Origin of the sequence: Haloferax sulfurifontis (assembly GCF_014635105.1) — an archaeon.
GTDB classification, from domain to species: domain Archaea; phylum Halobacteriota; class Halobacteria; order Halobacteriales; family Haloferacaceae; genus Haloferax; species Haloferax denitrificans.
Genome location: NZ_BMCI01000004.1, coordinates 275710 through 384269, shown reverse-complemented (window position 1 = coordinate 384269; position 108560 = coordinate 275710). Strand labels below are relative to the sequence as shown.

The 108560-nt window shown below is 69.3% G+C and carries 119 protein-coding genes and 1 tRNA gene (2 of these 120 only partly in view); 64 read left to right on the top strand and 56 right to left on the bottom strand.

Translation table 11 applies throughout. From position 1 onward, the window contains the following. The 3 genes in view from smc to IEV64_RS13510 are tightly spaced (at most 32 nt apart) and all read left to right on the top strand, a layout consistent with a single transcriptional unit that may run on beyond the window. Positions 1-918: the end of a chromosome segregation protein SMC gene (smc, locus tag IEV64_RS13520; RefSeq protein WP_188424089.1), read on the top strand. 2769 nt of this gene lie to the left of the window's left edge; 918 of the gene's 3687 nt are visible here — the last part of the coding sequence; the start codon falls outside the window, past its left edge; it ends in the stop codon at positions 916-918. Next, entirely contained in the window at positions 911-2047 is a 1137-nt protein-coding gene (locus IEV64_RS13515; RefSeq protein ID WP_007275713.1) for a segregation and condensation protein A, read from the top strand. Before smc ends, IEV64_RS13515 begins: the two co-directional genes overlap by 8 nt. Before the next feature lie 32 nt (positions 2048-2079). Further along, on the top strand, positions 2080-2556 hold the full coding sequence (locus tag IEV64_RS13510; RefSeq protein WP_188424088.1) for a DUF8108 domain-containing protein: 477 nt from the start codon (positions 2080-2082) through the stop codon (positions 2554-2556). A gap of 9 nt (positions 2557-2565) precedes the next feature. On the opposite strand, the gene mtnP is transcribed toward IEV64_RS13510, so the two are convergent. Further along, positions 2566-3426, bottom strand: a complete 861-nt coding sequence (gene mtnP, locus IEV64_RS13505) for an S-methyl-5'-thioadenosine phosphorylase (protein WP_188424087.1) — start codon at positions 3424-3426, stop codon at positions 2566-2568. A gap of 45 nt (positions 3427-3471) precedes the next feature. Then, positions 3472-4446, bottom strand: a complete 975-nt coding sequence (locus IEV64_RS13500; RefSeq protein WP_049920618.1) for an AEC family transporter — start codon at positions 4444-4446, stop codon at positions 3472-3474. Between the two features lie 358 nt (positions 4447-4804). On the opposite strand from IEV64_RS13500, the gene IEV64_RS13495 reads away from it, so the two are divergent. Beyond that, a complete protein-coding gene (locus tag IEV64_RS13495) occupies positions 4805-5245 on the top strand; it encodes a YybH family protein (RefSeq protein ID WP_226908732.1) in 441 nt (146 codons plus the stop codon). A gap of 210 nt (positions 5246-5455) precedes the next feature. Here IEV64_RS13495 and IEV64_RS13490 read toward each other — a convergent pair whose 3' ends face one another. Next, positions 5456-6169 carry a phosphoribosyltransferase gene (locus IEV64_RS13490; RefSeq protein ID WP_004970128.1) on the bottom strand — a complete coding sequence of 238 codons (714 nt, stop codon included), beginning with the start codon at positions 6167-6169 and terminating at the stop codon, positions 5456-5458. Positions 6170-6380: 211 nt separating this feature from the next. Between IEV64_RS13490 and IEV64_RS13485 the strand changes: the two genes are divergently transcribed. Then, positions 6381-6551, top strand: a complete 171-nt coding sequence (locus IEV64_RS13485; protein WP_004970126.1) for a DUF7563 family protein — start codon at positions 6381-6383, stop codon at positions 6549-6551. Positions 6552-6672: 121 nt separating this feature from the next. Beyond that, positions 6673-7572, top strand: a complete 900-nt coding sequence (locus IEV64_RS13480; RefSeq protein ID WP_188424086.1) for a PhzF family phenazine biosynthesis protein — start codon at positions 6673-6675, stop codon at positions 7570-7572. A gap of 99 nt (positions 7573-7671) precedes the next feature. Here IEV64_RS13480 and IEV64_RS13475 read toward each other — a convergent pair whose 3' ends face one another. From IEV64_RS13475 to IEV64_RS13455, 5 genes are read right to left on the bottom strand one after another with little or no spacing between them, the layout of a single operon-like run. Further along, entirely contained in the window at positions 7672-8439 is a 768-nt protein-coding gene (locus tag IEV64_RS13475; protein WP_188424085.1) for a proteasome assembly chaperone family protein, read from the bottom strand. 51 nt (positions 8440-8490) lie between these two features. Then, entirely contained in the window at positions 8491-8682 is a 192-nt protein-coding gene (locus IEV64_RS13470) for an RNA-protein complex protein Nop10 (protein ID WP_007275707.1), read from the bottom strand. 4 nt (positions 8683-8686) lie between these two features. Continuing rightward, positions 8687-9487, bottom strand: coding sequence for a translation initiation factor IF-2 subunit alpha (locus tag IEV64_RS13465; protein ID WP_004970118.1), 801 nt, complete (start codon positions 9485-9487; stop codon positions 8687-8689). Between the two features lie 18 nt (positions 9488-9505). Continuing rightward, positions 9506-9700: a 30S ribosomal protein S27e gene (locus IEV64_RS13460; protein WP_004044235.1), complete on the bottom strand. Its 195-nt coding sequence runs from the start codon at positions 9698-9700 to the stop codon at positions 9506-9508. Positions 9701-9703: 3 nt separating this feature from the next. Further along, positions 9704-9985 carry a 50S ribosomal protein L44e gene (locus IEV64_RS13455; protein WP_004044234.1) on the bottom strand — a complete coding sequence of 94 codons (282 nt, stop codon included), beginning with the start codon at positions 9983-9985 and terminating at the stop codon, positions 9704-9706. A gap of 200 nt (positions 9986-10185) precedes the next feature. Between IEV64_RS13455 and IEV64_RS13450 the strand changes: the two genes are divergently transcribed. Next, a complete protein-coding gene (locus IEV64_RS13450) occupies positions 10186-10446 on the top strand; it encodes an HAH_0734 family protein (RefSeq protein ID WP_004970114.1) in 261 nt (86 codons plus the stop codon). Here IEV64_RS13450 and IEV64_RS13445 read toward each other — a convergent pair. Then, positions 10443-12806 carry a DUF2298 domain-containing protein gene (locus IEV64_RS13445; RefSeq protein WP_188424084.1) on the bottom strand — a complete coding sequence of 788 codons (2364 nt, stop codon included), beginning with the start codon at positions 12804-12806 and terminating at the stop codon, positions 10443-10445. The genes IEV64_RS13450 and IEV64_RS13445 overlap by 4 nt on opposite strands. Before the next feature lie 96 nt (positions 12807-12902). On the opposite strand from IEV64_RS13445, the gene IEV64_RS13440 reads away from it, so the two are divergent. The 5 genes from IEV64_RS13440 to IEV64_RS13420 all read left to right on the top strand — a co-directional run bounded on the left by IEV64_RS13440 (position 12903) and on the right by IEV64_RS13420 (position 15481). Beyond that, complete coding sequence (locus tag IEV64_RS13440) at positions 12903-13688, top strand: glycosyltransferase (protein ID WP_188424083.1); 786 nt, start codon at positions 12903-12905, stop codon at positions 13686-13688. Then, positions 13681-14148, top strand: a complete 468-nt coding sequence (locus tag IEV64_RS13435; protein ID WP_007275702.1) for a GtrA family protein — start codon at positions 13681-13683, stop codon at positions 14146-14148. The genes IEV64_RS13440 and IEV64_RS13435 overlap by 8 nt, the downstream gene beginning before the upstream one ends. Positions 14149-14208: 60 nt before the next feature. Next, a tRNA-Met gene (locus IEV64_RS13430) sits at positions 14209-14283 on the top strand. A 487-nt stretch (positions 14284-14770) separates the two neighbouring features. Continuing rightward, the gene (locus IEV64_RS13425; RefSeq protein ID WP_007275701.1) at positions 14771-14980 is read left to right on the top strand and encodes a hypothetical protein; all 210 of its coding nucleotides are present in this window, start codon (positions 14771-14773) and stop codon (positions 14978-14980) included. Between the two features lie 75 nt (positions 14981-15055). Further along, on the top strand, positions 15056-15481 hold the full coding sequence (locus IEV64_RS13420) for a Rieske (2Fe-2S) protein (protein WP_188424082.1): 426 nt from the start codon (positions 15056-15058) through the stop codon (positions 15479-15481). Between the two features lie 21 nt (positions 15482-15502). On the opposite strand, the gene IEV64_RS13415 is transcribed toward IEV64_RS13420, so the two are convergent. From IEV64_RS13415 to IEV64_RS13395, 5 genes are all read right to left on the bottom strand, one after another. Then, complete coding sequence (locus IEV64_RS13415) at positions 15503-16450, bottom strand: aminotransferase class IV (RefSeq protein WP_188424081.1); 948 nt, start codon at positions 16448-16450, stop codon at positions 15503-15505. Further along, positions 16447-17163, bottom strand: coding sequence for an anthranilate synthase component II (locus tag IEV64_RS13410; RefSeq protein ID WP_188424080.1), 717 nt, complete (start codon positions 17161-17163; stop codon positions 16447-16449). Before IEV64_RS13410 ends, IEV64_RS13415 begins: the two co-directional genes overlap by 4 nt. Continuing rightward, positions 17160-18674, bottom strand: a complete 1515-nt coding sequence (gene pabB / locus IEV64_RS13405; protein ID WP_188424079.1) for an aminodeoxychorismate synthase, component I — start codon at positions 18672-18674, stop codon at positions 17160-17162. Before pabB ends, IEV64_RS13410 begins: the two co-directional genes overlap by 4 nt. A 113-nt stretch (positions 18675-18787) precedes the next feature. Continuing rightward, entirely contained in the window at positions 18788-19507 is a 720-nt protein-coding gene (locus IEV64_RS13400) for a helix-hairpin-helix domain-containing protein (RefSeq protein ID WP_007274369.1), read from the bottom strand. Between the two features lie 44 nt (positions 19508-19551). Then, on the bottom strand, positions 19552-20361 hold the full coding sequence (locus IEV64_RS13395; RefSeq protein ID WP_188424078.1) for a shikimate dehydrogenase: 810 nt from the start codon (positions 20359-20361) through the stop codon (positions 19552-19554). Positions 20362-20533: 172 nt separating this feature from the next. Here IEV64_RS13395 and IEV64_RS13390 point away from each other — a divergent pair, with 172 nt between their 5' ends. The 6 genes from IEV64_RS13390 to IEV64_RS13365 all read left to right on the top strand — a co-directional run bounded on the left by IEV64_RS13390 (position 20534) and on the right by IEV64_RS13365 (position 26458). Continuing rightward, a complete protein-coding gene (locus IEV64_RS13390) occupies positions 20534-21505 on the top strand; it encodes a calcium/sodium antiporter (protein WP_188424077.1) in 972 nt (323 codons plus the stop codon). A gap of 126 nt (positions 21506-21631) precedes the next feature. Continuing rightward, positions 21632-22948, top strand: coding sequence for a sodium:calcium antiporter (locus IEV64_RS13385; protein ID WP_188424115.1), 1317 nt, complete (start codon positions 21632-21634; stop codon positions 22946-22948). Positions 22949-23005: 57 nt separating this feature from the next. Beyond that, positions 23006-24325 (top strand): D-aminoacyl-tRNA deacylase, encoded by a 1320-nt coding sequence (locus IEV64_RS13380; protein WP_007274365.1) that lies wholly within the window; start codon positions 23006-23008, stop codon positions 24323-24325. Positions 24326-24483: 158 nt separating this feature from the next. Beyond that, positions 24484-25623 (top strand): cell division protein FtsZ, encoded by a 1140-nt coding sequence (ftsZ, locus tag IEV64_RS13375; RefSeq protein WP_188424076.1) that lies wholly within the window; start codon positions 24484-24486, stop codon positions 25621-25623. A 207-nt stretch (positions 25624-25830) separates the two neighbouring features. Beyond that, positions 25831-26004, top strand: a complete 174-nt coding sequence (locus IEV64_RS13370; protein ID WP_004044219.1) for a protein translocase SEC61 complex subunit gamma — start codon at positions 25831-25833, stop codon at positions 26002-26004. A 1-nt stretch (position 26005) separates the two neighbouring features. Then, positions 26006-26458 (top strand): transcription elongation factor Spt5, encoded by a 453-nt coding sequence (locus tag IEV64_RS13365; RefSeq protein ID WP_004970097.1) that lies wholly within the window; start codon positions 26006-26008, stop codon positions 26456-26458. Between the two features lie 167 nt (positions 26459-26625). Here the strand turns inward: IEV64_RS13365 and IEV64_RS13360 are convergent, their stop codons facing one another. Continuing rightward, the gene (locus IEV64_RS13360) at positions 26626-26928 is read right to left on the bottom strand and encodes a DUF7565 family protein (protein ID WP_007274363.1); all 303 of its coding nucleotides are present in this window, start codon (positions 26926-26928) and stop codon (positions 26626-26628) included. Positions 26929-27026: 98 nt separating this feature from the next. Between IEV64_RS13360 and IEV64_RS13355 the strand changes: the two genes are divergently transcribed. Further along, complete coding sequence (locus IEV64_RS13355) at positions 27027-27791, top strand: PHP-associated domain-containing protein (RefSeq protein ID WP_188424075.1); 765 nt, start codon at positions 27027-27029, stop codon at positions 27789-27791. 58 nt (positions 27792-27849) lie between these two features. On the opposite strand, the gene IEV64_RS13350 is transcribed toward IEV64_RS13355, so the two are convergent. Together IEV64_RS13350 and IEV64_RS13345 are read right to left on the bottom strand one after the other, a co-directional pair. After that, on the bottom strand, positions 27850-28374 hold the full coding sequence (locus tag IEV64_RS13350; RefSeq protein WP_007274361.1) for a metal-dependent hydrolase: 525 nt from the start codon (positions 28372-28374) through the stop codon (positions 27850-27852). A gap of 70 nt (positions 28375-28444) precedes the next feature. Next, positions 28445-28969, bottom strand: coding sequence for a CinA family protein (locus IEV64_RS13345; protein WP_007274360.1), 525 nt, complete (start codon positions 28967-28969; stop codon positions 28445-28447). 162 nt (positions 28970-29131) lie between these two features. Between IEV64_RS13345 and IEV64_RS13340 the strand changes: the two genes are divergently transcribed. After that, positions 29132-30352 carry an ArsA family ATPase gene (locus tag IEV64_RS13340; protein WP_188424074.1) on the top strand — a complete coding sequence of 407 codons (1221 nt, stop codon included), beginning with the start codon at positions 29132-29134 and terminating at the stop codon, positions 30350-30352. A 37-nt stretch (positions 30353-30389) separates the two neighbouring features. Here the strand turns inward: IEV64_RS13340 and IEV64_RS13335 are convergent, their stop codons facing one another. From IEV64_RS13335 to IEV64_RS13320, 4 genes are all read right to left on the bottom strand, one after another. Further along, complete coding sequence (locus IEV64_RS13335) at positions 30390-31235, bottom strand: SDR family oxidoreductase (RefSeq protein ID WP_007274358.1); 846 nt, start codon at positions 31233-31235, stop codon at positions 30390-30392. Between the two features lie 59 nt (positions 31236-31294). Then, positions 31295-32119 carry an endonuclease V gene (locus tag IEV64_RS13330; RefSeq protein ID WP_188424073.1) on the bottom strand — a complete coding sequence of 275 codons (825 nt, stop codon included), beginning with the start codon at positions 32117-32119 and terminating at the stop codon, positions 31295-31297. A gap of 1 nt (position 32120) precedes the next feature. Then, entirely contained in the window at positions 32121-33020 is a 900-nt protein-coding gene (locus IEV64_RS13325) for a rhomboid family intramembrane serine protease (protein WP_007274357.1), read from the bottom strand. Positions 33021-33531: 511 nt separating this feature from the next. Continuing rightward, entirely contained in the window at positions 33532-34065 is a 534-nt protein-coding gene (locus tag IEV64_RS13320) for an inorganic diphosphatase (protein WP_004970087.1), read from the bottom strand. 335 nt (positions 34066-34400) lie between these two features. Here IEV64_RS13320 and IEV64_RS13315 point away from each other — a divergent pair, with 335 nt between their 5' ends. Further along, complete coding sequence (locus tag IEV64_RS13315; RefSeq protein WP_004970086.1) at positions 34401-34760, top strand: PadR family transcriptional regulator; 360 nt, start codon at positions 34401-34403, stop codon at positions 34758-34760. Positions 34761-34795: 35 nt separating this feature from the next. Here IEV64_RS13315 and IEV64_RS13310 read toward each other — a convergent pair whose 3' ends face one another. Together IEV64_RS13310 and rnhA are read right to left on the bottom strand one after the other, a co-directional pair. Beyond that, the gene (locus IEV64_RS13310; protein WP_188424072.1) at positions 34796-35356 is read right to left on the bottom strand and encodes a DUF7108 family protein; all 561 of its coding nucleotides are present in this window, start codon (positions 35354-35356) and stop codon (positions 34796-34798) included. Next, a complete protein-coding gene (gene rnhA / locus IEV64_RS13305) occupies positions 35349-35942 on the bottom strand; it encodes a ribonuclease HI (RefSeq protein ID WP_007274354.1) in 594 nt (197 codons plus the stop codon). Before rnhA ends, IEV64_RS13310 begins: the two co-directional genes overlap by 8 nt. Positions 35943-36060: 118 nt before the next feature. Here rnhA and IEV64_RS13300 point away from each other — a divergent pair, with 118 nt between their 5' ends. The 3 genes from IEV64_RS13300 to IEV64_RS13290 all read left to right on the top strand — a co-directional run bounded on the left by IEV64_RS13300 (position 36061) and on the right by IEV64_RS13290 (position 38596). Then, positions 36061-37041, top strand: coding sequence for a transcription initiation factor IIB (locus tag IEV64_RS13300; protein ID WP_042663705.1), 981 nt, complete (start codon positions 36061-36063; stop codon positions 37039-37041). A gap of 83 nt (positions 37042-37124) precedes the next feature. Beyond that, positions 37125-38387, top strand: a complete 1263-nt coding sequence (gene nreA / locus IEV64_RS13295; RefSeq protein WP_007274353.1) for a DNA repair protein NreA — start codon at positions 37125-37127, stop codon at positions 38385-38387. Between the two features lie 35 nt (positions 38388-38422). Beyond that, complete coding sequence (locus IEV64_RS13290) at positions 38423-38596, top strand: hypothetical protein (protein WP_004970081.1); 174 nt, start codon at positions 38423-38425, stop codon at positions 38594-38596. Positions 38597-38630: 34 nt separating this feature from the next. Here the strand turns inward: IEV64_RS13290 and IEV64_RS13285 are convergent, their stop codons facing one another. The 4 genes from IEV64_RS13285 to IEV64_RS13270 are packed head-to-tail and all read right to left on the bottom strand — an operon-like array spanning position 38631 to position 40700. Beyond that, a complete protein-coding gene (locus IEV64_RS13285) occupies positions 38631-39086 on the bottom strand; it encodes a DUF302 domain-containing protein (protein ID WP_007274352.1) in 456 nt (151 codons plus the stop codon). A gap of 50 nt (positions 39087-39136) precedes the next feature. Beyond that, positions 39137-39748 carry a GrpB family protein gene (locus tag IEV64_RS13280; protein ID WP_007274351.1) on the bottom strand — a complete coding sequence of 204 codons (612 nt, stop codon included), beginning with the start codon at positions 39746-39748 and terminating at the stop codon, positions 39137-39139. Continuing rightward, a complete protein-coding gene (locus tag IEV64_RS13275) occupies positions 39745-40416 on the bottom strand; it encodes a CPBP family glutamic-type intramembrane protease (protein ID WP_188424071.1) in 672 nt (223 codons plus the stop codon). Before IEV64_RS13275 ends, IEV64_RS13280 begins: the two co-directional genes overlap by 4 nt. 2 nt (positions 40417-40418) lie before the next feature. Beyond that, positions 40419-40700: a DUF5789 family protein gene (locus IEV64_RS13270; RefSeq protein ID WP_007274349.1), complete on the bottom strand. Its 282-nt coding sequence runs from the start codon at positions 40698-40700 to the stop codon at positions 40419-40421. A gap of 171 nt (positions 40701-40871) precedes the next feature. Here IEV64_RS13270 and IEV64_RS13265 point away from each other — a divergent pair, with 171 nt between their 5' ends. Next, a complete protein-coding gene (locus IEV64_RS13265; protein WP_188424070.1) occupies positions 40872-41861 on the top strand; it encodes a cell division protein CdpA domain-containing protein in 990 nt (329 codons plus the stop codon). 15 nt (positions 41862-41876) lie between these two features. On the opposite strand, the gene IEV64_RS13260 is transcribed toward IEV64_RS13265, so the two are convergent. From IEV64_RS13260 to IEV64_RS13250, 3 genes are read right to left on the bottom strand one after another with little or no spacing between them, the layout of a single operon-like run. After that, entirely contained in the window at positions 41877-42440 is a 564-nt protein-coding gene (locus IEV64_RS13260) for a Mut7-C RNAse domain-containing protein (protein ID WP_188424069.1), read from the bottom strand. Further along, positions 42437-44185, bottom strand: a complete 1749-nt coding sequence (gene polX, locus IEV64_RS13255; protein WP_188424068.1) for a DNA polymerase/3'-5' exonuclease PolX — start codon at positions 44183-44185, stop codon at positions 42437-42439. The genes IEV64_RS13260 and polX overlap by 4 nt, the downstream gene beginning before the upstream one ends. Beyond that, positions 44182-44622 carry a DUF5788 family protein gene (locus IEV64_RS13250; RefSeq protein ID WP_004970073.1) on the bottom strand — a complete coding sequence of 147 codons (441 nt, stop codon included), beginning with the start codon at positions 44620-44622 and terminating at the stop codon, positions 44182-44184. The genes polX and IEV64_RS13250 overlap by 4 nt, the downstream gene beginning before the upstream one ends. Positions 44623-44766: 144 nt before the next feature. On the opposite strand from IEV64_RS13250, the gene IEV64_RS13245 reads away from it, so the two are divergent. Beyond that, entirely contained in the window at positions 44767-45618 is an 852-nt protein-coding gene (locus IEV64_RS13245) for a hypothetical protein (RefSeq protein WP_188424067.1), read from the top strand. Between the two features lie 191 nt (positions 45619-45809). Beyond that, complete coding sequence (locus tag IEV64_RS13240; protein WP_007274344.1) at positions 45810-47159, top strand: alkaline phosphatase family protein; 1350 nt, start codon at positions 45810-45812, stop codon at positions 47157-47159. Between the two features lie 20 nt (positions 47160-47179). On the opposite strand, the gene IEV64_RS13235 is transcribed toward IEV64_RS13240, so the two are convergent. Continuing rightward, positions 47180-48283 (bottom strand): glutamate-cysteine ligase family protein, encoded by a 1104-nt coding sequence (locus tag IEV64_RS13235; RefSeq protein ID WP_188424066.1) that lies wholly within the window; start codon positions 48281-48283, stop codon positions 47180-47182. 205 nt (positions 48284-48488) lie between these two features. Next, a complete protein-coding gene (gene cetZ2, locus IEV64_RS13230; protein ID WP_188424065.1) occupies positions 48489-49571 on the bottom strand; it encodes a tubulin-like protein CetZ2 in 1083 nt (360 codons plus the stop codon). Between the two features lie 121 nt (positions 49572-49692). Here cetZ2 and IEV64_RS13225 point away from each other — a divergent pair, with 121 nt between their 5' ends. From IEV64_RS13225 to IEV64_RS13170, 12 genes are all read left to right on the top strand, one after another. After that, positions 49693-50325 carry a DUF7310 family coiled-coil domain-containing protein gene (locus tag IEV64_RS13225; protein ID WP_188424064.1) on the top strand — a complete coding sequence of 211 codons (633 nt, stop codon included), beginning with the start codon at positions 49693-49695 and terminating at the stop codon, positions 50323-50325. Continuing rightward, positions 50322-50783, top strand: coding sequence for a DUF7311 family protein (locus tag IEV64_RS13220; protein ID WP_007274340.1), 462 nt, complete (start codon positions 50322-50324; stop codon positions 50781-50783). Before IEV64_RS13225 ends, IEV64_RS13220 begins: the two co-directional genes overlap by 4 nt. Before the next feature lie 32 nt (positions 50784-50815). Continuing rightward, complete coding sequence (locus tag IEV64_RS13215; RefSeq protein ID WP_188424063.1) at positions 50816-52783, top strand: type II/IV secretion system ATPase subunit; 1968 nt, start codon at positions 50816-50818, stop codon at positions 52781-52783. Further along, positions 52777-54546, top strand: a complete 1770-nt coding sequence (locus IEV64_RS13210; protein WP_188424062.1) for a pilus assembly protein — start codon at positions 52777-52779, stop codon at positions 54544-54546. The genes IEV64_RS13215 and IEV64_RS13210 overlap by 7 nt, the downstream gene beginning before the upstream one ends. Positions 54547-54600: 54 nt before the next feature. Next, on the top strand, positions 54601-55071 hold the full coding sequence (locus tag IEV64_RS13205) for a DUF7283 family protein (protein WP_188424061.1): 471 nt from the start codon (positions 54601-54603) through the stop codon (positions 55069-55071). After that, on the top strand, positions 55049-55441 hold the full coding sequence (locus IEV64_RS13200) for a DUF7285 family protein (protein ID WP_049920478.1): 393 nt from the start codon (positions 55049-55051) through the stop codon (positions 55439-55441). The genes IEV64_RS13205 and IEV64_RS13200 overlap by 23 nt, the downstream gene beginning before the upstream one ends. Beyond that, complete coding sequence (locus tag IEV64_RS13195) at positions 55438-56322, top strand: DUF7284 family protein (RefSeq protein WP_188424060.1); 885 nt, start codon at positions 55438-55440, stop codon at positions 56320-56322. Before IEV64_RS13200 ends, IEV64_RS13195 begins: the two co-directional genes overlap by 4 nt. Then, a complete protein-coding gene (locus tag IEV64_RS13190) occupies positions 56310-59375 on the top strand; it encodes a DUF7286 family protein (RefSeq protein WP_188424059.1) in 3066 nt (1021 codons plus the stop codon). Before IEV64_RS13195 ends, IEV64_RS13190 begins: the two co-directional genes overlap by 13 nt. A gap of 58 nt (positions 59376-59433) precedes the next feature. Further along, complete coding sequence (locus IEV64_RS13185) at positions 59434-59853, top strand: DUF5791 family protein (RefSeq protein ID WP_004971272.1); 420 nt, start codon at positions 59434-59436, stop codon at positions 59851-59853. Continuing rightward, positions 59850-60746 carry an SDR family oxidoreductase gene (locus IEV64_RS13180; RefSeq protein WP_007275165.1) on the top strand — a complete coding sequence of 299 codons (897 nt, stop codon included), beginning with the start codon at positions 59850-59852 and terminating at the stop codon, positions 60744-60746. Before IEV64_RS13185 ends, IEV64_RS13180 begins: the two co-directional genes overlap by 4 nt. A gap of 101 nt (positions 60747-60847) precedes the next feature. Beyond that, a complete protein-coding gene (locus IEV64_RS13175) occupies positions 60848-62032 on the top strand; it encodes a DHH family phosphoesterase (RefSeq protein ID WP_049920549.1) in 1185 nt (394 codons plus the stop codon). A 71-nt stretch (positions 62033-62103) separates the two neighbouring features. Then, positions 62104-63195 (top strand): aldo/keto reductase, encoded by a 1092-nt coding sequence (locus tag IEV64_RS13170; protein ID WP_188424058.1) that lies wholly within the window; start codon positions 62104-62106, stop codon positions 63193-63195. Positions 63196-63240: 45 nt separating this feature from the next. Here IEV64_RS13170 and IEV64_RS13165 read toward each other — a convergent pair whose 3' ends face one another. After that, positions 63241-63411, bottom strand: a complete 171-nt coding sequence (locus IEV64_RS13165; RefSeq protein WP_004971268.1) for an HVO_0758 family zinc finger protein — start codon at positions 63409-63411, stop codon at positions 63241-63243. A 156-nt stretch (positions 63412-63567) separates the two neighbouring features. Here IEV64_RS13165 and IEV64_RS13160 point away from each other — a divergent pair, with 156 nt between their 5' ends. The 4 genes from IEV64_RS13160 to IEV64_RS13145 all read left to right on the top strand — a co-directional run bounded on the left by IEV64_RS13160 (position 63568) and on the right by IEV64_RS13145 (position 67029). Beyond that, entirely contained in the window at positions 63568-64728 is a 1161-nt protein-coding gene (locus tag IEV64_RS13160; RefSeq protein WP_188424114.1) for an MFS transporter, read from the top strand. An 83-nt stretch (positions 64729-64811) separates the two neighbouring features. Continuing rightward, the gene (locus IEV64_RS13155) at positions 64812-65918 is read left to right on the top strand and encodes a glycosyltransferase family protein (RefSeq protein ID WP_007275161.1); all 1107 of its coding nucleotides are present in this window, start codon (positions 64812-64814) and stop codon (positions 65916-65918) included. Continuing rightward, positions 65915-66403, top strand: coding sequence for a DUF7109 family protein (locus IEV64_RS13150; RefSeq protein WP_007275160.1), 489 nt, complete (start codon positions 65915-65917; stop codon positions 66401-66403). Before IEV64_RS13155 ends, IEV64_RS13150 begins: the two co-directional genes overlap by 4 nt. Before the next feature lie 29 nt (positions 66404-66432). Next, positions 66433-67029, top strand: coding sequence for an NUDIX hydrolase (locus tag IEV64_RS13145; RefSeq protein WP_004971264.1), 597 nt, complete (start codon positions 66433-66435; stop codon positions 67027-67029). Between the two features lie 131 nt (positions 67030-67160). Here IEV64_RS13145 and IEV64_RS13140 read toward each other — a convergent pair whose 3' ends face one another. Continuing rightward, positions 67161-67649: a DoxX family protein gene (locus tag IEV64_RS13140; protein WP_188424113.1), complete on the bottom strand. Its 489-nt coding sequence runs from the start codon at positions 67647-67649 to the stop codon at positions 67161-67163. A gap of 430 nt (positions 67650-68079) precedes the next feature. Here IEV64_RS13140 and IEV64_RS13135 point away from each other — a divergent pair, with 430 nt between their 5' ends. Together IEV64_RS13135 and IEV64_RS13130 are read left to right on the top strand one after the other, a co-directional pair. Further along, complete coding sequence (locus tag IEV64_RS13135) at positions 68080-68862, top strand: DUF7388 family protein (RefSeq protein WP_188424057.1); 783 nt, start codon at positions 68080-68082, stop codon at positions 68860-68862. 299 nt (positions 68863-69161) lie between these two features. Then, positions 69162-70328, top strand: a complete 1167-nt coding sequence (locus tag IEV64_RS13130) for an NAD(P)/FAD-dependent oxidoreductase (protein ID WP_188424056.1) — start codon at positions 69162-69164, stop codon at positions 70326-70328. Between the two features lie 45 nt (positions 70329-70373). On the opposite strand, the gene IEV64_RS13125 is transcribed toward IEV64_RS13130, so the two are convergent. Both IEV64_RS13125 and IEV64_RS13120 read right to left on the bottom strand, forming a co-directional pair. Then, positions 70374-70874 (bottom strand): Hsp20/alpha crystallin family protein, encoded by a 501-nt coding sequence (locus IEV64_RS13125; protein WP_188424055.1) that lies wholly within the window; start codon positions 70872-70874, stop codon positions 70374-70376. Continuing rightward, positions 70871-71029 (bottom strand): DUF7559 family protein, encoded by a 159-nt coding sequence (locus IEV64_RS13120; protein WP_004971259.1) that lies wholly within the window; start codon positions 71027-71029, stop codon positions 70871-70873. Before IEV64_RS13120 ends, IEV64_RS13125 begins: the two co-directional genes overlap by 4 nt. 121 nt (positions 71030-71150) lie before the next feature. On the opposite strand from IEV64_RS13120, the gene IEV64_RS13115 reads away from it, so the two are divergent. Continuing rightward, positions 71151-72848, top strand: coding sequence for a radical SAM protein (locus IEV64_RS13115; protein ID WP_007275155.1), 1698 nt, complete (start codon positions 71151-71153; stop codon positions 72846-72848). Between the two features lie 174 nt (positions 72849-73022). On the opposite strand, the gene IEV64_RS13110 is transcribed toward IEV64_RS13115, so the two are convergent. From IEV64_RS13110 to IEV64_RS13090, 5 genes are all read right to left on the bottom strand, one after another. Beyond that, a complete protein-coding gene (locus IEV64_RS13110; protein ID WP_004971256.1) occupies positions 73023-73427 on the bottom strand; it encodes a TRAM domain-containing protein in 405 nt (134 codons plus the stop codon). A gap of 64 nt (positions 73428-73491) precedes the next feature. Next, positions 73492-74163, bottom strand: a complete 672-nt coding sequence (locus IEV64_RS13105) for a YkgJ family cysteine cluster protein (RefSeq protein ID WP_188424054.1) — start codon at positions 74161-74163, stop codon at positions 73492-73494. A 74-nt stretch (positions 74164-74237) separates the two neighbouring features. Continuing rightward, complete coding sequence (locus tag IEV64_RS13100; protein ID WP_188424053.1) at positions 74238-75020, bottom strand: MBL fold metallo-hydrolase; 783 nt, start codon at positions 75018-75020, stop codon at positions 74238-74240. Positions 75021-75133: 113 nt separating this feature from the next. Next, on the bottom strand, positions 75134-75406 hold the full coding sequence (locus IEV64_RS13095; protein WP_004971253.1) for a winged helix-turn-helix domain-containing protein: 273 nt from the start codon (positions 75404-75406) through the stop codon (positions 75134-75136). Positions 75407-75527: 121 nt separating this feature from the next. Then, entirely contained in the window at positions 75528-75689 is a 162-nt protein-coding gene (locus IEV64_RS13090) for a hypothetical protein (protein ID WP_007275152.1), read from the bottom strand. A 114-nt stretch (positions 75690-75803) separates the two neighbouring features. On the opposite strand from IEV64_RS13090, the gene IEV64_RS13085 reads away from it, so the two are divergent. Continuing rightward, positions 75804-76559 carry a class I SAM-dependent methyltransferase gene (locus IEV64_RS13085; RefSeq protein WP_004971251.1) on the top strand — a complete coding sequence of 252 codons (756 nt, stop codon included), beginning with the start codon at positions 75804-75806 and terminating at the stop codon, positions 76557-76559. A 70-nt stretch (positions 76560-76629) separates the two neighbouring features. Next, entirely contained in the window at positions 76630-77532 is a 903-nt protein-coding gene (locus IEV64_RS13080; protein ID WP_007275151.1) for a glycosyltransferase family 2 protein, read from the top strand. A 10-nt stretch (positions 77533-77542) separates the two neighbouring features. Here the strand turns inward: IEV64_RS13080 and IEV64_RS13075 are convergent, their stop codons facing one another. After that, the gene (locus tag IEV64_RS13075) at positions 77543-78367 is read right to left on the bottom strand and encodes an amidohydrolase family protein (RefSeq protein WP_188424052.1); all 825 of its coding nucleotides are present in this window, start codon (positions 78365-78367) and stop codon (positions 77543-77545) included. Between the two features lie 173 nt (positions 78368-78540). Here IEV64_RS13075 and IEV64_RS13070 point away from each other — a divergent pair, with 173 nt between their 5' ends. The 4 genes from IEV64_RS13070 (at position 78541) to IEV64_RS13055 (ending at position 82785) form a co-directional block, all read left to right on the top strand. After that, the gene (locus tag IEV64_RS13070) at positions 78541-79191 is read left to right on the top strand and encodes a helix-turn-helix domain-containing protein (protein WP_188424051.1); all 651 of its coding nucleotides are present in this window, start codon (positions 78541-78543) and stop codon (positions 79189-79191) included. A gap of 54 nt (positions 79192-79245) precedes the next feature. Then, positions 79246-79527, top strand: a complete 282-nt coding sequence (locus tag IEV64_RS13065; protein WP_007275148.1) for a HalOD1 output domain-containing protein — start codon at positions 79246-79248, stop codon at positions 79525-79527. A 175-nt stretch (positions 79528-79702) separates the two neighbouring features. Continuing rightward, a complete protein-coding gene (gene thsA / locus IEV64_RS13060) occupies positions 79703-81265 on the top strand; it encodes a thermosome subunit alpha (RefSeq protein ID WP_188424050.1) in 1563 nt (520 codons plus the stop codon). A 200-nt stretch (positions 81266-81465) separates the two neighbouring features. Then, positions 81466-82785 (top strand): APC family permease, encoded by a 1320-nt coding sequence (locus IEV64_RS13055; protein ID WP_188424049.1) that lies wholly within the window; start codon positions 81466-81468, stop codon positions 82783-82785. Positions 82786-82819: 34 nt separating this feature from the next. Here the strand turns inward: IEV64_RS13055 and IEV64_RS13050 are convergent, their stop codons facing one another. From IEV64_RS13050 to IEV64_RS13040, 3 genes are read right to left on the bottom strand one after another with little or no spacing between them, the layout of a single operon-like run. Continuing rightward, entirely contained in the window at positions 82820-83518 is a 699-nt protein-coding gene (locus IEV64_RS13050) for a trimeric intracellular cation channel family protein (protein WP_425433189.1), read from the bottom strand. Next, positions 83518-84306 carry an SAM hydrolase/SAM-dependent halogenase family protein gene (locus IEV64_RS13045; protein WP_188424048.1) on the bottom strand — a complete coding sequence of 263 codons (789 nt, stop codon included), beginning with the start codon at positions 84304-84306 and terminating at the stop codon, positions 83518-83520. Before IEV64_RS13045 ends, IEV64_RS13050 begins: the two co-directional genes overlap by 1 nt. Before the next feature lies 1 nt (position 84307). Beyond that, the gene (locus IEV64_RS13040; RefSeq protein WP_004971238.1) at positions 84308-84853 is read right to left on the bottom strand and encodes a nicotinamide-nucleotide adenylyltransferase; all 546 of its coding nucleotides are present in this window, start codon (positions 84851-84853) and stop codon (positions 84308-84310) included. Positions 84854-85023: 170 nt separating this feature from the next. Between IEV64_RS13040 and lonB the strand changes: the two genes are divergently transcribed. From lonB to IEV64_RS13025, 3 genes are all read left to right on the top strand, one after another. Further along, positions 85024-87108 carry an ATP-dependent protease LonB gene (gene lonB, locus IEV64_RS13035; protein WP_004971237.1) on the top strand — a complete coding sequence of 695 codons (2085 nt, stop codon included), beginning with the start codon at positions 85024-85026 and terminating at the stop codon, positions 87106-87108. Positions 87109-87114: 6 nt separating this feature from the next. Then, positions 87115-88128, top strand: a complete 1014-nt coding sequence (locus IEV64_RS13030; protein WP_188424047.1) for a CPBP family glutamic-type intramembrane protease — start codon at positions 87115-87117, stop codon at positions 88126-88128. Between the two features lie 102 nt (positions 88129-88230). Next, complete coding sequence (locus tag IEV64_RS13025; protein WP_188424046.1) at positions 88231-88569, top strand: hypothetical protein; 339 nt, start codon at positions 88231-88233, stop codon at positions 88567-88569. A 24-nt stretch (positions 88570-88593) separates the two neighbouring features. Here the strand turns inward: IEV64_RS13025 and IEV64_RS13020 are convergent, their stop codons facing one another. Next, entirely contained in the window at positions 88594-89049 is a 456-nt protein-coding gene (locus IEV64_RS13020; protein WP_007275140.1) for an MGMT family protein, read from the bottom strand. Between the two features lie 179 nt (positions 89050-89228). On the opposite strand from IEV64_RS13020, the gene trpC reads away from it, so the two are divergent. The 6 genes from trpC to IEV64_RS12990 all read left to right on the top strand — a co-directional run bounded on the left by trpC (position 89229) and on the right by IEV64_RS12990 (position 95336). Next, on the top strand, positions 89229-89984 hold the full coding sequence (gene trpC, locus IEV64_RS13015) for an indole-3-glycerol phosphate synthase (RefSeq protein ID WP_229722619.1): 756 nt from the start codon (positions 89229-89231) through the stop codon (positions 89982-89984). After that, positions 89981-91249 (top strand): tryptophan synthase subunit beta, encoded by a 1269-nt coding sequence (trpB, locus tag IEV64_RS13010; RefSeq protein WP_007275138.1) that lies wholly within the window; start codon positions 89981-89983, stop codon positions 91247-91249. Before trpC ends, trpB begins: the two co-directional genes overlap by 4 nt. Continuing rightward, on the top strand, positions 91249-92082 hold the full coding sequence (gene trpA / locus IEV64_RS13005) for a tryptophan synthase subunit alpha (protein WP_007275137.1): 834 nt from the start codon (positions 91249-91251) through the stop codon (positions 92080-92082). The genes trpB and trpA overlap by 1 nt, the downstream gene beginning before the upstream one ends. 24 nt (positions 92083-92106) lie before the next feature. Then, positions 92107-92907 (top strand): 2-amino-3,7-dideoxy-D-threo-hept-6-ulosonate synthase, encoded by an 801-nt coding sequence (locus IEV64_RS13000; protein ID WP_007275136.1) that lies wholly within the window; start codon positions 92107-92109, stop codon positions 92905-92907. A gap of 96 nt (positions 92908-93003) precedes the next feature. Beyond that, entirely contained in the window at positions 93004-93414 is a 411-nt protein-coding gene (locus IEV64_RS12995) for a methylated-DNA--[protein]-cysteine S-methyltransferase (RefSeq protein WP_007275135.1), read from the top strand. 743 nt (positions 93415-94157) lie between these two features. Continuing rightward, positions 94158-95336 (top strand): 3-dehydroquinate synthase II, encoded by a 1179-nt coding sequence (locus IEV64_RS12990; RefSeq protein ID WP_007275134.1) that lies wholly within the window; start codon positions 94158-94160, stop codon positions 95334-95336. A 66-nt stretch (positions 95337-95402) separates the two neighbouring features. Here the strand turns inward: IEV64_RS12990 and IEV64_RS12985 are convergent, their stop codons facing one another. The 3 genes from IEV64_RS12985 to IEV64_RS12975 all read right to left on the bottom strand — a co-directional run bounded on the left by IEV64_RS12985 (position 95403) and on the right by IEV64_RS12975 (position 98212). Next, a complete protein-coding gene (locus tag IEV64_RS12985) occupies positions 95403-95798 on the bottom strand; it encodes a DUF7575 domain-containing protein (RefSeq protein WP_007275133.1) in 396 nt (131 codons plus the stop codon). A gap of 115 nt (positions 95799-95913) precedes the next feature. Then, a complete protein-coding gene (locus IEV64_RS12980; protein ID WP_188424045.1) occupies positions 95914-97008 on the bottom strand; it encodes a DNA-methyltransferase in 1095 nt (364 codons plus the stop codon). A 196-nt stretch (positions 97009-97204) separates the two neighbouring features. Further along, positions 97205-98212, bottom strand: coding sequence for a transcription initiation factor IIB (locus tag IEV64_RS12975; RefSeq protein ID WP_188424044.1), 1008 nt, complete (start codon positions 98210-98212; stop codon positions 97205-97207). Positions 98213-98475: 263 nt separating this feature from the next. Here IEV64_RS12975 and IEV64_RS12970 point away from each other — a divergent pair, with 263 nt between their 5' ends. Beyond that, positions 98476-99282: a helical backbone metal receptor gene (locus IEV64_RS12970; RefSeq protein ID WP_188424043.1), complete on the top strand. Its 807-nt coding sequence runs from the start codon at positions 98476-98478 to the stop codon at positions 99280-99282. Between the two features lie 20 nt (positions 99283-99302). Beyond that, positions 99303-99824 carry an inosine/xanthosine triphosphatase gene (gene yjjX, locus IEV64_RS12965; RefSeq protein WP_007275129.1) on the top strand — a complete coding sequence of 174 codons (522 nt, stop codon included), beginning with the start codon at positions 99303-99305 and terminating at the stop codon, positions 99822-99824. Positions 99825-99830: 6 nt separating this feature from the next. Here yjjX and aglD read toward each other — a convergent pair whose 3' ends face one another. Beyond that, a complete protein-coding gene (gene aglD / locus IEV64_RS12960) occupies positions 99831-101705 on the bottom strand; it encodes a flippase domain-containing glycosyltransferase AglD (protein ID WP_007275128.1) in 1875 nt (624 codons plus the stop codon). A gap of 282 nt (positions 101706-101987) precedes the next feature. On the opposite strand from aglD, the gene IEV64_RS12955 reads away from it, so the two are divergent. Further along, on the top strand, positions 101988-102257 hold the full coding sequence (locus IEV64_RS12955; RefSeq protein ID WP_004971216.1) for a DUF7123 family protein: 270 nt from the start codon (positions 101988-101990) through the stop codon (positions 102255-102257). A 222-nt stretch (positions 102258-102479) separates the two neighbouring features. On the opposite strand, the gene IEV64_RS12950 is transcribed toward IEV64_RS12955, so the two are convergent. The 6 genes from IEV64_RS12950 to pyk all read right to left on the bottom strand — a co-directional run. After that, positions 102480-103103, bottom strand: coding sequence for a winged helix-turn-helix transcriptional regulator (locus IEV64_RS12950; protein ID WP_004971215.1), 624 nt, complete (start codon positions 103101-103103; stop codon positions 102480-102482). Positions 103104-103185: 82 nt separating this feature from the next. After that, a complete protein-coding gene (locus IEV64_RS12945) occupies positions 103186-104466 on the bottom strand; it encodes an SPFH domain-containing protein (protein WP_188424042.1) in 1281 nt (426 codons plus the stop codon). A 138-nt stretch (positions 104467-104604) separates the two neighbouring features. Then, the gene (locus tag IEV64_RS12940; protein ID WP_188424041.1) at positions 104605-105207 is read right to left on the bottom strand and encodes an NfeD family protein; all 603 of its coding nucleotides are present in this window, start codon (positions 105205-105207) and stop codon (positions 104605-104607) included. Between the two features lie 79 nt (positions 105208-105286). Further along, positions 105287-106498 carry a restriction endonuclease gene (locus IEV64_RS12935; RefSeq protein WP_188424040.1) on the bottom strand — a complete coding sequence of 404 codons (1212 nt, stop codon included), beginning with the start codon at positions 106496-106498 and terminating at the stop codon, positions 105287-105289. A gap of 401 nt (positions 106499-106899) precedes the next feature. Further along, positions 106900-107136 (bottom strand): DUF7312 domain-containing protein, encoded by a 237-nt coding sequence (locus tag IEV64_RS12930; RefSeq protein ID WP_188424039.1) that lies wholly within the window; start codon positions 107134-107136, stop codon positions 106900-106902. 44 nt (positions 107137-107180) lie between these two features. Beyond that, positions 107181-108560: the 3' portion of a pyruvate kinase gene (pyk, locus tag IEV64_RS12925; RefSeq protein WP_188424038.1), read on the bottom strand. The gene runs 378 nt beyond the window's last position; 1380 of the gene's 1758 nt are visible here — the last part of the coding sequence; its start codon lies beyond the right edge, outside the window; the stop codon is at positions 107181-107183.

The window sequence follows — 108560 nt, the reverse complement described above, 5'->3', positions numbered from 1 at the left end:
AGCGCCCGCGACGAGAAGAAAGACCGGGTGAACGCGGTCGAATCGAAGCTCGAAAGCATGCGCTCGGCCGCCGAGCGCCTCGAATGGGAAATCGACGAGCTCGAATCGCAGGTCGGCGACTACGACCCCGACGAGATTCCCGACCACGACACCGTCGAGTCGGAAATCGAGCGCCTCACCGAGGAGATGGAGGAGCTCGAACCGGTCAACATGCTCGCCATCGACGAGTACGACGACGTGAAAGCCGACCTCGAAGACCTCCGGGAGCGCCGCGACGTGCTGGTCGAAGAGCGCGACGCCATCGCCGACCGCATCGACCAGTACGAGTCCCAGAAGAAGGCGACGTTCATGGAGTCGTTCGACGCCATCGCGGAGAACTTCACCGATATCTTCGAGCGCCTGTCGAACGGGACGGGCCGCCTTCAGTTGGAGAACCCCGAAGACCCCTTCGAGGAGGGCCTGACGATGAAGGCCCAGCCGGGCGACAAGCCGATTCAGCGCCTCGACGCCATGTCCGGCGGCGAGAAGTCGCTGACGGCGCTCGCCTTCATTTTCGCCATCCAGCGGCACAACCCCGCGCCGTTCTACGCGCTCGACGAGGTGGACGCCTTCCTCGACGCCGCGAACGCCGAGCGCGTCGGCCAGATGGTCGACGACCTCGCGGGCGACGCGCAGTTCGTCGTCGTCTCGCACCGCTCCGCGCTCCTCGAACGCGCCGAGCGCGCCATCGGCGTGACGATGCAGGGCGACAACGTCAGCGCCGTCACGGGTATCCAGTTCGGCGGCGACGAGGCCGGAAGCGACGGAAGCGACGCGGACGGGTCGGGCGGCGGCGACGACTCCGAGGACGGCGCGGACGGTAGTGACGGCGGCGAGGCCGACGCGGACGTGGAAGCGGAGGTTCCGGCGGATGACTGACGACATCCCCGAGCTGAACCTCTCTCGCGGGCGCGGCAAGCGCGACGCGGGCGACGGCGGTGACGACGCGGTCTTCTCGTTCGCCGGCGACGACGCCGCGTCCGATTCCGAGGCGGACGCCGCCCCCGCCGAACCCGACGCGATGGACGAGGTGCTTCCCGAGGACGTCTCGGAGACCGACGACGACGAGGTGGAACCGGTCGAACTCCTCGTCCAACTCGCCAAGGAGGGGACTATCGACCCGTGGGACATCGACATCGTGGAGGTCACGGACGCCTTCCTGAATCGCCTCGACGCGATGGACCTCCGAACGACCGGCCGGGCGCTGTTCTACGCGAGCGTCCTCCTTCGGATGAAGTCCGACGAACTCCTCGCGCCGGACGAACCCGACGAGGAGGAACTCGAACCGTGGGAACTCGCCCTGCAGGGCGGCGACGAGGGCCACCCCGGCGACCCCGGCGACGGCGGCGGCGGCCCGCCCGGCTTCGACCCTATCGACGCGCTGGAAGACGAGATGGACCGGCGGCTCGAACGCAAGCAGGCCCGCGGGTCGCCGGAGACGCTGGACGAACTCGTCCGCGAACTCCGGGAGGTCGAACGCGGGTCGTGGTGGAAGCGCCGCCGCGAGTACGACACCTCCGAGTCGCCGCGCGGCTTCTCCCGCGGGACGCAGACGCTCGACTACCACACGCCCGGCGAGATGCGCGGCGCGGGCGAACCCACCGAAGACGACGTGACGGGGACCGCCCACAACGAGGACATCGAGGCGGTCGTCGAAGCCGTCGGCGACGTGCTCGCCGACCACTACGAGAAGGGCCGCGACGAGGTGCTGTTCGCGGAGATACGCGACGTGGCTGACACCGTGATGACGACCTACCTCGCGCTCCTGTTTCTGTCCCACCGGGGCACGGTCTATCTCAAGCAGGACGACCTGTTCGGCGACCTCTGGATTCGGAACCCCGAGGTGTTCGACGCCGACCCCGGCGCGGGGTCGGAAGTCGATTCGGACGCGGCAGACGCCGACAGAGCGGACCCGGAGGCGGTCGACCGCGGTTCCGACGCCGCCGCCGGCGACGGTGACGACGCCGACGACCCCGAACTCGAAGCCGAGGCCATCGCGGACGACTAGCTATTTTATCCGACCCGCCGTCAGTCTCGGTCGTGCCCCACCCGACCCTGCTCTCCAGCACGCTCCGACGGCTGACGGTCGCGGTCTCGGTCGTCACGTCGACGCTGTTCGCGGCGCTCGCGGCGGCTATCCTGTTCCCCCAGTCGGCCATCTGGACGTGGGCGCTCCTGTTTTTCTTTCCCATCTTCTGGTTGCACTACTACTTGCCCGGCTACGTCTCGTACAGTCCGACCTCGTTCGGTCGCGTCCGCGAGGTGGTCACGTCGCCGGGGGCGGTCCGCGAGTGCGTCGTCTGCGGCGAGGCCGACGACCGGGGCGTCGTCCGGGAGTTCAGCACGCAGTTCGTCGCCGCGGGCGTCCCGCTCGCGACGACTGACCGCGGGGAAAACGAGTACTGTACGCGCTGTCACGCGGTCGAGTTCTCGCCGACCGACGAGGCGGCGCGCGGCGAACGCGAGGTTTCGGAGCCGGAGAGTGATTCGGCAGAATCCGCGGAACTGAACGACTGAATCCCCGGCTCAGTCGACGTACTGGTCGATGAGCGGCGCGAGCGTTGCTTTCGTCTCGGCGGGGATGGCGTCGTCGGGCGTGTTGATGGTGCCTTCGAGCGCGGAGTGGCTGTCGGTCTCGTGGCCGTCGGGAATCTTGCGAATGGCGGCCTCGACGGTCTCCTTGATGGCCTCCTCGTTGGCGGCGGCGTTCTTCAGCACCTCGTCGAGCGTGACTTCGCTGTCTTCCTTCCAGACGTCGTAGTCGGTGACGCCGGTGATGGTCGCGTAGGCCATCTCGGCCTCGCGGGCGAGTTTGGCTTCGGGGATGGTCGTCATGCCGATGACGTCCCAGCCCTGCGCGCGGTAGTGCTCGCTTTCGGCCTTCGTGGAGTACGACGGCCCCTCGATGCAGACGTAGGTGCCGCCTTCTTGGACCTGTGCGTCGGTCGCCTCTTCGGCGGCCTCGGCGAGGATGGAGACGAGTTCCTCGTCGTACGGCATCGCGAAGGGCTGGTGGACGACGATGCCCTCGTCGAAGAACGTAAGCGGGCGGTGTTTCGTGCGGTCGTAAATCTGGTCGGGGACGACGAGCGTCTGGGGCGGCAGGTCCTCTTTGAGGCTCCCGACGGCGTTGCTGGCGAGGACGTGGGTGACGCCGAGTTTCTTGAGCGCGAAGATGTTCGCGCGGTAGGGAAGCGTCGTCGGCGAGTGCTGGTGGTCCGGGCCGTGTCGCGGGAGGAAGACGACCTCGCGGCCGGTGTCGCCGAACTCGCCGACGACGGGCGTCGTCGAGGGCTCGCCGAACGGCGTCTCGACGGGTTCCTCGCGGGTGTTCTCCAGCGGGAGCGCCTCGTAGATACCACTGCCACCGATGAATCCGATTTTCATACTCGAAGGTCGGGCAGAGCGCACAAAATCGTGGCGAATCCGGGGCTACACCACGACGCCGTGGTTCAACAGGTAGATGAGCACCGACAGCGCGGGCACGCTGAGAAGCGTCGTCGCGAAGACGGCCGCGGAGACGAACTCCGCGAGCGAGGTGGCCGAGCCGGTCCCCGAGGCGTCGCCGAACTCCGCGACGAGGATGAGCGGCGTGACCGCGGCGGGCATCGCGGATTCGAGGACGAACGTCCGCGCGACCGTCGGGTCGCCGAAGCCGGCGACGAGCGCGATACCGACCGCGACGGCGGGCGCGACGACTATCTTGAGCGCGGCGACGACGCCGACCTCCGAGAGCGTCGAGCCGAGGTCGGCCCCCGCGAGCTGGATGCCGAGGATGAGGAGCATCATCGGAATCGACGAGTCGCCGACGAGCCTGAGCGTCTCCATCGCGGGGACGCCCGTCGGCGGGACGACGCCGAGCCAGCGAGCCGCGAGGGCGGCGACGACCGCGTAGACGAGGGGAATGCGGGCGATGCGTTCGAGGCCGACGCGCCACCCCGGCGCGCCGCCGTCGCGGTCGGCCCCTCGCCCGGCGATGTACACGCCTAACGTGTAGATGAGGACGCTCTGGACGGCGAGGTAGACGACGGCCGTCGAGCGGCCGGTGTCGCCGAAGGCAAAGGAACTGACGGGGATGCCGTAGTTCCCCGAGTTCGGAAAGGCGGCGACGAGAACGAGCGCGCCGAGGAGGGGCTCGGAGACGCCCGCGAGCCGGGCGACGCCGCCCGCGACGAGGAGCATGGCGACGTGGTAGGCGACGACGCCGGCGGTGATGGTCGCCAGCGTCTCGCCGGCGAGTTCGGTCGTCGCGAGGCTGTAGAACACGAGCACCGGCGCGAGGACGTACACCGTCACCGTGTTGAGCGGTTCTGGGTCCACGTCGCGGACGCGCCCGAGGAGAAAGCCGACCGCGCCGATGGCGAGAATCGGCAAGAGCGCACTGACGAAGATAGAAAACAGCGACATGCGCGTGCCGACGAGCGGCACCCAAAGGAACGTTTCGCTTCGGGCGAGACCGGGCGGTGGGCGACTGTGAGAGGTCGGAGGGACGTCGAAGCAGACGGTCGAAGCGGTCGGATACGTGGCCCCGTTGGTATTCTCGTCTGGTGATAGTTTGTCGAGACTGTGCTGAATCCCCGGTGTGAGTCTTGTGTCCAGTGTCCGTGCGAACAGTCTGTTACCGGCGTGTACTGTCTCTCCGTCTTACTCTGGCCGAAACGAGTCGTCGGGGTCGAACCGGCTAAACGTCCGAGATAGCTGACCGTACGAAATCTCATCTATTTAGTATATATGCTCAGGAGTCGTCGTTACGGTGAGGTTTGTAATGTCTACAAAACGCGTAGCAGCCGAAGACGACGTCCGAGCCGCATCCGACCAGTTCTACGGGGCACTAGAAGCGATGGCGAACGGGAACGCCGACTCCATGGCGGACAGCTGGTCACACGAGGACGACGTGACGACCATGCATCCAATCGGTGGGCGGGAAACGGGATGGGAGGCCGTCTCCGGGTCCTTCGCCGGCGTCGCATCGGCGAGTTCGGATGGCACGGTCACCCGGTCGGACCAGGCCATCCGCGTCATCGGCGACGCCGCGTACGAACTCTGTACTGAGTCGGTGTCGTGGACGTTTGCGGGTGAACCGATGTCCCTGGAGGGTCGGACGACCAACGTCTACCGGAAGGAGAAAGGCGAGTGGAAGGTCGTCCATCACCACGCCGACCTCCACGCCGAGTTCGCCGAGAAAGTGGCGAACATGGGTGCCTGAGCGACCGACCGCCGGACGTCCGTACGATTCGACGGCCGCTTCGCCCGACATCCGGTCCTGTTTTCGCCCGTGAGCCGCGACGGCGTCTCTACGGGCGGTCGCAACCGCGCTGACTACATCCGCCGTCTGGGTCACACTCGCCCTGTCGACCTCAAGAGAATTCAACAGCGCCGAAGCAGTCGAACGAGGCCGGAGCGAGCGACCCCGCGTTCAGGCTCCGACGCCGTCGTTTTCGAGGAGTCGCCACGCGCCGTCGCCGGTGGACTCGACGTAGCCGCGGCGCTCCATCTCGGACATGACTTCCGGCATCCGGTCGGGTTGGGCGATTTCCATCTCGATGCGGTCCACGTCGTGGAACTCCGCGAGGTAGTGGCGGACGTCTTCGAGTTCGAACGTGTCGTCGTCGGCCTTCGCCATGACGCCCGAGGTGAGGTCTATCATGTCCTCGATGAAGTTCCACGGGTAGACGACCCACGCCCACGCTTCGAGGCGCTCGCCGACGTAGTCGGGTTCGAACTCGCTGGTCTGGAGGAGTTGGAGCGTCGCGGTCCGGACCTCGCCCGCGTTGCGCTCGTTGACGTACTCGTGTGCGCGCTTGATGGAGCCGCCGGTGTCGGCGATGTCGTCGATGATGAGCACGTCCTTGCCCTCGACGCTTCCTTCCGGCATCGGGTAGCGGACCTCCGGCTCGTTCGACTTCTGGGCCGTCCCGACGTAGTGTTCCATCTTCAGGCTCGTCAGGTCGTCCAGCCCGAGGAAGTCACAGATACACCGGCCCGCGAACCAGCCGCCGCGGGCCAACGCGACGATGACGTCGGGTTCGAACTCGGATGTCTTGACCTCGTCAGAGACGTCGCGGCAGAGGCCGTAGATGTACTCCCAGTTCGTGATAGTACAGTTAAACTCGTCGGGGAGGTCGCCCATATCTTCCGTTCACCGTGCGTACTGCCGCGCCTGACGCCCTTTAATCTGTACGACTCGCCCCGCCCGTGTGTCGGCGTGCCAAAACCGCTCGAACCGGCGTTATTCAACAACTAACCGGGAAATCCGTCGTTCAGGCGGACACTAACGTATGTTAACAAGGAGCATAGTTATATCGAGCGCAGGAGTATGCGGATTTGTAGGTGAAACAGGAATGCACACGTGTGGTAACTGTGGTGAGTTCGTCTCCCGCGACTTCGTCCGCGTCTTCGGCAACGACATGGACGAGGTCGTCGGGTGTCCCGGCTGTATGAACATGCGCGAAGTGATGCAGGGCGACGGCGCGGCTCAAACGAGCGGCCGCGTCCGGTGGACCCGCGCGTGAATCGGTCGCGGTCGACCAACTCGCGCCCGAACCGCGCCCGCTCGTATCGCCCTCCTCCCTTCTCACACGACCCGACCGCCGACCCGCTGGTTTGATACATCGCCGTGCAGTGCGCCTTTCCATGGATAGCCGACGCGCCCTCCTCGTCGACGCTTTCACGACCGAACCGCTGTCCGGCAACGCGGCCGGGGTCGTCCCCGACGCCGACGGCCTCGACGCGGAACAGATGCGCGCCGTCGCCGCCGAACTCGGCGCGAGCGAGACGGCGTTCGTCTGCTCGTCGGCCGCCGCCGACCGCCGCATCCGCTATTTCACGCCGCAACAGGAAGTCGACCTCTGCGGCCACGCGACTATCGCGGCTCACGCCCACCTCGCGGCCGAGCGCGAACTCGAACCGGGCACGCACACGCTGGAGACGAACGTCGGCACCCTCGACATCGAACTCGGCGACCTCGGCGAGGTGTGGATGACGCAGGACGCGCCGACGGTCCGGCCCTTGGAGGTCGACTACGACCGCCTCGCGGCGGCGCTCGGCGTCGACGACGCCGCCCTCCGCGACGTTGGCGCGGACCTCCCGGTCGCGGTCGCCTCCACCGGGCTTCCCTTCCTCGTCGTCCCGGTCAACTTCCTCGAACACCTCTCGGGTGCGGACCCGGACGACGCCGCCATCGCCGACCTCGCCGCCGAACACGACGCGGCGGGCGTCTACGCCTACACCTTCGACGCCATCGACGGCGACTCGACGCTCCACGCGCGGTGTTTCGCGCCCGGCATCGGCATCTCCGAGGACCCCGCGACCGGCACCGCCGCCGGCGCCTGCGGCGCGTACCTCCGGCAGGTCGGCGCGTTCGACTCCATGCCCGACGAACTCCGCATCGAACAGGGCCACTTCGTGGACCGCCCGGGAACCGTCCGCGTGCGGGTCGGCGCGGAGATTCGCGTCGGCGGCCGGGCGGTGCAGTCGCTCGACGGCGAAATCGTCGTTCCGGAGTTCGCAGACGACGACATCATCGAAGCCTGAGACCGCAGTTCGAAAACGAGACGAGACGCGAAGAGACGCGAAGGGAAGAGAGGCGTCGAGACGAGACGAGAGACGACGGCCCGCGACGCCGGAGCGGCCTCAGCCGATGTACCGGAGGTCGTCGTCGCTGGCGATGGTTCCCTGCTGTTGCTGTTGCATCTCCTGGATCTTCGCGGCGACCTCCTTCATCTCCTCCGCGCGCTCTTCGAGCGACTCGAAGTCGACGCTGAAGTCGAGGAGGTCCTGCAGGACTTCGATGACGACCTGCGCGCTCTGGGGGTCGACGAGGTAGCCGCTCGTCTCGCCCATCAGGCAGGTCGCGTCGAGCCCGCGGCGACCGCCGAGGCCGAGAAGCAACCCGGAGACGCCGACGACGCCGCCGGCGGGTTCGTCCTCGCGGAACTCGACGCCCGCGTCTTCGAGTTCGCCGAGGCGGGACTCGTCGGCGACGGCCCCGAGGACCGACGGCTCGTCGACGAGTTCGCCGGTCGGGACGCCGCCCAGCGCGAACAGGCGCTCGACGCCGAACTCCTCGGCGATGTCGAGGAAGGCGTCGGTGAGGTGGTAGTGTCCCTCGTTCGACTGGGCCTGGTGGTCGCCGGTGAGAAGGAGGAGGTCCGGCCCCTCGCCGGGCGTCTCGACGGCGTGAATCGCGACGTGAGTCAGCTCGGCGACGCCCTCGTCGATGGTCACCTGCGGCGGGAACACGTCGGCGTAGACGCGGCGGACCAGCGTGGCCTCCTCGAACTCCTCCAGCAGGTGCTCGACGGCGAGTTTGCCGACGTTCCCGACGCCCGGTAGCCCCTCGATGAGCACGGGGTCGGTGAGGTCGACCTCCTCGACAGCCTCGATTTCGATGTCGTCCATGCACGTAGTGGCGGACGCGCCGGTTAAGAGAGCGTCGGTAGCCGAAGCCGGCTACTCCGACTCCTCGGCGAGACGGCGCTTCCGCGCGCGGCGATACTCGCCGTAGGGGTCTTCGGGGTTGTACGGGGCGGGCGCGCTGTTCTCCGTGGGTGCGCCGCACTCCGGACAGGTCTCAGAAAGCGAGTACACCGGGCGGGCGTGGCGGTCGCGCCACGCGCTACACACCCGGATGTCCGATTTCATGCGATTACTCTTCGTCGCCGCTACGTTCGCGGTGGTACTCCGCGGTGCCGCCCGCGGCCTCGATGACCTCGCGGGCGCGAGCGACGCTCGATTCGAGCTCCGTCTCGGCGGTCTTGTAGTCGGGCGCTTTGACCTTGACGCGGTACTCGGGCGCGCCGACGTACGTGACAGACAGCTCGATTTCGTCGCCGATTTCGCCGTCGCCCTCGGCGGCCTTCAGGGCCTCTTTCACGTCGTCGACGCCGTCGCCCGCGGGCGAGCGCAGGTCGACGTAGCCAGTGACGTTGACGTAGGGCACCGACACGTTCTGACGCGCGGTGTCGACGATGGCTTCGAGTTCGTCGTCGTCGAGTTCGACGCCTTCGAGCGCCTCGATACCGTGAATCGCGGCCTGCTCGAAGCCGTCGTAGAGCGACTCGAACTCGGCGAGCAGGGCGTCGGCGATGGACTGGTAGCGGTCGTCGGCGATGTCCTCGCCGAACGCCAGCGCCATCCACTTGTCGGCCTTCTGCTCGTTTTTCCACTCCTGAATCTTCTCTTTGCGCTGGTGCTCGTTGACGTCCTTGATCGAGAGGTCTATCTGCTGGGAACTCTCGTTGACTTCAAGCACTTTAGCGACGACTGTCTGTCCCTCGCGGACGTGGTCGCGAACGTTCTTGATCCATCCGCTGGCGACCTCGCTGATGTGGCAGAGGCCGCGTTTGTCTTCGTACTCTTCGAGGTCGACGAAGACGCCGAAGTCCGCGATATCGTCTACCTTTCCGACGACGAGTTCGCCGGGGTCAGGCCATCCGCTGTACTTCATACGAGGTCCTCCGGGGAGTTACGCCTCAAGTTCGTCGCTGTCGCGACGCTCGACCGTCTCGACGACCTCGCCGTGGAACTCGGCGTTGCCGCCGGTCGGCGTGGCGAGGGTCGTCCCGCAGACGGCGCAGTTGACGACCGAGGAGGCCTTTCCGAAGACGACCTGTTCGTTCTCGCAGTCGCTACACGCGACCTTGTAGAAGTTTCCTGCCATGATTTACTCCTGGAACTCCAGGCGACCGGCGCGCCAGCCCTCGCGCATGTGGGCCTTGCCGCAGTCGGAGCAGATGTACTTCAGGTGGGTCTTCTTCGTCGGCTTGTCGCCACCGGGGACCTTGGAGAACTTACCGGCGTTACCGATAGTGGCCTTGCCGCGTCGCGTCTGACGGGCGTTCCACTTCATCCCGGTCGGGCGTCCCGTCCGGACTTTCTCCACTTCGTGTTCGTGGTGTCCCTTGCAGTTCGGGCAGTACGTGTTGAAACGGCGTGGCATCTGCATAGATATCGACCTTGTGGTGGGTTTTGGTGTGGCCCGTTAAAACCCGTTTGGTTCGACGCGGTCCCTGAACCCGCCGCGACCGGGCGTTCGCCATGTTACGTGTGGGCAGGCCACGGAGGGGGCGCGACCGCGACGCACCCGCCTCGCGGGGCACGCCCGAAGCCGAAGCGATTAAGCGGTGACTGTACCAATCCCGGCACATGAAGAAGCTCATCATCCACGGCGACCCCGGCGTCCGGCGCGACGGCGTCATCGAGCACGACGGCGAGGAGTACGTCCTGTTTTCCGTCGACCGACAGGGCGACTGGCACGGCCCCGACCGCGTCCAGCTGTGGTGTACCGTCGGCACGGAAGACGAGCGCGAGGCGTTCGAAAAGCGCGAGTTCGTCCCGCACTGGCTCGAAACCGAGGGCGTCGACGCCGAGGCCGTCGAGGTCGTCCGCGAGCGCGGCGCGGCCTAAGGTAGCCTCGCTTCTTCTACCTCGTAGACCGCGACCGACCCCGACCGGTGGACCGGCGTCAGCCACGCCACGTCCGTCTCTATCTCCCCGTAGCGAGCGCGCTCGCCCGGGCCGACCCACACGTACTGCACGTCGTACTGCTCGATGAGCCGCGCCCGCGTCGACTCGCTTCCGACGTACATCGCGTCCACGTCGCGCACGCGGTCGTAGTACGCCTCGGGGCCGCGGTAGCCGACTTCGTGCGCCCAGCCGGCGACCGTCGGCACGCCCGTCAGGCTCGATTCGGGGTTCCCGCGCCAGCCGTACATGACGGTCTCGCGCTCGTCTGTCACCGTCTCGGACCACGTCGTCCCCGGCGCGGTGAGCATCGTCGGGTTGCCCTCGACGGTCTCGTCGAGCCACGCGATGGCCGTCGACTCGTTTCCGTGCCGCCACTCCGCGAAGGCCGTCGCATCCAGCGTCTCCTCCTGTCGGGGCGAGTTCGCGTGGTCGACGACGGCCAGTCCCCCGTACACCGACGTGGAGGCGACGAGGAGGACAACGAAGCCGACGCCGGCGACCCGGACCGCCCCCCCGCGAACGCCGAGGTCGACCCTCGGGAGCGACACGTCGCCCGCGGCGACCGCGTCGCCGACGAAGCCGGCCAACACGGCCCCCATCGCGCTCCCCCAGAGCACCCACACCTGCATGTACGTCTTGAACACCGTGTTCATCCGACCGGGGCCGGCCTGCTCGTTGACGTAGACGAGTTCGACGAGCGTCACGAGGCCCGCGCCGGCGACGACGAGCACCGTCTCGAACCGCGGGTCGTCGGCGAACCGGAGGAGCACCCACCCGACGGCGACGAGGGGCGCGACGAGCGCGAGCGCGGCGAACGACTGGGCGGCCGCGACGACGGTCAGCGCCGCGACGCTCCCGATGAGGACGGCCCACTCGCGCCTGCCGAGTCCGTCTCGGGAGCCGAGGCGGCGGACGTAGTACCCCGCGAACGCCGCGAGGAACGCCCCGTGGACGAGCGCCAGCGCGCCGAACCCGCTTCGCTGGTCGGGCGACAGAAGCTCGACCGTCCGGGCGCTCCCGCCGCCCGCGACCGCGCCGAGGAGGAACGGACTGGCGAGGCCGGCGGCGGCGACGCCCGCGAGTCCGACCGCCGCGACCGCGCCGACGAGGCGGGCCACTTCACCGGCGACTGGGCTGTCGCCGACGACCGAGCGAACGCGCTCCCGACCGGGAAATAACGTCCACGGGCGTGCGGGCGCGAAGACCGTCCCGAGGAACAGCACGCCGAACACCGACGGGAAGCTCCACGTGTCGACGACGACTTGGAGCGCGCCGACGAGCGTCGTCGCGGCGACGAGGAGTCGGCGCTCGCCGACCGCCTCCTCCGGCGTCCGGAAGTACGCAAAGGCGAGGCCGGCCGCGAGGAGGAGGAACGGCGTGCCCATCATGTGGGCGTGGAGGTCGCCGTTGAGCCACGCGAAAAGCGGGAACTCGTTGATGGTGCCCGGAATCACGCGGCTCGCGTCCCAGTACGAGAAGCTCGACGTGCCCGCGAGCACCTGCGAGACGGTGTACTGCGAGCGCTCGGCGACGGCCTGCGCGACGGGGCGGCGGAGCCCCTCGGGGAGCGCGGCGAGGAGGAAGCGCCCCGCGGTGACGAGATTGCTGGCGAAGCCGACGAAGAACGCCGAAAGCAGGCCGGCGAGTCGGCCGTTCGCGCCCGCGGCGGTCGCGACGCCCCGTCCGAGTTCGAACGCCGCGGTGACGAGGAGGCCGAAGAAGCCGGCGAGCGCGAGGTTGTAGGCGAACGACGGGTCGGTGCCGGCGAGCCGCGCGAGGAGAATCGAAACGAGGTGGCCGCCGTAGTAGTAGCGGACCGGCTCGCCGGCGAACCACATGTCCTCCGGCGGGAGGACCGACGCGCGGGCGAGCGACTGGAGGAGGCCGAAGTCGAGGAACTTCTCGCCGCCGCCGGCGTGGACTGCCGGGTCGAGCGCCCGGAGCGCCACGGCGAACAGGAAGGCGACGAGGAACACCGCGGCCGCGTCGGCGACGGCGCGCCGGTCGATGTCGAGGCCCGGCGCGAGTCGGAGGTCGCCGCGGCGGAGCGCGCCGAGGTCGAGACCCGCGACTGCCGAGGCGACGAGGAGCGTCCCGACGCCGGCGACGAGGGCGGCGGAGCCGAACGAGAGGTGGCCGACGTAGTAGGCCGGGAGGGTCAACGCGACGAGCGAGACGGGGAGGGCGAATCCGGCACCGCGGCCCGGAAGTCGTCGGAACAGGCGGGTAGCGAGTGGAAGGCCGACCGCCCAGAGGGCCGCAAACAGCAGTAACCACCGGACAACGAGGGCGTACTCCATCTGTCCGATGACTGCGCCGCAGGTGCAATACGTTTTGTGATGGCCGGTGCGTCACAGAGCGGTTCGCTTTTTACCCCATTGAGTGAATGGTCGTGCATGTCGCAGTCTGTCGGGGTGGTGGTCCCCGCCTATCGGCCCGACCCCGAGCGTCTGGTCCCCTACGTCCGCGCCCTCGTCGAGGCGCTGGGCCCCGATGCGGTCCGCGTCGAACTCGACGCGCCGCGGTCCGAGACGCTCGACGCCCTCGACGACCTCCCCGCCGTCGCCGACGTGAACGCCGTCGACGCCCGCCGCGGCAAGGGCGCGGCTATCACCGCCGGATTCGAGTCGCTCGGCACGGACGTCCTCGCGTTCGCCGACGCCGACGGGAGCACGCCGGCCGCGTCGATGGCCGACGTCGTCGCCGCCGTCCGCGACGGTGCCGACCTCGCCGTGGGGTCGCGCCGCCACCCGAACGCGACCGTCGCCTCCCACCAGACGGTCGCCCGGCGCTACCTCGGCGACGGCTTCGCGTGGCTGGCCCGCCACCTGACCGAGGTCCCGCTGTACGACTACCAGTGCGGCGCGAAGGCCGTCACCGCCGCGGCGTGGAACGACGTTCGGACCCACCTGTACGAGTCGGGGTTCGCGTGGGACATCGAACTCATCGCCGTCTCGGGCGCGTTCGGCCACCGCGTGGCCGAGGTGCCGGTCGTCTGGGAGGACCAGCCCAACTCGACGGTCTCGCCGGTCGACACGACGCTCAAGATGGCCCGCGGGCTCCTCCGGTCGCGCCACCGCGCCCGGACGATCCGCGAGGACCGCCTCCACGAACTCCTCGACGCTCGGAGCGACGAGCGGAGCCTCGTCGAGCGGTTCTCGGCGGAGGTCACGGATGACTGACCGCCTGTCGGAACTCGCGTCCGGCGTTCGGTTCGGCAAGTTCGCCTCCGTGGGCGCGGTCGGCGCGGTGTTCGACCTCTCTCTGAGCAGTCTCCTCATCGTCTTTTTCGGCGTCGCCAACGAACTCGCGAAGCTCGCGGGCGCGGAACTCGCCATCGTCGTCATGTTCGTCATCAACGACCGCTGGACGTTCGCGGGGGCCGGCTCGGACCTGCTCACCGCGAAGGTGCGGCGCTTCGTGAAGTCGAACCTCGTCAGGAGCGGCGGCCTCCTCGTGCAGGTGCTCGTCGTCCGGGCGCTCGGCGAGGTGCCGCTGTCGATTCCGGTCGCCGGTCTCGACCTCTGGGAACTCATCCCGCTCCCCCTCGCTATCGGCGCGTCGATGCTCCTGAACTACGTCGCAGAAAGCCTGTTCACTTGGCGCATCGCGGCCCGTTCGAGTCAGCGCGACTCACGGTGAAAATTGACACACGGCTCCCGAAACAGAAGTCTTAACAATAGCAGACTCGTTTGTTGATTCAGCGGGATGGGATAGCCAGGAGATTCCGCCGGGCTCATAACCCGGAGATCGGTAGTTCAAATCTACCTCCCGCTATGGTTTTGCTGACCTCAACTCCTGAGCGCCGGGTCTCGACTCGGCGCGACCCACGAGGTCGGCCACATAGCTCAGTAGAGTTGAACCGGGGAGCGTCAGCGACCGAGGTTCAAATCTACCTCCCGCTATTCTCCTGAAAACTACACCCCAAGCGGCGCGTTTCATCGCGCCGCGGCGGCCCGTTTTTCGTGGTAATCGCAACAGGTAGTTTGAACCAGAGAATCGAGCGAAGCGAGATTCGCGTCGTTCAAATCTACCTCCCGCTATGGTTTTGCCGACCTCAACTCCTGAGCGCCGAGTCTCGGCTCGGCGCGACCCACGAGGTCAGCCGCATAGCGCAGTAGAGCTGAACCGGGGAGCGCCGCGAACCGGTGCGAATGAGGTCTACGTCTACGTTCTCGAACTCGCGACAGCGTGAGTCCCGAACCTTCAGAAATTTCAAATCTGAAACACATATTGATAATCACTCCGCGAGTAGGGCCCGAGTATGCCCTCTACAGATTCGGGAACAGAGCTTTGGTCTGCGGTCCAGCGAGCGATACTCGGCGGACTCCTCGCCATCGTCGCGATACTCGGGTTCGGTTGGACACGCCAACTGGGAACCGGAAATCTCCTCGTGGGTAGCTTCGGACTCCTCCTGTTCGTGGGTGCTGGCTACTGGATTCTCTCCCTCTTTCGGATGGGTCTCGACGAGTGAGGGCGAGACTTCGCGCCGTCGTCCCAATCGACCGCTTTCGAAGGAGATTTTCGACCCCGACCCAACGAGAGCACAATGAGCGACCTCGAACGAATCTGCGCGGTCGGCGACGTGCCCGACGACACGACCTTTCTCTTTCGGGTCCGCGCGGCCGACGACGCCGACGCCGAGGAGCGCGAGGCCATCCTCGTGCGCACCGACGACGGCATCCAAGGGTGGCTGAACTACTGCATGCACCTGACGCACATCAAACTCGACAAGGGCTCGGGCGCGCCGATGCGCAACGGCGAGGTCATCTGCCAGAACCACGGCGCGTACTTCGAGGCCGACACGGGCTACTGCAACTACGGCCCCTGCGAGGGCGCGGTGCTCGACGACCTCGAAATCACGGTCGACGGCGACCACGTCTTCCTCGCGGACGACGAGTACGACTACGTCGGGCAGGGCGAAATCGAGACCGACCCCGCCGACCGGAGTTCGAGTTCGAACGTCGAGTTCTGAGGCCGAGCGCGGCGGAACGACTCAGTTCTCGTCGCCGTCGTCGCCACCGGAGCCGCCGCCGTAGTGGCGTCGCTCCACGTAGTCGTCGTAGAGCCGCGAGAGCAGTTTCGTCACCGGGCCGTCGCCCACTTGGATGCCGTCTACCGTCTCCACAGGCCGGAGTTCCCACGTCGAGTTCGTGAGGAACGCCTCGTTCGCGTCGCGCACGTCGTCGGGCGTGAAGCGCCGCTCCCGAATGGGGATGCCCTCCTGTCGAGCGAAGTCGAGGACGACCCGGCGGGTGATGCCCGGGAGGACCGGGCCGTCGAGACTCGGCGTGCAGAGCGCGTCGTCGTCGACGAAAAAGAGGTTGCTCGTCGCGCCCTCGGTGACGTAGCCGTCGGCGTCGAGCATGAGCGCCTCGTCCGCGCCGGTGACCCGGAGTTCGACCCGGGCGAGGATGCCGTTGAGGTAGTTGTGCGTCTTCGCCCGCGCGGGGAGCGACCGGTCCGGGACGCGCCGGGTCTTGACCGTCTGGACCGACGCGGGGCCGTCCCACACGGGGTCGGAGCCGCGGCCGCCGCGGGCGAGCGGTTCCACGATGACGACGACGCGGGGGTCGACCGCCTCGGCCGGCGTGAGGCGGCCGCCCTGACTGCCGCGGGTGACCGAGAGCCTTACGTACGCCTCCTCGAGGTCGTTCGCCGCGAGCGTCTCGTCGATTCGCGCGCGGAGGTCGGCGTCGGACAGGCCGTGGTCCATCCCGAGCGCGTCGCACGTTTCCGCGAGTCGGTCGGCGTGGGCGTCCCAGTGAAACACCTCGCCGCCGTAGGCGCGGAGCGTCTCGAAGGCGGCGTCGCCGTAGAGGAAGCCGCGGTCGGTGACCGGAATCGACGCCGACTCGGCGGGGACGAGTTCGCCGTCGACGTGGTAGCGAAGCGACCGCCCACCGGCGTCTCCGTCGCCGTCTCCGACCCTATCGTCGCTCATCGGTCTCCCTCCCACGCGTCGGCCGCCGGGCCGTCGCCCGCGGCGAGCGCGACGAAGTTGCGGACGATGTCCTTCCCCGAGTCGGTGAGGATGCTCTCGGGGTGGAACTGGACGCCGACGTGGGGCTTCTCGCGGTGGCGAACGCCCATCACGACCGCGGGTTCGTCGCCTTCGTCAGTATCGGGACCGCCGGGTTCGGACCCTTCTGCGACCGTGTAGGCCGTCACCGCCAACTCGGGGGGTACGTCGTCGCGTTCGACCGCGAGCGAGTGGTAACGACCGACCTCGATTCGGTCGGGGAGGCCGGAAAAGACCCCTGCGCCGTCGTGTTCGACGAGCGAGGGCTTCCCGTGGACGACGTGGGGCGCGTGGCCGACGCGGCTCCCGAGCGCGGCACACAGCGACTGGTGGCCGAGGCAGACGCCGAGCGTCGGGTAGTCGAGGTCGCGGAAGACCGAGACGGAGACGCCGGCCTCCGCGGGGGTTCCGGGGCCGGGCGAGACGACGATGCCATCCGGGTCGATGTCGCGGATGTCGTCGGCCGAGAGCGCGTCGTTGCGGTAGACGAGCACGTCGTCCGCGGCGTTCGAACCGCCCTCGGCTCCGTCTCCGCTCTCGCCCCCGTCCCGAGCCTCGGCGACCGCCTCGCCGACGTACTGCACGAGGTTGTAGGCGAACGAATCGTAGTTGTCGACGACGAGGATGCGCGTCATCTTTCGGCCCCCACGGTCATGTTCGCGCGCTCGCCGAGCGCCTCGTCGATGGCGGTGACGAGCGCCCGCGCCTTCGCCAGCGTCTCGTCGTACTCGCTGTCGGGGTCCGAATCGTGGACAATGCCCGCGCCCACGCGGAGGTGGTACTCGTCTCCGAAGCGGACGAGCGTCCGGATGACGATGTTCAGCACCGCGCGGTCGTCGAAGCCGACGGCGAACATGCTCCCGGTGTAGGGGCCGCGCCGGGTGGCTTCGAGTTCGTCGATAATCTCCATCGTTCGGGGCTTCGGCGCGCCCGTGATGGTCCCGCCGGGGAACACCGCGGCGACGGCGTCGGCGAGGCTGGTCCCCTCGCGTCGGGTTCCTTCGACCAGCGAGACGAGATGCATCACCTCCGAGTAGCGGTCCACGCGGCGGTACTCCGTCACCTCGACCGACCCGTACTCCGAGACCTTCCCGAGGTCGTTGCGTTCGAGGTCGACGAGCATCGCGTGTTCGGCGCGCTCCTTCTCGTCGGTCGTCAGGTCGGCCTCCAGCGCGTCGTCCTCCTCGGGCGTCGCCCCCCGCGGGCGGGTGCCGGCGATGGGTTCGGTGACGAGGCGGTCGCCCTCGACGCGCAAGAGGAGTTCGGGACTGGCGCTCACGAGGTCGACGCCGGGGAGTTCGAGCAATCCCGAGTACGGTGCGGGGTTGACCTCCCGGAGCGCCGCGTAGGCGTCCACCGGGTGGACCGCGGCGGGCGCGACGAGTCGCTGTGAGAGGTTCGCCTGAAACGTGTCGCCGTCGCGGACGTACCCCTTCGCGGCGCGGACGCGGCCGGCGAACGCCTCGCGGCCGCAGGCGCTCTCGAACGTCGCCTCGTCGGCCTCGACGGGCGCGGAGACGGGCGCGGGGTCGCCCTCGACAGCTTCGACGGCGAGGTCGGTCGCCCGCGCCCGCGCTTCGTCGTAGACGGCGTCGAGGTCAGCGTCGGCCTCGACGGCGGGACAGCAGGTGACGCGGAGCGCCGTCTCGTCGCCGTCGGGTCGTGGTTCCTCCCACGACGCCACGAGGTCGTACAGGCCGAGTTGCAGGTGCGGAAGCCCCCGGTCGTCGGTCGTGCGCTCGGGGAGCGATTCGAGTTCGCGGGCCGCGTCGTACGAGAGCCAGCCGAACAGGCCGCAGGGGTACGGCACGTCGCAGTCGCCGCGGACGAGCGTCTCCGAGTCGACGAAAGATTCGAGCGCCGCGAGGCTCGGCGCGGGGTCGTCGCCGGGGTCGCCCCGGTCGTCGTCGGTCGGGTCGTCAGCGGTCAGGCGCTCCGCGGGGTCGACGCCGAAGGCGCCCCAGCCGGGTTGCCCGCCGGTCGTCTCGTAGAAGAAGCCGCCGGCGTCCCGGCGGGCGCGTCGGTAGGCGTCGAAGGGGTCCGAGACGGCGACTCGGACCTCGACGGGGACCCGCGCGCCGGCGGGCGCGATCGAGGCGGCCGCGCGAAAGTCGTCGCGGTCGGTGACGACGGTCGGTGCGGTCATTACCCACACCAGTCTGTCCGCCGGGTAAACGGTTTCGTGACGCGTCACCGGCGCATCGAGCGCGGTCACCCGCCGGGAGAGAAGTCGTCTCGGTCGTCCGGCGCGCGCGTCGGTTACGCGTCGCCGGCGCGGTCGATCCAGCGCTGGACCCGCTTCGGCGACACGTCGATTTCGTCGCCGACCTCGTCGGCGTCGGCCGCCGCGAGGTCCGCGATGGTCTCGATGCCGATCTCGGAGAGGCGCTCGGCGTACGCCGGACCGATGCCGCGAATCGTGTCGACGGTCGGCGCGTCGTCGTCTTCGACCTCTTCTTCGTCGGAGTCGTCGTCTTCGGTCGCTTCTTCCTCTTCGACCTCTTCTTCGTCCGATTCTCCGGCTTCGTCTTCGTCGGAGTCGGCGGAGTCAGACTCGTCGGAGTCCTCGTCTTCGGGTTCGTCCTGGGGTTCGCCGGTTTCGTCCTCGACCTCGGGTTCGGGCTCGGACTCAGGCTCCGGTTCGGCTTCTTCGGCCTCCGGCTCGGCTTCCTCGATGGCGTCGGCCACCACCTCCGTGTCGTCGCGGGTGTCCTCGTCGTCCGCGTGGGACTCGGCGTCGCCCTCGGGTTCGACCGCATCGTCGGCCGCTTCTGCGGCCGCTTCGTCCGTCGATTCCGCCCCGTCGACAGGTTCCTTCACCGCGGCCTCGGTCTCGACGTTCGCTTCCTCGCGCTCGGTTCTGGTGTCGCGTTCGACCGTAACGGTCGCCGTGTCGTCACGTCCGTCCGTCGAGGAAGACGACGAGTCGCCACCAACGAGGGATTTCAAGAACGACGAAATAGTGTCAAGCAAGCCCATGTTACCTTCTCCTATGCAATCCCGTTATTTAAAAACCAGCGGCCTCAGTGCTCGCCGAGGTGGCTCCGGAGCGCGGCGTTCATCGCCTCGACGGGCGCGTCGCGGCCGGTCCATAGCTCGAACGCCTCGACGCCCTGCAGGAGGAGCATCCACGCGCCGTCGATGGTGGTCGCGCCGGTCGCGGCCGCCTCGCGGAGAAGTCGGGTCTCAAGCGGCGTGTAGACCGCGTCGAGCACGGCGAGGCCGCCGTGGAGGAACTCCGCGGAGACGGGCGTCTCCTCGGGCGATTCCATCCCGACGCTCGTCGCGTTGACGAGGACGTTCGCCTCCCGAATCCGGTCGAGCGTGTCGAGTCCGCCGCCGGTCGCACCGGGGACGGCCGCGGCGAGTTCGACCGCGCTCTCAGCGGTCCGGTTGGCGACGTGGACCGACGCGCCCGCGTCTGCGAGGGCGAACGCGGCGGCGCGACCCGCCCCGCCGGCACCGACGACCACGGCGGCCGCTCCGTCGAGGTCGACGCCGTGGCGGTCGAACGACCGCGTGACGCCCGCCGCGTCGGTGTTGTAGCCCGCCGGCGTCTCCGCGCCGAAGTCGATGGTGTTGACCGCGCCGATGCGCTCGGCCAGCGGGTCGGGGTCGACCAGTTCGAGCACGTCCTGTTTGAACGGGATGGTGACGTTCAGCCCCGAGACGCCGAGGGCGTCCGCGCCGTCGACGGCGGCCGCGATGTCGTCGCGGGCGGGTTCGAACGTGACGTACCGCGCGTCGAGACCGGTTTCCCCGTAGGCCGCCTCGTGCATCGGCGGCGACAGCGAGTGGCCGACCGGGTTGCCGACGAGACCGTACACTTGCATGGACGGGTGGTGTTCTGCCGTCGATATAACTCGCCCGTCCGCGTCGGATTCCGCCGGGACCCGACAGCCGCCGTCGGGGGGCGGTTCGCCCCGTCTCGCGCTCCCGCGTCGGTCCTCGCGGACTCGCGGTGTACCGGCGCGCTTTTGGTCTCCCGTCGGTCTACTCCCGCGTATGTCGGCACTCGCAACCCTGCTTTCCTTCGATACCGCGCTCCTCGTGGCGGGTATCGTCGCGCTCTATCTCGGGGCCGAGGCGCTCGTCGAGGGCGCGTCTCGGCTCGCCATCGGTCTCGGCCTCCGGGCGGCCATCGTCGGTGTGACCATCGTCGCGTTCGCGACGACCACTCCCGAACTGTTCGTCGCGGTACTGAGCGGGTTGGGCTACAGCTCCGACCTCGGACTCGGCGCTATCGTCGGCTCGAACATCGCCAACATCGGTCTCGTCCTCGGAATCTCGGCGCTCATCCGGCCGATGGGCGTCTCGACGACGACGCTCCGCCGACACGTCCCGTTCATGATCGCCGCGGCGGTCGCGCTCGTCGCGCTCGGGATGGACGGGAACCTCAGCGCCGTCGACGGCGGCGTCCTCTTGGTCATCCTCGTCGCGTTCACGGGCTACCTCCTGTACCGCGCGCGCTCGGCGAAGGCCGACGCCCTCGGCACGGACGAAATCGACATCGAGGACGAAGACGAGGTGTCGGCGCAACTCAGGGACGTGGTCTACCTCGGTCTCGGTCTCCTCCTCCTGTTCGTCGGCTCGAACTGGCTCATTCAGGGCGGACAGGGACTGCTCGAATCCTTCGGGTTCGGTCCGCGGTTCATCGGGCTGACGGTCCTCGCGTTCGGCACCTCACTGCCCGAACTCGCGGCGTCGGTCATCAGCGCGGTCCGCGGCGAGTCGGAGTTCAGCATCGGAAACGTCGTCGGCTCGAACATCTACAACGTCGTCGCCGTCCTCGGCATCCTCGCCATCATGGTCCCCGTGAACATCCCCGCGAGCACCATCTCGCTGGACTTCCCGGCGCTTCTCGTGTTCACCTTCGGGGTCATCGCGCTGATGCTCCGCAACCGCGACGTGTCCCGACTCGACGGCGGCATCCTCGTCGGCGGCTATCTCGTCTTCTTCTGGCTCATCCTCCCGTAGCCGGGTCTCTCGACTCGGCTGTCTCCCATGCCCGTCGCTGGCCGATTCCGAAGCACAAGAGCTACCGGCTTCGGCTTCGCGCTTGTAGTGACGATGGTACGACAACTCGGTCACCCGCTGACAGCGGTGTTCGGGGCCGCGTTCCTGACGGTCCCGTGGCTGGCCCTCCACACGGCGCTCGGCGTTGACCTCACGACCGGCGTCACCGTCGCCCTCAGCGGCATCGCCGTCCTCGGTGCCTCGTTCCTCCTCGCGTGGGGCGCCGAAACCGCAGAAGCAGACGTGCCGCGGGCGTTCGCGCTCGCCATCCTCGCGGTGCTCGCGGTCGCCCCCGAGTACGCGGTGGACGCGCTCTACGCGTGGGAGGCCGGCATCAACCCCGGCTCGCCCGAGTCGGCCGAGGCCGCGAGCCTCGCCGTCGCCAACATGACCGGGGCGAACCGCATCCTCATCGGCATCGGCTGGTCCGCAATCGCCCTCTTCACCGTCTACCGCGCCCGCGACACCGGCGACGAGGCGGTCGAGTCCCGACCCGGCTTCCTCGCGGACGTGGTCCGTCTCGACCACGGCATCGCGACCGAGATTCTGTTCCTCTTCGCCGCGACCGTGTTCGCCTTCTTCGTCCCGCTCGGCGCGGGCATCGGCGCGGTCGACATGGCCGTCCTCGTCGGCCTCTACGTGACGTACATCTTCGTGGCGATGAACTCGCCCCACGAGGACGAAGAGCAAATCGGCGTGCCCGCGTACCTCCAGTCGTACCGGAAACCCAAGCGCATCGCCACGACGCTCGCGCTGTTCGTCTTCTCGGGCATCGTCATCCTCGTCGCCGTCGAGCCGTTCGCCCACGGCCTCGAAGCCCTCGGGAAGTCGGTCGGCATCCCCTCGTTCCTGATGATTCAGTGGGTCGCACCGCTGGCGAGCGAGAGCCCCGAACTCATCGTCGTGGCCTACCTCGTCAACAAGGCGCGGTCGACCGCCGGCTTCAACGCGCTCATCTCCTCGAAGCTCAACCAGTGGACGCTCCTCATCGGGACGCTCGTCCTCGTCTACAGCCTCTCTGTCGGCTCCTACGCACCGCTCCCGCTCGACACCCACCAGATGGGCGAACTCTGGCTGACGGCCGCCCAGAGCTACTTCGCCATCGCCATCCTCGTCACGTTCTCCATCAGCCTCCGCGAGGCGGTCGCCCTGCTCGGCCTGTTTTTGGCGCAGTTCGTCTACTCCGTCACCGGACTGGCGCTCACGCTCCCGGTTCCGGGCCTCGGCGCGGTCACCTTCGACGGTCCGACCTCGCTCGTCGGCTTCTCGGTCGTCTATCTGGTCGTCGGAACGGCGCTTTTCGTCCGGCGGCGCAGGCACCTCGCCGCGGTCGCCAAGCTCTCGGTCCGGCGCGTCCGCGGCGACTACGGTGCGAACGAGACGCCGGCCGCGGTCGAGGACTGACCGGCTCCCCTCGCCGCTTCCGACGCCCTTTTCGCCGGCCTCGGCGACCCTCGTATCGTGATTGGAATCGTCGTCAGCCGCGCCGACAGCGCATCGGTTCACATCGGCGAGCACCTGCTCGAACTCGCCGACTGGGACGAACGGACCGACGGGGACCGACCCGACGCCGACGGCGGCGGCACCGTCTTCTTCCGCGACGGCTTCGAACTCCGCGAGTTCGACGACCTGCACATCGACCTCGACGACCCGGCCGCGGCGTTCGACGCCGACCTCGACCTCCTCGTCGTCGTCTCCCGGCACTCCGGCGAGACCGGCGCGCTCCTGACCGCGCACTTCACCGGGAACTTCGGTCCCGCCGACTACGGCGGCGAGCCGGGGCGGTTCGCCCGCGCGTGTCCCAACGCCCAGCGCGCCGTCGTCGAGGCGCTCCGCGACCGCGCGCCCGACGGCTACGAAGTCGGCATCGAGGCGACCCACCACGGCCCGACCGAGCCGACGGTCCCCTCGATGTTCGTCGAACTCGGGAGCGACGACGAGCAGTGGGACGACCCCGAGGGAGCCCGCGCCGTCGCGGCGGCCGTCCTCGACATCGAGGGGGTCGCGCCCGACGCGGACCGCCAGCTCGTCGGCTTCGGCGGCGGCCACTACGCTCCGCGGTTCGAGCGCGTCCTCCGCGAGACCGACTGGCGCGTCGGCCACATCGCCGCCGACTGGCAACTCAAGGCGATGGGCGCGCCCGAGAAGAACCGCGACGTGCTCCGGCGGGCGTTCGAGGCCTCCGCGGCCGACCTCGCGCTGGTCGACGGCGACCGGAGCGACCTCGCGGCCGCCCTCGAAGCCGAGGGGTTCCGGGTCGTCTCCGAGACGTGGGTCCGCGAGACCTCGGGCGTCCCCCTCGACCGCGTCGCCGCCCTCGAAGCCGCCGTCACGACTATCGAAGAGGGCCTCCGATTCGGCGCGCGAATCGACGTCGACGACTACGAGGTCGTCTCGCTCCCAGACGGCCTGCTCGGCGAGGCGCAGGGCATCGACCTCGACGCCGCGCTCGACGCGGTCCACGAGACGACTGTCGCCTTCCACACGACCGAAGGCGGGACGCGCGCGGTGGGTCGCGCGGCCGTCGCGGGCGACGGCTACGACGAACTCGTGTCGCGGCTCTGCGACGTACTGCGCGAGAAATACGACAGCGTCGTCCGCGACGACGGGGCGGTCACGGCGGCGACGCGCGCCTTCGACCCCGCCGTCGCGCGCGAGTTCGGCGTCCCCGAGGGCCCGGCGTTCGGCAAGCTCTCGGCCGGGCAGTCGGTCGAAGTCGACGGCGAGACCGTCGCGCCCGAAGACGTGTCGAAAGATCGACTCGTCGAGTTCACGGTGTAGTCGCCGTCGGGACGCGACCGACCGATTTCTCCCCGAGAGACGGCTTGTGCCGCGGACTCACATGTCACGTTTCGGCACGAATCGGCGGCTCGTCAGACAGATGTCTGACGGAAGGGGGAAAGATAATTAGTCGTCCTCCGTAAACCGTCTCCATAAATATGGACTCTATCGTCGGCGACGCAATTGACGAGGCCGAGGCCGAGGACGTGGGGGATGGGTCGGTCCAGGTCGACGGCTCGACCAACATCAACCGGTCCGGGACGATGACTGACGACGAACTGAAAGCGGTTCTCAAAGACCTCCAGACCAACATCACGGTGGTCGGGTGCGGCGGTGCCGGCGGCAACACCGTCAACCGGATGCACGAGGAGGGAATCAAGGGGGCGAAGCTCGTCGCCGCCAACACCGACGTGCAACACCTCGTGGAAATCGGGGCCGACACGAAGATTCTCATGGGCGAACAGAAGACCCAGGGCCGCGGCGCGGGCTCGCTCCCGCAGGTCGGCGAAGAGGCCGCCCTCGAATCCCAAGAGGAGATTTACGACGCCATCGAGGGCTCCGACATGGTGTTCGTCACCGCCGGGCTCGGCGGCGGCACCGGCACCGGCTCGGCCCCCGTGGTCGCCAAGGCCGCCCGCGAGTCGGGCGCGCTCACCATCGCCATCGTCACGACGCCGTTTACGGCAGAAGGCGAGGTGCGACGAACCAACGCCGAAGCCGGTCTCGAACGGCTCCGCGACGTTTCTGACACGGTCATCGTCGTCCCGAACGACCGCCTGCTCGACGCCGTGGGCAAGCTCCCCGTCCGGCAGGCGTTCAAGGTCTCCGACGAGGTGCTGATGCGCTCGGTCAAGGGCATCACCGAACTCATCACCAAGCCCGGACTGGTCAACCTCGACTTCGCCGACGTGAAGACCGTCATGGAGCGCGGCGGCGTCGCCATGATCGGTCTCGGCGAGTCGGACTCCGAGTCCAAGGCCCAAGAGTCCGTCAAGTCCGCCCTCCGCTCGCCGCTTCTCGACGTGGACATCTCCGGCGCGAACTCCGCGCTCGTCAACGTCACCGGCGGCTCCGACATGAGCATCGAGGAGGCCGAGGGCGTCGTCGAGGAGATTTACGACCGCATCGACCCCGACGCGCGCATCATCTGGGGGACCTCCGTCGACGACGAACTCGAAGGCATGATGCGGACGATGATCGTCGTCACCGGCGTCGAGTCGCCCCAGATCTACGGTCGCAACGGCGAGGCGCAGGCGCAGGCAGAAGAGCGTCTCGAAGACATCGACTACGTCGAGTAGTCGGCGTCGCCGCCCCGTCGGCCGCGGGGACTTGCTTTCGCTCCCGCGCCCGCTCCGGTTCGATGGCCCGCCGCGTCTCGCGTCCCGCCCGTTATCGAGCGGCGGCACCGGATCGAACTCGTCGGGGTCGACCCGTTCGCGAGCGCCCGCTCGCCCCGTCGGTGCATCAATAGATAGAAAAAGCCCGGCGCCTTAGCCCCCAGCAACATGGACGTTAAGTACGACCTGAACAGCTACGTTCGCGTGTTGAAACTCGCGAGCACCCCGTCGTGGCAGGAGTTCTCACAGATCTCCAAAATCGCCGGCGCGGGTATCTTCCTCGTCGGACTGCTCGGTTTCATCATCTTCGCGGTTATGAGCTTCCTCCCCGGAGGAGTCTGAGATGCCCATCTTCGCCGTCAAGACCACCGCTCGCCAAGAGCAGACGGTCGCGGACATGATCGCGACGAAGGAGTTCGCCGAGATCCACGCCGTCCTCGCGCCCGACTCGCTCACGAGTTACGTGATGGTCGAGGCCGACGACGACGGCATCGTCACGCGCGTCCTCGAGGAGATTCCCCACGCTCGCGGCCTCGTCGAGAGCGGCGGCGCGGTCGGCACCTCTAGCATGGCCGAAGTCGAGCACTTCCTCTCGCCGACGCCGGACGTGGAGGGCATCGCGGAGGGCGACATCGTCGAACTCATCGCCGGCCCGTTCAAAGGCGAGAAGGCGCGCGTCCAGCGCATCGACGAGACGAAAGACCAGGTCACCGTCGAACTCTACGAGGCGACGGTCCCGATTCCGGTCACCGTCCGCGGCGACCAGATTCGCGTCCTCGACTCCGAAGAGCGGTAAGCGTCCGCCCCGACGAGGGTTTCTTCTCTCTCAGTTCCGACGCGACGCGCGCGACGAGCGGCGCGCCCCGGTGACTCCCATGTCCCCCGACAGTCCCCGAGGAGCGCCGTCTCGGGCGAGCCGCGTCGCGCCCCACCGCGACCGCGACCCGCCTGTCTCGCGTGGGCCTACAGCGCGCCCTGCTCGCGGAGCGTCTCGACGACGCTGTTGAGGTCCGCGTCCGCCTCGACGGCGTCTTTCACGTCCTCGCGGATGCGGACCGCCGAGGAATCGGCGTCGTACGCGCGGACGAACTCGGCGCGGGTGTGCTCGTCGAAGGCGTGACGAATCGCGAAGTAGCCCTCCGGGACGACGGTCCCGCACACCTTGCACTCGTGGCGCTCGTGGTCCACCGTCTGGTGGATGACCGCGCTTTCGACGTCTTCGAACCGACCGTCACACCCTTCGATTCCGCACTTCCACCGGGACATGTTCCCTCCGACGGCCGTGAGCCACAAAACCGTTTCTTCGACCGCCCGGCGTTCGACAAATAGCAACCACTAACTGGTGGCTGACCCGACCGTATCGTGTGAGCGCGACCACGACGACGCGGGTCGATATGCACGTGAAGATTCTCGACGAGCGGGTCGTCTCGCGCGCGAAAGCCCGCGGCATCGACGTGCTCGTCTACGCGCCGCACTTCGTCCGCCTGCCCGACGCCCGCGCCCGCGCGGCGCGATTCTCCGACGACGACCTGCTCGTCGTCCCCGCCCGCGAGGTGTTCACGGGGTCGTGGCGCGACCGGAAACACGTCCTCGCGGTCGGCCTCTCGGAGCCGGTCCCCGACTTCATCACCCTCGACGGGGCCTTCGCCGAGTTCGACCGACAGGGCGCGGCGACGCTCGTCCCCCACCCCGAGTTCCTGACGGTGAGCCTCACCGCCGAGGACGTGGCCGCCCGCCGCGACGACATCGACGCCGTCGAGACGTACAACACGAAGGCCCTGTCGTGGGACAACCGGCGCGCCCGCGACATCGCCCGCGAGGCGGGACTGCCGGGGTTCGCGTCGTCCTACGCGCACCTCCACAGCACTGTCGGCGAGGCGTGGACCGAGTTCGACCGCGACATCGACTCCGAGGCCGACCTCGTCGCCGCGCTCCGCGAGGGGGCCGACCGCCGGGTCGTCCGCCGCACCGGCGTCTCCCACGCGCTCCGCGGCGCGGCCGAGTTCGCCCACCTCGGCTACGAGAACTCGTGGGGGAAGGTCGACCGACTCCTGCTTTCGGGGATGGAGCCGACGCACCCGAGCCACATCGCCTACGACGGCCGGTTCGACGACGTGAGCGTCTACTGATACTGATTTTCGCCGGCAGTCGAACGCTCCGGACGAACGCGTCCGCGCTCCGACGCCCTCAGAGCACCGCGGTGAACGACGCCGCGGCGTCCGCGAGGGACACGTCGAGCGAAAAGAGGTAGTAGTGGACGCCCGCGAGGACGCCGAGTTCGGCGACCGTGACGACGACGGTCACCGCGTCGGCGTGTTTCGAACTCGTCGCCACGCCGGTCGGCAGGTCGTACTCCTGGGGCGAAAGCGGGTAGAACAGCGCGATGCCGCGCTTCGAGCCGACCATGTCGAGGACGTAGTGGGTGGCGACGCCGATCCAGACGAACTGGAGGTTGCCGAAGACGAGCGGGAACGCGAGGAATATCGCCAGCACCGGGAGGTTGTGGAGCGTCTTGCGGTGCTTGCCGAAGGCGGTGTCGACGTCGGGAAACAGCGCGCCGAGGACGACCGGAAGCGACAGCTGGCCGATTTTCTGGGCGAGGAGGAACGCCGAGTCGGCCGTCGGTTCGAACGACCGGGGGTCCACGGTGAGGATGACGCCGAGCCCGAGCGCCAACAGGATGGCGTTGAGCACGTGTCCCTTCTTGTTCATGGATGCAGACTGGTCCGGCGGGATACAAAGCTTTCCCACGGAACCGACAGACGGCGACCGCTCGGCCGATTCAGCCGGTCGTCGTGGACTCGATTTCCCCGCGGAGGAGCGCCAGCGCCCCGCGCGCGATTTGCTCTTTCACCTGCGTTCGAGACCCCTCGTACTCGAAGCGCTCGACGCGGGCGTAGGAGTCGCCGGACCCCCACGGCGCGGCGAAGGCGACGCCGACGAAGACGGTGCCGACCGGCTTGCCGGGGAGGCCGCCCTCGGGCCCGGCGATGCCCGTCGTCGCCAGCCCCCACGTCGCGTCGGCCACGTCGCGGACGCCGGCGGCCATCTCGCGGGCGACGGGCTCGGAGACGGCCCCGTGTTCGTCCAGCGACTCCCGCGAGACCGCCAGTTCGTGGCGCTTGGCGTCGTAGGAGTAGGTGACGAGCGAGCGGTCGAAGTAGTCGCTGGAGCCGGGCACGTCGGTCAGGAGCGACCCGATGAGGCCGCCGGTGCAGGACTCCGCGACGGCGACGGTGTGGCCCGCCTCGCGGAGGGCGTCGCCGACGCGGGCCTCCTCGGGCGGGTCGGATGCGAACTCGCGCATACGACCGACCACGGGCGGTCGGGACAAAAGCGGACGGGGGCGAACGGTGGGCGGACAGCCGTAGCAGAGCGGACGCGGTCGGCACCGACGCGACCGGGACAAAAGTCCACCGGCGGTTCCGAGACCGAGAAGTACACAAAGCCCCGCGGTGTCGGGTCCGACATGGACATCGACGTTGAGCCGACGGAGCGACCCGACGCCGACGAAGACGACGACGCCGGCGACGACGGGCCGGCCGAAATCGAGGTGGAAGTCACCGACCCCGACGAGGTAACCTCGACCGACACCGAGGGCCTCCCCGATGGCATCGACGCGCCCGACTACGTCCTCTACGGCGGCAAGGGCGGTGTCGGGAAGACCACGATGGCCGCGGCGACGGCGCTCGCCAGCGCGGCCGACGGCACCGCGACGCTCGTCGTCTCCACGGACCCCGCACACTCCCTGTCCGACACGCTCGGCGTGCCGGTCCCGGACAAGCCGAGTCGCATCCGCGAGGAAATACCCCTCTACGCGGCCGAAATCGACCCCGACGCGGTCATGGAAGGGCCGTTCGCTGGCGGCGACGGCGCGGGCGAGGAGTTCGACGACGAGACCGACTTCGAGACCGGCGAGTACGACGACGACAACCCCTTCGCCGGCGGCGACGCGGACTCGCCGTTCGGCGGTATGGGCGGGGGAATGGGCGGCTTCGAGGACCTCCTCGGCGGCGACGGACCGATGGGAATGGGCGGCCCGATGCCCGGCGCGGACGAGGCCGCGGCGATGCAACAGCTCCTCGAATACATGGACGACCCGCGGTTCGACCGCGTCGTCGTCGACACCGCGCCCACGGGCCACACGCTCCGCCTGCTCGAACTCCCCGAGCTGATGGACTCCATGCTCGGCCGCATCGCCCGCATGCGCCAGCGCTTCTCCGGCATGATGGACAACCTCAAGGGGATGTTCGGCGGCGGCCCCGACGACCCGCAGGCCGGGATGGCGGACCTCGACGACCTCCGCGAGCGCATCGAGCGCCTGCGAGCGGTGCTCCGCGACCCGACGCGGACCGACTTCCGGGTCGTCATGATTCCCGAGGAGATGAGCGTCGTGGAGTCCAAGCGGCTCGTCTCGCGGCTCGACGAGTTCGAAATCCCCGTCCAGACGCTCGTCGTCAACCGCGTCATGGAGTCCGTCGAGGACGTGGCAAACGTGGACCCCGAGTGGATAGAGTCGCCCGACTTGGAGAACTGCGGCTTCTGTCAGCGGCGCTGGCAGGTCCAACAGGACGCGCTCCGCTCGGCGACGAATCTCTTCCGCGGCCGCGACGTAAAGCGGGTGCCACTGCTCGCAGAACAGGTACAGGGCGAAGATGCCCTTCGGGTCGTCGCGACCTGTCTCGACTAGCGTCGAGCGGGCCGGCGACGCGGATAGACGGCGCGTCTCAGGGGAGTTTGCGGGCGAAGCCGTAGAGCGCGTCGCGCCACGCGTCGGGCAGGAACCGGGCGAGGACGCCGACGCGGGCGACGGTGCCGGGCTGGTAGCGCGCCCGCGGCTTGGTCGAACTCGCGGCGTCGACGATGTCTTCTGCGACTCGTTCGGGCGGAATCGCGCCGGGGCCGCCCCCGCCGAGCGCCTGCGAGTCGTCGAACAGCTTGTAGAGTTTCTCGTACGCGCCCGAGCGGTCGAGGCCGTCGGCCTCGTCGCCGTTGCCGTTGACCTCGGCTTCGACGCGATTCGAGAACTGCGTCTCGACCGGCCCCGGCTCGATGAGGACGGCGTCGATACCGTACTCCTCGACCTCGGTGCGGAGCGCGTCGGTCATCGCTTCGAGGGCGAACTTCGAGCCGGCGTAGACGCCGGTTCCGGGGAAGGCGACGCGGCCGACGACGCTGGAGACGTTGACGATGGTGCCGTCGCCCTGCGAGCGCATGTGGGGCAACACGGCGCGGACGAGTCGGTGTGGACCGTAGACGTTCACGTCGAACTGGTCGTGGACCTTCTCGGTCGGCACGTCCTCGACGGGGCCCATCTGGCCGTAGCCGGCGTTGTTGACGAGGCAGTCGATGCGGCCCTGCTCGTCGGCGATGCGGTCGACGACGCGGTCGACGTCCCCCTGGTCGGTCACGTCGAGCGTCGCGATGTTCGCGCCGCGTTCCCCCAGCGTCTCGATGTCGGCCGGGTTCCGGGCGGTGGCGTAGACCTCCCACTCCTCGTCGAGGAAGTCGAGCGCCGTCGCGCGCCCGATTCCCGAGGAGCAACCGGTGATGAGGACCGTCTTTTGATGCACGTCGGTAGGTCGAACCGCGCGCTGTTAAGTGTACGCGGTTCGCCACGATTGGGTCGCGCTCAGTCTTCGTACTGGCTCTTCGCCTCGTCGGCGTAGGCGTCGGCCAGCCGGGTCGGTTCGGGGAGTTTGTACGACCCCGAGAGCCGGGAGACGAGGTCGACGGCCGTCGCCGCCGAGAGGCGGTGGCCGGGGCTGACGTACAGCGGGTTCACGATAGGGCGCGAGTCGTACTGCCGCGACTGGAAGGCGTAGCCGATTGTCGTCTCCGGGCCGGCGGGATGGCCGCCGACGGGGTCGACCGAGTCGTCGGCGCGAATCGGGGTTCGCCAGCCCTCCGGTCGGCCGTCCACGTCCTCGTCCGGCGTCCCGCAGAGGAGGGACTTGGCGACGCCGACGCTCGGCGCGTCGCAGACGACGCCGAGGTGCGTGGCGAGGCCCGCCTGTCGGAAGTGGATGCGCCCGGAGCCGTCGAAGACGAGCAGGTCGGGGTCGCAGTTGAGCTCGGCGAGCGCGTCGAGGATGGGGCCCCCCTCGCGGAACGAGAGCAGGCCGGGAATGTACGGCAAATCGAGTTCGGAGACGGCGTGGACGCGCTCGACCACCTCGCCGCCGCGGAGGACGACGACGGCGCTCAGCGCGCGGTCGTCCAGAAACGACTGGTCGATACCGGCGACGAGCGGCGGCGAGTCGGCCCCACCGCCGAGTGCTGTCGCGTTCGTGAGCGTCTCGTTTTCTCGTTCCGGCGAGTCGAGGGAGACGCGCGCCGGGTCGAACGGGAGGTCGTCCTCGAAGACGGCCGCCTCGGCGACGCGGCGCTGGAGCGACTCCATCTCGTCGCGCGAGAGTCCGGGGCGCGGCGCGAGGTCAGGGCAGGTCGGTCGCATCTCAGAACCGACCGCGGCCGGGACCGCCCGGGCCACCCGGACCGCCCCCGCCGAGCGAGAGCTGGGAGGGGACGCTCCTGCGGCCCTTCACGTGCTGGCCGTAGGCGAGGCCGATGACGAGGCCGATGAGGTGCGCGAAGTGGGCGATGCCGTCGGCGCTCTGGCTGACGAAGAAGAACACCGAGATGCCGGCGAAGCCGAGCGTGAACAGCCACAGCGGGACGGGGATGATGAAGTACAGATAGATTCGGAGCCCCGGGTTGAGGACGGTCAGGACGCCGAGAACGGCCATGATGGCACCGCTCGCGCCGACGACGGCGCTCAGGCTTCCGGGAGACAGGAGCATCGACGAGCCGACCTGCGCCAGCCCGGCGAGCATCCCGCTGACGAGGAACAGCGCCGCGAACTTCCGCGAGCCGACGTAGCGCTCCACCAGCGGGCCGAAGAAGAACAGCACGATGGAGTTACCGACGATGTGATAGAAGCCGCCGTGGGCGAATATCGAGGTGACCCACGTCCAGACGTACTCGGGGTGGATGCTCGTGAGATAGAAGGCGCTAATCGAGAGGTTGGGCAGTCCGAGAAACTGCTCTAAGACGAGCTGGGCGAAGAACGTGAGCCACATCAGCGCGAGGAACAGGTACGCGACGTTCCCGCGGAAGTAGCCGAGCACGCCGCCAGCGCCCGTGAGCGAACTCAGCAGTCCGCCGCCGCGGCCGCCCTGATTGTTCACGGAGTCGTCGAAGGAGCTATCGAAGACGCCGGCGGGGTCGTCCCAGTCGGAGAGCCCCGCGCAGTCGTGGTTCTCGGGGAGGCGGTGTTCGGAACAGAACGTCCCGCCACACCGCGAACAGCGGTACGGCAGACTCTCGTCTTTGCCGCACACGTCGCAGACAGGCATTACCAACGCCTTACAGCGGCGAGATAAAAAGGGGTTCCCTCATGGATGTGGTGTGTTGGCTCACATCTTGATTGGAAGACGAATCCGCACCGTCGCCGGGTCAACTGGCCGGATTATTCGTTTCGGGGGACGACCGATGTGTCGTCGGCGCGGCCAACGCCGTCGCTCTCGGCGGTCGTCGCGCGAGAAATACGGGGTTACGCGTCGTCGTCGGTCGCGTCCTCGGCGTCTTCGTCCGCCTCGTCGGCGGGCGTGAAGTTCGTGGGGACGACGGTCGGGTGCTGAAGCCCGAGGCGGGGTTGCTTGGCTGCCATTCGTGTCTCAAGCTACCGGACAGAGGGACTAAAGATTACCCATGCGCATAATTCATCGGCGGGCGCGTCGGCGATAACTGTCGGGTATCTGGGTCGCCGGCGGCGGTCGGTTTCGGGGCGGTCGCAGTTCCGGCGTCGTCGCCGTGGTCGACACTGTGGGTTAGTTCAGCGTCCGAAAAAACGCGCGGTGAAGTCGCTTACGCGAAGTTCTCTTCGTAGAGGTCCATCGCGTGTTCGATGGCGTCCTTGGCGGCCTGCTTGTCCTCCCAGCCCAGCGTCTCGACTTCCTTGCCGGCCTCGAGGTTCTTGTAGGTCGAGAAGAACTCGTCGATCTCGTCGAGCGTCTGCTGGGGGATGTCTTCGAGGTCCTCGATGTGGTCGTAGCGGGGGTCCTCGATGGGGACGGCGATGACCTTGTCGTCCTGCTCGCCGTCGTCGTCCATCTTCATGAGCGCGACCGGGCGGGCCTCGATGACACAGCCGGGGAACGTCTGGTCCTCGACGAGGACGAGTACGTCGAAGGGGTCCTCGTCGTCGTAGTACGTCTGCGGCATGAAGCCGTAGTCCGACGGGTAGTGGACGTTGGAGTGAAGCACGCGGTCGAGGACGACGCCGGGGATGTCCTTGTCGTACTCGTACTTGTTGCGCTCGCCTTTGAGACACTCGACGACTGCGTAGATTTCGTCCGGTGCGTCCGGTCCGGTCTCCATGTCTTCCCAGAGGTTCACCATACCGAATCCATCCTCGATGCGGGCAAAAGTCCTTTCGGGATTGGTCTCCTACGGATACCACTCGGGCCTCGTCGGCCACTTTGAACCTCTCTATATGTAGAGGTATTCTCCCCCGAATCCCACGACACTCCTGCTATGCGTGTGAGATATTCCTCAGATATGCTCGCTTGGACACCGCCCACTGTCTTTCGTCCGTCGCCACGACTCGGCTCTGTGCAATACCCGACACTCGTGTCCGCTCCGCCCCAAATTCATCGTATCGTGCCCCTACATTCGGCGACGAAACAGACTGCGCGTTGACAAAGTTTAAATAGGCCGATGACATTTCCATATGCATGTCAGAGGCACAAACAATTGGCAACAAATCCGGTGCGGCTCGGGACCTCACCGCGTTCCAACAGAATATCCTCGTCATTCTCGCCGAGGAGCCGATGTACGGCCTGGCTATCAAGCGTCACCTCGAATCGTACTACGACACCGAGGTCAACCACGGGCGTCTGTACCCCAACCTCGACGACCTCGTCGAGATGGGTCTCGTCGAGAAAAGCGAACTCGACAAGCGGACGAACCAGTACGAACTGACCGACGACGGCCTCCAGGCGGTCCTCGACCGCTTCGACTGGATGCTCTCGAAGTTCGTCACCGACGACGAGCGCGCCGAGATGGTCTCGGAGCTCGTCGAAGGCAAGCTGTAATCGGCAGAACACACCGCACGAACCGCGGGGTTCGCTCAGTTGTATTCGGGCACTTCGGCGTCTGCGGCGTCGAAGAGCAACTCGAGCGACTCCGGTAACAACGACCGCTGTTCAGCGGTCGGCCACGCGTTGCGTGGATAATATTCTTCGACGAACTCGCGCACTTCGGGAGCGCCGGCCGTCTCGATTCGCCGGACGTAGTGGTTCCCGAGGAAGTCCGTGAACGCCCGGGCGTTCGCCGCGTGGGCCGCGCCGTGTTCCTCGGCGACGGCCGCGACGCACGACGCGTTGTGTTCTTCGACCGCGCTCCACTCGTGGTCCTCGCCGGTCCCCGACAGCGGGCGTTCGATTCCGCGGTCGACGTCGTCTATCTCCGTCGGGTCGACGATTCCGTCGTCGGCGACCCACTCGTCCGGGTGGAGCACCAACACGTCGTCTTCCTCGCGGTGTCGCGCGCGGAACTCGTACTCGCTTACGATGTCGTCGCGGGCGGACCGATACGCCTCCGCCTCGTCGGGGTCGACGGCGTCGCGGGCCAGTCGCGTCAGCCGCTCGGCTTCGGAAAGCACGTCTTCGGGGAGTTCTGACTCAGGCATCGTCGAGGGCCTCGTTGGCTAGGGAGTCGGCGCGGTCGTTTATCTCTCGCGGTACGTGTTCCAGCGACCAGCGGTCGAACGTCGACAGGAGCTCTCGGGCCTTCACGCGGCGCTCCTTGAGTCCGGGGTCGTTCGTGTTCCACTCGCCGCGGACCTGCTTGACGATTAACTGCGAGTCGCCGCGGACGTCCACCTCGTCGTAGCCGTACTCCTCTGCGACCGACAGCGCCTCCACGAGCGCCTCGTACTCCGCGCGGTTGTTGGTCGTCTCGCCGATTCGCTGTGAGCCCTCGGCGACGATACCGTCGCTCGTCACGATGGCCCACCCGATGGCGGCGGGGCCGGGGTTCCCCCGGCTCGCGCCGTCGAAGTAGACGTGCGCGCGGCCGCCCGTCGGCCGGATGAGCGCGAGCAGGTCGGTCGGTCTCGACCCCTGCACGACGACCTTCCCGTCGTAGGCGACCGCGCTGGCGTCGCCGCGTTCGGCGCGCCAGCGCTCGTGGTCGGTGTTTCCGGGCGAGACGGACACGCCCGCGGCTTCGAGTCGTCGTCGGGCTTCGTCGGGGTCGCACTCGACGGTCGGCATACCGTCACCTCACCGGTGATTCGGTAAAGGCGCTCCGTTCGTCGTTGCGGCCGCGGTGACACTCCGACGAACGCCGCCAAAGGTTGAAGTGCAAGGAAATAGACAATATATAAATGCGATGAAACGGCCTACCCGCCAGCGGGAGCGTGAGCACGACCGGACTCGATGGGGAGACGAGTCACAGGACGACGAGACATCCGAAGAGGAGTTGGACCTCGACGACCTCGACCCCGAGGAAGTCGTTCGGACCGGCGACGGCGAGTTGATTCACGAGGAGACCGGCATCATCATCGAAGAAGAGCGCATCGACCCCGGCCCGGAGTGGCGGGCGTTCAACCACTCCGAGCGCCAGTCGAAGTCGCGCGTGGGCGCGCCGACCACGCAGACGATGCACGACAAGGGGCTGACGACGACCATCGACTGGAAGGACAAAGACGCCTACGGCCGCTCTATTTCCTCGAAGAAGCGGTCGCAGATGCACCGCCTCCGCAAGTGGCAAGAGCGCATTCGAACCAAGGACGCCGGCGAGCGCAACCTCCAGTTCGCCCTCAGCGAAATCGACCGCATGGCGTCGGCGCTCGGCGTCCCGCGGTCGGTCCGCGAGGTCGCGTCGGTCATCTACCGCCGGGCGCTCAGCGAGGACCTGATTCGCGGCCGCTCCATCGAGGGCGTCGCCACGTCGGCGCTGTACGCCGCGTGTCGGAAGGAGGGTATCCCGCGCTCGCTCGAAGAGATTTCCGAGGTGTCCCGCGTCGAGCGCAAGGAAATCGGCCGGACGTACCGCTACATCTCGCAGGAACTCGGTCTCGAGATGCGGCCGGTGGACCCCAAGAAGTACGTCCCGCGGTTTTCGTCCGAACTCGACCTCTCGAAGGAGGTCCAGTCGAAGGCGAACGAGATCATCGAGACGACCGCGGAACAGGGGCTTCTCTCCGGGAAGTCGCCGACCGGCTTCGCCGCCGCCGCCATCTACGCCGCGTCGCTTCTCTGCAACGAGAAGAAGACCCAGCGCGAGGTCGCCGAGGTCGCGCAGGTGACGGAAGTCACCATCCGGAACCGCTACCAAGAACAGATCGAAGCGATGGGCATCCACACCTGAGCCCCGCCCGCGCGAGCCGGACCCCTTTCTGACCCGGACGCGTCGCCGAAGGTTCATACCCGCGGGCGACCCACATCCGGTGAATGCGGCTCGACGAGTACATGGACATCGAGCGGGACGAGCGCGCCGAGCGGCGGCGACTCGCCGAGGAGAAGTCCTACGGCATCCTCGACCACCTCGAAACGTTCCAAGACCGGTTCGAGGAGACGGTGCAGGGAGACTCGCTGTACGGCGGCGTCTCCCCGTCTATCTTCGTCGGCCGGTCGAACTATCCGAACGTCTCGACGGGCATCCTCTCGCCGGTCGGCCACGACGAGGACGCCGCCTCCTTCGAGACGAGTGCCGCGTGGTACGACGAGGGCGTGAGCATCGACGACGTGTTCCAGCGGCGCACCTCGCTTCTGAACTCGAATCGCGGGACGAAGGTGACGAACGTCGCCGACTCGTGGGACGGCTTCCTCGGGACGCAACGCGAGGTCGCCATCGCCGACCGCCCCGTGACGGTCGAAATCGGCCTCGATGGAAAGCCCTCCCTCGACCTCGACGCCCGCGCCGACGACGTGGCGACGCCCGTCGGCCCGCGGGCCCGCGCCCGCTCGGCCGACCTCGCGGAGAACCCGCACGTCCCCAAACTGGTGCAAAAGACGCTCGAAGACGACGACTGGAACGCCGAGGGCGCGATGACGTACCTCTATCGCCGCGGCTTCGACGTGTACGACATCAACACCATCCTCTCTGCGGGCGCGCTCGGCCAGACCGAACAGCGCCGGCTCGTCCCGACGCGGTGGTCCATCACCGCCGTCGACGACACGCTCGGTCAGTACCTCCGCGGGCAGGTCAAACACGCAGAGAGCGTCGACGGCGTCGAAATCTACCGCAACGAGTTTATCGGTAACGCCTTCTGGGTCATCCTCGCGCCGGGTCGCTGGGAGTTCGAACTCATCGAGCTGAAAGCGCCGGGGAGCGTCTGGAACCCCGACCCCGAGGCGGGGATGTATCTCGCGGCCGACCGCGAGGGCTACGAGGGGCGGACCGGCTACGTGAACGAGACGGCCGGCGCGTACCACGCCTCCCGGCTCGGCGTCCTCGAACACCTCAAAGAGCGCGGCCGACAGGCGAAGGCGCTCGTCATCAGACACGTCTCCGACGACTACTGGGGCCCGGTCGGCGTCTGGCAGATACGCGAGTCCATCCGCCACGCCTTCGAGGGCGAGACGGCCGACGCCGAGACGTTCGGCGACGCCGTCCGCGACGTGACGGAGTACCTCCCGGTGTCGCTCGCGGACCTCCGCCGGAAGTCCACGATGGCCGCCGGTCTCCAGACCGACATCTTCGACTTCGCCTGAGCAACTATTTTGACAGTCGGACGATACGTTCTCGTATGCTCCCGTTACAGGTCCCCGGCGGTCCCGAACTGCTCATCATCATCCTCATCTACGGCATTTTCGCGCTCCTCCCCGTGGTCGCGGCGCTCGTCGCGCTCTATCTGCTGTACAAGATTCGCGGCGACGTGAAGCGCATCGCGGACGCGCTCGACGCGCGAGACGGGTTGTAAAGTCGAGACAGCCGATTGCGCTTCGATACTCCGCCTACGCCTCGGCCGCGTCGAGGTTGGCGAGCGCCTGTTCGACGAGTTCGCCCGTGTCGGCGATGATATCGGCCATCTCGTCGTTGTCGGGGGCGATGCCGATGAGGCGGGCGACGCGCATGATGCTCAGGTGGTAGACGACCTGCTTACCCGGCTCTTCTTCCCAGATGACCACGTTGCACGGGAAGAGTCCGCCCATCTTGTTGTCGGTGGCGTCGAGCGCGCGGTCCGCCATGTTCGGGTTACACGCGCCGAGGACGTAGTAGGGGTCGCGGCCGGCGTCGACCTTCTCGTTGAGCATCTCGGAGGGCGAAAATTCGGTGGCGACACCGAACCCGGCGTCGGTAAAGGCCTCGCGGACGCGCTCGATTGCCGCCTCGTGTTCCATCTCGAGGACGACGCGTTCCTCGCCGATGTCTTCCGGTTTGATGGCGCTGGGGTCGATTGGGAGTGCCATGACCCACCCTTGACTCCCCGGCGGGGAAAAGCTATGGTAGTGTGCTCGACCTACACGAGCGAGTCGTCGCCTTCCCACGACGCGGCGTCGTCGAGCACGGATTCGACGAACGACGCCTTCGCGTTCGTGTACCGACTCCGGTCGTCGGGGTGCGCCTCGGTGAGCCTGCGCTTGTGTCGCTCGTACTCGGCCGCGAGGTCGTCGTCTGCGCGGAGCGCGTCGCGGAAAGTGACCTGCTCGCGGTGGCAGTCGCTCCCGACTTCGGTCACGGAGAGATAGTGCGTCCGCCGCCCGGGCGGGCCGCGGACGAAAAATCGGCGGTCGGGAACGTCGTCGTCGGGGCGCTCCTCGTAGCCCGCGGCTTCGAGCGCCCGCGCGACGCCCTCGGCGTCGTCGAGGTCGGAAACGAGGACGAGCAGGTCGACGATGGGTTTCGCGGCCAGCCCCGGAACCGCGGTGCTCCCGACGTGTTCGAATCGGACGCTGTCGTCGCCTCCTGCGCCACCGAGTCGCGGTCGCAGGCGCTCGACCTCGCGCTCGTACGCCTCGCGCCAGCGCGGGTCGTGCGCGGCGAGTTCGACGGTGCCGCGGGCGAGGCCGAGCGACGGAGACGGTGGAGACGGCTTGCCGTCCGCCTCGGCCGCGTCGTTATCGTCGCTCATAGCGGAATCGGGAGCCACTGGAGCGCCGCGGCGACCCGGTCGGGCGGGAACAGCGGCGGGTGAAGCACGAGCCAGTCCAAGAGGATGAGGCCGCCGCCGTGGGCGACGATGGAGGGGAGAATCGAGTCGCTCTCGTAGTCGACGAGGCCGAACAGCACGTCCGTCGGAGCGGACAGAAGAATCTCTATCGGCGGCTTGCCGACGTGGTGGAACGCGTAGAGAATCGGACTGATGAGCGCGCTCTTCCGGCCGATTTCGCGGACGCCGACGCAGAGCAGGCCGCGGTAGTACGTCTCGGCGGCGACGACGACGAGCAGTTGCTGGGCGGCGTGCGGGAGGAAGTCCGCGAGCGCGGTCGAGGTGTGCCACATCGGGTAGTACGCCCGAATCGACGGCAGGCTCGACCCGACGAGGTAGAAGGGGAGGACGAACAGCGCGAGCAAAAGCGTGTTTCGGAGCGCCGCGCGGTCGACGTTCCAGCCGAGGTTGCGGCCGTGGGCGAGCGCGAGCGCTCCGGGTACGAGGATGAACAGGAGGGCGTCGTGGACCGCGCGGTAGGTGAGGTCGCCGGCGGGAAGCGGCCAGAGGCTCCACGCGGCTCCGACGACGCCCCCGACGACGAGGGCGCGGTAGAGCCACGGGAGACCGGCGAGCCGGCGGCGTAACACCGCTAGTCCGTCTGGACCGGGCCGCGACCGACGATGTCGAGCACGTCGTCGACGAAGGCCTGTCGCGTCTCGAAGTAGGTCTCGTCGGCCTCGGCGAGCACGTCTTCGAGGCTCTGGGGGCCGTCCGGCGTGCGGATGACCGCGTCGCCTTCTTTGTTCAGGATACTGCTCTTTTCTTGCGGCCACGTCAGTCGGGAGGCGACGCGCGCGAGGGGCGCACCTTCGACGGACGCGCCCGTACCGAGTTCGACGGCGGGTGCCTCGTCTGCTTCCTCGTCAGCCATGCGCGGGGATTAGCCACCGCGCATGATAATCCCTTCGAGATTCACATGTGCCGCCGCCGCGCCGCCGGCGGCGTATCGGGTCGCCGTGCGCGTGTCGACGGCCTGTGACGTGTCGAGAAGTAGATACTCGTCTGACGCATCGTTTTAGGGACTGGTTTCGTAGTCGGGGCCATGACTAGTCTTTCGGAGGCGTACCACGGTGGCCGGGGCGGGCCGAGTCTCCGACGGCTGTCCCTGGGCTTCGGGGGGTTCCTCCTCGGCGTGCTGTTGGTCGTCGCGGGCATCGTCGTCGCGACCACCGACGTGTACACGTCCGGCGGGGCGACCCTCGGCGAAGCGCGCGAACTCGGGGGCATCCTCGGTGGCATCGGCGTTCCCGCCGTCTTCCTCGGCGTCCTCGCGGTCCTCCCCGCGAGCCGTCGAACCCGCGCCGCGTCGCTCATCGGCGCGAGCATCGCCGTCCTCGGCGTCGCGCTCTTCTCGCACGCGTACCCGTGCCAGTGGACCGGCGCGACCTGCGGGGCCGGCCTCACCGACCTCACGCTCGAAACCGTCGCCGTCTACTTCTTCGGCACGGTCACGACGTTCTGGTGTCTGTTCGTCGGCGTCGCCAACTTCAAGACGCGGAACGACCCCGGCGGCACGGCGACGGTGCAGGTGACGAAAAAGGGCGAGACCCGCGTCGTCGAAGTCGAGAACTCCGGCGGCGGCGGGCTCGGTGGCATCGGGTTCCTCGGCGGCACGCCCGACGGCGACGTCCAGACGCAGACGAATCAGTCGACCTCAACCGCCGGGTCGGGGACGACCGCGAGCGCCGGCGCGACCGACGGCGGCGCGTCGACCCAGGACATCACCCCGCTCGACGTCGAACCCTCGGCGTCGTCAGGCGGGCCGGACGCCGCCGACACCGCGACGGCGGATTCCGCCGGCGTCGACACCGTCCAGTCGGCGGAATCCGCGCGTTCGCCGGCGGGCGCGGCCGACCACCCCGACGCGGACCGCCCGGCGAACGCCACCGTCGGCGACCGCTACTGCGGCAACTGCACGTACTTCGAGTACGTCCGCACCTCGGACGGTCTCAAGCCCTACTGCGCGGCCCACGACGAGATGATGCAGGACATGGAAGCCTGCGACGAGTGGTTCCCGCGCCGCCGCGAGTAGTCTTCCGACGACCGCTTACCCTTCTTCGCCGTTCAATCTCGCTTCCACGTCGCGCCAGTGGCTCCCGCGCCAGAACACCTGTCCGCAGTCCCGACACCGCCACAGCGCCGTCTCCGCCGGGTCGGGCGCGTAGTCGGGAACCGACTCGCCGCGACTGACGGCCTCGACGCGGCCGTTACAGACGCCACAGCGCGACGGCTCCTCGTCCAGCGACACCGCGAAGCCGACCGATTCGAGTTCGCGGAGTTGCGCGATTGGCTCCCGTTCGGAGAGGAGGACGCTCCGCGGCGCTCGCTCGGCCAGTCGCACGTCGCGGGTGAGGAGGACGCGACCCTCGGCGTCCGCCCGCGCGAGCAGTCCGTCGTCGCCGGGGTCGGTTCGGGGGTCGCGGCCGCCGTCGGACTCACCCGCCTCGTCGCCGCCGTCGAGCGCGTACTCGGCGTCGTAGCCGCACATCCGCAGGTAGGTGGCGAGCTTGCCGAGCATCACGTCCAGGAGGAGCGCGGTGTCGCCGGGAGCGCCGCGGTCGACGCCCGAGGCGACCGTGCCGGGATGGTCCGGCCCGACGTCGTCGGTCACGCGAGGAAGTCGGACAGCCCCTCGACCGACCGCGCGTTCAGCACGTCCGCGGTCTCGACCCAGCCGCGACGGGCCGTGTGGACCCCGTAGCGGGCGTGGTCGAGTTCGCCCGGTCGGTGGGCGTCGGTGTCGATGGCGACCGTCGCGCCCGCCTCGACGGCGATTTTGAGCGCCTCGCCGTTCAGGTCGAGACGGTACGGGCTGGCGTTGAGTTCGAGCGCGACGCCGTTGTCGACGGCGGCCTCGGCGAGTCGCTCGTGGTCGAGCGGCAGGCCGGGCCGCTGGTTGATGAGCCGGCCGGTCGGGTGGCCGAGGACGTTCACCGCGGGGTGTTCCATCGCGGTGACGAGTCGCTCGGTGGCCGTCTCGCGGTCCTGGTCGAGCGCGCTGTGGGGCGAGGCGACGACCACGTCGAGTTGGTCGAGCACGTCGTCGGCGACGGAGATACCGCCCTCGGCGTCGATGTTGGCCTCGACGCCGGTGAACACCGCGATGTCGGCGTCGGCGGCGACGGCCCGGACCTCGTCAATCTGGTCGAGTAGGTCGTCGTCCTCGACGCCGACGCCGCCGACCATGCCGGGACCGGTGGCGTGGTCGGTGACGGCGTGGTAGTCGTAGCCGCGCTCCTCGGCGGCCGCGACCATCTCGGCGACCGTGTTGTCGCCGTCGGACCAGTCGGTGTGGGTGTGGAGGTCGCCGCGTAGGTCGCCCTCCGCGAGGAGGTCCGGGAGGTCGCCGTCGGCGGCGCGCTCGATTTCGCCGGTGTCCTCGCGCATCTCCGGCGGGACCAGCGGGAGGTCGAGCGCGGCGTACATCGATTCCTCGGTGTCGCCGGCGACGCGCGTGCCGGCCCGCGGGGCGTCGTCGGGGTCCTCGACGTCCGAGATGTCGAACATCCCGTACTCGTTCATCTTGAGGCCGCGGTCGATGGCGATGTTGCGGAGGTGGACGTTGTGGTCCTTGCTCCCGGTGAAGTACTGGAGCGCCGCGCCGTACTCCGCGGGGTCGACGACGCGGAGGTCGACCCGCATCCCGTTCACCCGGACGCTCGCCTTCTGCTCGCCCGCCTCGATGGTGTCGCCGACGAGGTCCCACGCGAGGAAGCGGTCGATGACGGCCGCGGCGTCGGCGCTCTCGGCGAGCACGTCGATGTCGCCGACCGTCTCGCGCCACCGCCGCATCGACCCCGCGGGTTCGACTCGCCCGACGGCGTCGTGGTCGCCGAGGTGCGCGAGCAGGTCGTCGGCGACGGGCCGCGCCCTCCCGAGCAGTTCGCGGCCGGTCGCCTCGCGGGCGAACTCGATGCCGTCGAGGATGTTCGCCTCCGTCTTCGCGCCGAACCCCTTGACCTCCTGAATCTTCCCCTCGCGGGCGGCCGCTTCGAGGTCGTCGAGGTCGGCGACGCCCAGCGCCTCGTACAGTTTGCCGACCGTCTTCGGGCCGACGCCCTCCACGCTCGTCAGGCCGGCCATGTCGACCGGCAACTCCTCGCGGAGTTCCGCCAACTCCTCGATGCGGCCCGTCTCGACGTACTCGACGATTTTCGAGGCGATGGCGTCGCCGACGCGGTCGATTTCCTGCACCGCGTCTTCGCCCTCCTCGGCGAGTTCCTCGACGGGTTTCGGATGCTCGCGGACGTTCTCGGCGGCGCGGCGGTAGCTCGACGGCTTGTAGGCCACGTCTTTCGCCTCCAGCAGGTCGGCGAACTCCTCCAGCAGGGTCGCTATCTCGTCGTTTCGGCTCATCGACCGCCCCGTTTGCCCTTGCCGCCGTCGCGGCCCAGCGCCTTCTTCAGGAAGTTCATCCAGCGCTTCTGGTCCGCGGCGTTCTGGTGGCTCTCCTCCTGTTCGAGGTCGACCGGCCGAAGCTGTTCGAGGGCGTTCAGCGCCCGGTCGATGCCGACGATATCCTCTGCCAGCCGCCGCCCCTCGTCGTAGCTCACCTCGTTGTCCTCGATTCGCTGGAGCCGTTCGAGGCGCTCGCGGCGGAGGTTCCGCTTCGCCTGGTCGACGCGCTCTTTCTCGCCCGACGGAACGGTGTCGCGGCGCTTTATCTCGAAGACGAACTCCCTGAGGTCTATCTCCTCGCCTTGGACCTCGATGCGGTCGGGAATCTGTGCACCGACGGTCGCACCCTCCCGATTGACGCGCTCCAAGAGCTGTTTACGCTCGAACTCCTTCACGCCCTGTCGTTGTCCCGCGCGGCACTTCGCTCCTTCGCCCGACGCGGTGCAAACTCCCCGCCGGACTGAGCGTCCCGCCGAGAAACAGGTCTGAAACCCCCGAATAACGGTTATTCTCTCGGCCGTCGTACTCTCTCCCGGACTATGCCAATTGACACCAATACACGCAGTAGTGGCGACGCTCCGGGCGCTTCCGGAGACGCGGCGACCGCGTTCGGTCGGGCCCGGCTGTACGCGTTCTACCTGCTCGCGGTCGTGACGCTGGTGATGGCGGCGGTCTTCGTCAGCGAACTCCTGTCGTTCGCCGTCGTCGGCTGGGGCGCGGGCGGCGACGTGCTCGCCGAGCACCGCCTGCACCTGATGGTCATCGCGGCGAACGTCTGGATACTCATCCTCGGCGTCGCGAGCCAGCTGTACCGGCCGCTGAAGCGCGTCGCGCTCATGCAGGTCGCCTTCGCGGTGACGACGCTCGTGCTCGTCGGCACCGTCGTCGGCGGCGGGCCGGTCGAGGAGGTCGTCCCCTTCTTCGTGCTCACCGGGCTGATGATGCTGTTCCACCCCGCGGGCCGCGACGTCGTCTCGGTCGGTGACGACTACAGCCCGGCGCTCCTCGGCCTCGTCGCGGTCGCGGCGCTCCCGGTGCTCGCGTTCGCCGGCAACCAGTTCGGCCTGCAGGCGACCGGCGACGTTCACGCCGTCGCCGGCCACTACATGGAGATGGCGGCGATGGCCATCGGGCTGTTACTGCTCGGCCTCGTCGCGGCCGCCGGCGCGCCGGGACACCGCGTCGTCGCGTGGCTGACCGGTGGCCTCGCCGTCTACTTCGGCGCGGTCTCGCTCGCCTTCCCGACGCAGGTGTCCAGCGTGGGGACGATGTGGGCCATCGCGCTCGTCGCGTGGGGGCTGGCGTTCGTCGCCGCGAGCGAGCTTCGGACCAGCGGTCGGACCGCGGTCGCGCGGGAGCGCCCGCTCTCCGCGGGGCAACCGCGAGTGTGACATTCCCGGAGAGTCGCAGGGCGGTCGATGGCCTGATTCGCGTCTGACAGGTCCCCGACGGGCCAGCGCCGCGCGGTCGCCCGGAGAGATTCGCCGCTTTCTCCGACAGCGGCCGCGTATCCGTCGTCTCTCGTCGCAAACTCCGGCGGAGAGACGAACCTTCTTATGGTTCGTCTCGGATACCGTGAGGTATGGGTTTGTTCGACCGTCTCCGCGGCAAAGACCACCCCCGCGTCGCCTTCATCGGCATCGACGGGGTCCCGTTCACTCTCCTCTCTGAGCATCCGGACGAGTTCCCCAACTTCGCGGCGCTGGCCGACGAGGGCTCGGCGGGCGACATCGACAGCATCGTCCCGCCGGAGTCCTCGGCGTGTTGGCCGGCGCTGACGACCGGCGTCAACCCCGGCGAGACCGGCGTCTACGGCTTCCAAGACCGCGAGGTCGGCTCCTACGACACGTACGTCCCGATGGGCCGCGACGTGCAGGCCACCCGCGTCTGGGACCGCGTCACCGACGCCGGCCGCAAGGCCACCGTGATGAACGTCCCCGTGACGTTCCCGCCCCAGCGCAACGTCCAGCGCATGGTCTCGGGCTTCCTCTCGCCCGGCGTCGACAAGGCCGCCTACCCCGACGACTTCCGCGACGCGCTCTCCGAGATGAACTACAAAATCGACGTGAACGCGAAACTCGGTCACGACGACGACAAGACCGCGTTCATGGAGGACGCCCGGAAGACGCTCGACCGGCGCTACGAGGCGTTCGAGCGCTACATCGACCAGGACGACTGGGACCTCTTTTTCGGCGTCTTCATGACGACCGACCGCGTCAACCACTTCCTGTTCAAGGACTACGAGCGCGACGGGAAGAACAAAGACGCCTTCATGGAGTTCTACCGCACCGTCGACGACTACCTCGGCCGCATCCGCGACGCCCTCCCCGAGGACGTGACGCTCATCGTCGCGTCCGACCACGGCTTTACCTCCCTCGACTACGAGGTCCACTGCAACACGTGGCTCGAAGAGAACGGCTGGCTCTCCTACGAGGACGACGACCACGACTCGCTTTCGGACATCGACGAGGACTCGAAGGCGTACTCGCTCATCCCCGGTCGGTTCTTCGTCAACCTCGAAGGCCGCGAGCCCCGCGGGTCGGTCCCGCAGTCGGAGTACGAGTCGGTCCGCGACGAACTCAAGGCCGAACTCGAAGCGCTCGAAGGCCCCGACGGCAACAAGGTCGCAGACCGCGTCGTCGTCAAGGAAGACGCCTTCCGCGGCGACCACGACGACATCGCCCCCGACCTCGTCGTCATCCCGAACCACGGCTTCGACCTGAAGTCCGGCTTCAAGGGCCACGACGACGTGTTCGGCGTCGGCCCCCGCAACGGGATGCACTCGTTCGACAACGCGACGCTGTACGTCGACGACCCCGGCGCGGTCATCGAGGACGCCGACCTCTACGACATCGCCCCGACCATCCTCGACCTCATGGACGTCGAGTACAGCCGCACCGAACTCGACGGCGCGAGCCTCATCCAGCAGTAAGCGGTCGGCGGTCTCTCCTCTTATTGTCGCACCGCGCTCCGAACGTCCCGTTCGAGCCGGTCCGCGTGAGTCAGTCGTAGCTCGCGCGCGTCGGCGGGCGTGACCGTCTCGCGGCCGTCGATTTCGTGCGACACCGGGCTGTAGGCGTCCACGTCGAACCCCATCCGATCGAGGTACGACCGCACCTCCGCGGAGTCCAGTCCGTCCTCGATGGCGGCGTTGACGTACCGGAGCACCGCGTCGAACTCGGGGAGGACGACCTGTTCGTCCGTCACGCGCCCGTCGTCGCCGTCGATTCTGAGGGTCGCGTCGTCGAGGTATTTCACCACGCCCGCGACGCTGTTCGCCAGTCTGACCACGTCGCTCGGGAGCGAACAGTCCGGCGAGCGCCACTCGACCGTGCCGAACTCGGCTCTGAGTTGCACCGGCGTCCAGATCGCGCTCTCGGGGTCGAAGTTCGCCTCGATGGTCGCCCGGTCGACGCCCTCCGCCTCGGCGCGCACGAGGAACTCCTCGAACCGGCGTTCGAGGCGGCGCGACCACTCTCGCGTGTCGTCGGCGTAGCGCCACAGCCGCCCCTGATGCGGCACGTCGTCGTAGGTCATCCGGCGGTACAGCTTCGACCGCGCGCCCGCCGCCAACCGCTTCCCGTCGTAGTACGGCGAGGAGTTCACGAGCGCCAGCGCGGGGTCAAGCGCCACGAGCGCGTTGTACTGGTCGATTTCGCGGCCGGGGCGCTGTTCGACGTGGACGTGCGTTCCCACGCAGTGTCGCGCGTACTGGAAGTCCGACCCGACGACGCGGTTCTGAATGCGCGTCCGGTCGCTCTCCAGTTCCGTCACCGCCTCCTCGCTGAGCGGCGTGGCGAGCGGGACGAGTCGCTTGCCGACTTCCTCGGCCCGCGCGAGGACGTCGCCGAGCCGTTCGTACAGCTCCTCTCGCAACTCGGCCGCCGAGTCGCACGGCGTCGTCTTCACCTCCAACACCGGCTCGACGAACTCCCGTTCGGCCCCGGGAGAGGCGTCGACGAGCCCACCCGGGTCGGTAAACGACCCGTCCTCCTCGACGACCCAGTACTCGACTTCGATACTTCGCCGGAGCGGGTTCGAGGTCGACTCAGACATGGTGACCCCGGCGTTGCGCCGAGTATAGTCTCACACGCATCGTTTCGCTCCTCCGTGAGAAAACATTGTTAACACATACCATGGGTGGGCGGGGAGACGGAAAAAACATTCGCAGACTGCATAGTCGCCGCGGAATCGCTGGACAATCGTTTTCAAAAGCTTCCGTTCGCTAGTCGTTCGTGCCTCAAACGACCGCAGTCGATTGTCACATCAGGTCGTCGAGGTCGTCGCTGTGCCACATCTCTTTGGGGTCTTCTCGGGGTTCGGTCTCCGCCTTGTCGACGGCCTCGCGGGCGCGCTCCATGAACGACTCGACCCGCTCGGAGCGCTCGACGCCGCCGAGGAGGACGAGCGACGCGAGCCGGCCGCTTTCCAGCGGGAAGTCGCCGCCGCGGACCTGCATACTGCCGGTCTCGTCTTCGACCCAGCGACGCGCTCGCTCCACGCCCTTCCGCGGGATGGTGTCCGGCTCCCCGGCGATGACGACCAGCGCGGAGTCCGCGTCGCTCGCGTCGGGCAGGCTCGTGCCCGTCAGGACGGCGCGGCGGGTCGTGCTCATGACCGCGTTGATGTTGTCCTCGGCGTTCGGGGAGGCCTCGGCGCTCGCGTAGCCGAGCGCGGCGATGCCTCCGGAACGGAGGGTGTTGATGACCTCGGAGGTGTCGACGACGCTCTCGCCGACGCCCTCGGTGGCCTCGCCGGCCGCGAGAAGCAGGCCGACGCGGCGAGCGATGGCGTCGTTGATGGCGTCGTAGCCCTCGCTCATCGACTCGCCGGCCGAGCGGAACGCGTCGTTGTCGACGAGGAGGACGGCGTCGGCCTCGCGGGCGACGGTCTTGAGCGACCGACCGGCGTTCACCTGATACAGCGCCCCCTCGTCCTTCCCGGGGAGGATGCCGAGGACGTACACCGGCACGTCGTAGACGCGGCGAAGCGCCTTCGCGAGGACGGGCGCGCCGCCCGAGCCGGAGCCGCCGCCGAGTCCGGCGACGACGAAAATCGACTCCGCCTCGGCCGTCACGCGACCGTCGAGGGCGGACATGACCTCGGTCTGGTCGGACTCCATGACCGCGGCGCCGAGTTCGTTGTCGCCGCCGACGCCGTGGCCGTTGACGCGGTCTTGGCCGATGAGCACGGTCTCGACGGGAAGCGACTGGAGGTCCGCCTTCGCGGTGTTCACCGCGACCGCGTCGAGCACCGCGCCGAACCCCATCTGCCGGTCGAACGACTGGAGAGCCGACGCGAGCTTCCCACCCGCCTGCCCCACACCAATCAGGACGGTTTTCATACATGATTCACTCGGGCGGCCGCCTTGAACATTCCTCACATGAGTACTGTTAACTCACCGGGGCGTTCGACCCGGCCGTTGACCCGGAGCTTTATGACAGATAACGGGACCACGCCGACCTATGACGCCCGACCCGACTCACTCCGACGCCGTTGCCGACGCCACGCTCGGTTCGTCCGCTTCCAGCGCCCCGCCCGCGGCGGACCGCACGACCGACCGCACGGCCGCCCTCGCCGCGCGGCTCGACGCGGTCGAACGCACCATCACCGACGGCGACGCCGACTTCTCGTCGCTCGAAGACCTCGCGGCCGTCGAACACCGGGTCTCCGAACTCGAATCGGCGGTCGAGTCGCTCACCGAGCGCCTCGACGAGATGGACGCCGCGACGCAGGCGATGCGCGGCTACCTCGGCGGCGTCCGCGCCGTCAACGAGGACGTCGAACGCCGGGCGAACGCCGCGCTCGCCAAGGCCGAATCGCTCGAATCGGAGCTCGTCGACGAGACGGCGTCGCCCGTGCGGTCGCGGTCGGCCGACGCGCTCGCCACGGAGGCGGCGTCGCACGCCGGCCGGTCGGATGGCGGAGACGGCAGTGACTCCCAGCGCGCCGAGGGGACCGGCACCGCCACCGGCCCCGCACCCGAGTCTCGCGCCGCGCTCGATTCCCGGGCATCCACCGATTCCCGCGCACCCACCGACTCCCGCGACGACTCCGCCGACCGCGGACTGGCCGCTCGCCTCCGCGACGCGCTGTGATTCGCGTCGTCCTCACGTGTCTGCTCGCGGTCGCCATCGCGGGCGTCGTCTTCCCGGCGGCCGACGCGGCCCGAGCGGACGCGACGACCGTGAAAGTCGGCTCGATGGCCGACGACATCGCGCACGCCGCGACGGCGCTCGCGGCGGCGGAAGACCCGACGCCGGCCGGCGTCGCGGGCGCGCGGCGGCACGTCGTCCTCGACGTTCCCTCCGGGTCGTGGCGGGCCGCCGGCGTCTCCAACCTCACGGTTCGCGGCGGCGACGGCGTCGAACTGGCGGCGGGTGTCGCCGGCGGCCCGACCGTCGTCCGTCGCGTCGGCGGCCCTCGGACTCGCGTCGCCGGCGACCGACTCGTCCTCGGGCCGGGCGAACACCGGCTCAGACTGACGCTCGAAGCCGACGCGGGCGGTTCGGTCGTCGTCATCGCCCCCGCGACCGCCAACTCGTCGGCGGCGTAGGTTCAAATACCCGGACGGGACCACGCCCCCGTATGCCCCTCGACTCTCTCTCCGAAACCGTGGCCGCGGCGCTTCCCGACGCGCTCGGCGACCGACTCGCCGACGCGGCCGACAGTCGGAACGCGTCCGGCGATTCCGCCGCCGACTGCGGCTGTGTGACGGCGTTCTCGACGCCCACCGACCGCCCCGACGACGACACCTTGACGCTCGCGGTCGACGCCGGCGACTGCCCGCACCGCGGGTCGCTTTCGACCTCGGCCGCCTGTCGCGCGACGGTCGTCGAGGCGCTCGAAACCCGCGACGCCGACCGGCTCGTCGTCCGCGCCGACGGACTCGAACGCCGGTACGACGCCGACGCGACCGGCCTGCTCGTCGCCGCCGGCCGGTTCGCAGAGCGCGTCCGGTTCCGCGACGACCGCCTCGCCGACCGCGCCCGCGAGGACCCGCTCGGGGCCGCCCACGAGGCGACGGGTCGCGCCGGGCCTGTCCGCCGCGCGGCCGTCGAGACAGGACTCGCGGAGGGCGCGTCTCGAAGCGCCGACTACGGCGACGCGCTCCGGGCGGTCGTCGGGCCGACGCTCGCGCGCTCCCGCGTCGACCCCCGCCCGCCGGCCGACGGGCGACTCGTCGGGGCGACCGACCTCGACACCGGCGCGGTCGCCCGCCGCTACGACCGACCGCACGGTCCCGTCTACCACCTCACGCCGCCCGAATCGACGCTCGGCCACCGCGCCGCGCGGACCCTCGAAGCCGCCCACGACCGACTCGCCCGCGGCACCGTTGAGGCCGGCGCGCGCGCGCCGGGCCGCGCAGTCCGCCTCGTCGCGGACGCGGACGACCCGGTCGAGACGCTCTCGGCGATTCTGGCGAAGCACACCGCGGGCAACGGCGTCCTCGACGACCTGTTTTCTGACCCCGCGGTCTCGGACGTGTACGTCTCGACGCCCGCCGAGGAGAACCCGATTCGCGTCGTCGTCGACGGCGTCTCGATGCCGACGAACGTCCGCCTCGCACCCGGCGGCGCGGAGTCGCTCGCCTCCCGCCTGCGACGCGTGAGCGGCGCGTCGTTCTCCCGCGCCGACCCGACGCTCGACACCGTCGTCGAGGCCGGCGGCGCGACCGTCCGGGTCGCGGGCGTGACCGCGCCCGCCAGCGACGGGTTGGGCTTCGCGTTCCGCCGCCACGACGAGACGCCGCTGACGCTCCCCGCGCTCGTCGCCAACGGGACGCTGTCGGCCGACGCCGCGGCGCTCTGTTCGCTCGCGGTCGAACGCGGGGCCTCGGTCCTCGTCGCCGGGTCGCGCGGAGCCGGCAAGACGACGTTCCTCGGCTCGCTCCTGTGGGAACTCCCGCGCGACGTTCGCACGGTGCTCATCGAGGACACGCCGGAGCTCCCGGCGTCGAGCCTGCTGGACGCCGACCGCGACGTGCAGACGCTCCGAACCGACACGACCGGCGGCCCGGAGCCGACGCCGCAGGAGGCGCTCCACGCGGCGCTCCGACTGGGCGACGGCGCGCTCGCGCTCGGCGAAGTCCGGGGCGAGGAGGCCGCCGTCCTCTACGAGGCGATGCGCGTCGGCGCGAACGCGAACGCGGTCCTCGGAACCATCCACGGCGACGGAGCCGCCGACGTGCGCGAGCGCGTCGTCTCCGACCTCGACGTCCCGGCGTCGTCGTTCGCCGCCACCGACCTCGTCGTCACCTGCGAGCACGCGGACGCACACCGCGTCGCCCGCGTCGAGGAGGTCCGCCCCGTCGGCGACGACGCGGCGTTCGAGACGCTGTTCGAACACGACGGCCGCGCCCTCGAACCCACGGGGTCGGTCGCGCGCGGCGACAGCCTCGCGGTCGAGTCGCTCGCGCGCCCCGGCGAGTCGTACGCCGACGTGCTCGACGCGCTCGACGCCCGCGCCACCTCCCTCGACTCGCTCGCCGAGACGGAACGGACGGCTCCAGACGACCTCGCCGCGGCCCGAGCGGAGCGTGGTGCGGGATGCTGAACCCGGACACGGCCACGAGCGAGGGCGCTGACTCCGATGCGTCCCGGTTGGCCCACGCGGCCGCGACGACGCTCGCGCGGCTCTCGCCCGACTCCGTCGACGCCGAGCCGAGCGACGAGCTCCGCCGCTCGCTGGCGTTTCTCGACGCCGACCTCGACGCGGAGACCGTCGTCGCCGCGGGCTACGGCGCGGCGCTTCCGGCCGGAGTGCTCGGCGGACTCGTCGCCCTCGTGGCCCGGCTTCCGACCGTCACGGTCGTCTTCGTCGCGCTCGCGGCCGCGCTCGGCGCGACCCACGCGGTTCACACGCTTCCCGTCTGGCTGGCGACGCTCCGCCGGACGCGGGCGCTCGGGAACGCGCCGGAACTCGTCGGCCGCATCGCGCTCCGGATGCGCATCGAGCCCTCGGTCGAGCGGGCCAGCGCGTTCGCCGCGCGCGGCGGCGACGACCCGCTTTCGGCCTCGCTCGCCGCGCACGCCGACCGGGCCCGCGGGACGCCGACCGCGGGACTCTCCGAGTTCGCCGACGCGTGGCGCGCGTGGTTCCCGGCGCTCGACCGCTCGACCGCGCTCCTGCAGACCGCCGCGGACGTGCCAGCCGGCGAGCGCGACCGGGCGCTCGACCGCGCCCACGAGGTCGTCCGCGAGGGGACCCGCGACCGCCTCGCCGACTTCGTCGGCTCCGTCCGCGGACCGGTGACGGCGGTCTACGCCTTCGGCGTCCTGCTCCCGCTCGCGCTGGTCGGCGCGCTCCCCGCCGCCGGCGTCGCCGGCGTCGGCGTCACCGCCGCGCACGTCGCCTTCGTCTACGACGCGGCGCTTCCCGCGTGCCTCCTCGCCGCCGTCGGGTGGGTGCTCGTCCGCCGGCCCGTCGCGTTCGCGCCGCTCTCGGTCGCCGCCTCCCACCCCGCCGTCGACGACCACCGTCTCCCCGGCGTCGCCGGCGGCGCGGTCGTCGGCGTCGTCGGCTTCGTCGCCGCCGACGCGCTCGTCGCGCCGTGGCTCGCACCGCTCGCCGCCGTCGGGCTCGGAACCGGGACCGCGCTGTTCGTCGCGGCCCGTCCGGTCATGGCGCTCAGAGCGCGCGTCCGCGCGGTCGAAGACGGCCTCCCCGACGCGCTCTACCTCGTCGGCCGCGCCGTCGGCGAGGGCGAGGCCGTCGAATCCGCGCTCGCCCGCGCGGCGACTTCCGTCCCCGGCGCGACCGGCGACCTGCTGGACGAGGCCGTCGGCGTCCAGCGCCGTCTCCGCGTGGGCGTCGCCGAGTCGTTCCGCGGCGAGTACGGCGTCCTCGAATCGACCCCGAGCCCCCGCGTCGCTGGCGTGGCGACGCTCCTCGGCCTCGCCGCCAGCGAGGGCCGACCCGCCGGCCGCGCCATCGTCTCGATGGCCGACCAGCTCTCAGCGCTGTCCCGACTCGACGCCGAGGCCCGCCGCGAACTCGCCTCGGTCACGGAGACGCTGTCGAACACGGCGGCCGTCTTCGGGCCGCTCGTCGCCGGCGCGACCGTCGCGCTGGCCGACGGGATGGCCCCCGCGAAGACGCTCGACCAGACGGCCGTCGCCGCGCCGCTTTCGACCGGTGACCTCGGGCTGGCCGTCGGCACGTACGTCCTCCTCTCGGCGGTCATCCTGACGACGCTCTCGGTCGGCGTCGAACACGGCCTCGACCGCCACCTCGTCGCCTCTCGCGTCGGTCGCGCGCTCGTGTCGGCGACGACGACGTTCGCCGTCGCGTTCGCCGCCGCGGGGGCGCTCGTCTGAGCCGCCGCGACTCCGTGCTGAGGTTTATATACCCGGACGGGACCACCCCGGTCTATGCTCGACGCACCGCTCGATACGCTCTACACGTGGGCCGCGCTCTCGGTGGCCGCGACCGTCCTCGTCGGGACGGTCGCCGGGCTTCCGACCACGCCCGCGCCCGACGCCTCGGGAGTCGCCGACGCCGTCGACACCGTGGCCGTCGCCGAGTACGACGCGACAGCCGAACACGACCTCGACGCCGACGCCGTCCGACTCGGCCCGCACCGAATCGGACTCCGAAACGACGGCGGCGCGGCGCACGCCACGTTCGGGTTCGGCCCAGTCACGCCGGCGACGCCCGACTCCCGACTCGGTTCGGTCGCCGCCGGCACACCGCCGAGCGCCGTCTTCGACTCGCCCGCCGCGCTCGCCGCCGCGGCCGAGACCGCACGCGACCGGGACGCCTCGTGGCGGCCCGCCGGCGAACTGCTCGTCGTCCGCCACGTCAACTGGGAGGAAACGGATGTCACCGTCGTCTCGGCGTAGGGCACAGACCTCGCCCGTCGCCGCGCTCACCGCCTTGGTCGTCGTCTGCGCGGCGATTTCGTGCTACGCGACGGTGCTCGACGACTCGTTGCCGACCGCCGACCGCGACCTCGCGCCCGCGACGCTGTCGAACGTCGAGTCCGCCCTCGCGGACGACTCGGGCGTCGTCGTCCTCTCGCGGCTCTCGGACGCCCGTGACGCCTGTCCTGACGGCTTTTCCTGTCGCGTCGTCGTCGCGGTCGACGACGACCGCCGCGCCGTCGGTCCCGACGCTCCGGCCGACGCCGACGCGGACTCGACTCGGGTCACCGTCCGCGCCGAACCCGGACGCGTCGGGTTCGGCACGCTCCGCGTCGAGGTGTGGCGATGACCGACCTCGTCTTCGACGTGACGGTGTGTCTGCTTCTCGTGAGCGCGAGCATCGGCCTCGTCGTCACCGCGGACGCCGGCGCGGACACCGGCCTCGGCGGCGACGCCGCGGTCGACGCCGACGGGGTCGCGTCGTCGCTGGCGACGGGCACCGCGACGGTCAACTACTCGCTCGCGCCCGGCGTCGACGCGGCCGACCCGTCGTTGCTCGATGCCGACGGCGTCGACCCCCGCGAACTCGAACGGACCGCCCACGGCAGTCTCGCCGGTCTCCTCGCTCGGGCGGCGCTCGGCGCGGTCACCGTCGACGGCGCTCGCGTGACCCGCGCCCGCGACGACTTCCGCAAGCGGACCGCCGCCCGCGTCGCCTCCGAACTCCCGACCCGCGGCGTCTCCGTCGCCGTCTCGTGGACGCCGTTCCCCGGTTCGTCCGTCCGTGCGAACGACACCCTCGGTCCCGCGCCGCCGTCCTCGGCGACGGTTCACTCCGCGACGCTCGACGTGCCGAGCGGGTTCCCCGCCGCCCGGGAAGACGCGCTCGCCGCAAGCGATGACGGCTTCGACGCCGTCGCTCGGCTCGTCGCAAACCGGACCGTCGCCGGGCTGTTCCCGCCGGCGCTCGCCCGGCTCGCGCTCCGCGGCGACGAGCCGGTGTCGACGCTGATGACCCATCGGTACGAGCGGACCGGCGCGCTGGCGGGGGCCTCCGTCGCGCCCGAGGTCGCCCGCGAGGAGACCCGCGCCGCCAACGCCGACCTCGCGGCGGCGCTGAACCCGCGGTTCGCCGAGACGATGCGCGACCGGTACGACACCCCGCGCGCCGCCGCCGAGGCGGTCTCAGTGGGGCGCGTCACCGTCGTCGTCAGGACGTGGTCGCCGTGAGACTCGCCGACGACGACCGCGGCCGGGTTCCCTTCGCCCTGCTCGGCGTGTTACTGCTCGTCGGGAGCGCGACGTTCTCCGGCGCGCTCGCCGGCCACGACCCCGTGGCCGACCGCCGCGTCGACGACGCGATGGACCGCGCGAGCGCACAGGCCGACGCCGCCGTCCGCGCGGCCGTCGGCGACGCGGCGCGCGCGGCCGCGGCGAACCCCGTCACCTCGCCCGCGAACACGACCGTCGGACGACTGCTCTCCGACGAGCGCCCCTTCCGCGACTATCTCCGGCTCCGCATCGGGCTGGCCGCGACAGAGCGGCTCCGCGCCGTCTCGGTCGCCCGCGGCGACGTGAACGCGACTGCGACCCTGCCGCGACCGACGAACGAGTCGAGCCTGCGAGACGCGATGGACCGCGTCTCCATATCGAGTCGCGAGAACGGGACCGTCCTCGTCGCGACCGTCGAGAACGTCTCGGTCGAAGTCGCCCGCGAGGGCCGCACCGTCGCCGCCGAGGACGCGACCGTGACCGTCGGCGTCCGGACGCCCGTCCTCGCGCTCCACGACCGGACCGAGGCCTTCGAGCGCCGTCTCGACGCGAACGCGCTGGACGGCGGGACGCTCGACGCGACGGTGACGACCGGTCTGTGGGCCTCGGCGTGGACCCGCGGCTGGAGCCAGTACGCCGGCGCGCCCGTCGACAACGTCGTCTCGAACGACCACGCCGCGCTGGCGACGAACGCCGGCGTCCTCCTCGCCGAACAGCAGGCGTTCGGGGCGACTGACGCCGACGGCCGCGGCGCGACCGGTCGCGCCGCCGTCCGCGCCGGTGCCCAGAGCCTGCTCTCGCAGACCGGGGTCCCCGCCGCGCCCGAACTGGCGAACGCGCTTCCCGCACCGAACCCGGCCGCGGAGTCGGCCGCGCGCGAGATACCGACGAACCGGACTATCAACGCCTCCGTCGGCTCCGCCGCCGACCACGCGCTGGTCGGCCTCCTCGACGGTCGCGGCGACGCGCCGGCCTACGACGACGTGGTCGCGGACGCCCACCGCGCCGCGGTCGAAATCGACGCCGAGACGGACGTTCTCTCCCGAATCGAAGACCCGCCGGAGCACTCCGGACGCGGGTGGACGCTCGTCAGCATCTCGACCGACACGTCGTCGTCGGCCGAGACGGTGCCGACGCGAGTGCCGGCGGTCGAAGCCGACACCGTCGTCATCGACGCCGGCTCCCGCATCGTGACGACGGTCGAGACGACCACTCGGACGTTCCGTCGGGGCAACGAAACGCTCCAGACCGAAGCGCGAACGGAGACGCGGACGCGCGTCGACCTCGCGGCCGTCGTCGACCCGGCCACCGTCTCCGCCCCCGTGCGCCCCCTCGACCCCGCGAGTACCCCCGGCGGCGCGCTCGACGGCGAGAACTTCGCCGCGGCCGCCGACGCGGCCGCCGACATGGTCGTGTCGCGCGGCGGCTTCGACGACATCGCCTGCGACGTTGCGACCGGCGACCCGCCCGAGCCGCGGCAGGCGACCGCACCGGCGGCGGACGGCCTCGACCGCTGGGTCCGCGCGGACCTCGTCGCGCTCGCCGACCGCGTCAGAGACCGACGCGTGACGGCGTCCGCACGGCGGGTCGCCGCGGGCGAGGTGAACCTCGCCGCGGAACTCGCGGCCGACCTCCGCGCCGACCGCCGCGACCTCGTGGGCGCACCGACCGCCTACGACGGTGTCGCCGACCGGACGCGCGTCGCGGTTCGCGCGACCTACCTCGACCGCGTGCTGGCGACGCTCGACCGCCGGGCGAACCAGACCGCGGCGGCGAGCGACGCGGCCGACAACGCGAGCCGGGACGCGGACCTCGGGTCGCTCTCGGAGGCGGTCCGCGCCGAGGAGGTCGCCCGCGCGGCGCTCGGCGACTCGCGAGCCGACGGCGCGAACGGGACTGGCAACGAAAGCGGCGTCCGCTTCGTCCCCGACGCGGACCCGATGTACCTCTCGCTCGGCGGCCTCGACGGCGCTTCGGTCCCGACGGTCGCCCGCGGCGGCACCTATCACCCGCTCGTCGCCCGCAACACCAACCTGTTTACGCTCCCCTACGGCGACGCCGCCGACACCGTTCTCGAACCGGTGTTCGGCTCGAACCGCCGCGTCCCGCTTCGCGTCGCGGCCCGCACGCTCCTCGCGGCCGACTCGACGCTCGAAAACACGAACGGGACGAACGAGACGCTCGCCGACAGACGCGACCGGCTCGAAACCGCGGTCGACCGGTCGGTCGTTCCCGCGGAGACGGCCGCCCGCCACACGCTTCGCGACCACACCAATCACTCCGTGACGGAGCGCCAACGGATTCTGGAGCGCTCGCTCGGCGCGTGGGACGACCCCGCTCACCGGGCGCTGGCGATTACGAACGGCTCCGCGGCGCGCGCAATCGCCGTCGAGGCGGCCGCCCCGGGAACCGTCGAGGCCGACCTCCTCGAACGCCGCCTCGACGTGGCGTTCAGAACCGTCCGCCGAGACCGCTCGACGACGGTCCCACAGCGGCTCACGAACCGGACGGTCGAGACGACGCGAACCGCCCGTCAGCAGGCCGTCGCCGACGTGGCGACCGACGCGGCGATGAACGCCACCGAGGACGCGGTCGCCGACCGCCTGAACGACACGCTCGACTCGCGGTTCGACACGCCGTTCAAGCGCGTCCCCGCCGGGATGCCGGTCGCGCCCGTCCCCGGCTCCTGGTACGCGACGGTCAACGTCTGGGACGTGGCGGTCGCCGGCGAGTTCGCGCAGTTCCGCGTCCACGCCCGCGGCGACACGGAGTCGCTGACGTACGCCCGCGACGGGTCGCCCGTCGCCCTCGACTGGGACGGCGACGGCGTCGCCGAGACGGTCGGCCGCGGCGACCGCGTCTCGTTCGACGTGGAGACGACAATCGTCGTCGCGGTGCCGCCGTCGGGCATCGGCGTCGGCGACATCGACGGCGACGCGGACGAGCGCTCCGAGGGGTGGCAGGGAGGACCGGGCTGTACCGTCGCGGCCGACTGTCCGCCCGACGAGTAGCCGCCAATACGACCCGAGTGGCAACCGTTTTGCCGCCGGAACGCCGAACCCGCGGTGTATGTTGCACGACGCCGCCGCGGAGCCCGGAACCCTCTCGGCCGACGAGTTGCGGGCCGCCTACGAGGACGAGATTCGCCGCGCAGTCGACGCCGCAGGGCCGGAGACGGCCGCCGAGGCCGCCGGTGTCTCGGAAGCCGCGCTCTCGAACGGCGTGTTGGACCTCACGCTCGAACAGGCCGCCGCGGTCCTCGAACTCACCGACGACAACCCCGACGCCGACGCCATCGTCTGGGAGTTCCGCGACCACCTCCTCATGGGTATGACGAGCGGTATCCTCGACGTTGACACCCTCGCGTCCGAGGTCGACCTCGACCTCTCCGGACAGGAGATTCAGCAGGCCATCGAGGGCCGCACCGCCGCCACGTTGAACGAACTGGCCGCCATCCACCACGCCATCGCCGTCCGAAACGAGCGATGAGAGTCGCCGTCCTCGGCTGTGGCTACGTCGGCCTCGAACTCGCCCGCACGCTCGTCGCCGACGGCCACGACGTGTGGGGCGTCCGCCGTTCAGACGACGGTCTCGCCGCCGTCGAAGCGACCGGCGCGGAAGCCGTCCGCGCCGACGTGACCGACGCCGACTCCCTCGGCGCGGTCCCCGACGTTGACCACGTCGTCTTCGCCGCGAGTTCCGGCGGCCGCGGGGCCGACGCCGCCCGGACCGTCTTCGTCGACGGCCTCCGAACGGCAATCGACCGGTTCGCCGCCCGCGACTCGCCGCCCGAGCGTCTCGTCTACACGTCGAGCACGGGCGTCTACGGCGACCACGGCGGCGACTTCGTCGACGAGTCCACGCCGCTCGACCCGACGACGGACAAGACGCGCGTCCTCGCCGAGGCCGAGCGCGTCGCCCGCGAGCACGCCGCCGAGCGGGGAATCGAAGGGACCGTCACCCGGTTCGCCGGACTCTACGGTCCCGATCGCTACCGACTCGACCGCTATCTGAACGGCCCGGTCACGGCGGGCTACCTCAACATGGTCCACCGGGACGACGCCGCGGGCGTCGTCGCCTACCTCCTCGAAACCGACCGCGCCCGCGACGACACCGTCCTCGTCGTCGACGACGAACCCGTCTCGAAACACGCGTTCGCCGACTGGCTGGCCGACGAGTGCGGCGTTCCGCGCCCCGAAAAGCGCACGAAGGAAGAACGCCTCGACGCGGGCGACCTCTCGGCGGCCGCCCGTCGCCGCGTCCTGACGAGCAAGCGCTGTTCGAACGACCACCTCCGCGAACTCGGCTATTCGTTCGCGTATCCGACGTATCGGGAGGGTTACCGGGCGGCAATCGACGCCTACCGAGCGGACGGCGACTGACCGTATTCACGGCTCGACAGGTTCGAACCGCCGAAATTCTGTCAATCTGGACAACTCGATTAGGGGGAATATTCATACGGTAGGCCCCGGTCGTGTTGTGTATGTTGGGTCCGGTGGGGCAGTTCGACACGGGTGCTATCTTCGAGTCTCTCGACTCGTTCGTGCGCACTCACACCGAGGTCGCGGCGGCACTCGTCGTCGCGCTCGGTGCCCTCGCGCTCGTCGTCTACGCCGGGATTCGGTTCAAGCGGCCGATGGGCACGCGCTTCGCCGAGGCGCTGGAGGGCGTCGACGAAATCGCCGTCCTCATGCATCCGAACCCGGACCCCGACGCCATGGCCGCGGCGATCGGCGTGGCCTGTCTCGCAGAACAGGTCGGCACCACACCGACCATCCAGTTCGCCGGCCAGATTCGACACCAAGAAAATCGCGCGTTCCGAACCGTTCTCGACCTCGACTTAGACCCAATCGACCACGTGAGCGACCTCGCCGCCGAAGCGGTCGTCCTCGTCGACCACAACGCGCCCCGCGGCTTCGCGGGTGCGGAGGGCGTCCTCCCCTACGCCGTCGTCGACCACCACCCCGGCGACGGCACCGGCGAGGCCTTTACCGACGTGCGGACCGACTACGGCGCGTGTTCGAGCATCGTCGCCGAGTACTTCCGCGACGTGGGCGCGAAACCCGTCCCGCCGGACATGCACGCGAGCGAGGTGAACGCCTCCTACACCGTCCCCTCGCAGGTCGCCACGGGCCTCGTCTACGGGATTCTCACGGACACCAAACACCTCACTGCGGGCTGTTCGGCCGCGGACTTCGACGCCGCCGGCTTCCTCTTTCCCGGCGTCAACGAGGACCACCTCGACCGCATCGCCAACCCCGAGGTCTCCCGCGAGGTGCTGGAGGCGAAAGCCCGCGCCATCGCCGGTCGCGACGTGCGCGGCCCCTTCGCCGTCGCCGACATCGGCACTATCTCGAACGTCGACGCCATCCCGCAGGCGGCCGACGAACTCATCCAACTCGAAGGCGTCACCGCGGCGGTCGTCTGCGGCGAACGCGAGAGCAACGTCTACCTCTCGGGGCGCTCCCGCGACGACCGGGTCCACATGGGTCGGACGCTGGAGTCCGCGCTCGACCACTACCGCGGGGCGAGCGCCGGCGGCCACGCCCGGATGGGCGGCGGGCAGATAATCCGTCCCGACGCCGTCACCGACGGCGGCGACGGCGAGTCCGTCCCCCGCGACGAACTCGTCGAACACATCTTCGAGGCGCTGTCGGGCGATATCTGACCCTCGGACCGGACCGCCGTCGCCGGACGCGGACCGGTGGCCCTTAACAGCCGGCCGCCGTAGGCCCGCCCATGGCTACAGGACGGGCGACGTGGGCCTACCGCGACCGGTTCGGCGACAGCTTCGGCCGCACCTTCTACCGCCGGTTCGGTCCCGGCGTCGTCTCCAGCATCGGCATCGGAACCTACCTCGGCGAGCCGACCGACGCGGTCGACGAGCGCTACCGCGAGTCGCTCGGCTCCGCGCTCGAACACGGCGTCAACCTCGTCGACACGGCGTCGAACTACCGCCACGGGCGCTCCGAGCGTGTCGTCGGCGACGCGGTCCGCGGGGCCGACGTCGACCGCGACGCCGTCGTCGTCGCCTCGAAGGCCGGCTTCGTCCCCTTCGACCGCGAGCGCCCCGCCGACCCCGGCGCGTACGTCCGCGAGACGGTCCTCGACGCGGGCCTCGCCGACCCCGACGAACTCGCACACGGCAGTCACACCATCGCGCCCGCCTTCGTCGACGAGATGGTCGACCGGTCGCTCGACCTGACGGGACTGGACCACGTCGACTGCTACTACCTCCACAACCCCGAGACGCAGTTGGCCGTCGCCGACCGCGAGACGGTGTACGACCGCGTCGAGGCCGCCTTCGAGGTGCTCGAACGCCGGGTCGCGGCCGACGATATTGGCCGCTACGGCGTCGCAACATGGGAGGCGCTCCGGGTCGCGCCGGACCACGACGCCTACCTGTCGCTCCCCGAACTCGTCCATCGGGCCGAGCGCGCGGCCGAGACCGTCGGCAACGACGACCACTCGCTCGAAGCGATTCAGCTCCCGTTCAACGTCGTGATGGCCGACGCGTTCACCGTCGAGGCCCACGACACCGAGGCGGGCGAGGCGATGAGCGCCCTCTGGTACGCCCACGAACACGGCCTGCACGCCTTCACGAGCGCCAGCCTCGCGCAGGGCGACCTCGCCGCCGAGATTCCGGCATCGGTGAACTCGGTGCTCGCGGGCGACACGGCGGCCCAGCGGGCGCTCAACTTCTCGCGGAGCGCCCCCGGCGTGACCGCGGCGCTCGTCGGCGCGTCGTCGGTAGAACACGTCGCGGAGAACGTCGCGGCCGGCACGTTCGACCCCCTCGGGGCGCGGGCGTTCGATTCGGTCTTCGAGTGAGCGGTCGCCGGCTCCTGCGGGCGGCCGCTGTCGGTCGATTCGCGGTTATCTGAGCTCTTTCCACTCGCGCCCGCAGTCGCCGCAGATGCGGACCGAGAACACCTCGTCCGGGTCGTTTTTCTTCTTCAGCGACTCGCCGCACTCGGCGCAGGTCAGCCGCCCGTAGGTGTCTTTCTCTAACTCCCCGTCTCGAAGCCCCTTCCGCGTTGTCTTCATACGCTCCCGTTTGTGCAACGAACATAAAAACCCGACGACAGTCCCGTTTTCGTCCCGCACGACGCCCGGCGGTCTCGTTCAGCCGAAACTGTTGTCACCCCGGGGCGCGCGGTGTTGTCCGTGTCACGTGGTCGCCTCTTCGGAACGCTCTGCGGGATGGTGCTACTCGTCAACCTCGCGCGGGTCGTCTTCGCACCGCTTCTCGGGGAGTTCATTCTCTTCTTCGGGGTCGACCGGGCCACCGTCGGCATCGTCGCCACCCTCGTCTGGCTCGGGAGCGCCGTCCTCCGCGTCCCGACCGGCTGGCTCCTCACCCGCGTTCCGAGACACCGCGTGGTGCTCGGGACCGGCGTCGTCCTCGTCGTCGCCTCGGGCGTCACCGCCAGCGCGACCACCGTCGAGACGCTGATGGTCGGCGCGGTCTCGATGGGCCTCGCCTCGGGCGCGTACTTCGTCGCCGCCAACCCGCTCGTGAGCGAGCTGTTCCCCGACCGCGTCGGCCGCGCGATGGGCATCCACGGCACCGCAAGCCAGCTCGCGGCCGTCGGCGTCGCCCCCTTCGTCACGCTCGTCCTCGCGGTCGGCCCCGATCTCGTCGACCGCCTCCCGTTCGTCTCCGCGGCGTGGCAACTCGTCTTCGTCTGCGTCGGGGTCGCGGCCGCCGTCGTGACGCTCGCGCTGTTCGTCACGGCCCGCTCGACGGACCTCCCGGACGCGGGCGCGGCCGACCGCGACCTCCTCGGCGCGGCCCGCACGGAGTGGCGCGTCATCCTCACCGGCATCGTCATCCTCGGGTTCACCGGCTTCGTCTGGCAGGGCCTGTTCAACTTCTACGAGCTGTACATGGTGTCGAAGGGCCTGCCGGCGACGACGGCGCGCAACATGCTGACGGTCATCTTCGGCGCGGGCGTGCCGGCGTTTTTCCTCTCGGGGCGGCTCGCGGACAAGCTCCCGCGCATCCCGTACATCCTCGGCGTGCTCGTCTCCTTCGTCGTCTCGGTGTTCGCCCTCACGATGACGACCAGCCTCGTCGGTCTCGTCGTCGTCACCGCGGTCGTCGGCTACGTCATCCACAGCCTCTTTCCGGCGCTCGACGCCTACCTGCTCGACACGCTCCCCGACGAGAGCCGCGGGAGCGCCTACTCGGTGTACTCGTTCGGCATGATGATATTCCAGGCCAGCGGGTCGGGCGCGGTCGGCACCCTGACCGACTCCGGCTACGCGTTCGACGAGGTGTTCTTCTGGTTCTCGGTCGGGCTGGCGGTCGTCGTCGCGGGCCTCATCGCGTTCCAGCGCGCCGGGCGCATCCCGAACTGAGCGTCTCGGCGGCGGTCGAGCGAAGTCGGCAGACGACTCGGCTCTCGCCGCACTTTTGCTCGCCCGGTCCCACGACCGACACGATGGAGTACGTACAAGAGCGGGTCACGACGCTCCACGACCTCGCCGGTTCGGTCCCCGACGCCCCGACCGACCGCGCCGCCGTGGTCGTGCCGATGACGGAGCGGGAGTACGCCGGCCTCGCCGCCGACCGGGTGCTCTCGACGCTGGAGTCGCTCTCGCCGGCGCGGGTCGTCGTCCCCCTCCGCGCGCCCGCCGACCGGGTCGCCCCGTTCGCCGATTGGCTCGACGAGTACGACCTGCCGCTCGACGTGCTGTGGTGCGACGGCCCCCGCGTCGCCGACCTGCTGGACTCCCACGGCCTCGACGGCGAGCGCGGCAAGGGACGCGACGTGTGGCTCGCGCTCGGCTGTGCCGCCAGCGAGGAGTACGTCGTCGTCCACGACGCGGACACGAAGACCTACGACGGGCGCTACGTCCCGCGGCTCCTGTTCCCGCTGGCCCACGGCCACGACTTCTCGAAGGGCTACTACGCCCGCGTCGAGGAGGGGCGGCTCTACGGCCGGCTGTTCAGGCTGTTTTACGCCCCGCTCGTCCGCGCGCTCGAAGCCGAGACGGACGCCCCAATCGTCCGGTATCTCGACTCGTTTCGGTACGCGCTGGCCGGGGAGTTCGCGGCCACCTCGGACCTCGCGGTGCGGATGCGCTCGCCGCGGAAGTGGGGCCTCGAAGTCGGCACCCTGGGCGACGCTTTCGCCCACGCCGGCTTCGACCGGAGCGCGCAGGTCGACCTCGGCGAGTACGAACACGACCACCGTTCGGTGAGCGGGCCGACCGGCCTCTCGGACATGAGCGAGTCGGTCGGGCGGACGCTCCTCCGGGCGGTCGTCGAACACGGCGGAGACGTCGAGTTCGACACGCTCGCAGAGCGCTACCGCGAGGCCGGACACCGGCTGGTCGAGCAGTACGCGGCCGACGCGGCGTTCAACGGCTTCGACTACGACCGCGGAGACGAGCGCGAGCAGGTCGCCACCTACGCCGATGCCATCTCGAAACCCGGCGCGGACACGCGGCTCCCGGCGTGGACGGACACGACGCTGTCGCCCGACGGGGTGCTCGCCGCCGCGAGCGACGACCTCGACGACGTGCGGGAGGGCGCGGGCCGATGAGCGAGACCACCTACGACGACCTCGCGGGCGTCGTCGACCTCTTCGGCGCGCTCACCCGCGAGGAACTGGAGACCGCGCTCGACGAACTCGCGTTCAAACAGGGCCGCGAGACCGACGACGACGCGCTGTCGGGCGCGATTTCCGACGCGGTCGACGCCTACTACCTCGTCCCCTACGAGGACGACGAGACGGACGCGGAACTCCTGACCGTTGGCCCGATGGCGTTTCCGACGCTCCCCGACCGGGCGGAGGACCTGCCGCACATCCTCGACTACCCGACCCGCGAGGTGCCGCGGGACGAGTTGGCGACGCAGGTCGAATCGCGTCTCCGGGCGGCGGCCGCGAGCGCGGTGCAGACGGGCGACACCGACGAAATCGAGCGTCTGCTGGACGTGACGTACGACCTCGAAGCGTGGGCCGACACCGACGTGGGGTCGATCCGCGAGCGCCTCGACGCCGCGCTGGACGCGGAGGGGCAGGCCTAAGTCGCGGCATCTCTTTACGAATCGTGACGATGGACCTCGCGGGCGTCAGCCGACACGAACCGGTGACCGTCGACGCGGGCCGGCGGGCGGCCGTCATCGCTCCCGTCGTGTTCCGCGACGAGCGGCCGCACATCCTGTTTACCAAGCGCGCCGACCACCTCGGCGAGCATCCGGGCCAGATGAGTTTCCCCGGCGGCGGCCGCGAACCGAGCGACGCCGACCTGCGGGCGACCGCGCTCCGCGAGTCCAACGAGGAAATCGGGCTCCGACCCGAGGAGGCTGATTTCCACGGTCGACTCGACGACATCCTCACCGTGACCGACTACTCCGTCTCGCCGTTCGTCGCCACGGTGCCCGACCGCGCGTACGAACCCGACCGGCGCGAGGTGGCCGAAATCGCGGTGCTCGCGGTCGACGACCTGACCGACCGCGCGAACTACGAGTCGGAGCGCCGCGACCACCCGCAGTACGGCGAGATTCGGCTCCACTTCTTCCACGTCGACGGCTACACCGTCTGGGGCGCGACCGGGCGGATGCTCGTGCAACTGCTCGAACTCACGACCGACTGGCGCGTCCCCGAGGAGGTCGACCGCGTGGTCGACCCCGACGCCGACTACCCGGTGTAGTGCCCCTCGGCGCGCGCCGACCCGGCGCAGTCACTCACGGCGTCTGAATCAGTTCCGAAAAACAGCGTCGTCGACGTCGCTCCCGTTTCTCCCTGCCTGTTCCCTGTCTGTTCCGGCCCGCGTGTACCCCCTCAGCCGAGGAGGTACTTGAGCGCGGGGCGCTGGCGGACGAACTCCATCTTCTCGATGATGGCGTCGAGGCCGAGGATGCGGCCCGCCGCGAGCGTCCCGACGATGGCGAACATCAGCAGCCCGAACAGGTCGCCGTTGACCACGCCGTGGCCCCAATCGGCGTTCCCGAGGTAGAAGAACACCATCAGGACGCCGCCGAAGAAGGCGGCGAGCCGGACGAGCGCACCCACGATGAGCCCGAGACCGATGAGGAACTCGCCCCACGGAACCATGATGTTCGTGAGGTCGAGGAGCCACGGGGTCGCGGCGGCCCACGCGAAGAAGCCCTGTAGGGGCGAGGCGGCGGGGGCGTTCGCGAGGTAGCCCGCGGCGCTGAACGCCTCGCCGGTCAGCTTCCCCCAACCCGCGTGGAGGAACCAGTAGCCGGTGATGAGGCGGGTCAACACGAGCACGTAGCCCGTGATACCCCGCGAGTAGTCGAAGTCCATTCTGTTCCCCAGCATCTCGATTTGTGCGTTAGCGGGCATCTCGGTTCACCTTACATCTGAATCGTCGGCCGCGAACCCCATATAACGACGACGCGATTTCCGAATCCATAGAACTGGGAATGACCGAAAACGGGCGTTTGAGACTGTCACGATTCGCTTTCGAATACTAATCGGAGTTCAGAATTGTGTCCTGAATACAATCGTGTTGGTACGCCGGTGGACACGGCGGTCTCTCGCAGTGAGACCGGCTGACACGCGCTTCGGAGCCGCTCGCCGTCGCGCCGACACGGGCTATATAAACACCGCCGCGGCGAGCCAGCATCGCCGTCATCGACAGGGTTTTGGCCTCCTCCGCGCTACTCGTTCTCACATGGTCGCACAGACGATGGATCGCGTTCCGCGACGGTACTGAAATTTCTGTGGTGATAGTATGCTGACCGCCGAGCGCGCGGTCTCGAAGGCCGGTCTGGACGCAGTCGCACTCAAGCCCGCCGAGTGCGACGTGCGCGAGGCGCTTTCGGTCCCGCTCGACGTCGTCGCAATCGACTACGAGGGCCGCGAGCGACTCCCCGACGAGGACGTGTTGCGCGAGCTCGCGGCCGAAAAGGAGGTCCGGCTGACCACGCCGGTCCGCGCCGACGGCTTCGACCCGCTCGGCGACGACTCGCTGTACGAGTGGCTCCCGGACGGGATTCGGCAGGTGCTCGTAGCCGGCCACGGCGCGTACCTGACCGACGACGAAGCGCGTCGCGCGGTCGCCCCGCGTCTCCGCGCCGCGAGAGAGCGTGCGCCCGACGCGTGGGTCGGCACAGAAGGCGTCGAGCGAATCGCTCTCGCCGCCGGCGGCACGCAGTACGAACTCCTCTCGCGGTCGACCCGAAGGGACGTGCGAGCGCTCCGGGCGGCCGGCTTCGACGGCGAGGTCGCGGTCTACGCCCCGACCGTCCTCACCGCCGACGACGACGAGATTCTCGACGCCGTCGGCGCGTACGTCTCCCGTCGCCGCCCCGTCGCTCGCGCGCTCCCCGACGACGCCGCGACCGACGCCTCGGCCGAGGGTCGCGCCCGTGAGGTGCTCCTGAAAGCCTCGCGCGACTACGCGCTCATCGGCTCCGTGGCCGACGTGCGCCGGCGCGTCGACGACCTCCGCGACGCCGGTATCGACCTCGTGGTCGGCTACCCCGCCCGCGGCGTCGACGAGTTCGCCGAGTAAGTCGTCGTTCTCTTCGTCTTCCTGCATCGTCCGCGTCGGCCGCGCCGCCCGCGTCGCATGTCCTCATCTCCCGCGTCCTCGCCACCGACACCGGAGGCCTTTTAGGTGGTCGCCGGAGAGGACAGGTGACGGCACGGTCGGGTGGCTCCTTTCGGACCCACGTGGTTTCCACGCGGGCCACGGCCGGCCGACCTACCCCGTCTCTCTACAATCCTGAGCGACCGCGCCGCGCGGGGCTCGACCACTCCAACGACCGGCGAGCAACTGCCATTCAAGTCGCTCGCCGACGCAGACGGGGTATGAACGAATCGGCGCGCGTCGCGGTCGTCGGCGCGGGCGCGGTCGGACTGACGACCGCCTTCGACCTCGCCGAGCGCGGGGCGCGGGTCACGCTGTTCGAACGCGACGCGCCCGGCGGCGGGTCGACGAGCCGCGCCGCCGGCATCTGTTACGACGCCTACGCCGAGGACATCGACGTGGCCGTCGCCGATAGCGCGATGGCCCGGTTCCGGCGTCTCTCGGGCGAGGGCGAGTTCGCCTTCCACGAGACGCCGTACGTCTTCCTCGCGCGCGAGGGCGACGACGCGGCGGCCGCGGCGCTCGAAGAATCGGTCGAGCGAATGCGCGTCCACGACCGCGCGGTGTCGCTCGTCGACGCCGACGAACTGGCCGACCGGTTCCCGATTCGGACCGACGACGTGCTCCTCGCCGGCGTCGCCGAGAACGCCGGTTGGGCCGACCCCGCGGCCTACGTGGACCTGTTCGTCGGGAAGTGCGAGGCGGCCGGCGTCGAGTTCCGCGTCGGCGACGCGGTGTCGCTCCGGGCCGACCCGCCGGGCGTCGCCGTCGACGACGCGGTGACCGCCCGCTTCGACGCCGTCGTCGTCGCGGCCGGCGTCCACTCGCGCCGCCTGCTCGCCGACGCCGGCCACCCCATCGCGCTCAAGCCGTACCGGGCGCAGGCGCTCGTCGCCGACTGCGACTACCGCGGGCCGACCGTCTACGACGCGACAGAGGAGTCGTACCTGCGGCCGCACCCCGCCGGTGTCCTCGCCGGCGACGGCGTCGAACCGGTCGAACCCGACCCCGACGACTGGGACCCGACCGCGGACGACTGGTTCGTCGCCGACGCCCTCGACGCGGTTCGACACCGGACGGCGGGCGGCGACGCGGGCGAGTCGGGGGGAGGCGGGTCGACCGAACCCGAGCTCGACCGCGCGTGGGCCGGCCTCTGCGGGGCGACCCCGGACCGCAACCCGCTGGTCGGCGCGGTCGCCGAGGGCGTCTACGTCGCCGCCGGCTGGCACGGCCACGGCTTCATGTGGGCACCGGCAATCGGCGAACGACTCGCCGAGGTGGTGCTCGGCGATAGTCAGGAGTCCATTCCCGGCGCGTTCGACCCCCGTCGCTTCGACGGCGACGAGGAGTTCGCGGTGGTCGAAGGGATGGCGCTCGACGGCGACTAGCGCGAAAAGGGGATGCGTCGAGCGCGTCGCGTCCGAAACTGAACCTCAGGCGTCTTGGTCGTCCACGTCGCCGAAGTCGACGTCGTCGTCGGCCTCGGACTCGGTGTCGGTGTCGGTGTCGGCCTCGCCTTCGTCTTCCTCCTCGGTCACGGCGATGTCGCTCGCGCGCTCGTCCTTGGGAATCCGAATCTGGAGCGTGCCGTTCTTGCCGACCGTGGCGGTTCCCTCGGCGGCTTCGACCGCGGCGTCGGAGGGGATGGTCGCCTTCCCCGAGAGCGTGAGACCGCGGCCGGGGAAGCGCATCTCGTAGCCCTCGTGGAAGTCGCGGAAGCGGTCGATGCGAATCTCGACTTCGCCGTCGAGGAAGCGGACCTGCACGTCCTCGGCGCGCGCGCCGGGCGCGTCGAAGACGACGAGGTAGGCGTCCTCGGATTCGAGCAGGTCGTGGGCCAGCGGCTTGCGCTCTTGCATCTGGCTGACGCCGCGGCCGACCCGTTCGAGGACGGCGTTCGCCGCCGACTCGCCGAACTTCCGCAGGTCGCTCATAGCTGAATCTCCTCCAGGTCGCGGGACTCGCCGCAGTACGGACAGGAGAAGTCCGCCACCGTCACGTCGTCGGGCATGTCGTAGGTGTAGTGCATCTCGAACATGTCGAGTTCGCAGTCCTCGTTGGCGCACTTGACTTCGAGGGTCGCGGGCATGGCCGTCAGTTACGCTCCCACGCTCATAAACGCGCGGGAGGCGGAAGCGCCCCCACGACGCGGCGCGGGGCCGCGACCGCCGACCGGTTGCGTTTTCCGCGTCGAACCCGAACCGCGACCGATGACCGACCCCGCCGACCTCACCGTGACTATCGTCGACGGATACGTCGACGAGCCGGCGCACTTCGGCGTGCCGCCGTACATCTCGACGTATCCGAGGTTCACCGCGGGTGCGGTGGTCGACGCGGGCGTCCCCGAGTCCAACGTCGTCTACCACACCATCGACGAACTCCGCGAGGACAGACAGAAGTGGCGCGACGTGGCCGACGCCGACCTCATGATTTACATCGGCGGCATGACCGTCCCCGGCAAGTACGTCGGCGGGACGCCCGCCGAGCCAGACGAGGTGCGCGAACTCGCGTGGGTCGCCGAGGGAACCGCTCTGATGGGCGGGCCGATTCGCTTCGGCGTCGGCGACGAGAACGCCGGCGGCCAGGACATGGAGCGCAAGAACCTCGACTACGACTTCGTCGCCAAAGGCGACATCGAGGCGGCCGCCTACGACCTCGTCGACTCCGGGCTCGAAGGTTTCGGCAACCGCATGCGCGACAACGAGGAACTCGACCGCTGGGCCGCCACGGGCGCGTTCGTGGTCGAACAGCACCCGAACCACCCCGACCATCTCATCTGCGAGATGGAGACCTCGCGGGGCTGTGCCTACCGCTGTTCGTTCTGTACCGAACCGCTGTACGGCAACCCCGCGTTCCGCACCGCCGACTCCGTCGTCAAGGAGGTCGAGAACCTCTACGACCGCGGCGCGCGACACTTCCGACTCGGCCGGCAGGCCGACATCCTCGCGTTCGGTGGCGACGGCGAAGCTCCGAACCCCGACGCGCTCCGCCGGCTCTACGGCGGCATCCGCGAGGTCGCGCCGGACCTCGGTACGCTCCACCTCGACAACGTCAACCCCATCACCATCGTCGGCTGGCCCGAGAAGTCCCGCGAGGCGCTCCGCATCATCGCCGAGCACAACACGGCGGGCGACACCGCGGCGTTCGGCCTCGAATCCGCCGACCCGCTGGTCCAAGAGGAGAACAACCTCAACGTCTCCGCCGACGAGTGCTTCGAGGCGGTCAAAATCGTCAACGAGGTCGCCGGCTGGCGGCCCGGCGATGACCCCGCGGACGCGCCGACCCACGGTTCGGACGCCGCGAACCGCCTGCCGAAGCTCCTCCCCGGCATCAACCTCCTCCACGGGCTGAAAGGCGAGCGCGAGGAGACGTTCGAGCACAACAAGCGGTTCCTCCAGCGCGTCTACGACGAGGGCCTCATGGTCCGCCGCATCAACATCCGGCAGGTGATGGCGTTCGACGGCACCGACATGTCCGACACGGGTGCCGACATCGCCCGCGACCACAAACAGCTGTTCAAGACGTACAAAAAGGAGGTCCGCGAGGAGATCGACCGCCCGATGCTCCGCCGGGTCGCCCCCGCGGGCACGGTCCTCCCGAACGTCCACCTCGAATACCATCAGGACGGCCGGACGTTCGGCCGCCAGCTCGGTACCTACCCGCTTCTGGTGGGAATCCCGGGCGAGCGCGAACTCGGGAAGACAATCGACGTCGCCGTCGTCGACCACGGCTACCGCTCCGTCACCGGCGTTCCCTACCCGCTTGACTTCAACGAGGCGTCGATGGACGAACTCACCGCCATCCCCGGCATCGGTCGCTCGACCGCCGGCGACATCGTGGTGAACCGCCCCTACGCCGACGCCGCCGACGTGGGCGTCGACGCCGACGTGACGAAGTACGTTCAGTAGCGCGTCCAGCCCTCGAAACGCCGTTCTTCACCTGCAACCGCGCTCTCCCTCCGCGCTCGGAATATCCGCCGTGTTCACTCGCAAGCGTGGTGCGTCGTTCACTTGCAGTCGTGGTCTGTCGGTGTGGGGTGACTCTCGTCGAGCGAGCGGTATCGAACCGCGAAAAGAGCGCCGTCAGAAGTCGTCTTCGACGACTTCGCCGACGGCGAAGTTAGACTTGACTTCGGTGATTTCGACTTTCACGCGCTCGCCGACTTCGGTGCCGGGGACGATGATGACGTAGCCGCGTTCGACGCGGGCGATGCCGTCGCCCTGCTTGCCGATGTCCTCGATTTCGACGTAGCGGAGTTCGCCGGCTTCGACGGGCGGTTGCGGCTCGTTCGTGGGCGTCGGTCCGGCGTTCGGTTCGGACTCGGCGGGGTCGTTCGATTCGCGGGAGATGAGCGCGACGCGGTACGTCTCGCCGGGTTCGACGGTCCCGGTCTCGACCTCGCGGCGCGGAATTTCGACGACGTAACGGTCGTCCTCGGTGCGAACGTCAGCATTGAACAGACACAGGAGTTTATCTGAGATTTCCACCGTAAGACCTCCAATATGTGGTCAGGCCGGAGTGTTAAAGATGTACCGCAGTCAGCGGATTCGACTACTGAACCCGCGTCCCGTCGGGCCGTTTCGCGCCCTCGGAGTCGTGGACGACGACCTCGCCCGGACCGGTCTCGACCGGCTCGTAGGCCTCGGTGACGCCCCGCGCCTCGCGGAGCTCTCGAATCGCCCGCTCTTTCAGCGCCCGCGCCAGTTCCTCCGCGTCCTCCCGGGAGATGTCCCGCCCGAGACCCTCGCACTCGTGGGCGCGGACGACGCCCTCCTCGTCGACGGTCTCGCCCATCGGCTGGCTCGTGCCGCCGAGGGCGACGCTGAACGGGTAGGTCTCACAGATGAGCGGGCGGTCCTCGTGGACCTGACAGGCACCCCGTCCGTCGTCGTCTTCCTCGTAGAAGCGGCAGTCGCCGCAGGCGGTCGTCTGGAGCGCCCACTCGAACGTCTCGCCCTCGGGGCCGTCGTCGCCCTCGGCGAGGCCGTAGGGCATCGGGCGGGCCACGTCTCGCCACTCCATCGGGTCCGGTTCGGCGTCCTGCAGGGCGCGCACCTCGTCGGGGAAGACGGTCGCGGTGTGCGGTTCGGGGCCGTCGTCGCCCTCGTAGCCCTTACAGCAGGCCCCACAGCGCGTGCACTCGAAGCCGATGGACTCGATGGCGTCGGCGAGTTCCGACACGTCGAGGTCGCGGGCGCGGGCCAGTTCGGCGTCGAGGTCCATACTCGCGATGCGGGCGCGAGCCCAAAGAGGGGCGCGGTTTTCGCGGGAGCGCGGACCTCATATCGGCGGGGTCTCTACCGCGGTTCGACCCGCTCCGCGTCGGGGTCCCAGCGGACCCGACGCTCGGCGGCCAGTTTCTCGATATGCGCGACGACCGTCGCGCGGGCGAGGTCGCGCACTGCCGAGACGTCCTTGTCGTAGGCGGCGTCGGTCACGGCGTCGGGCGTCGCGTTCCCGGCGCGCACCGCGTCGAGGACGGCCCGCTCGCGATCGTTTCGGTGCGCGACGAGTCGCGCGAGCGTCGCCCGCGGGTCCGTGATTTCGGGGCCGTGACCCGGAAGCAGTCGCTCGGGGCCGCGCGCGTGGAGTCGCCTGAGCGCGACGAGGTAGGCGCGAACGTCTCCCTCGGGCGCGCCCACGACGACGCTCCCCTCGGCGACCGCGAGGTCGCCGCAGAGGAGGGCGTCGCCGGCGACGAAACTCACGTGGTCGCGGGCGTGCCCCGGCGTGTCGAGCACGCCGACGCCCGCGCCGACGGGGAGGGTCGACCCCTCGGCGAACGTCCGGTCGGGTTCGACCCCGGTCGCGTCCGAGAAGGCGCGCTCGCGGCCGCGGCGACACCAGACCGTCGCGTCGGTCTCGCGGGCGTAGGCGGCGACCGCGCCGACGTGGTCCGGGTGGGTGTGGGTGACCGCGAGGTGGTCGATATCCTCGCGTGCGGCGAGGTCGTCGAGGTCGTCGGTGCGGGCCGCGGGGTCGACGAGCAGGCTGTCGCCGCCGTCGGCGACGAGGTAAGCGTTCGTCGCGCCGGTCGGCGCGCGGGTGGCGACGGGAACGGAGACGCGCGTGACGTGCATGGCGGCGGCTACGCTCGCCGATTAGTTAGGTAGTTCGAGAGAAGTGGTGGCTTGGTCTGCGGGAGTGCGCCCCCGCGGGCGGTGGTCTGTCGCGCTATCGGTGGACCGCGCGCTTACGTGTTGAGGAAGTAGACCTGCTTTCGCGCGTCCTTGAAGGAGTAGCGCGAGCCGACGAGGTCGGACTCTTCGAGACGGTTGAGCGCGTAGCGGACGGTGCGGTCCGGCAGCAGCGACTCCTCGGCGAGCTGGCCCTGCGAGAGGGGCGCGTCGCTTTCGAGGACTTTTGCGACGAGCTTCGCGCTCGGGGGAAGCTCGCGGAGGCGCTCTCGGAACTCGGCTTCCGAGAGCAGGTCTTCAGTATCTGGCTCTGCAGAGGTGGTGCTCATACCCGTCACAGGCGGTTGCTCCGTGTTAAGGGTTAGCTACAAGTGTGTGAAAAGAATCCAGACACATAATACACATATTAATATCGTGCGTTTGTTGGAAAATCGGCCGAGAGTAGGCGTCTCACTCCACGTTTCGCATCGTATCGACCGACGGAGTGCCGAGTCGATAGCTCCCGAGCGGCGCGTGACAGCCCGGACAGTGGACGACGAGCCACCCCTCGCTGACGTGCCGTGTTAACGCGTCGGCCTCGCAGGTCTCCCCACAGCTTTTGCATGTTGGCATACCACACGATACGCGCTCAGCGGACGAAAACCTCACTCCAACCGCTCGCCGGACCCCGCTACCGCACCGCGTATCCAGTACCGTTTTACCGTCCCCCCCGCGACTATGCGTAGCGTGAAAGGAAAGGAGTGGTACCAGGCCGACGAGGTCGCCCAGGAGTACGACTCGAAGCGGTTCTCCAAGGGCGGTCGGCTCATCGACCGGCGAGAGAAGGAGGCGGTCCTCGCGGCGCTCGGTCCCGTCGAGGACAAGAACATCCTCGAAATCGCCTGCGGGACCGGCCGGTTCACCGTGATGCTCGCCCAGGAGGGGGCGAACGTCGTCGGACTGGACATCTCGCGGGCGATGATGGTACAGGGCCGGGAGAAGGCTCGCAGGGCGGGGGTCGCCGACCGCATCGAGTTCCTCCGCGGCGACGCGGCGCGACTGCCGTTCCCGGACGACCACTTCGACGCGGTGTTCGCGATGCGGTTTTTCCACCTCGCGGACACCCCGGCGAAGTTCTTAGCCGAGATGGCCCGCGTCTCGAAAGGGCAGGTGTTTTTCGACACCTTCAACGACGGGAGCCTCCGGGTGGCCTACAACTGGTTGCTCCCGATGGGCTCGCGGCTCTACTCGGAGGGTGACGTGCGGCGACTGCTCGGCGACGCCGGCCTCGACCTCGCGGGTGCGAACCACGACTTCGTCATCCCGTTCGGCTTCTACCGGAAGGTCCCCAACGGAATCGCACAGCCGTTCCGTTCGCTCGACCTCGCCGTCGGCGACTCGCCGGTCGGCGACGACCTCGCGTCCGTGTCGTACTGGAACGCGCGGGTCGAATCCGCCGACGAATCGTCCCGCGCGGCGACGCGGGCGAGCGACGCCGAGTGAGGCGTTCTCACGGCAGATTTTAACACGGTTCTCGATTCACATTTAAGTACGTCCACCGCAACTGTCGGGTATGGACCTCTCGGTTGTGCTCCCGACGCTCAACGGTCGGGACCGGCTCGCCACCAGCCTCGACGCGCTGGCCGAGCACGCCCCCGACGCGGAAGTCGTCGTCGTCAACGGTCCCTCCGCCGACGGCACGACCGGGATGGTGAGAGAGCGCGACGACGTGGACGTGCTGGTCGAAATCTCGGACCGCAACCTCAACGTCGCCCGAAACGCCGGCCTCGAAGTCGCCGACGGCGACGTGGTGGCACTCCTTCGGTACGACCTCTCCGTCGAGTCGTCGTGGCTGTCGGCGCTCGAAGCCGGCATCGCCGACGCCGACGTGGTCACCGGGCCGATGCACCAGACGCTCCGCAACGGCATGACGACCGAGTCCCTCGAACGGAACGCCATCGGCGGCCGCACGGTGACGTACTTCAACGGCGGCAACGTCGCGTTCCGCCGCGGGGCCATCGACGCCCTCGACGGCTTCGACGAGTACCTCCAGACGGGCGGCGCGCGCGACGCGGCCCACCGGCTCGCCGGCTTCGACCGCTCCGTCGCGTGGGCACCCGAGATGTGCGTCCGCCGCGAGTTCGAGGCCGACGGCGGCGTCTCCGAGCGCGACTGGGGCTGGAAGTACCGCTCTCTGACCTATCGACTCGTGAAGAACTACGGCGTCAGACCCGGGACCGTCACGCGGACGGCGAAACACGCGGTTTCGGACGGCGTCGGCGCCGCCCTCGGCGTCGTGAAAGGCGACGTGACGCCGTCGGGGTGGGCGGGAACCGGCCGCGACGTGCTCGGCGGTATCGCCACGGGCGTCTCCGACGGGTTGGTCGCCCGCGCCCGCGACCGAACCCGCACGCGGAACCCCCACGGCCGGTCGAAGCGCGCCGACCGCGCCGTCGCCCGATACGACCGGCGCTGACTCTCTTCGGTTACTGTTCTCCGGGGCCGAGCGCCTCGATGACCCGCGCCGCGTTTTTCGAGAACGCCTTCGCCAGCGCGTCTTCCGACACGTCGAGCGTCAGAATCTCCATCACGCCCACGTTCGGGTGGGTCTCGGGCGCGCCGCTCCCGAACAGCACGCGGTCCGGGTGTTCGAGCAGTGCGCGTTCGAGCACGCTCCGATAGCGGACGAAACTCGTGTCGAGATAGAGGTCGTCGTGGTCGTCGAGGAGGTCGATGGCCTCGGCCATCAGCTCGCGGTCGAGCGGGAAGCCGCCGAAGCTCGACAGGATGACCGGGAACCGCCCGAGCAGGGACTCGGCGACGGCGCTCGGCTCGAAGGCCCGCCCGCCCTCGACGAAGACGGGAAGCCCCACGTCTTCCAGCATCGCGAGCGTCTCGTCGTCGGGGAGCCCGTCGACCGCCGGCGCGAGCGAAAAGCCGTGGAAGCGGTCGTCGTAGGCGTACTGCTCGATGTCGTCGGGGTCGGCGTGGTGGGCCGCCCGCGACGACGTGAAGTTCCGGAGCCGCGCCGAGGGTCGGCCGCTCGGGTCGCGCGGGCCGTTGATGCGGGCGAACGCCAGAAACGGGCGGTCGACGCTCATCCGCGCGACCGCGTTGTTCGGCCGGAGGTAACTCCCCTCGACCCGCCGTGCGCCCGGCGAGACGACGGCGCGGACGACGCCCGCCTGATGCAGTTCGCGCTCCAGGCGCTCGGGGCTTATCTCCCGCCCGCGCGCCGCGACCGACCGCTCGTCGGGGTCGAGGCGGGCGTTCACGTCCACGACCCTGAACCCGTGTTCCAACTCCAGCATTGTGGAGTCACTCTCCGGTGGCCGCCAAATAGGTTGCAGAATCCGCCACGCACATTTCACCGAGTTCACAGTACCGCGTCGTTCGTTCACCGACGCGTGACGTTCATTCCTTCACGACGGTGCGGAGAGAGCTTGAAACGCGGTTTTTTGGCCTCATCTACGTATCTTCACGTGTGTGCCTCATCGTCGAGGTCGTCGCGCCGTTGTCCGCGCTCCCGTTCGGTCCCGCGGTCGAGGAACACGACGTCGAACTCGAACTGGAACGCTCGGTCCCGACCGCCTCGCGGGCGACGTCGTTCGTCTGGGTTCGCGGTCCCGACGCGGCGTCGTTCGGGGAGGCGGTGCAGTCGCTCCCGAGCGTCGACGACCTCACGCTCGTCGAGTCAGTCTCGGACCGGGCGCTCTACGGCGTCACGTGGAACGTCTCTGAGACGCCTATCCTAGCGGCGTTGGCGGCGCGAGACGCGGTTCTCTTGGAGTGTCTCTCCACCGCCGACTCGTGGTGGCTCAAGCTCCGGGTCTCGTCGCACCGCGTGCTCACCGACCTCAGACGCGAGTGGGCGGCACACGGTATCGACGCCGAGTTCGACCGCATCACCACGGTCGCCGCCGAGGAGGCACCGGCGGGCGAGGGACTGACCGACACGCAACTCGAAGCCCTGCTTCTCGCGCTCGAACGCGGCTACTTCGAGGAGCATCGGGGCACGTCGCTGGCCGAGCTCGGCGCGGAACTCGGCATCTCGCGGCAGGCGGTCGCCGCCCGCCTCAAACGCGCGTACCGGACGCTCGCAGAGCGGATTCGAGACGAGCGACCCCCAGAATAACGGGTTACATAGTCAACCCACACCAATAGGTACCCGACTACCCATTCGGACTGTATGGACGACCCGCTCGAAGGTGGAGCCGGGTCCGTGGTAACCATCTCCGTCGATCGGTACGACGAGGTGGCGGTCGCCATCGCTTCGGCGGTCGCGACGGCCGCGGAACTCAATCCACTCGAACTCCCGCCGCTCTCCGATATCGGCGTCGACCCCGAAGCGCTCGACGTTCTCTTTCACCCTTCTCACGACCCGTCTCGACGGTTCTCGTTCCAGTACGCGGGCCATCTCGTCTCGCTGTTCGGCGACGGGACGCTCACCGTCGACACCCTCGACGAGTAGCGACGCGCCCGACTCGGCGGAGCCTCGCTCGGCCGCCGAATCGGTCCGCGGTCGTCACCTCCGGGATTCGGAAAACCGCCGCCCTGTCGTGCGATTTCGTAGCGCACTCTCGGCGAAACGTATTTATAGAACTGCAATCGTTGATAGCGGTTGAGGTTTCAACATGGCTTCACGAATGCAGCAACCGTTATACATTCTCGCAGAGGGGACGAACCGAACGCACGGCCGCTCCGCACAGGACTCCAACATCCGCGCCGGAAAGGCCGTCGCCGAAGCCGTACGGACCACGCTCGGCCCGCGCGGCATGGACAAGATGCTCGTCGACTCCTCGGGCGAGGTCGTCATCACGAACGACGGCGCGACCATCCTCGAGAAGATGGACATCGAGCACCCCGCCGCGCAGATGATCGTCGAAGTCTCCCAGACCCAAGAGGAGGAAGTCGGCGACGGCACGACCACCGCGGCCGTCCTCACCGGCGAACTCCTCGCGCACGCCGAGGACCTCCTCGACGCCGACCTCCACCCGACCGTCATCGTCGAGGGCTACACCGAGGCCGCCCGCATCGCGCAGGACGCCATCGACGACATGGTCCTCGACGCGGCCCTCGACGACGACCTGCTCCGGAAGGTCGCCGAATCCTCCATGACCGGCAAAGGGACCGGTGACGTGACCGCCGACGTGCTCGCCAAACACGTCGTCAAGGCGGTCCAGATGGTCCACGAGGACGACAGCGGTGCCTTCAACCGCGACGACGTTCGCGTGCTCACCCGCACGGGCGCGTCCTCCTCGGCGACCGAACTCGTCGAGGGCGTCGTCCTCGACAAGGAGCCCGTCAACGAGAACATGCCCCGGTCCGTCTCCGACGCGACCGTCGCGGTCCTCGACATGAAACTCGACGTTCGCAAGAGCGAGGTCGACACCGAGTACAACATCACGTCCGTCGACCAGCTCACCGCGGCCATCGACGCCGAGGACAGCGAACTCCGCGGCTACGCGAAGGCCCTCTCGGACGCCGGCGTCGACGTGGTGTTCTGCACCAAGTCCATCGACGACCGCGTCGCGGGCTTCCTCGCCGACGCGGGCATCCTCGCGTTCAAGAGCGTCAAGAAGTCCGACGCTCGCGCCCTCGCCCGCGCGACCGGCGCGAAGCGCCTCGGCTCCCTCGCCGACCTCGACGAGTCCGACCTCGGGCGCGTCGACTCCGTGAGCATCCGCACCTTCGGCGACGACGACCTCGCGTTCGTCGAGGGCGGCGCGGCGGCCAAGGCCGTCACGCTGTTCCTCCGCGGCGGCACCGAACACGTCGTCGACGAACTCGAACGCGCCATCGAAGACGCCGTCGACGTGGTCGTCGCCGCCATCGACAAGGGCGGCGTCGTCCCCGGCGCGGGCGCGACGGAAATCGCCATCGCCGACCGCATCCGCTCGGAGGCCGCCGGCATCGAGGGGCGCAAGCAACTGGCGGTCGAGGCCTACGCCGACGCCGTCGAGGCGCTCCCGCGCACCCTCGCCGAGAACACCGGCATGGACCCCATCGACGCGCTCGTCGACCTGCGCGCCCGCTACGAGAACGAGGGCATCGCCGGCATCATCTCCTCGGGCCGCTCCGGCGAAATCGGCGACCCCGTCGAACTCGGCGTCATCGACCCCGTCGCGGTCAAGCGCGAAGCCATCGAGTCCGCGACCGAGGCCGCGACGATGATCGTCCGCATCGACGACGTCATCGCCGCCAAGTAACCGAACCGCCCGCAGAACGCCTCCCCCACTCAACCCACCTCCGGCGGCGACTCCCGCCGCCGGGCCACTTCGTGTCGCTTTTCCCGGTCGTGCCGCCCGCAGACGACCGCCCCGGAGCCGCGCCGCCGAACGGCTACCTCTCAGGACTACCTCTCAGCTGGCCGCTACGTTCTTCCGTGGTGAGCGTCGAACTGCACTCCATGTCCGGTGAAGTCGGGCTTCCGGAAGCCGTGTCGATGGCGATTGGTGGAATGGTCGGCGGAGGTATCTTCGCCGTGCTCGGCGTCGTCGCCGGCGCGGCCGGGACCCTCGCGTGGGCGGCGTTCGTCGTCGCCGGCGTGCTCGCGGTCTGTGCCGGCTACTCACTGCTTCGACTGAACAGTCTGTGCGAGTCGCCGCGGTCGCCCGTCGGCTACGTCGAGCGGTTCACCGACGACAACACCACGCTCGCGGGCGTCGTGGGCTGGACGTTCGTCTTCGGCTACGTCGGGACGATGGCGATGTACGCCTACGCCTTCGGCGGCTACTTCGTCGAACTCACCGGCGTCTCGACGGTCGCGTCGGTCTCGATACAGCCGTTCGTCTCCGCGCTCACCGTCGCCGCGTTCGTGAGTCTCAACGTCTTTGGGGCGCACGCCTCCGGGCGGGCCGAAGACGTTCTGGTCGGCCTCAAGGTCGCCATCCTGCTCGTGTTCGGCGTCGGCGGCGTCGCCTACGGCGCGACCCACGGCGGCCTCGGCTTCGGGCTGTCGAACCTCGGCATCGGCCCGCTCGTCGCCGCCGCCGTCTCCTTCGTCGCCTTCGAGGGCTGGGAGCTCCTGTTGTTCGACCAAGAGAACATCGCCGACCCCCGCGAAACCGTCAGGAAGGCGATTTACATCTCCATCGCGGGCGCGACGGGGCTGTACATCCTGGTCGCGCTCGTCACGACCAACCTCGCCGGCATCGACGCCATCCAACAGCACGCCGAGACCGCCCTCGCGGTCGCCGCCCGGCCGTTCCTCGGGCAGGCCGGGTTCGTCCTCATCTCGGTCGCGGCGCTGTTCTCGACGGGGAGCGCCATCAACGCCACGCTGTTCAGCTCCGCGCGGCTCTCGAAGCGCCTCGTCGCCGACGACCTGCTCCCGAGTCGCCTCCGCGACGAGTCCGCCGACGAGCCGATTCGCCCGCTCGTGACGCTCGGCGCGCTCGCGGCCGGGTTCGCCTTCCTCGGGAGCCTCGACGCCATCAGCTCGTTCGCGTCGCTCGCGTTCATCAGCATCTTCGGCGGCCTCTCGTTTCTCGCGTTCCGGGAGCGCGAGGACCTCGCAACCGCCGTGATTCCCGCCGTCGGGACCGTCGGCGGAATTAGCTCGGCGGTCGCGCTCCTGTGGCACCTGTTCGACGCCGAGCGCGGGACGTTCTGGACCGTGCTCGCGCTCGCCGTGGTCGTCGTCGGCGTCGAGGTGCTCTACTTCGAGCGCGAGAGCATCGTAAGCGAGGTTCGCTCGGCCGAGCGGCGCGTGGAAAACGAGCTGTAGGGGTTCTGTGCTCTGGGTTCTTTCGGTCCCTGCCTCACACCCGCGGGAGCCGCCAGTCGTAGCGGAGCGCGAGCAACCGCACCGAAAAGACGACCGCGGCGCACAGCCCCGAGGGGACGCCGGTCGGCGCGCCGACCGCGCGGGCGACGAGGAAGGCGAGACCGCCGACGACGGCGGGCGTTGCGTAGAAGTCGTCGCGGAGGACGACCGGCACGCGACCGATGAGGATGTCGGCGATGGAGCCGCCGCCGACGGCCGTGATGGTGGCGAGGATGACGACGCCGAACGACGTGACGCCGGCGTCGACGCCGACGAGCGCGCCGGTCGCCGCGAACGCCGACAGCCCGACCGCGTCGGTGGTCAGGAACGCCGGGTGGTCGCGCACGCGCCCCGCTATCGAGTGAATGAGGACGATGGCGACGCCGACGCCGACGAGCGCGACGCTCATGTCCCACGTCCCCGCGAGCGAGGCCGGCAGTCGGTCCACGAGCACGTCGCGGGTCGTCCCGCCGCCGAGGGCCGTCACGATGCCGAGCACGGAGACGCCGAACACGTCGAGGCCGGCTTCCGCGGCCTTGAGCGCGCCAGCGACCGCGAACGCGAGGAGGCCGACGACGTTCATCACCGCGAAGGGGTCGATCTCGGGGACGACGACCGCGGCGGGAACGGGAACGGGCACGGGTACGAGAACGGAGACGGGCGCGGGGACAGACGCGAGAGCGGCGACGCCCATCAGTCGACCCGGAGTTCGACGCGGTCGCCGGGCGCGAGGCCGAACGCCTCGTCGCCGCGGCCGTGGTTCACGTCGCACTCGACGTTGCCGTGACTGCCGACGGTGACCAGTTTCTCGCCGCGCGGGACGGCCTCGAAGGTGCGGCCGACCGGGACCGACTCGCCGTTCACCGAGACGGTCTCGCCCGCCGCGTCGTGGACGACCGCGCCCGGAACGTTGGTGATGCAGTTGCCGAAGTCGTCGACGACGAGCACCTCGCCGGTCGCCTCGCGGCCGTCGGCCGAGACGGTCGCCTCGGGGAGGCGGCACTCGGCGAGCGACTCGACGGGAATCAGCTCGAAGCGGTCGACCGACGCCAGCGCCGATGCGCCGGCGACGTGGGCGTCGGCGGCCGCGGGCGCGAACACGTCCCGCCCATGGAAGGTCGTCGACTCGGGGTTCGGAACGTCGATTTCGTAGGCTTCGACGGGGGCGTCGGCGGCGAGTTCGGCGGCCACGCGTCTCGCCGGCGGACGGAGGACGCCGTTGTCGGGGCCGACGAAGACGTGGTCGCCGACCCGAAGGACGACCGCCCGGCGGTCGGTGCCGACGCCGGGGTCGACCACGACGAGGTGGACCGCCGGCGGGAAGTACGGAAGCGTCTCGCGGAGCCAGAAGGCGGCCGCGCGAACGTCCTGTCGCGGGAGGTCGTGGGCCACGTCAACGAGCCGCGCGTCGGTCCGCGAGAGGACGACGCCCTTCATCGCGGCGGGGTACGCGAGCCCGAAGTCGGACGCGAGCGTTATCATCTCAACAGGGGTTGGGGTCCTCGTCGTCGGCGACGCGCTCCGAGCCGTCGGTGGCCGTGACGCGCTGGAGGCGCTCGATGCCGTCGATTTCGCGGACCACGTCGGCCACCTCGTCGGGGACGAGCGACTCCCAGTCGCGGTCTTCTACCATGCGCTGGCGGACCTCCGTGCCCTCCAGCACCTCGCGGTTGAACATGGGCGACTGGTGGACCTCGACGCCCGCCTCCTTGAACAGCTGGATGACGAGCGGGTTGTTGGAGTACGCCACCTCGAACGCGGGGGACATCGACTGGACGTGGCTGACCCACACCGAGTTGCGGTCGAGGTCCTCGATGGGGACCGCGTAGGTCGTGATGTCGAAGTCGGAGACGGCCTTGTTGACCATCATGATTCGCTCGCCCGCGGTGAAGGGGTTCCGCGGCGAGTGCGAGTCGCCCGCGGACCCGATGCCGAGGACGAGTTCGTCGACTTCGGTGGCAATCTCTTCGACCATTCGGTGGTGGCCGTTGTGGTACGGCTGGAAGCGACCGATGTAGAACCCCCGCATGGGTCGGGCGTTAGTCCGGATTACTTATAAATACGCCGAGTCACGAGAATTCCGGTATTCCGGTGGTAGGGCGGTCGAAACGCGAGGTTACGGCAAGGTACGCCGGATGCGGACCGGGGAGAAAGTATATCAGTCGCAGGGCCTACGTTAGAAGTAGCGACGACAGTTCTATGAGTAACGATACGAACACCGACGACAGCCTCCACGAGCGGGAGGATTCACCCGACGACGCGCCCTCGGAAGAGGGCATCGACGACGGGGGGACGCTCCAGCACGACGAGGCCGAAGAGGTCGACAAGAAGACGATCGACGACCTCGGGAGCGATGTCGAAATCGACGCCGACGTGGCCGAGAACGTGGACGAAGACGACCTCCTCGGTGGTCTCAAGATAGAGACGACCGACGAGATTCCCGTCCCGGACCGCCTCGTCGACCAGGTCATCGGGCAGGAGCACGCCCGCGACGTCATCATGAAGGCGGCCAAACAGCGCCGCCACGTCATGATGATCGGCTCCCCGGGGACGGGGAAGTCGATGCTCGCCAAGGCGATGTCCGAGCTTCTCCCCCGCGAGGAGCTACAGGACGTGCTCGTCTACCACAACCCCGACGACGGCAATCGCCCCAAGGTCCGCACGGTCCCCGCGGGCAAAGGTGACCAGATCGTCGAGGCGCACAAAGAAGAGGCACGCAAGCGCAACCAGATGCGCTCGTTCCTCATGTGGATTATTATCGCGGTCGTGCTGGGCTACTCGCTCATCATCGCCCAGCAGGTCCTGCTCGGCATCCTCGCCGCGGGTATCATCTACCTCGCGTTCCGCTACGGCTCCCGCGGCAGTGACGCGATGATTCCGAACCTCATCGTGAACAACGCCGACCAGAAGTCCGCGCCGTTCCAGGACGCGACGGGCGCTCACGCGGGCGCGCTCCTCGGCGACGTCCGCCACGACCCGTTCCAGTCCGGCGGCATGGAGACGCCCAGCCACGACCGCGTCGAACCCGGCGCGATTCACAAGTCGAACAAGGGCGTCCTGTTCGTCGACGAGATAAACACCCTCGACGTGCGCAGTCAACAGCACCTGATGACGGCCATCCAGGAGGGCGAGTTCTCTATCACGGGCCAGTCCGAGCGCTCCTCGGGCGCGATGGTCCAGACCGAGCCCGTCCCGACGGACTTCATCATGATCGCCGCGGGTAACCTCGACGCGATGGAGAACATGCATCCCGCGCTCCGCTCCCGTATCAAGGGCTACGGGTACGAGGTGTACATGGACGACACCATCCAGGACACCCCCGAGATGCGCCGCAAGTACGCGCGCTTCGTGGCCCAGGAGGTCACCAACGACGGGCGGCTCCCGCACTTCACCGAAGAGGCGGTCGAGGAGCTCATCCTCGAAGCCCGCCGCCGCGCCGGTCGCAAGGGTCACCTCACCCTCGAATTCCGTAACCTCGGCGGCCTCGTCCGCGTCGCCGGCGACATCGCCCGCGGCGAGAACGCCGAGCTGACCACCCGCGACCACGTGTTGCAGGCCAAGCGCCGCGCGCGCTCCATCGAACAGCAGATCGCGGACCAGTACATCGAGCGCCGCAAGGACTACGAGCTGTCGGTCAACGACGGCTTCGTCACCGGCCGCGTCAACGGCCTCGCCGTCATGGGCGAGGACTCCGGTATCATGCTCCCCGTGATGGCCGAGGTCACGCCCTCGCAGGGCCCCGGTCAGGTCATCGCGACCGGCCAGCTCAAGGAGATGGCCGAAGAGTCCGTCCAGAACGTCTCGGCCATCATCAAGAAGTTCTCCAACCAGGACCTCTCGGAGATGGACGTGCACGTGCAGTTCGTCCAGACCGGCCAGCAGGGCGTCGACGGCGACTCCGCGTCCATCACGGTCGCCACCGCCGTCATCTCCGCGCTGGAGGACATCCCCATCGACCAGTCGGTCGCCATGACCGGCTCGCTGTCGGTGCGCGGCGACGTGCTCCCGGTCGGCGGCGTCACCCACAAGATCGAGGCCGCCGCGAAGGCCGGCTGTTCGACGGTCATCATCCCCGCCGCCAACGAGCAGGACGTGATGATCGAAGACGAGTACAAGGAGATGGTCGACATCATCCCCGTCTCGCACATCAGCGAAGTCCTCGACGTCGCCCTTGAAGGCGAACCCGAGAAGGACTCGCTCGTGGACCGCCTCAAGAGCATCACCGGCTCCGCCCTCAACAAGGGCCAGGGCGTCAAAGGGCCCTCCAGCCCCAGCCCGCAGTAACGCCGGATGACCGACTGGGCGGCGTTCGCGGGCTTCACCGGCCTCGTCCTCGCCGTCTTACTCTCTCTCGCACACTTTTCTCGCGGCGTCCCGCACGCTGAGGAGACCGGCTCCGACGCGCCCGCGACTCCCCACGACTCTGAGTCCGACCCCGCCCAAAACGCCCGAGTCGGTTCGCCGGACGACCCCGTTTCTACCCCCGCCGAACCGGACGAAACGCACGAACCAGCCGACCCCGACACCGTCTCGCTGGCCTCCTTCTCGGTCGATTCGACCGACGCGTCGCCGCGACCCGAGCCGCCGACGCTCGCTGGGGGCGACGGCGCGGCCGACGCCGAGTCCGACGTGACGGCCGGTTCCGAACCCGACTCGGACCGGGAACCCCCCGGCGTCACCGCGGCTCCCGTCTCGGCCGTCTCGGAGCGCTCCGCGTCCGCCGCCGACCTCCCGCCGCATCTCCTTCTCGCCAACGTCGCGCTCTCGCAGGCGTTCCTCGGCGGCTTTCTCGGCCTCGGCGCGTGGTACGCCGGCGTGCCGGCCGCGGCGCTCGGCTTCTCCGTCACCGACCTCCCGGCGAAGTTCGCTCTCGGCGTCGGACTCGGCATCGCGCTCTACGGGGCCAACCGAGTCGGTTCGACGGTCAGCGAGCGGTTCGGCATCGCGCCCGACGAGGCGGTCCGCGAGTCGCTGACGCCGCGGACCGCCGCGGGCTGGGTGTTCCTGTTCGCGGTCGCGCTTCCCCTCATCGCCGGCTTCGAAGAGCTGTTGTTCCGGGGCGCGCTCGTGGGAGCGGTCGCCGCCGGCTTCGACGTGTCGCCGTGGCTCATGGCGGCCGTGTCGTCGGCCGCCTTCGGCGCGGGCCACGGCGCGCAGGGTCGACTCGGCATCGTCGTCACCGGCCTCCTCGGGTTCGTCCTTGCGGCGGCGTTCGTCCTCACCGGGAGCCTGTTGGTCGTGGTCGTCGCCCACTACCTCGTGAACGCGCTGGAGTTTGCGGGCCACGAGCTGTTCGGCTGGTAGCGGCGGCTCACCACGTCGGCGTCGGCGACGACCGCCGAATCGCTCGCCGTCGCGGCCGCGGCGCGGGGATGCGTTCAAGTGTCCGCACCACGCGTAGCCGGTATGGACATCGACACGCGGCAGTTGACGCAGGCGGGGCTCATCGGCTATCTGGCGCTCGTCGTCGCGGCGTTCGCCACGGGGAACCCGACGCTTCGACTCGCCGCCGACGCCGCCTTCGGGCTGACGGCGGTTCTCCTCGGCGTCGTCACGCTCCGGATTCCGGTCGACAGCCGACTCAAGTACGCCGCCGGCGGCGGCTTCGTCCTCGCGGGGCTCTCGCAGTTCGCCGAGCTCGCGACCGGCGTCCAGTCGGTCGGACTCGCCAGCACGCTGTTCCTCCTCGGCGGCCTGCTCGGCTACCTCGCGCTCCGCCGCGAGACCGACGCGATGCCGTTCTGAGGGGAGGGCCGCAGAATTATAGATTTAGATTCCTTCGGACTTCCGGAGCGCCTCGACCACGTCGTCGGGGGCGGCGCTCGGGCCGTCTTTCACCCGGTGGTCGGGGACGACGACCGGGACCGGGTTCGCCGCGAGCGCCTCGCGGACGACGCGCTCCGAGTCGTCGCCCTCGGGGTCGAGGCCGGCCATGCGGACGAGGAGCGCCACGTCGACCGTGTCGCCCCGCGGGACGTTCCGAAGCGACTCCAGCACGCTCCGCTGGTCGGTCGGGACGGTCAGGCCGATGGGGACCGACGAGAGGTCCGTCTCGCCCCGGTCGATGGCGGCCAACACGGCGTCGAGGTGTTCGTGGTCGGACTCGGCGTCCGCCGGGAGCGAGTCCGGAAACGAGACGTCGATGACCTTCCCGCTGACCACGCCGACCTGAACGGGGCGGCCGAGCGTCGACGATTCGCGCGCGTAGATTCCCGAGACGGGCATACGTTCGGCTCCCGTCGCCGGACGCTTGACCCTTCCGGCGACGGCGTGGGGGTCGGCCGACCGCGTTCGGTTCGAGTTCGCTGGTCGCGCGCTCGCCCGCGAACGCGAGCGCGCGAGAGACGGTGAGTGTCCCCGCCGACGCAAGTCTTATGTACAGATACGTGCGTTAGTGTACATCAATGAACGCTAGTGGAGACGAATTAGCTCCCGACGTGCGCGCCATCCTGGAGGCCGCGCGGGAGCGACCCGGCGGGGAGACGCGCGTGTCGGTCGACGCGCGGTCGTTCCCCGAGGCCGTGGCCGAGACGGAGGCCGCGGGGCGGGTTCCCGTCATCGCCGAGGTGAAGCCCACGAGTCCGACGACCGAGGGCGTCCGCGAGGACGACCCGGTCGAACTGGCCCGCGAGATGGTCGCCGGCGGCGCGACGGCGCTGTCGGTGCTCACCGAACCCGAGCACTTCGGCGGCTCCGCCGAGTCGCTTCGGCGCATCCGCGAGGCCGTCGACGTGCCCGTGCTCCGCAAGGACTTCATCATGCACGAGGCCCAACTGGACGTCGTCGAATCTGACCTCGTGCTCCTCATCGCGCGGTTCGTCGGCGAGGACCTCCCGGACCTCGTCGAGGCGGCCCGCGACCGCGGCTTCCAGCCGCTCGTGGAGGTCCACACGCGCGAGGAACTCACGGCGGCGCTCGCGGCCGGAGCCGACATCGTCGGCATCAACAACCGCGACCTCGGGAAACTCGAAGTCGACCTCGGCACGTTCGAGGAACTCGCGCCGGAAGCGCCCGAGGACGTGCTCCTCGTGGCCGAAAGCGGCGTGAAGACGGTCGACGACGCGACGCGGATGCGCGAGGCCGGTGCCGACGCCCTCCTCGTCGGGACGGCCATCATGGACGGCGACGTACGACGGAACACGGAGACACTCACACAATGAGCGCAGACGGCAAATTCGGCGACTACGGCGGACAGTACGTTCCCGAGGCCCTCATGCCGGCCATCGAGGAACTGAACGACGCGTACGAGCGGTACGTCCTCGACAACGAAGACGGCTTCATGGACGACTTCCGCGCGCGACTGCGGGACTTCGGCGGGCGGCCGACGCCCCTCCAGCGCGCGGACCGACTCTCCGAGCGCTACGACCGCGAGGTGTACCTCAAGCGCGAGGACCTGCTTCACGGCGGCGCGCACAAGCTCAACAACGCCCTCGGACAGGTCCTGTTGGCGAAGTACATGGGCAAAGAGCGCATCATCGCCGAGACCGGCGCGGGCCAGCACGGCACCGCCACGGCGATGGCCTGCGCGCACCTCGATATGCCCTGCGAGATTTACATGGGCGAACGCGACATCAACCGCCAGCGCCCCAACGTCTTCCGGATGAAGCTCAACGGCTCGGAGGTGAACCCCGTCACCGTCGGCCGCGGCACGCTCAAGGAGGCCATCTCCGAGACGATGCGCGACTGGGCGACCAACGTCGAAGACACTCACTACGTCATCGGCTCCGTGGTCGGACCCCACCCGTTCCCGAGCATGGTCCGAGACTTTCAGTCGGTCATCTCCGAGGAGGCCCGCACGCAGGCCACCGAAAAGCTCGGTCGGCTCCCCGACGCGGTCGTCGCCTGCGCGGGCGGCGGCTCGAACACGATGGGCGCGTTCGCCGAGTTCGTCGACGACGAGGAGACCGCGCTCTACGCCGTCGAGGCCGGCGGCTCGACGCTCGAAGTCGACGAGGAAGCCGGCGTCGCGCCCAACTCGGCGTCGCTCACGACCGGCACGGAGGGCATCCTCCACGGCGCTCGTACCCGGCTCCTACAGGACCGCGACGGCCAGATTATGGAGTCGCACTCGGTGTCGTCGGGCCTCGACTACGCCGGCGTCGGACCCGAACTCGCGTATCTCGTCGACACCGGCCGCGTCACCGCCGTCAACGTCGACGACGACGAGGCGCTGACCGCGTTCCACCGGCTCTCCCAGATGGAGGGCATCATCCCCGCGCTGGAGTCGGCTCACGCGTTCGGCTACCTCGAATCGGTCGTCGGCCCCGACGCGCCCGACTCCGGGGAAGCGGACGACCTCGGCGAGTACGTCGTGGTCAACGTCTCCGGCCGCGGCGACAAGGACCTCGAATCGGCCATCGAGGAGACCTACGAGCGCGACATCGACATCGCGCCGAACATGGACGAGTTCACGGGGGGCCTGTGATGTCGCTCGAAGACGCCTTCGCCGACGGCCCGGCGTTCGTCCCCTACCTCGCCGCCGGCGACCCCGACTACGAGTCCTCGCTGAAATACGTCGAGGCGCTCGAACGCGGCGGCGCGGACGTCATCGAACTCGGGCTTCCGTTCTCGGAGCCCATCGCCGAGGGGCCGACCATCCAGAACGCGGTGGTTCGGTCGCTCGAAGGCGGCATGACGCCGACGCGCTTCTTCGAGTTCGTCGAGGACCTCGACGTGTCGGTGCCGCTGGTCTGTATGACCTACTACAACCTCATCTACCGCTACGGCGATGAACCCGGTCCGCGGCCGTTCGTCGAGAAGGCCGCCGAGGTCGGCATCGAGGGCTTCGTCGTCCCCGACCTGCCGGCAGAAGAGGCCGACCCACTGCGCGAGGCCTGCGACGAGTTCGGTCTCGACCTCGTGTTCATCGTCGCGCCGACGACCCGCGGCGAGCGCCTCGACCGCATCATGGAACGGGTCTCGGGCTACGTCTACGTGCAGGCGCGCCTCGGCACGACGGGCGCGCAGTCGAGCGTCTCCGACCAGACCGGCTCGTCGCTCGAACGACTCGCCGACTACGACGTGCCCAAGGCGGTCGGCTTCGGCATCAGTAGCGGCGACCACGCCGAGCGCATCGTCGCCAGCGGTGCCGACGGCATCATCGTCGGGAGCGCGCTCGTGGACATCGTCGCCGAGGGCCACGAGAACGGCGACGACGCCGAAACGGTCGCCGACCGCCTCGAAACGCTCGCCCGCGAGCTGAAAGACGGCGCGGTGGCCGGCGCGTCGCAACGCCCACCGCATCCGGAACGCACATAACCACTCTGCCACCCTTTCTCATACATGAACACCGACATCGGACTCTCCGCACGACTCGAACGCATCTCCACAGACGGGCGATACCTCATCGTCCCGATGGACCACGGCATCACCCTCGGCCCGGTCACGGGCCTCGTCGACATCGAATCCACCATCGACGGCATCACGCGCGGCGGCGCCGACGCCGTCCTCACGCACAAGGGCACCGCGCCGCGCGTCCACCCGAACAAGAACGGCAAGGGCTACATCGTCCACGTAAACGGCTCGACGGTCATCGGCCCGGACGAAAACGACAAGCGACTCACCGGCACCGTCGAAGACGCCCTCCGCGTCGGTGCCGACGCCGTCTCCTTCCACATCAACGTCGGCTCGGACTACGAGCCCGACCAGATGACGCAACTCGCCGACCTCTGTTCCCGCGCCGCCGACTTCGGCGTGCCCGTCCTCGCGATGTCCTACGCCCGCGGCCCCGGCATCGACGAACAGGACCCCGAGGCGCTCGCCCACGCCGTCCGCCTCGCCGAGGAAGTCGGTGCCGACGTGGTGAAGACGGCCTACAGCGGCGACGCGGAGTCCTTCGGCCGCGTCGTCGAGGCCACGCGCCTGCCGGTCGTCATCGCCGGCGGCAGTCGCGGCACCGACCGCGAGACGGTCGAGATGGTCCGCGGCACGATGGACGCCGGCGCGGCCGGCGTCTCCATGGGTCGCTCCATCTTCCAGCACGAGAACCCCGAGGCCATCACCCGCGCCGTCAGCGCCGTCATCCACGACGACGCCGACGTCGATGCGGCGCTCGAACGCGCCGGGCTCGGCATCGAGGCGTAACGCGACTAACGCGACCCGCGGCGTTCCGACGCCCTTTCTGCTTCCTTCGACAGTCCCAGCCTACAGATAGATACCCGCCGAGCGCGAACCCCGAGTATGCGCGTCACGATGTGGGGGTTCGCGGTCGACGTGGACGAACGGCTCGTCGGGTGTTCTGCCGACTCGCTCCGAACACAACTCGCCGAGTACGAAGACGGCGAGCGCCGCGAGTTCGACGTGGACGTGCGGTTTCCCGACTCCTTTACCGGCGACGTGATGCGCGTCATGGCGTCGATTCCGTACGGCGAGACGCGAACCTACGGCGAGGTCGCGGCCGAACTCGACAGCCACGCGGTCGCCGTCGGACAGGCCTGCGGGCACAATCCGGTCCCGCTCGTCGTCCCGTGCCACCGCGTCGTCGGCGCGGACTCCCTCGGCGGCTTCTCCGCGGCCGGCGGCGTCGACCTGAAACGCGCGCTTCTCGACCACGAGCGCGGCGCGACCCAGACGGGGCTGGACGCGTTTTGACTGATTTCATATCGCCGTAATTGATTTATTGACTGTCGAACCGACCGAGAACTGTCGTGGTCGGTGTGTGAGTCGCTCCGAGTACCCCGCGAAACCAGCTTTTCCCAGCGTTCTGACGCGCCGTTCGCGGAACCGCGTTCGTGACTCGACGTTAGTTGTCTGTCCGGTCTACCGGATTCGCCGACAGAGTGAGAGACAGAAAACGACGTTCGATTCCGACCGCGATACCGTCTTCCAGCCTCGAACCCCGGAGTTCCGAACCATGACGGGGTTCCACGCGGTCGATTCCAGCGATGGGTGTCGGTGCTGGACGAATCGCCTCCGTCGTCGCCCTCGAACGTCGGCGGTTGGGATTCGGATGTGGTCGCTGTGTTCTATGTTCGTGGAACCGACGAACTCGATGACTGAGACACCGGGTGACGAAGCGTTCACGATTCGCGTGCGAGACCGGACTGTCCCATCGGTCACAGGCGCACCACCCCGACGAGACGACCAAATCGACGCCGACTCGACGGGAGTTGAGTGGTAACTGAGCGAGGCGAGCGCCTCTCTCGTTCGACTCGCGTCGGTGGAATCGCCGTCCGACCGTCGATTTCACCCTCTATTTCATCCTCATAAATCTCATAACGCGATATAGAATCTAAGCAGGGCGGCCAAGCGACCCGTCGCCGTCCGTTCGTATCCGCTCGCCGTCCGTTGATTCATTCGCCACGTTCAAGCCCGCCCACCGAGTGAAGTCGATAATGACACGAAGCGTCTGGCTCAAGGCCGACGACACAGTCGGCGACTGGGAGACGCGGAAGCGACGCATCACGGCCGGACTGGAAGCCGGCGTCGACTGGGTCCTCGTCGATGAGGCCGACGTCGAGAAGGTGCGCGAACTCGGCGACGTCAACATCGCCGCGTTCCGGACCGACGCGGACGTCCACGTGATGGAAGCAGAGGAAGACGACGGAGAGCCCGCGGCGCTCGCCGACGCCTACATCGTCGGCAAGGACGGCGAGGGCGACGCGACCGTCGAACTCCCCTCGGACTTCTCCGGCTCTGCCGACCTGACGACGCTCCGCCGCGGCGACGACCTCGCAAACGGCTCGTACGTCCGCATCCTGAGCAAGGACTACGAGGCGTTCGCCGAGGAGGCCGCCCGCGACGGCGACTACACCATCGTCATCGGCGAGGACTGGACCATCATCCCGCTTGAGAACCTCATCGCCCGCATCGGCGAGGAGACCGACCTCATCGCGGGCGTCACGACCGCCGAGGAAGCCAAGACCGCCTTCGAGACGCTCGAACTCGGCTCCGACGGCGTCCTCCTCGACAGCGACGACCCCGACGAGATTCGCAAGACCGTCGAGGTCCGCGACGAGGCCGAACGCGAGTCGCTCGATCTCGTGTGGGCCGAGGTCACGGAGGTCGAACGCACGGGCATGGCCGACCGCGTCTGCGTCGACACGGGAACCATCATGGACCACGACGAGGGGATGCTCGTCGGCTCGATGGCCCGCGGCCTGTTCTTCGTCCACGCCGAGACGGCGAAGTCCCCGTACGTCGCGTCCCGGCCGTTTAGAGTCAACGCCGGCGCGGTCCACGCCTACGCTCGGACCCCCGACGGCGGCACGGTCTATCTCTCCGAACTCGAAAGCGGCGACGAGGTACAGCTCATCGACACGAACGGCAACACCCGCGAGGCCATCGTCGGGCGCGTGAAAATCGAAAAGCGGCCGATGTTCCGTATCTCCGCGGACTACGAGGGCGACCGCGTCACGACGCTCCTCCAGAACGCCGAGACAATCAAGGTCCACACCCGCGAGGGCCGGACCGCGGTCACCGACCTCGAACCCGGCGACGAGATGCTCATCTACTACGAGGACACGGCTCGCCACTTCGGCGAGGCGGTCGAAGAGAGCATCATCGAGAAGTAACGGACGGAGGGACGTTTTTTCTCAAACTCAGAGTCGCGCGCGGCGGCCGGCGGTCGTCGGCTCTCTCTATCCTTCGACCGTGTACCATTCGAGTTCCGTCGCACACCACGGACAGAAGTCGAGGTTCCGGTCGAGCTCGCCGCCGCAGACCGGGCAGGTCGGCTCGCCGTTCGCGTTGCGGCCGCGCGGGCGACGTCCGACGCGGTAGGCGTCGAGCGCGCTCAGAAACAGCAGTCCGAAGACGGGGAACAGCACCTCTCTGGGGAGCGAGTCCACCGTCACGGTCGCCGGGTCGGCGAACGTCGAGAGCAACACCAGCGCCGCGCCGAAGACGAAGGTGAACCACGCAATCGCGCGTCGCCACTCGCGGAGGTAGACGTGGCCGGCCCCGGCGATTCCGAGCGAGGCACCAACCACGCCGACGAGGGCGGCGACGACGGCGCGACGACGAGCATCGGGCATTGTTCGTTGGCGTCGTCGTCCGCGCTCTTAAACGTCTGGATTGTCGGACAGTCGGCTAACTAGTACCGACGCACGCCGCCATGTGTCTGAACCCCCGAATTCGAGTGTTTCGAACTCAGTCGGTCGTCGTCGGGTCTTCCGAGAGTTCGGGCCGCTCCGACGACTCGGCCGCCTCTGCCCCGTCGAACGGTTCGTGTTCGACGACGAACTCGCGGTCCGCCCCGTCGGCCGACGCCTCGACCGACGACGCGCGGTACAGGCGGATGCGACGCTCCTGTTTCGTCACGACCGGGAAGTCGTAGTGTTCGGCGTCGTGACCGGGTCGTTCGTCGCGGTCGGCGACGAACTCCCGGTGGGCGTCGAGTCGGCGTTCGACCTCCGCGCGCGAGCGTTCCGTGAGGTCGTCGAGTCGGCGTTCGAACCCCGAGACGAGGTCGGCGTCGAGGTCGTAGCCGACGGAGTCCCGGCCCGCGAGCATGGCCGCGAGCGTCGTGGTCCCGGTGCCGACGAAGGGGTCGAAGACGGTGTCGCCGTAGACGGAGTACATCCGAATCAGGCGAAGCGGCAGTTCGACGGGGAACGCCGCCGAGCGCTCTCTGGCCCCCGAGTCGAGGCGCTGGTCGGTCCCGCCGAACTCCCAGAGGTCGGAGAACCAACGGTTGCGCTCCTCCCAGAAGAAGGCGCTCTCGTAGCGCCGCTCGTCGCCCGGCGGGAACGACCGCGGGTCGCCCTTCCGGACCACAAGCACGTACTCGTGTTCGAGCGTGACGTAGGCGTTCGGCGGGAGCGTCCCCGACCCCATGAACTTCGTCAGGCTGTTTGTCGGCTTGCGCCAGATGGCGTCTGGGAGCGGCGTCAGCCCGCGCTCGGCGAGCGCGGTGAGCACGCGGGCGTGGTTTGCGTACTGGCGAAACGACCCGTCGAGGCTCCGCGTCGCGTCGCCGACGTTCACGCAGGCCATCCCGCCGGGCGCGAGCACGCGGGCCACCTCGTCCCAGACGGCGTCGAGCTGTTCGTGCATCGCCTCGAAGGCGACGTCGCCGTCGCCCGCGTCGAGCGCCGCCGCGACGGTGTCGTCACGCGCCGAAAAGAGGTCGTCCCACATCTCTATCATGGGGTAGGGCGGCGACGTGACGACGAGGTTCACGCTCTCGTCGGCGAGTCCGGTGTCGGCGGCGTCGCCCACCGCGAGGGCGTGCGTCGTGCGCATCGTACGGACGTGTTCGCCCCGAAACAAAACCCTTCGCCTCGGCGCGGGGGCGGTCGCCCCGTGCCGGTCGACTTCTCCCCGCGACTCGATGGCGGCGCGTCGCGTCGAGCGCCGCCGCTGGCGGGCGAATAAGCGAAAATCGAGTCGTTTCGTCCGGGTCGAACCGTCGCTCGGAGCGGGCGTCGGGCGTGCGCGCTCAGACGAGGCCGAGGTTCTCCTCGGCTTCGAGGAGTTCGTGGTAGCGGTTGCGGATGGTGACCTCGGAGATGTCGGCCACGTCGCTGACGGCGGCCTGCGTCGTCTTCTCGTTGGTGAGGAGGGCGGCGGCGTAGACGGCGGCGGCGGCGAGGCCGACCGGCGACTTACCCGAGTGAACGCCCTTCTCCTTGGCGTTCTTCAGGAGCTGGCGCGCGCGCATCTTCGACTCGTCGGAGAGGCCGAGCTCGCTGGCGAACCGCGGGACGTACTGCTCGGGGTCGGCGGGCTTGACCTCAAGCGAGAGCTCGCGCGCGATGTAGCGGTAGGTGCGGGCGACCTCGCTCTTCTCGACGCGCGAGACCTCCGCGATTTCGTCGAGCGAACGCGGGACGCCGGCCATGCGGGCGGCGGCGTAGGTACAGGACGTGGCGACGCCCTCGATGGAACGGCCCGGAAGCAGGTCGTCGTCGAGCGCGCGGCGGTAGATGACCGACGCCGTCTCGCGGACGTTCTCGGGGAGGCCGAGCGCGGAGGCCATGCGGTCGATTTCGCCGAGCGCCTGCTTGAGGTTGCGCTCCTTGGAGTCGCGGGTGCGGAACCGCTCGTTCCACTTGCGGAGCCGTTGCATCTTCTGGCGCTGGCGCGCGCCGAGGGAGTTGCCGTACGCGTCGCGGTCGCGCCAGTCGATGTTCGTCGACAGGCCCTTGTCGTGCATCGTGTTGGTCGTCGGCGCGCCGACGCGGGACTTCTCGTCTTTCTCGCGGGCGTCGAACGCGCGCCACTCGGGGCCGCGGTCGACGGAGTCGGCGGTCACGACGAGGCCGCAGTCGTTACAGACTGTCTCGCCGTGTTCGTCGTCGGTGACGACGTGACCGCCGCACTCGGGGCACTGAAGCGTGTTGCCCTTCGTGTCTTCCTGTTCGGTCTCGGCCTCCTGTCGGCCGTTCTGCGTGTTTCGTTCCTGCTCCTGTGCGCCGGGGTTTCGGGTCCAGATTCGTTCACTCATGGATACGACGGCGGGTGCTCCGGGAATGGGTGGTTAGAGGCGGCTAGAACCCGGATGCTGTCCGTAACACCAGCAACCGCAGACGACCGCATAAATGGTTTGGTATCGCTTTCGGCGAGCGGCGGTGTTTGCATGTGTGAGGCCGTCGCACGGGCATTGAGGTCCGTGATGGATTCGGCGGCTCATCGGCGATTCGTCGGTGACTCGCGGCGACCGACGACGCGATACACACTTTTGCCGACGGGTCGTAAACGGGACCACGCATGGCCGCGAACCCTCGCGTCGTCTCGCTCGCGCCGAGCGCGACGGCCGTCCTCGACGCCGCCGGTCTCGACGCCCACGTCGTCGGGGCGACCGTTCACTCGCCGACCGACAAGCCGGTCGTCGGCGGCTGGCTGAACCCCGACTTCGACCGGGTCGCCGAACTCGACGCCGACGCCGTCTGCACCTGCGACGACCTCCAGTCGGACGTCGCGGCGGCGGCCCGCGACCGCGGCTACGACGTGGTCCACGTCGCGCCCGCGACGCTTGCTGAGGTGTTCGACTCGTTTCCCGTCGTCTGCGACGCCGCGGGCGACGCCGGCGCGGGCGCGACGCTCGCCGAGGACTGCCGCGACCACCTCGCCCGCGTCGCCGACGCGGTCGCCGGCCGCGACCGCCCGACCGTCTACTGCGAGGAGTGGGCCGACCCGCCGATGGCCGCGGGCAACTGGGTCCCCGACCTCGTCCGCGCCGCCGGGGGCTCAGCCCCGCTCGTCGCGCCCGGCGATCGGTCCGCCGAAGTCGACCCCGAGACCGTCGCGGCCGCCGACCCCGACCACGTGATGCTCCACCCCTGCGGGAAAGGCGAGCGCGGCGACCCCGAGGCGTTCGAGGCCCGCGGGTGGAATCTCGACGCGTCGGTCCACGCCGTCGACGACTCGCTTCTCAATCAGCCGAGCCCCGCCGTCGTCTCGGGCGTCGACCGCCTCGCGCGACTGCTGCACCCCGACGCCGGCCTCCCCGAGCCGTGGGAGCCAGCGGCCGCGACCGCGACCCCGCCCGCGACCGAATCCGACGAAGGGAAATAACCGGGCGACGCGCTTCCGACATGGACATCGCGGTCGGAAGCGGCAACCCGGTGAAGCGGCGCGCGGTCGAACGAACCTGCCCCGACGCCTCCGTGGCGGCGGTCGCCGTCGACTCCGGCGTCTCCGAACAGCCGACGGGCCACGACGAGACCATCGCGGGCGCGGTCACCCGCGCGGAGCGGGCGCTCGACGCCGGCGATTACGACTTCGGCGTCGGCATCGAGGGCGGCGTCGCGACCTTCTCGGCGGGCGACGGCACGGACGAGACCGACCTGTACCTCGTGATGTGGGCGGCCGTGACCGACGGCGAACGGGTCGGCCGCGCGGCGGGACCGAGCCTCCCGCTTCCCGCCCGCATCGCGGACCGAATCGACGCGGGCGAGGAGCTCGGACCGGTGATGGACGACGTGCTCGGCACCGACGACATCGCGAAAAACGAGGGCGCGGCGGGCGTGTTCACCGGCGGCCGACTCACGCGCACTGACGCGCTCGAAGCCGCCGTGACGGGCGCGTTCGCGCCGTTCCGGTGCGAGCTGTACTGACTTCCTTCACTCCGATTCGGCGAGTTCGCGCTCGCGGTCGCGCACGTCCGCGCTCTCTTCGACCGCGGTCGTCAGCGAGACGTTGAGCGACAGCATCGAGGCGACGCCGCCCACGACGGTGACGGCGTTTTTGACGGCGTGGTCGAGGACCGCCGCGGCGAGCGCGGCGGCGGGCGTGACCGGCGCGAGCGCGGCCATGAACACCGTGAAGGCGATTTCGTAGAGGCCGACGCCGCCGGGCGACAGCGGAAGCACCTTCGCGAGGTTGCCGACGCTCACGGCGAAAAACGAGACGCCGACGAGGACGACGGGGTCGATATCGACGCCGAGCGCGAGCAGGACGACGACCGCGGTCACCACGTCGACGGTCCAGATGGCGAGGCTCGTCAGGCCGACGCGGGTGAAGGCGGCGCGGTTGCCGGCGACCGCCTGCAGGTCGGAGACGAACTGCTCGATGACGCCCGCGACGAGGTCGACGTAGGAGTCCGACGAGAACCGGCCGACGAACGCCCGGACGACGTTCCGGTCCGCGCGGGCCGACAGCGCGATGCCGAGGACGCCGAGGATGGCGACGACGCCGACGCCGGTGGCGACGTAGGCGACGGTGCGCACGTCGTCGGCGGACACGTTGACCGACCCGCCGCTCACGCCGGTCGCCAGCACCGTGGCGATGTCGTCGAGGCCGCCGGTCGCCGCGAGGCCGACGAGGACGACGCCCGCGAGCCCCGCGATGGTGAGCAGGTCGAAGACGCGCTCGACCGCGAGCGACGCGAAGCCCGAGGGGTACGGGATGTTCCGCCGCGCTTTCACGACGTAGGCGCGGACGGCGTCGCCCGCGCGGGCGGGGAACACGAGGTTCCCGGTCTGACTGATGAATATCGCCCCCGTGAGGAAGCCGGCCTTCTCGCGGTAGCCGAGCTCGCCGAGGATGTCGCGGTAGCGAATCCCCCGGAGCGGCCACGAGACGACGTAGATTACTGCGGCGGCGGCGACGAGCGCGGGGTCGGCGTCGCCGAGCACCGAAATGACCTCCGAGGGGTCGATGTACAGCGTCATCAGCGCGAGCGCGAAGACGGTCAGGAGCAGGCCGGCGGCGATTGTCACCCGGCGGGTGATGCGCGGCCGGACGGTGAGTTGCCACCACGTCCGGAGAATCTGGCTCCCCATCCCGAGGATGTCGCGGACGAGGTCGACTTTCGTGTCGCCTTTCGGCTCCCAGTCGACGGGGAACTCGGCGACGCGGAAGCCCGCGCGCTGGGCGCGGACGAGCATCTCCGTGTCCCAGAACCAGTGGTCGTCTTCCACGTCGTCGCGGAGCGCCTCGAACGTCTCGCGGCTGAACGCCTTGAAGCCGCACTGGTGGTCCCGGAGGTCAGAGCGGAGGAACAGGCGGACGAGGCCGTTGTAGGCGCGGCTCGGCACGCCGCGTTTCGGCGGGCGGTCGGCGACGCGGTCGGGCATCCAGCGCGACCCGGTGGCGGCGTCGTACTCGCCGGAGCGGACGCGCTCGACCAGCTCTTCGAGGTGGCGCATATCCGTGGCGAGGTCCGTGTCGAAGTAGACGAGCGTGTCGCCGTCGGCGGCCTCGAAGGCGCGTTCGAGCGCGCCGCCGCGGCCGAGCCGGTCGTCGCTGTGGTAGTGACGAATCCGGTCGTCCTCGGCGGCCAGCCGGTCGGCTATCTCCGGCGTCTCGTCGTCACAGCCGTCTTCGGCCACGATGACCTCGAAGGCGTCGGCGGGGAGGAACGATTCGAGCGTCTCGACGGTGACGCGGACCGTGTTCTCGATGGTCCGCGCCTCGTTGTAGGCGGGGAGGACGACGCTCACTTCGACGCCGGCCGCGGTCGCGGCGGCCGGGCGTCGTTCTGTCGGGCGACCCATTGTCGTCGTATGGCCGCTATCCGCGTATGAATTTTCTGTCTTGGAGTCGTTACGCTCCGGTTAGACGGACAGTTCGGAACGCTCGGGCGTTCGACGGCGTGCCGGTCGCCCCCGACTGTCTCCCCGTTGATGTGTCCGCGTCGCGTGGCTGTTAGGCGACTGTACCTGCGACGGCGCAGTGGAGCCGTTCCGACGGCTCGTTTTCGGCGAAAATCGCAAGACAGCGCCGTGTTAAGCTCCCGTACCAAACCCCTGATAGGCGTCTCGTCTCTCTGTGTAGGTATGAGCACGACCGCCTCCGCCGCCGCGGTCGAGGGCGAGGCCCTCGACACCAGACCCAGCCTCTCGGAGAAACAGCGCCGCATCCTCGACTACCTCCGCTCGAACGCCGGCGCGAAGACGTACTTCAAGTCCCGCCTCATCGCCGACGACCTCGACCTCTCGGCGAAGGAGGTCGGCGCGAACATGCGCCCCATCCTCGACGGCGACTTCGACGTGACCGTCGAGAAGTGGGGCTACTCCTCCGGCACGACGTGGAAGGTGACCGTCTGAGCCCCCGCTGACGCTTCACTCCGGCCCCGCCGCGCGCCGACCTCGGCGTGCACCCCGGCGCGTCCTCTCTCGCGCCACCCTCCCGGAACGCCGTCGTCTCCCACCCCACGTCGTTCCACCCCCGTTTTTCGGGTTTTCTCGCGTCCCAGCGCCGCCGCTGAGTGTTCCGAACCGACGGAGAATACCGGCACCGACTCCCCGACTCTCGCCCCGGTCAGGGGGTCAGGGGTCGAACCGGATGAGTTCGGCCGCGTCGTCGGCGAACGCCGCGGCGTCGGAGCTGAAGGAGTCGGCGTGGCGAATCAGGAGCGTGATGACCGTCTCGGGGTTGCGGACCGCGTAGCCGTCCTCCCGCGAGAGGAGGCCCACGGCGTCGAGTTCCTTCGCGTAGGTGCTCACCGTCGCCCGGGAGACGCCCAGTCTGTCGGCGAGTTCGCTCCCCGTCGCGTCGGGGTCCCGAAGCAGGTGGACGAGCATCCCGCGCGGCGTGTCCCGCCGGAGGTAGCCGAGGGCGACCTGCTCGAACTCCGAGAACCGGCCCGCGGGGAAAAACCGCTTGTAGTCGCCGTCGCGGCGGACTTCGAGGGTGTCGTCGTCGACGAGGTTCCGGAGGTGGTACTGCGTCTCGCCGGTTCCCAACTGGAGGTCGTCGCGGACCTTCGAGAAGTGCGCGCCGGGCGTCGACGCGACGTAGCCGACGATGGCGTCTCGGGCGTCGCTCGACCCCGACGAGTCGTCGTCGCCGTCGTCGCCGCCCCCGAGGCCCACGAGCGGCGTGGCGGCCCCGAGCGCGGCGAACCGACGGAGGGTCGCGCGCTTGTCTTCGTCTACCCGGCGATTCGACATCTACTCCCACATACGAGACGGCGCGGAGAAAAGGGCTTCGGCATTCACACCCGTCTGAATCCGGGACGGTCGGTCGATGCGACTATTCGAGGTCCTTCTCGAAGGACATCTCGCTTTCGTCGTCGCCGTCGCCCTCGTCGCCGGCGTCTGTGGCCGGTTGGCCGTTGCCCGCGGAGTTCGCGTCCGCCGACTCGTCGGCCGCGCCGTCCGCGCCCTCGCTTTCCGCGACGACCTCGTCGGACGACTTGATGGGGGTCTCGCTCTCGTCGGCCTCGGCGATGACCTCGTCGGGCGACTTGATGTCGTTGACCTCCGCGCCGGCCTTGATGGCCTCCGCCTCCTGTTCGAGCTGTTCGACGTCCATCTCGGCGGCCTGGTCTATCTGCCCGAGAATCTCCTCGATGTCGTCGAGGCCGATGAGCTCGCGGGTCTCCTCGTCGAACTGCTTGCTGGAGAGGCCTTCCGTGTCCTGTACGTCGGAGCCGGTGAGCTGTTTGCCGTAGCGACCCACGAGCGAGGTGAGCTCCTGCGGGAGGACGAACGTCGTGGACTCGCCCTGTCCGATGCGTTCGAGCGTCTCCATCCCCTTGTCGATGATGGCGCGTTCGCCCATCGACTCGGCGGACTTCGCGCGGAGCACCGTCGAGATGGCGTCACCCTGCGCTTCGAGAATCTGGCTCTGCTTTTCGCCCTGCGCGCGGATGATGTTCGACTGCTTTTCACCCTCGGCCTGTTCGACGGCGGAGCGGCGCTCACCCTGCGCTTCGAGAATCATGGCGCGGCGGCGGCGCTCGGCGGAGGTCTGCTGTTCCATCGCCTGCTGGACGTCGGCGCTGGGGTTGACCTCGCGGACCTCGACGGACTCCACGCGGACGCCCCACTCGTCGGTCGGTTCGTCGAGTTCCTTGCGGATGCGCGCGTTGATCTCCTGGCGCTTGTTGAGCGTGTCGTCGAGTTCCATGTCGCCGAGGACGGCCCGGAGGGTCGTCTGGGCGAGGTTGGAGACGGCGCGCTTGTAGTCGTCGACTTCGAGGAACGCCTTCTTGGCGTCCATCACCTTGATGTAGACGACGGCGTCGGCCGTGACCGGCGAGTTGTCGCGCGTAATCGCTTCCTGCCGGGGCACGTCGAGCGTCTGGGTACGCATATCGAACGCGTAGGTCCGAGAGACGAACGGCGGGATGAAGTTGATACCCGGTTCGAGGAGCCGTCGGAACTCCCCGAACACCGTGAGCGCCTTCTTCTCGTAGGCGTCCACGATTTCGACCATCTGATACACCGTCACGATGGCGAGGACGAGCACGAGGAGGCCGGCGACGACGCCTCCGATACCCAGCCCCGCCTGGAGGGCAAGTAGGTCCATAAGCCCGCCTTGGGTTGGCAGAATGATAAGTATTCGTGTGGTCCGGCCGTCACGTCGGACGGTTTCGGGGGTGACGGGGCGGCCAACGGCGGTTCGGGTCGACGCGGTTCGGGCCGACCGCGGCGTCGCGGCCGGCGGTCAGACGCCTTCCGTACCCTCTCGTTCGAGTTCTTCGTCTCGCTCCGCGGACTCCTCGCGCCGTCGTCGCGCCCGCTCGCGGGCGAGTTCGCGGTCGATTTCGTCCTCGCCGGGGCCGACGCCCTCGACGGTCACGACGTTGCCGCCGCCGGGGTCGACGACGATGATCTCGCTTCCGACTTCCAACTCGCCGTGGACCGACCGGGCGGCGTAGTAAGGGTTGAACCCCCCCTCGTCGAGTTTGACCTCGCCGCTGGTCGGCGTGACGCGCTCCGTGACGCGCCCCATCTTGCCCGTCAGCGCGTCCGAGTCGCTCGTCTTTCCTTCTCCTTTCCCGCCGTAGATATCGAGTTCTCGGTAGCCGTAGAGCGCGAGCGCGCCGAAGACCAACACGAGCAGGCCGAGTGCTATCGGGCCTGCGAGCGGCGCGATAAAGAGGCCGACCAGCCCCGCCGCGAGGAGGGCGACGCCGAGGACGACGAAGTGCGCGCCGGGGGCGATGGCCTCCGCGAGCGACAGGCCGAGCCCCGCGAGCACGAGCAAAAGCGGGAGCGTCTCGGGACTGACGAGACCGGTCTGTAACGGGAGCGGCGGGTATGCCATACCGGGTCTAGGGCCGTCGCCCGATTAAGGATTGAGGGTCGAACGCGGCGCGGGTTCGGCGGGGGCGGCCGTTCCCCGCTCAGTCCTCGCCGTTCGGGTCGGTCGAGACCGACCGGTCGTGGACGAACGCCACGGTGTCTTCGTTCGTCGGCCGGACGAAGACGGTCCCGGTGGTCGCGTTCGTCGGCACGGAGAAGACGGTCCAGACGTGCGCCCGCTCGTCGGGGGCGAACAGCCCGCCGTTGCGGAAGCCGGTCGCGTTCGACAGCGGTTGGTAGCCGTAGCTGACGCCGTCGGTCTCGAACGCGAGCGCCGACTCCGGGAGCGACCCCGGCGCGTCGCCCGCGGCCGTGGCGTTGAGCCCGATGACGACGAACCGCTCTCCCTCCGGCGCGGCGTACGTTCGGTTGCCCACCTGAAGCGTGTCTGTCGTCCGGGCGTTCCACCGGGCGACCACGTCGGCCGAGTCGACGCTCGCACTGGAGAGCGCGGAGACGGCGACGCCGCCTTCGCCTCCGCCGCCGTCGCCGGTCGGTCCGCCGAGTCCGTCGACCATCGGGCCGAGCACGGCGACGAAGCCGAGCGCGAGCACGAGCAACAGCACGGCGACGACGACGACGCGGACGCTCGGCGGCGACCCCGATTTCAGGTCGCCGACCGACGACGGGAGTCCGTCGCGGAGGGTGTTCCCAACGGATTTCCAGCCGCCGTTTCCGCCGTCACCGTCACCGCTACTTCCGCCTCCGCTGTCGCTGTCGCCACCGCCGTCGCCGCCGCGGTCACCGACGAGTCCGGCGAGCCGTTCGCGCGCGGCGGCTATCGGGAGCGACGCGAGCGCTTCTTCCACCGGTTCGGGTAGGTCGAACGGCAGGCCGAACTCGACTTCCGCCGTCTCGAACACCTCGCCGTCGGTGTACTGCTTGACGGTCTGTTCGAGGCCCTCGTCGGCGACGGTCTCGCCGAGTTCGTCGCGGTCGAACAGCGTCACGTCGTGGCTCGTGGCGAACCCGCGGACCGCGTCGGCGAACTCGCCTTGGGTGGCGACGACGATGGCGTCGACGCCGCGCTTTTTCGCGTGCGCGACGAAGCCCTTGATGTGCTCGGTTTCGACGGTCATCTCGACGGTCGGGAGCACGAGCATGAGTCCCTTCGTGCCGTCGCCGCGCTGGCCCTGTACGAGGTATCTCCCCTCGCCGCGGGGCTGGACGTTCGTCTGCCAGTTCCGCTGGGTCCAGAGGTCCGCGAGGAACCGGACGAACTTCGCCGGGTCGAGTTCGACGAGTCTCGTCACTGTTCGCGTCCCTCCGGCTCGGGCGGGGCGGGTCGTCGGTCGTGTCCGCGTCGTCGGTCGTGTGTCATCTTGTCGTCTCGGTGTTCGTCCCGGTGGCGGCCGGTTTCGGCGGCCGCGCGACGACCGGGAGGGAGGCCGTCGCGGCGGCCGCGCCCGCGTCCGTCTCGGCGCGGGCCCGTCGGCGTCGGAGCCCGGGGCGCCGCGGGGAGAATCGACGCGGCGACCGACGCGGAGGGTGCGCCGTGTCGCTCGCTTCGCCCGTCCCGGTCGGGTGGTTGGCGGTGGTTTCCCTCGGGGTCACATAAATCAACAGTCCCGATTATCAAAACGGAAAGTCGGAGACGGATCGGCGGCCGACCTCAGCGGTTGCGACGAGTCGCGGTCGGCGTCCGGCGGGTCGCTCAGAACGCGCCCGGGAACACGGTGACGACGATGAGGCCGACCGCGAGAAGGACGCCGATGAGGACGAACGCGACGTTCTCGGCCCGCGGCGACTCGGGTTCGATGGGGAGTTGTTCGACCTCCGGCTCGTCGTCGATGATGCCGTCGGGACCGACGTCGTCGACGCCGAAGCGCCACTCGCCGTCGCCGTCAGCGTCGCGGTCGTCGTCGGCCTCGGGGGAGGGTGCGCGGGACATCGATTCGTGGGTAGGCGTCGAGGCGGGAAAGGGCTACCGCACTCCTACCGGCTGTCGCGGTCGTGGTTGATGACGTCGCCCTCGTAGACGATGCCGCGCTCGGCGTGGAGCGTGACGGTCGCGCCCTGCGCGATGGTCTTCGGAAGCGGCGCGCCCGACACCATCGGGATGTCGAGCTCGCGCGCGACGAGCGCCGGGTAGCCGGTCATGCCCGCGCGGGCGTCGACGATGCCGGCGAGCTTGTCGGCGTCGCCGTCGAACTCGCCGTCGAACTCGGCCGACAGCGCGAGAATCGCGCCCTCGGGGACGTCCGTGAGGTCGCCGTCCTCGGTGCGGTAGAGGGGACCGGCGACGCGGCCGCTGACGATTTTCCGGCCCGTGGCGACGGGCTCGGCGGCGACGTGGACCTTGAGCATGTTCGTCGTGTTCGTCCCTTCGAGCTCCGTCATCATGCCGGAGAGGACGACGATGGTGTCGCCGGACTCGGCGACGCCGGCGTCGAGCGCGGCGGTGACGGCGTCGTCCATGACGCCCTCGACGCTCGGGCTGTAGTCGGCGTACTGCGCCGAGACGCCCCACGAGACGGCGAGCTGGCGGCGCGTCCGGTCGTTCGGCGTGACGGCGACGACGGGGACGCCGGGGCGGAACTTCGCGGTCTTCCGGGCGGTGTAGCCGGACTCGGAGACGGCGACGACGGCCGCGGCGTTCACGTCGCGGGCGAGGTAGCGCGCCGAGCGGGCCAGCGCCTCCGTGCGGGAGCCCTCGTCGGCGGTCGGGACGCGCTGTTCTTGGCTCTCGTCGTACTCGGGGCTGGCCTCGACCTCCTCGACGATGCGGGACATCGTATCGACGACGCGGATGGGGTGGTCGCCGACGGCGGTCTCGCCGGAGAGCATCACGGCGTCGGTGCCGTCGAGGACGGCGTTGGCCACGTCGGACGCCTCCGCGCGGGTCGGGCGGCGCGAGCGGACCATCGAGTCGAGCATCTCGGTCGCGGTGATGACCGGCACGCCCGCGGCCTGCGCTTTGCGGATGGTGCGCTTCTGGATGATTGGCACCTCTTCGAGGGGGCACTCGACGCCGAGGTCGCCGCGGGCGACCATCACGCCGTGGGCCGCCTGGATGATTTCGTCGAGGTTCTCGACCGCGCCGGCGCGCTCGATTTTGGCGATGATGGGAATCTCCGCGCCGAGGTTCTCGAGGGTGTCGCTGATGGTGTAGACGTCCTCCGCGTCGCGGATGAACGAGGCGGCGACGTAGTCGACTTCCTTCTCCGCGGCGAGCTTCAGGTTCTCGTAGTCGGAGTCGGTGATGAGGTCGATGTCGAGGTCGACGCCGGGGACGTTCACGCCCTTGCGCGAACTGAGCTTCCCGCCGGAGACGATGGTCGCGTGGACCGCGTCGTCTTCGACGGAATCGACGGT

Bases quoted from the DNA above. Each gene is read 5' to 3' on its own strand.
- IEV64_RS13515 (WP_007275713.1), top strand. From the start codon at position 911: ATGACTGACGACATCCCCGAGCTGAACCTCTCTCGCGGGCGCGGCAAG.
- mtnP (WP_188424087.1), bottom strand. From the start codon at position 3,426: ATGAAAATCGGATTCATCGGTGGCAGTGGTATCTACGAGGCGCTCCCG.
- IEV64_RS13500 (WP_049920618.1), bottom strand. From the start codon at position 4,446: ATGTCGCTGTTTTCTATCTTCGTCAGTGCGCTCTTGCCGATTCTCGCC.
- IEV64_RS13495 (WP_226908732.1), top strand. From the start codon at position 4,805: ATGTCTACAAAACGCGTAGCAGCCGAAGACGACGTCCGAGCCGCATCC.
- IEV64_RS13490 (WP_004970128.1), bottom strand. From the start codon at position 6,169: ATGGGCGACCTCCCCGACGAGTTTAACTGTACTATCACGAACTGGGAG.
- IEV64_RS13485 (WP_004970126.1), top strand. From the start codon at position 6,381: ATGCACACGTGTGGTAACTGTGGTGAGTTCGTCTCCCGCGACTTCGTC.
- IEV64_RS13480 (WP_188424086.1), top strand. From the start codon at position 6,673: ATGGATAGCCGACGCGCCCTCCTCGTCGACGCTTTCACGACCGAACCG.
- IEV64_RS13475 (WP_188424085.1), bottom strand. From the start codon at position 8,439: ATGGACGACATCGAAATCGAGGCTGTCGAGGAGGTCGACCTCACCGAC.
- IEV64_RS13470 (WP_007275707.1), bottom strand. From the start codon at position 8,682: ATGAAATCGGACATCCGGGTGTGTAGCGCGTGGCGCGACCGCCACGCC.
- IEV64_RS13465 (WP_004970118.1), bottom strand. From the start codon at position 9,487: ATGAAGTACAGCGGATGGCCTGACCCCGGCGAACTCGTCGTCGGAAAG.
- IEV64_RS13460 (WP_004044235.1), bottom strand. From the start codon at position 9,700: ATGGCAGGAAACTTCTACAAGGTCGCGTGTAGCGACTGCGAGAACGAA.
- IEV64_RS13455 (WP_004044234.1), bottom strand. From the start codon at position 9,985: ATGCAGATGCCACGCCGTTTCAACACGTACTGCCCGAACTGCAAGGGA.
- IEV64_RS13450 (WP_004970114.1), top strand. From the start codon at position 10,186: ATGAAGAAGCTCATCATCCACGGCGACCCCGGCGTCCGGCGCGACGGC.
- IEV64_RS13445 (WP_188424084.1), bottom strand. From the start codon at position 12,806: ATGGAGTACGCCCTCGTTGTCCGGTGGTTACTGCTGTTTGCGGCCCTC.
- IEV64_RS13440 (WP_188424083.1), top strand. From the start codon at position 12,903: ATGTCGCAGTCTGTCGGGGTGGTGGTCCCCGCCTATCGGCCCGACCCC.
- IEV64_RS13435 (WP_007275702.1), top strand. From the start codon at position 13,681: ATGACTGACCGCCTGTCGGAACTCGCGTCCGGCGTTCGGTTCGGCAAG.
- IEV64_RS13425 (WP_007275701.1), top strand. From the start codon at position 14,771: ATGCCCTCTACAGATTCGGGAACAGAGCTTTGGTCTGCGGTCCAGCGA.
- IEV64_RS13420 (WP_188424082.1), top strand. From the start codon at position 15,056: ATGAGCGACCTCGAACGAATCTGCGCGGTCGGCGACGTGCCCGACGAC.
- IEV64_RS13415 (WP_188424081.1), bottom strand. From the start codon at position 16,450: ATGAGCGACGATAGGGTCGGAGACGGCGACGGAGACGCCGGTGGGCGG.
- IEV64_RS13410 (WP_188424080.1), bottom strand. From the start codon at position 17,163: ATGACGCGCATCCTCGTCGTCGACAACTACGATTCGTTCGCCTACAAC.
- pabB (WP_188424079.1), bottom strand. From the start codon at position 18,674: ATGACCGCACCGACCGTCGTCACCGACCGCGACGACTTTCGCGCGGCC.
- IEV64_RS13400 (WP_007274369.1), bottom strand. From the start codon at position 19,507: ATGGGCTTGCTTGACACTATTTCGTCGTTCTTGAAATCCCTCGTTGGT.
- IEV64_RS13395 (WP_188424078.1), bottom strand. From the start codon at position 20,361: ATGCAAGTGTACGGTCTCGTCGGCAACCCGGTCGGCCACTCGCTGTCG.
- IEV64_RS13390 (WP_188424077.1), top strand. From the start codon at position 20,534: ATGTCGGCACTCGCAACCCTGCTTTCCTTCGATACCGCGCTCCTCGTG.
- ftsZ (WP_188424076.1), top strand. From the start codon at position 24,484: ATGGACTCTATCGTCGGCGACGCAATTGACGAGGCCGAGGCCGAGGAC.
- IEV64_RS13370 (WP_004044219.1), top strand. From the start codon at position 25,831: ATGGACGTTAAGTACGACCTGAACAGCTACGTTCGCGTGTTGAAACTC.
- IEV64_RS13365 (WP_004970097.1), top strand. From the start codon at position 26,006: ATGCCCATCTTCGCCGTCAAGACCACCGCTCGCCAAGAGCAGACGGTC.
- IEV64_RS13360 (WP_007274363.1), bottom strand. From the start codon at position 26,928: ATGTCCCGGTGGAAGTGCGGAATCGAAGGGTGTGACGGTCGGTTCGAA.
- IEV64_RS13350 (WP_007274361.1), bottom strand. From the start codon at position 28,374: ATGAACAAGAAGGGACACGTGCTCAACGCCATCCTGTTGGCGCTCGGG.
- IEV64_RS13345 (WP_007274360.1), bottom strand. From the start codon at position 28,969: ATGCGCGAGTTCGCATCCGACCCGCCCGAGGAGGCCCGCGTCGGCGAC.
- IEV64_RS13340 (WP_188424074.1), top strand. From the start codon at position 29,132: ATGGACATCGACGTTGAGCCGACGGAGCGACCCGACGCCGACGAAGAC.
- IEV64_RS13330 (WP_188424073.1), bottom strand. From the start codon at position 32,119: ATGCGACCGACCTGCCCTGACCTCGCGCCGCGCCCCGGACTCTCGCGC.
- IEV64_RS13325 (WP_007274357.1), bottom strand. From the start codon at position 33,020: ATGCCTGTCTGCGACGTGTGCGGCAAAGACGAGAGTCTGCCGTACCGC.
- IEV64_RS13320 (WP_004970087.1), bottom strand. From the start codon at position 34,065: ATGGTGAACCTCTGGGAAGACATGGAGACCGGACCGGACGCACCGGAC.
- IEV64_RS13315 (WP_004970086.1), top strand. From the start codon at position 34,401: ATGTCAGAGGCACAAACAATTGGCAACAAATCCGGTGCGGCTCGGGAC.
- IEV64_RS13310 (WP_188424072.1), bottom strand. From the start codon at position 35,356: ATGCCTGAGTCAGAACTCCCCGAAGACGTGCTTTCCGAAGCCGAGCGG.
- rnhA (WP_007274354.1), bottom strand. From the start codon at position 35,942: ATGCCGACCGTCGAGTGCGACCCCGACGAAGCCCGACGACGACTCGAA.
- IEV64_RS13300 (WP_042663705.1), top strand. From the start codon at position 36,061: ATGAAACGGCCTACCCGCCAGCGGGAGCGTGAGCACGACCGGACTCGA.
- nreA (WP_007274353.1), top strand. From the start codon at position 37,125: ATGCGGCTCGACGAGTACATGGACATCGAGCGGGACGAGCGCGCCGAG.
- IEV64_RS13290 (WP_004970081.1), top strand. From the start codon at position 38,423: ATGCTCCCGTTACAGGTCCCCGGCGGTCCCGAACTGCTCATCATCATC.
- IEV64_RS13285 (WP_007274352.1), bottom strand. From the start codon at position 39,086: ATGGCACTCCCAATCGACCCCAGCGCCATCAAACCGGAAGACATCGGC.
- IEV64_RS13280 (WP_007274351.1), bottom strand. From the start codon at position 39,748: ATGAGCGACGATAACGACGCGGCCGAGGCGGACGGCAAGCCGTCTCCA.
- IEV64_RS13270 (WP_007274349.1), bottom strand. From the start codon at position 40,700: ATGGCTGACGAGGAAGCAGACGAGGCACCCGCCGTCGAACTCGGTACG.
- IEV64_RS13265 (WP_188424070.1), top strand. From the start codon at position 40,872: ATGACTAGTCTTTCGGAGGCGTACCACGGTGGCCGGGGCGGGCCGAGT.
- polX (WP_188424068.1), bottom strand. From the start codon at position 44,185: ATGAGCCGAAACGACGAGATAGCGACCCTGCTGGAGGAGTTCGCCGAC.
- IEV64_RS13245 (WP_188424067.1), top strand. From the start codon at position 44,767: ATGCCAATTGACACCAATACACGCAGTAGTGGCGACGCTCCGGGCGCT.
- IEV64_RS13240 (WP_007274344.1), top strand. From the start codon at position 45,810: ATGGGTTTGTTCGACCGTCTCCGCGGCAAAGACCACCCCCGCGTCGCC.
- IEV64_RS13235 (WP_188424066.1), bottom strand. From the start codon at position 48,283: ATGTCTGAGTCGACCTCGAACCCGCTCCGGCGAAGTATCGAAGTCGAG.
- cetZ2 (WP_188424065.1), bottom strand. From the start codon at position 49,571: ATGAAAACCGTCCTGATTGGTGTGGGGCAGGCGGGTGGGAAGCTCGCG.
- IEV64_RS13225 (WP_188424064.1), top strand. From the start codon at position 49,693: ATGACGCCCGACCCGACTCACTCCGACGCCGTTGCCGACGCCACGCTC.
- IEV64_RS13215 (WP_188424063.1), top strand. From the start codon at position 50,816: ATGCCCCTCGACTCTCTCTCCGAAACCGTGGCCGCGGCGCTTCCCGAC.
- IEV64_RS13210 (WP_188424062.1), top strand. From the start codon at position 52,777: ATGCTGAACCCGGACACGGCCACGAGCGAGGGCGCTGACTCCGATGCG.
- IEV64_RS13205 (WP_188424061.1), top strand. From the start codon at position 54,601: ATGCTCGACGCACCGCTCGATACGCTCTACACGTGGGCCGCGCTCTCG.
- IEV64_RS13200 (WP_049920478.1), top strand. From the start codon at position 55,049: ATGTCACCGTCGTCTCGGCGTAGGGCACAGACCTCGCCCGTCGCCGCG.
- IEV64_RS13195 (WP_188424060.1), top strand. From the start codon at position 55,438: ATGACCGACCTCGTCTTCGACGTGACGGTGTGTCTGCTTCTCGTGAGC.
- IEV64_RS13185 (WP_004971272.1), top strand. From the start codon at position 59,434: ATGTTGCACGACGCCGCCGCGGAGCCCGGAACCCTCTCGGCCGACGAG.
- IEV64_RS13180 (WP_007275165.1), top strand. From the start codon at position 59,850: ATGAGAGTCGCCGTCCTCGGCTGTGGCTACGTCGGCCTCGAACTCGCC.
- IEV64_RS13175 (WP_049920549.1), top strand. From the start codon at position 60,848: ATGTTGGGTCCGGTGGGGCAGTTCGACACGGGTGCTATCTTCGAGTCT.
- IEV64_RS13170 (WP_188424058.1), top strand. From the start codon at position 62,104: ATGGCTACAGGACGGGCGACGTGGGCCTACCGCGACCGGTTCGGCGAC.
- IEV64_RS13165 (WP_004971268.1), bottom strand. From the start codon at position 63,411: ATGAAGACAACGCGGAAGGGGCTTCGAGACGGGGAGTTAGAGAAAGAC.
- IEV64_RS13160 (WP_188424114.1), top strand. From the start codon at position 63,568: ATGGTGCTACTCGTCAACCTCGCGCGGGTCGTCTTCGCACCGCTTCTC.
- IEV64_RS13155 (WP_007275161.1), top strand. From the start codon at position 64,812: ATGGAGTACGTACAAGAGCGGGTCACGACGCTCCACGACCTCGCCGGT.
- IEV64_RS13150 (WP_007275160.1), top strand. From the start codon at position 65,915: ATGAGCGAGACCACCTACGACGACCTCGCGGGCGTCGTCGACCTCTTC.
- IEV64_RS13145 (WP_004971264.1), top strand. From the start codon at position 66,433: ATGGACCTCGCGGGCGTCAGCCGACACGAACCGGTGACCGTCGACGCG.
- IEV64_RS13140 (WP_188424113.1), bottom strand. From the start codon at position 67,649: ATGGACTTCGACTACTCGCGGGGTATCACGGGCTACGTGCTCGTGTTG.
- IEV64_RS13135 (WP_188424057.1), top strand. From the start codon at position 68,080: ATGCTGACCGCCGAGCGCGCGGTCTCGAAGGCCGGTCTGGACGCAGTC.
- IEV64_RS13130 (WP_188424056.1), top strand. From the start codon at position 69,162: ATGAACGAATCGGCGCGCGTCGCGGTCGTCGGCGCGGGCGCGGTCGGA.
- IEV64_RS13125 (WP_188424055.1), bottom strand. From the start codon at position 70,874: ATGAGCGACCTGCGGAAGTTCGGCGAGTCGGCGGCGAACGCCGTCCTC.
- IEV64_RS13120 (WP_004971259.1), bottom strand. From the start codon at position 71,029: ATGCCCGCGACCCTCGAAGTCAAGTGCGCCAACGAGGACTGCGAACTC.
- IEV64_RS13115 (WP_007275155.1), top strand. From the start codon at position 71,151: ATGACCGACCCCGCCGACCTCACCGTGACTATCGTCGACGGATACGTC.
- IEV64_RS13105 (WP_188424054.1), bottom strand. From the start codon at position 74,163: ATGGACCTCGACGCCGAACTGGCCCGCGCCCGCGACCTCGACGTGTCG.
- IEV64_RS13100 (WP_188424053.1), bottom strand. From the start codon at position 75,020: ATGCACGTCACGCGCGTCTCCGTTCCCGTCGCCACCCGCGCGCCGACC.
- IEV64_RS13095 (WP_004971253.1), bottom strand. From the start codon at position 75,406: ATGAGCACCACCTCTGCAGAGCCAGATACTGAAGACCTGCTCTCGGAA.
- IEV64_RS13090 (WP_007275152.1), bottom strand. From the start codon at position 75,689: ATGCCAACATGCAAAAGCTGTGGGGAGACCTGCGAGGCCGACGCGTTA.
- IEV64_RS13080 (WP_007275151.1), top strand. From the start codon at position 76,630: ATGGACCTCTCGGTTGTGCTCCCGACGCTCAACGGTCGGGACCGGCTC.
- IEV64_RS13075 (WP_188424052.1), bottom strand. From the start codon at position 78,367: ATGCTGGAGTTGGAACACGGGTTCAGGGTCGTGGACGTGAACGCCCGC.
- IEV64_RS13065 (WP_007275148.1), top strand. From the start codon at position 79,246: ATGGACGACCCGCTCGAAGGTGGAGCCGGGTCCGTGGTAACCATCTCC.
- thsA (WP_188424050.1), top strand. From the start codon at position 79,703: ATGCAGCAACCGTTATACATTCTCGCAGAGGGGACGAACCGAACGCAC.
- IEV64_RS13055 (WP_188424049.1), top strand. From the start codon at position 81,466: ATGTCCGGTGAAGTCGGGCTTCCGGAAGCCGTGTCGATGGCGATTGGT.
- IEV64_RS13050 (WP_425433189.1), bottom strand. From the start codon at position 83,518: ATGGGCGTCGCCGCTCTCGCGTCTGTCCCCGCGCCCGTCTCCGTTCTC.
- IEV64_RS13045 (WP_188424048.1), bottom strand. From the start codon at position 84,306: ATGATAACGCTCGCGTCCGACTTCGGGCTCGCGTACCCCGCCGCGATG.
- IEV64_RS13040 (WP_004971238.1), bottom strand. From the start codon at position 84,853: ATGCGGGGGTTCTACATCGGTCGCTTCCAGCCGTACCACAACGGCCAC.
- lonB (WP_004971237.1), top strand. From the start codon at position 85,024: ATGAGTAACGATACGAACACCGACGACAGCCTCCACGAGCGGGAGGAT.
- IEV64_RS13030 (WP_188424047.1), top strand. From the start codon at position 87,115: ATGACCGACTGGGCGGCGTTCGCGGGCTTCACCGGCCTCGTCCTCGCC.
- IEV64_RS13025 (WP_188424046.1), top strand. From the start codon at position 88,231: ATGGACATCGACACGCGGCAGTTGACGCAGGCGGGGCTCATCGGCTAT.
- IEV64_RS13020 (WP_007275140.1), bottom strand. From the start codon at position 89,049: ATGCCCGTCTCGGGAATCTACGCGCGCGAATCGTCGACGCTCGGCCGC.
- trpC (WP_229722619.1), top strand. From the start codon at position 89,229: ATGAACGCTAGTGGAGACGAATTAGCTCCCGACGTGCGCGCCATCCTG.
- trpB (WP_007275138.1), top strand. From the start codon at position 89,981: ATGAGCGCAGACGGCAAATTCGGCGACTACGGCGGACAGTACGTTCCC.
- trpA (WP_007275137.1), top strand. From the start codon at position 91,249: ATGTCGCTCGAAGACGCCTTCGCCGACGGCCCGGCGTTCGTCCCCTAC.
- IEV64_RS13000 (WP_007275136.1), top strand. From the start codon at position 92,107: ATGAACACCGACATCGGACTCTCCGCACGACTCGAACGCATCTCCACA.
- IEV64_RS12995 (WP_007275135.1), top strand. From the start codon at position 93,004: ATGCGCGTCACGATGTGGGGGTTCGCGGTCGACGTGGACGAACGGCTC.
- IEV64_RS12990 (WP_007275134.1), top strand. From the start codon at position 94,158: ATGACACGAAGCGTCTGGCTCAAGGCCGACGACACAGTCGGCGACTGG.
- IEV64_RS12985 (WP_007275133.1), bottom strand. From the start codon at position 95,798: ATGCCCGATGCTCGTCGTCGCGCCGTCGTCGCCGCCCTCGTCGGCGTG.
- IEV64_RS12980 (WP_188424045.1), bottom strand. From the start codon at position 97,008: ATGCGCACGACGCACGCCCTCGCGGTGGGCGACGCCGCCGACACCGGA.
- IEV64_RS12975 (WP_188424044.1), bottom strand. From the start codon at position 98,212: ATGAGTGAACGAATCTGGACCCGAAACCCCGGCGCACAGGAGCAGGAA.
- IEV64_RS12970 (WP_188424043.1), top strand. From the start codon at position 98,476: ATGGCCGCGAACCCTCGCGTCGTCTCGCTCGCGCCGAGCGCGACGGCC.
- yjjX (WP_007275129.1), top strand. From the start codon at position 99,303: ATGGACATCGCGGTCGGAAGCGGCAACCCGGTGAAGCGGCGCGCGGTC.
- aglD (WP_007275128.1), bottom strand. From the start codon at position 101,705: ATGGGTCGCCCGACAGAACGACGCCCGGCCGCCGCGACCGCGGCCGGC.
- IEV64_RS12955 (WP_004971216.1), top strand. From the start codon at position 101,988: ATGAGCACGACCGCCTCCGCCGCCGCGGTCGAGGGCGAGGCCCTCGAC.
- IEV64_RS12950 (WP_004971215.1), bottom strand. From the start codon at position 103,103: ATGTCGAATCGCCGGGTAGACGAAGACAAGCGCGCGACCCTCCGTCGG.
- IEV64_RS12945 (WP_188424042.1), bottom strand. From the start codon at position 104,466: ATGGACCTACTTGCCCTCCAGGCGGGGCTGGGTATCGGAGGCGTCGTC.
- IEV64_RS12940 (WP_188424041.1), bottom strand. From the start codon at position 105,207: ATGGCATACCCGCCGCTCCCGTTACAGACCGGTCTCGTCAGTCCCGAG.
- IEV64_RS12930 (WP_188424039.1), bottom strand. From the start codon at position 107,136: ATGTCCCGCGCACCCTCCCCCGAGGCCGACGACGACCGCGACGCTGAC.